Genomic DNA, 115,343 nt, shown 5'->3' with positions numbered 1-115,343 from the left:
GAGAATTAAAGGCTGCTGGGAAGGATGTAATAGGCCTAGGTGCAGGAGAGCCTGATTTTGATACTCCAGATAATATTAAGCAAGCTGCAATCAAAGCAATTAATGATGGAGACACCAAATATACAGCTGTAGATGGCACTCCAGCTTTAAAAAAAGCAATAGTAGAAAAATTTAAAAGAGAAAACAATTTAGATTACACAACTGACCAAGTCACAGTTGGTGCAGGCGGAAAACATGTAATTTATAATGCCATGATGGCAACTCTAAATGAAGGAGATGAGGTTATTGTTCCAGCCCCTTATTGGGTTTCTTATCCTGATATGGTTTTATTGGCTGGCGGAACTCCAATTATTTTAGAATGTAATGAAAAACAAGAATTTAAAATTAATCCTGCAGAATTAGAAAAATCTATAACTCCAAAAACAAAATGGATCATACTAAATTCACCATCAAATCCTACGGGTGCCTGTTATTCAGAAAATGATATTAGAGAAATTGCTAAAGTATTAATTAAACATCCACATGTCCATATATTAAGTGATGATATTTATGAGCATGTAATTTATGAAGGATTTAAGTTTTTCACCATCGCTCAAATTGATGAATTAAAAGAAAGAGTTCTTACAATGAATGGTGTTAGTAAAGCTTATTCAATGACTGGCTGGAGAATAGGGTATGCTGCTGGTCCAAAAGAAATTATTAAAGCAATTGCTAAAATACAATCACAATCAACAACTAACCCATCTTCAATTAGTCAAGCTGCAGCAGTTGAAGCTTTAAATGGAATACAAGATTTTATAAAAGAAAGAGCAACTTCTTTTCAAGAGAGAAGAGACTTTGTTGTAAAAGCGTTAAATGAAATAGATGGAATCGAATGTCTAAATCCAGAGGGAGCATTTTATGTTTTCCCAAGCTGCAAAGGTTTAATGGGTAAAAAGGATTCTAATAGTAATGAATTAAAAACTGATACTGATTTTGTTCAATCTTTACTAGAGAATAGCGGTGTTGCAGTAGTTCAAGGTTCTGCATTTGGTTTAGAGGGTTTCTTTAGAATATCTTATGCAACTTCAATGGATAATCTTAAAAAGGCTTTAGAAAAAATATCCACTTTTTGTAAAGGTTTAAACTAATGTTAAACGTATATTTAGCGGGTGAAATTCACAGTAATTGCGAGAAGAAATTATTCAACTTTGTGAAAAAGAAAAATTAGATGTTAAATTTACATCTCCTGTCACTGATCATGAGTCTTCGGATAATTGTGGTGTAGAAATCTTAGGACCTGAGGAAAAAAATATTTGGAAAGATAGAAAAGGTGCAAATATTAATTCCATTAGAACCAAAAAATCTATTCAAGATTGTGATGTAATTATTGTTAAGTTTGGAGAAAAATTTAAGCAATGGAATGCAGCCTTTGATGCGGGTTATGCTACAGCACTTAATAAGTCAATGATAGTTATTCATAACGATGATCATCAACATGCTCTTAAAGAAGTGGATGGTTCTGCTGCTGCTGTTGCTTCAGATCAAAAACAAGCTTTTCGTATATTGAAATATATATTGGAAGGTTCCTTAAAGTAATCAGAATAACTTTGTTATTTTGATCTTTTTTGATTATTTATCAACAAATCTATATTAGACTTAAAACATATGGATAAAATTCAGTCACATGCCAAACTAGTTATTATTGGAGGTGGTATAATGGGAGTAAGTCTTCTATATCACTTAACTAAAGAAGGATGGAGTGATGTAGTTTTAATTGAAAAAAGTGAACTTACTTCAGGTTCTACCTGGCATGCAGCAGGTCAATGTCCTCATATGTTAACAAGTTTAAATCTTGCAAAAATTCATCTTCATTCAACTAATCTTTATAAAAATTTAGAAAAAGAAACTGAGCAACCAACAGGATTTCATGAAACTGGCAGTCTAAGACTTGCATACACGGATGATGATTTAGAATGGTTTAATTATACTAAAGGAATATTAGATATAGTTGGGGCTCCATGCTCAATTATTGGAACAGAAGAGATTCACAAGCATCATCCATTTATAAAACTCGATGGAATTAAAGGAGCATTTTATACTTCTGAAGATGGTTATACAGATCCTACTAGTACTACTAATGCAATGGCTAAAGGTGCTAGGAATGGAGGAGCTAAAATATACAGAAACAATAGAGTAACCGATATTAAAAAAACATCCTCAGATGAATGGAAAGTGATTACAGAAAAAGGAGATATAGTTTGTGAACATGTTGTTAATGCTGCTGGAAGTTTTTGCCCTGAAGTAGCTGCAATGGTAGGATTAAAAAATGTACCTAGCATCAATATGGTTCATCAATATTTGGTTACGGAAGCCCATCCAGAAATAGAAAAATTAGACAAAGAATTACCTGTAGTTAGAGATCCAGACTCTTCATCATACTTAAGACAAGAGGGCAAAGGATTATTAATAGGTCCATATGAAAAAGATGTAGCTGCATGGGCCTTAGATGGAATGGATTGGAAATTTGATATGGAATTACTAGAACCAGATTTAGATAGAATTGCAGATCACCTAGAAAGAGGCATGGATAGAATTCCAGAATTTAAAGATGTTGGTATAAAAAAAATAATATGTGGTCCAATTACCCACACACCTGATGATAATTTTTTAGCAGGTCCTGCGCCTGGTCTCAAAAATTTCTGGATGTTTTGTGCTGCGAGCATCGGCATAGCTCATGGAGGTGGAGCAGGTAAGTATATGGCTCAATGGATTGTTCATGGAGATTCTGAAATTAATATGCAAGAATTTGAACCAAGACGTTATATGAGCTGGGTAAATAAAGAGTACTCTATTGAAAAATCAAAAGAACAATATCGAAGAATGTATGTTACCCCAATGCCTCACGATAAAATTGAAATCGGCAGGCCAATGAAAACAACACCAATATATAAAAAACTTAAAGATAAAGGTGCAGAATATTTTGATTTATATGGATGGGAAAAACCTGATTGGTTTAACAAAGAAAATATTAAAGAAGTTTTGAGCTATAAGAGAAATAATGTTTTTCAATTTATTAAAAATGAATGTGAGCATGTTCATAATAACGTTGGTGTGATTGACTTAAGTACCTTTTCTAAATTCGAAATAATAGGTGAGGATAGTTATCAATTTTTAGATAGATTATGCTCAAATAAGATTCCAAAAAAAGATGGTAGTATTGTTTTAACTCATGTTTTAAATGACATTGGTAGAATTCAAACTGAATTAACAGTCACAAAGTTAAAAGATAATCATTATTATGCCTTGTCTGCAGCAATCTCTGAAATAAGAGATTTAGATTGGTTCAATCATAACAAGTTAGAGGGTGAGAGGGTAACAATAAAAAATTTATCTCTTGAAAAAGGAGTTTTAGGTTTAATAGGACCTAAATCTAGGAATGTACTTGAAAAATTAACTGATACAGATTTGAGCAATGAAAATTTTCCATGGTTAAAATCTAAGAATATAAAGATTAATAATGTAGATATAATTGCTCTCAGAGTTAATTACATGGGTGAATTAGGTTGGGAACTCCACCATCCAATGGAAAAGATGAGCGAAATTTATGATCTTATTATTAAAGAAGGTGAAAAAGAAAATATTATTGATTTTGGAACTCGAGCAATGAATTCTATGAGAATTGAAAAAGGATATAGAGGGTGGGGAGCTGAGCTTACTCCTGAAATTAGTGTTGTAGAAGCAGGTCTTGATAAATTTTTTAATCTTGAAAAGAAAAATGAATTTAAAGGGTCTAAAGCGATTACAAAACTATTAAAAAATGGAATAGAAACAAAGTTAGTATATCTTGAGGTTGAAGCAAAAGATGCTGATGCCCATGGGAATGAACCTGTATATTTTGATAGCAAAAAGGTAGGTCTTACTACATCAGGAGCTTATGGTTTTAGAGTTAAAAAAAGTTTAGCTTTTGCATATGTTAAGCCTGAATATGCAAAAATAGGAAATAAATTATTTATCGAAATTCAAGGAGAAAAAGTCAAAGCAAAAATAATTAATGAACCTGCCTTTGATAAAAATAATGATCGATTAAAATCTTAAACCATTCCAAGTCTAATTACAGAATTTCCAGCATCTATAATACTATCTTTTGCAGGTTTAAATTTCATACCCAATAAATCTCAAAATGTAGAATATAAGTTAAGTGAATTCGGTAATTCAGCAATACCAATAATATCTGCTTTAAAAAAATGGAGCTTAGGTAGAAAAAAAGAAATTTCTAAAATAGTGAATATCTAAGTTAGTGAGATAAGAATTTTTCAGCTTCAAGTGCAGCCATACAACCCATTCCAGCAGCGGTTACAGCTTGTCTGAACGTTTTGTCTTTAACATCACCTGCAGCATAAACTCCAGGGACATTAGTTTCTGTGGAATCTGGTTTTGTTATTAAATAACCTTCTTTATCCATATTTAACTGTTCTTTAAATAAAGCTGTTGCTGGATCGTGACCAATTGCAATAAATAAGCCATCTATTTTCATTTCTTCAACTTTATTAGTTTTTAAATTTTTAATCTTAATGGCTTTAACATTTTTAGGTTCGTTATCCCCAATAACTTCATCAACAGCACTATCCCAAATAATTTCAATTTTTTTATTTTCCATTAATTTCTTTTGAAGCATCTTTTCAGCTCTTAATTCATCTCTTCTATGAATTAGTTTTACTTTAGATGCAAATTTTGTAAGAAACATTGCCTCTTCAACAGCAGCGTTTCCACCACCAACAACTGCCACAACTTTCTCTTTAAAGAAAAAACCATCACAAGTAGCACAAGCAGATACACCAAAGCCTCTAAATTTTTGTTCAGATTCTAAATTTAACCATCTTGCTTGAGCACCAGTTGAAATAATTATGCTATCTGCAGTATATTTTTGACCACTATCACCTATAGCTTCAAAGGGTGTAGATTTTAAATTTACTGATGAGATATGATCTTCAATCATTTCTGTTCCAACAGCTTTAGCCTGATCTCTCATTTGATCCATTAACCATGGACCCTGAATTACATCTGAAAATCCTGGATAATTTTCAACATCTGTTGTTGTAGTTAATTGTCCACCAGGTGCAGAACCGTAAACTAAAACAGGACTTAACATTGCTCTTGCTGCATATACAGCAGCTGTATAGCCAGCTGGACCTGACCCTATTATTAACACTTTTGTGTGTTTAGTTGGATTTTCACTCATGCAGAAGTTATATAAGGATAAATGATAAAATTAAAAGGGTTATTATTGACAGAGGGTATGCATGGCATGATTAGTCAAGTTGAAGGCTTAGCCAAAGCTCTTGATCTAGATTTTATACACGAGAAGATTGAACTTAATAGTTTTTGGAAATTATTTCCACCGAAGCTAACACCAGTTTCAAGCAATGTTTATAAAAAAATAATATCATCTGACTTTGACGTAATTATTTCATGTGGTAGAAAAAGTGTAATCCCATCCATTCACTTAAAAAAGAATTCTAATAAAAAAGTTATTAATATTCATATTCAAAATCCAAAAGTAAATTTTAAAAACTTTGATTTCATTGTAGCACCTGAGCATGACGGAATTACTGGAGAAAATGTAATTAATACAAAAGGAGCAATACACTATTTAACAAAAGAAGAAATTCTAACAAATAAAAACTATCTTGATTCATTTATTAAAAAAGATCAAAGAAAAATTATAACCCTAATTATTGGTGGCCCAACTAAATATTATGACTATTCGACTGAAAATGTTGAAAAAATTTTTACTAATTTAAAAACCTTAGTAGAAAATAATAATTTTCAGTTAGTAGTTATTCCATCGATGAGGACACCAAAAAATATTATTAATTATGCCAAAGAATTTTTTGGAGAAAATCATACTGTTATTGATGATGTGGACAAAAAAGCTTATTTATCAGCATTAGCAATTTCCGAATATATTGTTGTAACATGCGATTCTAGTTCAATGATTTCAGAAGCAGCACTAACAGGAAAGCCAATTTATATTGCAAATATTGAGCCTAAGAAAAATGACAATCGTTTTCAAAAATTCAGAAATTTATTTAAAGAGTTGAATATAACTAGAAATTTAGGAGAAGATTTAGAAAATTGGAACTATCAAAAGCTTGATGAAACGAATAGAGTAGCAAAAATAATAAATCACAAAATTAAACAATAATGTCATTTTTAAATTCAATTCAAAATAACGCAAAAAAACATGACACACCCTTTACACACTGGGAATATACCAATGTATTAACCGATGGAGCAATTCAAGAAATTATAACTGCAGATATACCTGATGTTAGGGAACATGATTTAAATTATGATGGCACACGAGCAATAGATGGAGGTGCTGCTGAATTTAGAGAAGGTAACGCATCTGGTGGCCAAGCTATTAAATTTAGATGTTTTGTTACAAAAGAAAATGAAAAACAATTTCCAAATTTAGTTAAATTTATTAACGAGCTTCAATCAAAAGAAACTCATGAAGTTATTTCAAAAATGATCAATAAAGATTTGTCTAATTCATACGTTAGAGTTGAGGTTATTTGTGATAGGGAAGGGTTCTGGTTAAAACCTCACTGTGATATCAAAGAAAAACTATTGTCAGGCTTAATTTTTGTTAATAATGCCAACGAATCTGAAGAGCTTGGCACTGATTTTTATAATGAAAAATTAGAGAAAGTTAAAACAGTTCCGTATAAAAACAATTATGGCTATCTCTTTTCAAGTGGACCTAATACTTGGCATGGCATGGAGAAGAAAAAAATAGTTAAAGAAAGAAGATGCCTTCAGGTTAACTATGTAACTTTCCCAACTGATTGGAAAGTAGCCTAGTCTAATTTTCGCATAGAATTAGCAAAAAGCACCTAATTTAATGCCAGGTCTACGAACAGGTTATTTCTATAGATCGTGTGTTTTAAACCTTGATATGAGTTACGAAGATATGATTTTTAGTATTGCAAATACTGGACTGTCTTCACATTAAATATCTTGAAGTGCTGTAACTGTAATCTCTTTTGTTTTTAAAGATCTAATTCCCATTAAGCAAGCTTGAGCAGTAGACATGTTTGTACAATAAGGAACTTTATTAACCAGGGTCGCTCTTCTTAAAGCCATTGCATCATGAAGACGGTGTTCACTATTTCCGCCCCCTGTATTAATCACTAATGCAATTTTTCCAGAATTTAACACATCAACAATGTGTGGTGATCCCCCACTAACTTTATTGATGGTTTTACATTTCATTCCATGCTTACGAATGTACTCTGCGGTGCCACCAGTTCCACATAAAGTAAAATTTAACTTTAAGAGTTGTTTTGCTAAATCAACTCCTTCATCCTTATGACCATCTTTTAAAGAAATAAACGCTAAGCCTCTTGTGGGTAGTGAATTTGATGCAGCGATTTGGCTTTTTGCATAAGCCATTCCAAAATCTTTATCAAACCCCATCACTTCTCCCGTAGATTTCATTTCAGGGCCTAATAAAACATCACTGTTTGGAAATTTATTGAAAGGGAAAACTGCTTCTTTGACAGCAAATAAATTTTTATTTTTACTCTTTAAATTAAACTTAGATAACTTTTCTCCAGCCATCACCCTTGAGGCAATTTTTGCAAGTGGCAATCCTTTAGCTTTAGAGACAAAGGGAACAGTTCGACTAGCTCTCGGATTAACTTCAATTACATAAATTTCATCATTTTTAATAGCAAATTGAATATTCATGAAACCTTTTACTTTTAATGCTATGGCTAATTTTTTAGTTTGAATTTCTATTTCAGCGATTAGCTTAGGTTTAATTGATACAGGGGGAAGGCAACAAGCAGAGTCCCCTGAGTGAATTCCGGCTTCTTCAATGTGCTGCATAATTCCTGCCACATAAACTTCTTTTCCATCTGATATGGCATCTACATCCACTTCCATTGCGTGACTTATAAACTTATCTATTAGTATTGGATTTTCTTCTGCAGCCTTAAAAGCTTCTTCTACAAAATTTTTAAGCTGACTTTTTTCGTAGACAATCTCCATTGCTCTACCACCTAATACATAGGATGGCCTTACCATTAAGGGCAGTCCAATTTTTTCAGCAATTTGAATAGCTTGTTTGTAATTTTGAGCGATACCACTTTCTGCTTGTTTTAATCTTAACTTATCAAGTAATTTACTAAATCTATCTCTATCTTCAGCAAGATCGATGGATGTGTATTGTGTTCCTAAAATTGGCAGCTTGTTGTCATGTAAAAATTTAGCAAGTCTTATAGGAGTTTGTCCACCAAACTGAGCAATGATCCCTACAAGGTTTCCCTTTTGTTGTTCTTTTTTAATAATATTAAAAACATACTCCTCTTTTAGAGGTTCAAAATATAGTCTGTCACTAGTATCGTAATCCGTTGAAACTGTTTCTGGATTACAGTTAATCATTATAGTTTCAAAGCCACTTTCTTTAAGTGCATAACTTGCCTGACAACAACAATAGTCAAATTCAATACCTTGACCTATACGATTTGGTCCGCCACCTAAAATTATTATTTTTTTTCTAGAAGAGGGGTCTGCCTCACACTCTGAATTTAAAGCATAGTTTCTTTGATATGTTGAATACATATAAGGGGTGAAAGATTTAAATTCAGCAGCACAGGTATCTACTTTTTTGTAAACGGGTAATACTTTTAAAGCAGTTCTTTTTTTTCTAATAAGGTCTTCATGAATTTTAGTGATTTCAGATAATTTTTTATCTGAAAAACCTATGGACTTAATTCTATTAAATTCATTGTAATCTTTAGGTAGACCTTTTCTTTGAATTTGGTTTTCCTCATCAACAATTTCTTTTATCTGCTCTAAAAACCAAGGATCTATTTTACAAAGTTGATGAATTCTTTTGATATTTATTTTTTTCCTAAATGCTTCTGCAGCTAACAGTATTCTGTTTGGAATATTTTTTCTTAATTCTTTTTCAATTTGTTTTTTGTTTAATGGAAAAATACGATCAAGACCTGAAAAGCCAATTTCAAGAGAAACTAAAGCTTTTTGTAAAGACTCTTTAAAGTTTCTACCAATTGCCATCGCTTCACCAACAGATTTCATTGATGTCCCAAGAATTGCCTCAGATGTTGAGAATTTTTCAAATGTAAATCGTGGAATTTTTGTTACAACATAGTCAATACTTGGCTCAAAAGAGGCAGGGGTTGTTTTGGTAATTTCATTTTTCAATTCATCAAGCGTGTAACCGATAGCCAGTTTGGCAGCAACTTTTGCTATTGGAAATCCAGTTGCCTTAGAAGCAAGGGCTGATGAACGTGACACTCTTGGGTTCATTTCTATGATAACCATCCTGCCGTCTTTAGGATTGATTGCAAATTGTACGTTCGATCCACCTGTTTCTACTCCAATTTTTCTAAGACAAGCAATAGAAGCATTTCTCATCACTTGATATTCTTTATCAGTAAGGGTTAGTGCAGGTGCAACTGTAATTGAGTCTCCAGTGTGAATTCCCATTGGATCAATATTCTCAATTGAACAAATAATAATGCAGTTATCTTTTTTATCTCTGACAACTTCCATTTCAAACTCTTTCCAACCTTCAAGGCACTCTTCTATTAAAATTTGACTAACAGGGGACTCATGCAAACCATCTTTAACTATTTTAAAATATTCTTTTTCTGTTTTTGCAATTCCTCCACCCAGTCCTCCTAGAGTAAAAGCTGGTCTAATTATTGCAGGTAGCCCAATTTGTTTTAAAACCTTTGCAGCGTCTCTAACATGATTTACAACTTTAGATTTTGGAAGGTCTAAACCTATATCCAACATATTTTTTCTAAACTTTTTTCTATCCTCAGCATTGGATATTGCTTTAGAATTTGCACCAATAAGTTCGATTTTATATTTCTTTAAAATACCTTTTTTCTCAGCGGCCATTGCTAAGTTCAGAGCTGTTTGACCACCCATGGTTGGTAAAATTGCATCTGGTTTTTCTTTTTTAAGAATTTTTTCAAGCACCCCTAAAGTTATCGGCTCAATATAAGTTTTATCAGCCACACCCGGGTCTGTCATAATAGTTGCAGGATTAGAATTGATTAAGATAACTTTATAACCCTCATCTTTAAGTGCTTTACAAGCTTGCGTACCGGAGTAATCAAACTCACAAGCTTGACCTATGATTATTGGTCCAGCACCAACAACTAATATAGTTTTAAGATCTTTTCTTTTTGGCATTTTTTTTCATGTTATTAAAAAATTCTTTGAATAAATAAACACTATCTTGTGGCCCTGGATTTGATTCAGGATGATACTGAACAGAGAAAACTGGTTTATTTTTTAATCTAATTCCCTCAATACAATTATCAAATAAAGATTTATGAGTGACTTCAATATTTTTAGGAAGCGTTGCTCTCACAATTTCAAAACCATGGTTTTGACTTGTAATTTCCACATTATCTTTAAGTAGATTTTTTACAGGATGGTTAGCTCCTCTATGACCTAATTTCATTTTTTTAGTTTTTGCACCAAGCGTTAGTGCAAGAATTTGATGACCTAGACAAATACCAAAAATAGGTAAATTTTTATTGATTAATTCTTTTATAATTTCGATAGCATATTTTCCAGTTGCCGCAGGATCTCCTGGGCCATTAGATAAAAAGATACCATTTGGTTTTAGCTTTAAAATATCTTTTGTACTAGTTTTGCAAGAAACAACAGTTACTTTACAGTTTAGATCTGAAAAATATCTTAAGATATTTTTTTTTATTCCATAATCAATAGCAACAACATGTAATGAATTTTTCTTATTTTTTAAATAACCAGTTTCTTTTTTCCAAGTCTTAAACCCTGACCAAATATAACTTTTTTTAGTAGTAACCTGTTCTGCTAAATCTAAATTATTTAATCCACTCCATTTGTTAGTAATGTTAATTAATTTGCTTATATTAAAATTACCGTTTTTAGAAATAGAAATTGTTCCCTTTGGAGCACCTTTATCTCTAATAAAATTAGTTAAACTTCTAGTATCAAGTCCAGTGATCCCTACAATTTTATTTTTTTTTAACCACATGTCCAAGTTAACGAAAGATCTGTAATTAGAAGGACTTGTTATTTCAGAATTAAAAATTACACCTTTAGTCCAAACCTTATCAGACTCTAAATCCTCTTTATTAGTTCCAACATTACCAATGTGAGGGAACGTAAAATTAATGATTTGTCCGGCATAAGATGGATCTGAGATAATTTCTTGATATCCTGTTAAGGAAGTGTTGAAACAAACTTCGCCAGTAGCAGTTCCCTGATATCCAATACCAATACCTTTAAAGATTGTTTTATTTTCAAGAACTAAAATGCCTGTGGGAATCTGAGAGATTTTTTTTGAGCTAGTTTTTTTTGCTTTTTTGATCAATTACAACTCATGAGTTAAAGGTTAATACAATAAAACCTTAATTACCGCAACAGAGATGTATTATAAAATTATAAAAAAACAATTTTTCTTTTGAAGAATTTTTACTTTGCAGTAGATTAAAAAATATTATGACATTGAAAGAAAAAATTGAAACTAACTATAAAAATTCTTTAAAAGCAAAAAATAAGACAGAAATATCAACCTATAGGTTAATTTTATCTTCAATTAAAGATCTTGATATTGTTAATCGATCTGGACCTGACAAAAAAGAAACAGACGATGAGGACATCAAGAAACTTTTGAAGAAAATGATCAAACAAAGAACCGAATCAATAGAGATCTATAAAAAGAACGATAGAAAAGATTTATTAGAAGTGGAGCAAAACGAATTTGAACTATTATCTAGTTTTTTGCCTAAACAATTAAATGACGAGGAAACTAAAAAAATATGCGTTGATACAATAAGCAAATTAGGAGCAGCATCGATTAAAGATATGGGCAAAGTGATGGGTGAGCTTAAAAAGTCTTATCCTGACAACTTAGACTTTGCTAAAGCTGGACCATTGCTTAAAGAATTATTAAATAAATAATGAAATATCCCAAAGAATACTTAGACGAAATTAAAACTCGTTTAAAAGTTTCAACAGTTGTCTCAAAATCAGTTAGCTTAAAAAAAAGAGGCAAAGAATTTGTTGGTCTATCGCCATTTAAGACAGAAAAAACACCATCTTTTACGGTCAATGATGAAAAAGAATTCTATCATTGTTTTGCGACATCAGAACACGGAAATATTTTTGATTTTGTAATGAAAACTCAAAATTTAAAATTTGGCGAAGCTGTAAAATCTCTAGCTAATCTTGCTGGTATGAGACCATACACATTTTCAAAACAAGATGAAGAAAGAGAGAAAAATTGGCAAGAGTATTCTTCAATTTATAACCAATATGTCGAATTTTATCATGATGAAATTTTAAAAAATGAAAGTTTAACTATTGCAAGAGACTATTTAAAAAAAAGAAACCTTAGTAAAGATGAGGTAAAAAATTTTAAAATCGGATTTGTTGAAAGAAATTCTAATTTTTATGAAAAATTAAAAGATCAATTTAGTGAAAAAGTTTTAGTTGAAAGTGGCCTTTTTTATTTGGATGAAAAAAAAAATACATATATAGAAAGATTTAGAGATAGAATAATATTTCCAATAAATAATATTTCTGGTCAGCCTATTGGATTGGGTGGAAGAACTATTAATGAAAATAGTTATGGTGCAAAATATATAAATTCTCCAGAGACTCCTTTTTTTAAAAAAGGTTCTAACTTATATAATTTAGATTTAGCTCGAAAATTATCTAATAAAATTGATCATGTGTATCTTGTTGAAGGTTACATGGATGTTGTTGGCTTAAGTAAAAATGGAATAGAAAATGTTGTTGCAAACCTTGGAACGTCATTAACTGACAGACAAATTTTAATTTTAAATCAATTTTTTGATGACATAATTATTTGTTTTGATGGAGATGAAAGTGGATATAAAGCAGCCCTCAGAGCAGCTGAAAATTCAATAAAAGAATTACAACCTGAAAAACAAATTTCATTTCTTTTTTTACCAGATGGAGAAGACCCAGATAGTTATGCAAACAAAAATGGTAAAGCTAATTTTATAGATTTTACCAAACAAGCAAAAATTTCTATTCATCAATTCATATTTAATCACTACAAACAACAAACTGATAATAATCCTTCATCAATGGCAATTTTTGAAAAAAAATTAAGATCTATTGCGCGAACCATTAAAGATGATTTTATTAAAAAATATGTACTTGAGTTTTTCTTAGAAAAAATCTCATCTTTAACACCGCATAGCAATGTAGGTAAAAAACAATTTTATACAAAAAAGATTAAGTCTTTACAATCTACACAAAAATACTTCAATGAAAGTAAATCATTAAGTGGGGTAGAGCTCAAAGAGTTTTCATTACTTTATCTGATATTAAATAACTTAGATATTTTTCAAGATAATATTCACTTAATTGAAAATATTAGATTGTTCAGTGATGAAAATAAATTGATCTATGAAACTCTTTTATTAAAGTTAAAAAGTGGAGAGAAACTTACGCTTGAGCAAATTCCTATTGATCCACAATTAATAGAAAAAATCTTCAAATTTGCTTCCATTAAACATATTTTAAATAGTCATCAAAACAATCAAGAAAAGATGTTTGAATTATTAGATGAGGTTTCAAGAGATCTCAAAAATTACGATTTAGAGTTTAGAATTGAAGAGCTAGAATCGAAATTTTCAAAGGATTTAAGCGAAAGTACTTTCAATGAATTAAGAGAGCTTAAAAAGCAAAAAAATATCAATTAAATCCAACAAAAAATACATGGATTTTTCTAAAATTGCGCTTATATAAGACTTCTCAAATATATACAATTGTGGAAAGAATAATTACAAAATCATTTGCTAGACTTATGGGTAGAGGAACCCATAGAGGATTTATAACTTTTGATGAGCTAAACAAATCTCTAGGTAAAAGAAATCTTTCTAATGAGAATTTAGAACAAGCTTTCATGCACATTCTTGATGAGAGCGTTTCTCTAGTAGAAAAAAAATCAGATTTTAAAGTTTTAAGAAAAAAAGAAAACTCTTCTAAAGAAGAAGGCAAAACTATTGAAAAGAGTGATGATCCTATAAGAATGTATTTAAGGGAGATGGGAGGGGTAGAACTTTTATCTCGTGAAGGTGAAATTGCAATTGCTAAAAGAATAGAAGCTGGAAAAGATGTAATGCTTATTGCATTAGCACAAAGCCCAATTACAGCACAGCAATTTGTTGAGTGGGATGAAAAACTTCAAAAGGATGAAATTCTAGTAAGAGAAATTATTGATATTGATACAAATTATATGGAGGACGAAAATACAGGTCCTAGTGCTAAACAAAGAAATTCAGGTGAAACAGATAAAAATGAAGATAGCAATGATGATGATGAATTCAATCCTACGCTTGCTGCAATGGAAACTGAAATTAAACCAAAGGTTTTAAAAACAGTAAATACTCTAACAAAAGAGTACGCAAAGTTAATTAAATATCAAAAAGAGAAATTAGATTGTATTTTAAATTCAGTAAGTTTTTCAACTGCCAAAGAAAAAGGCTATGACAAAATTGTAAGTGATATTTTAGAAAATATTAAATCACTTCAGTTATCTCCATCTGTATTAGAAGAATTAGTTCAAAAACATTATGTAGAAAATAAAAAGATTGTTTCTTTAGAGGGAAATCTTTTGAGACTTGCAATGGATCAAAAAATTCCAAGAAATGAATTTATTAAGTTTTATATAGGCAATGAAATTAATCCAAATCTTAAAAAATTTCTTGATACCAATCTCATGTGGAAACAGTTTTTTTCAAAAAACAAAGATGAATTTAAGAATATTAGAGAAAGATTAATTGAGATTAGTCATAAGCTTGGGATCTCAGTTACAGATTATAAAAAATTAGTTAGCAGAATTCAAAAAGGTGAAAAAGAATCTAGAATAGCAAAAAAAGAAATGGTTGAAGCCAACTTGAGATTAGTAATCTCTATTGCCAAAAAATATACTAATAGAGGACTTCAATTTTTAGATCTTATTCAAGAAGGAAACATTGGTCTTATGAAGGCAGTAGATAAATTTGAATATAGAAGAGGATACAAATTTTCAACATATGCTACATGGTGGATAAGACAAGCGATTACAAGATCTATCGCTGACCAAGCGCGAACGATTAGAATTCCAGTTCATATGATTGAAACCATTAATAAAATTGTTAGAACACAAAGACTAATTTTAAGTGAATTTGGTAGAGAGGCGACACCTGAGGAATTAGCAAAAAAATTAAGAATGCCATTAGATAAAGTTAGAAAGGTTTTAAAAATATCAAAAGAACCAGTTTCACTTGAAAAGCCAGTGGGCGATGAAGAAGATAGTAGTTTGGGAGATTTTATTGAAGACACAAAAGCGTTAGCCCCACTAGAACAAGCTATTAAATCAAATTTAAGTGAGGCGACTACTAAGATTTTATCAACACTAACGCCAAGAGAAGAAAGGGTTCTTAGAATGAGATTTGGAGTTGGCATGAATACAGATCACACTCTTGAAGAAGTAGGATTACAATTTTCAGTAACTAGAGAACGTATTAGACAGATTGAAGCCAAAGCTCTTAGAAAATTAAAACACCCAAGTAGATCCAAGCAACTAAAAAGCTTTTTAGAAAGCTAAATAAACTGATCTATTTATTAACATAAAGTAGATCTTATTTATTTTTAATATTTAATAGAGTATTAAATTAATCAAATGAATAGTAAAATTCTTAATCCTTATTTCCTTGTTTTATTTTCTTTCATACCCGCATCTATAATTATTGGACCTGCTTTTTCTTTGTTTAATATTCTACTAATTGATATTTCGTTCATTTTTTTTATTCTATTCAAAAAAGATTTTAAGTTCTTATCGAATAAAACTGTTAAACTTATACTATTACTTTGTTTGTATTTAGTTTTTAATTCCATTATTGCAAAAGATTTTTCAATGAGTGCACCTAGAAATCTTGGATTTATTAGATTCGGAATACTTTTTTTGGCATTTAATTATTTTTTTGAAGATAGGGGATTTTTGAAAAAAGTTTTTTTGGTCTGGATGACAATAATATCAATTGTTATTCTTGATATTTATTTTGAAAGAGTAACAGGTACAAACGTATTAGGCTATGGATCAGATTATATAAATGGTATTGAGCAGCCCAATGGGAATAGAGTCGTAAGTTTTTTTAAAGATGAGCCAATTGTAGGTGGTTACATTTATGGGTTTTATTTGATATTTATTGGATACTTATTTTTTTTTAATAAAGGAATATCAAATAAGTATAAATATATTATATTTATTTTTTCAATTTTTTTTCTTACTGCAATAATCATAACAGGTGAAAGATCAAATTCGATTAAGGCAATTCTTAGTTTTTTTTTATTTTATTTTTTGAATGACCATTTCAAATTTAAAGATAAAATACTTTCAGTTTTATTATTAGTTTTATTATTTATATTTTTGCTTAATAACTCTAATTTTTTAAAATTGAGATATGGTGGTCAATTTTTTAAACCAATAATTTCTATTTTTCAGTCTAATAATGAAATTAGTGTTGAGAGAGAAGCAAATAAAAATTTATATATTGCTCTTTATCAATCTGGATTTGAAGTTTTTAAAAAATATAAATTTTTTGGAGTAGGTAATAAAAATTATAGATTAGAGACGTGCTCAAATGAAAAAAATCCTAAGTATTATTGTAATACCCATCCTCATCAGCTGTATTTTGAGTTTTTGGCAGAACATGGAATTGTAGGAACTGTGTTTTTAATTTTAATTTTATTTAGTCTAATTTTTAGTAAAATTAAAATTATTCTTGGCTCTAAAAATTATCTACAATTAGGCTGTTTAATTTTTTTGTTAACTTCATTTATTCCATTGTTACCCAGTGGTGCTTTTTTTGCAGATTACAATTTAACTATTTTTTGGATAAACTTATCTATTATGTATGCTGCTGGAAATAAAACTAATGTATTTAGATTTAATTAAAATTAATAGATAAATTATATTTATGGGACTGTAGCTCAATAGTAGAGTACTGCATTGACATTGCAGGGGTAGTTGGAGCGTAACCAACCAGTCCCACCATTCTCATTATTTTTACCTATACTAGACATCGGTTGCATTATAATATAATTAAAGTTAAATTTTCAGGGCCTGTAGCTCAGTTGGTTAGAGCAGTACACTCATAATGTATTGGTCCCAGGTTCGAGTCCTGGCGGGCCCACCAATAATTATTTTTTACAAAAGATTATTTAACGAACTCTTTTAAAGTAGAAAAAAGACCGTTAATATCTCCATTGTTACTTTGGATGATAGATGAAAATTCTTCCTTCTGAGTTCTTGCAAGACTCAAGCCTTCAATAATTAAATCTCTAATTAAAGGGTTTTCAGGATTTTTTGTATAAACCCTCCAATCAATTTTAACCTCTGGTCTTTGATCCGTTGCAACTAATTTACTAGAAACCATTGTGTAAGTTTCATTAAGTTTTTCTTTAGATATAACCTCTATTTCAGGATTTGAATACTCGGCCAATCTACTAGAAAAACTTTTTAAAAAATATTGCATAAAGAGTGTTTCATATTCACGTAATTCACTTTCACTTATATTTTTTCTATAAGAGCCTAAAGTGTAAGAGCCAATCCCATTTATATCAACAGTTTCCATTGCAATCTGTTTTAACTTCTCTATTTTTTCTTCTTTTGAATATTTATTATTTAAAGCTTCTGAAGCTCTATTTACCGTTGATTGCACAAATACATCGGGCTCCATTGAATAGGATTGATTAAAACTAATAAAATTTATTATGATAAAAGAAAATATTAAAAACTTTTTTAATCTCATTAAGTTTTATTTTTTTACTGAGTTTCTATTTCTTCCCAATCACTATCGTTTTGGGTTTCAGTTATTGCATTTGAGTTTGCAATTTTTTGTTGTCTGTCTTGTAAATATAAACTTCTAACAGATGCATAAAAATCTATTGAGTTTTTTTCTAGGTTATCAAAAGACTCTATATTTTTTGCTCTAAAATCAATTCCAGTACCTGCTCTTGTCGCATAATAATCAAAATCAGAAAAGTGTTGAGTGTCATTTGCAACAGTAACATTATACCATGCATCACCTCCCATTAAGTTCGCCAATGAACCAACCGTGTCCCTTACAGTTGAAGGCCCCAAAACAGGGAGCATTACATAACATCCTTCACCAACACCCATAACACCAAGTGTTTGACCATAGTCCTCTTTTTCATATTCTGGAAAACCTACTTTTTCTGCTACATCAAATATTCCAACAACTCCAATAGTTGTATTAACTATAAACCTACCAGTATTAACAGTAGCTTTTTTAAAATCTCCTTGAAGTAGATTATTAGGAATTGTTACAAGTGTTGAAAGATTATCTAAAGCATTACTTGTTCCAGTTCTTACTGGAGATGGCAAAACCCTATAAGCTTTAGCAAGAGGTTCAAAAACAACACCATCTAAAACCTGATTAAATTTAAAAGTTGCTCTATTTACACTTTCAAAACAATCTTTTACTTCACCCGAATTTTTGTTAGACATATTATTTTCACCATCAGTATCAGCACTTACATTGGTGACTAACATTAAACTAATTAGTGAAGTTAATAAAAATTTTTTCATTATTTTTTAATTATATAATGTATATAATCTCAATGTAAATCTAGAATTAGTTATAAATATGACCCAAAAATGGCTCTAAAGATAGCATTAAACTACTCACCTAACTTTAATCCAAAGAAAAGATCATCTAAGCAAATCAAATTCATTATTTTTCATTATACGGGAATGAAAAACGAATCTGATGCTTTGAGGAGACTTACAGATATACAATCTGAGGTTAGCTGTCATTATTTTATCAAAAATAATGGAGAGATTATAAATATGGTACCAGATTTATATATTGCATGGCATGCTGGAAAATCTTCATGGAAAAATTATAAATCTTTAAATCAAAACTCTATTGGAATTGAAATTACAAATCCAGGACATGAGCATGGATATAAAAAATTCAAACAAAAACAAATATCTTCACTTTTAAAATTAACTAAATCATTAATAAAGAAATACAACATTCTTCCTGAAAATATTTTAGGACACTCAGATATAGCCCCACAAAGAAAGAAAGATCCTGGAGAAAAGTTTCCTTGGGAATATTTATCAAAAAAAAATATAGGGGTGTGGCATGCATTAAAGGATAAGCAAGAACTGATAAAAAATAGAAAACTTAAAATAAATGAAGAAGAAGAAACTTTTTTCTATAAAAATTTATTCAAGATTGGGTATTCAAAAAAGAAACCGTTAAATATTAATAGAGTAAAATATTTAAGAGAGTTAGTAAAGGCATTTCAAAGAAGGTTTAGACAAGAATTAGTTAATGGTAAAATTGATCAAGAATGCTTGCTTATTAGTAAAAATCTTGTTGAAGAATTTAAATAAATTTTGCTTGAAGTTTTTGAGTTTAGTAATAAATTATAAATGCTAGATGAACGACTTATCGCTTTAATTTTATTAAAGAGGAAAGTCCGGGCTCCGCAAAGACACAGTGCCAGGTAATACCTGGCGGGGGAAACCCTAGGGATAGTGCCACAGAAAATATACCGCCATAACATGGCAAGGGTGAAAAGGTGTGGTAAGAGCACACCGGTTCTATTGGTAACAATGAACGCTGGAAAACCCCACTGGGAGCAAGACTAAGTAGAGGTGACATTGTTGCAAAACTAAAAGCCGTCTTTGGCTAGTCATCAGGGTTAGTTGCTTGAGCTTAAGAGTGATCTTAAGCCTAGAGAAATGATAAGTTTTAATGACAGAACCCGGCTTATAGTTCGTCTAGCAAACTTATCCACAACTAGTGCTTAATTATAAAATAAGTGTTCACCTTTTGATTCATAATTGAGTCATTTATGTTCTTATTTTTAATCTCACAATTGTATTAGTTTCAAACTTAAAAATTGAATTTAAACTCTAAAGAGATAGACAACAAGTTGTTCATAAACTTCATCAAATAAGCCTAAAATGAACATATTGACAGCATGTCTAAAAACCCATAATATCCCATATATTCCCAAATATGGAATTTATGAAATATAAAAAATATGTTTTTATCTACTTACGAGAACAAAATAGACAAAAAGGGAAGGGTGTCCGTGCCTGCTAGTTTTAGATCTCATCTTTCTAATTTAGGATATAACGGGGTTATTTGTTATCCATCATTTAATAATCAATCTATTGAAGCTTGCTCACAAGATAGAATTGAAAAACTTTCAGCAAGCATAGACTCTTTAAGTCCCTTTGAAGAAAATAGAGATTTTTTTTCTACATCAGTTTTATCTGATAGTATGAATTTACAATTCGATAGTGAAGGCAGAATTTCTTTATCTACAAAATTATTAAAACACGCAAAAATTAAAAACAGCATGTTGTTTGTTGGTCAAGGTCAAACATTCCAAATATGGGAACCAACAGCATTTGAAAAATTTAAGGTGATAGCTAGAAAAAAAGCAAACATAAATAGAGCAAGCCTTAAATGGGAAAAACATTTTAATAACAATGAGGGGAAATAAAAATGACAATTAACTTTAAAGCGCCAGAGATAAAAGAATTACAACCAAGATTATTAGTTTTAGGTGTTGGTGGGGCAGGAGGAAATGCAATCAATGAAATGATAGATAATGGTCTACAAGGTGTGGAGTTTATTGCTGTAAACACTGATGCTCAGGATTTGAAATTAAGTAAAGCGAAAGCAAGAATTCAAATTGGATTAAATTTAACTAAAGGTTTAGGGGCTGGAGCAAAACTTGATATTGGTCAAGCAGCCGCAGATGAGTCTTTAAATGATATTATAAACACTCTTCAAGGTGCAAATATGGTTTTTATAACTGCAGGTATGGGTGGTGGAACTGGAACAGGTGCCGCACATGTCATTGCAAGAGCTGCAAAAGAATTGAATATCTTAACCGTTGGTGTTGTTACACTACCATTTCTATATGAAGGCCCTTCAAGAATGAGAAGAGCTCAACAAGGACTTGAAGAATTAAGAAAACATGTAGACACAATTATTGTAATTCCAAATCAAAATTTGTTTAAGATTGCAAATGAACAAACTACATTTGAAGAATCTTTTAATCTTTCAAATAATGTCTTGATGCACGGTGTTCAAAGTATAACTGATCTTATGGTCAGACCTGGTTTAATCAACTTGGATTTTGCAGATGTTGAAACTGTTATGGCCTCAATGGGTAAAGCAATGATGGGTACAGGAGAGGCCGAAGGAGAAGGTAGAGCTATAAAAGCTGCAGAGATGGCAATAAGCAATCCATTGATTGATGATTATACTTTAAAAGGAGCCAAAGGTTTATTAGTAAATATCACTGGTGGAAAAGATCTTAAACTTTTTGAAGTTGATGAAGCAGTAAATAAAGTAAGAGCTGAAGTTGATCCAGAAGCAGAATTAATTATTGGTGCAATTACCTCAGCAGAGCTAGATGGTAAAATGAGAGTATCTATTGTTGCAACATCACTAGATGGTCAACAACCTGAAGGTAAATCTGTAATTAATATGGTTCATAGAATACAAAACAGAAACCCAGGTTATTCAGACTTTGGTAGTGCTAGTTCAGCTCAATCATTTAATTTTTCTCCAACAATGTCTAGTCCCATTTCACACGGTGCAAATGCATTGAAGTTAGAAAATGAAGTTATTGCAGAGCCAAGTTTAGATAAATCAAGTTCAGATATGATTAATCAACAAAATTTACACTCTCAAGAGGTTGAGAGTGTTGTTGAAAATAATCATACAGCTGATCATGAGCAATCTTTTACTGAAGAAGCGTTCAATACCACAGTTGAGACTGAAGAGAGCAATATGCCATTAGAAACTGAGCAAACTTCTAATGGACTTGAAAACTTTGGTGTGGATGAAGATGCAGCTCCAGATTTATTTAGTTCAGATAATGAACAGAATGAATCAGATAGTTTTTTATCGACAGAGAATAATGAAAATAACTCTGAAGATGATGATCTTGAAATTCCAGCATTTTTAAGAAGACAAAAGAATTAATGGTCTTCAAAAAAATAAATGATAGCCACCATAGTACCAGATGTGAGAAGTCATTATCCGGTACTGCTAAGTGAATTAATTAGCATTATTACCCCTCAATATGGTGGCACATTTATTGACTGCACCTTTGGTCAAGGTGGATACTCTAAAAAAATATTAAATTTTGCTGAAACAAAAGTAATTGCACTAGATAGAGATTTAGAGAGTCAAAAAAAAGCAAATATAATTCAAAATTCTTTTGAAGATAGGTTTTTATTTAAGAACATTAAATTTAGCCAGTTAAATAATTTAAAGCTTAAAAATGAAAATATAAGAGGAGTGATCTTCGACTTAGGTTATTCGCTTAATCAAATAAAGGATCCAAAAAAAGGGCTTTCTTTTGAGACTGTTGGTGCACTCAATATGAAGATGGGAATAAATGAGTTTTCAGCCAAAGAGGCAATAAATATTCTAGACAAAGTCGAACTTGCACAAATATTTAAGTATTTTGGTGAAGAAAAAGACAGCAATCGAATAGCACACAATATTGTGGAAGATAGAGCTAAAAGAGAAATTACAACAGAGGAGCTAGTAAGGATAATAGAGTCTTCAAAGAGAAAAAATAATAGCAAAACCCATAGCGCTACAAAAATTTTTCAAGCATTAAGAATATTTGTTAATAAAGAAATAAGTGAACTAATTTATGGATTAATTAATGCAGCCAAAGTAGTCAAAAAAGATGGAGTTATAGCGGTAGTAACATTTCATTCACTTGAAGATAAAATAGTAAAATACTTTTTTAAAAGCATGTCTGAAAACAAAAGTGTTTCAAGATACATGCCTAAAGGAGAGGAAAAAGTGAATTTATTTAAGACTATTAATAAGAAACCTATTGTACCTAGTGAAAAAGAAATTAAAGAAAATCCACCATCTAGATCAGCAAAATTAAGATACGTTATTAAAAAAGAGGATTTTTATGATTTTGAGACAGATATTCTAGAAAAGTTTGATCATTTAATTAAAATTGAAAATTTTTCACAGAAATTATGAAGAAAATAGCATTTTTAATAATCTTAATATTAGTTTTAGCCACTTCAATTGTGAAAAATTCTACAAAAGAAATTGAAGATAAAATTTTTGTATTAAAAGAAAATATTAGACCTTTAGAAACAGAACTTGGTGAAGCATTATTAGAATATAATTTCCTGACTTCTCCAGAAAAGTTAACTCAATATCAAAATCAATATTTTGAAAAAGATTTAATCAAAATAAATATTACTCAAATTAAAGAATTAAGACAGAATGATGATCAAATAATCATAAATAGCTTAATTAAAGATAAAAATGAAACACAAAAAAAGTAATATAATTTTAGAAGAATATGAAAATAAATTTTCATATAAAAAAAGTAAAACAAATCTCAACATAGAGTTTAATAGAATTGCATTTATCTTTTTCATATTTCTAGTTATTTCAATAATATTTTCTATTCAGCTTCTTCACTTAGGCTCATTAAAACAAGATAAAAAAATTACTCCAGTTTCTAATGTAAAAAATTACAGAGCAGATATTATGGATAGAAATGGCAATTATTTAGCTAAAACTGTTAGCTCTATTGATATTGGTATTAATCCTGTTGAAATAATAGATAAACAAAAACTTTTAATAAATTTAAAATTATTATTTCCCAAAAAGAATTATTTAGAAATTGAAAAAAAAATTAATCTAAATAAATTTTTTTATTTTGAAAAAAAAATATCTTTAGAAAATTATGAAAAAATCATGCTACTTGGAGATAAATCAATTGTGCCAGAAGAGAAGTTAGCTAGAGTCTATCCTCAAAAAAATCTTTTTAGTCATATTATTGGTCAGATAGATAATGATAACCAAGGTATATCAGGTATTGAGAAATCATTTGATGATAGATTGAAGCAAGAAAAAGAACCACTTAAATTAACTGTCGATACGGATGTGCAATTCTTAGTTAGAGAACAGCTTATAAAATTTAATACAATTTTTAGAAGTAAAGGTGCGGCTGCGATTTTAATGAATGTAAATAATGGAGAGATTATTTCTATGGTCTCATATCCTGATTTTGACCTTAATAAGAGAGAAAAAATTGTAGATTTGGATTTTATCAATAGAACAACGAAAGGTGTTTATGAGCTAGGTTCAGTTTTTAAAACATTTACAGTTGCTGCTGGATTAGACCAAGATTTAATAGATGTTGATACCGAGTTTTTAGATTTGCCAAAATCAATTCGTTGTGCTGGTCAACCTATTGGAGAGTATAGTGATAATATTCCTTCAGATTTAACAGTGGAAGAAATCTTAATTAGATCTGGCAATATAGGTTCAGTTAGAATTGGACAAAAGTTAGAAATAGATAAACTTAAATCATTTTTAGAAAAAGTTGGAGTTTTAAATAAAATTGATTTTGATATTGAAGAGGTGGGAGAACCATATCCGTTCAAGTGGGGAAAATGTAAATTAGCTACCGTTTCTTTTGGACATGGAATAACTACAACACCGCTACAGCTTGCAAAGGGATATTCAATTATTACAAATGGTGGTTTTGATATTAAACCTACTTTAATTAAAAGAGATAAGGATAACATTAACAATAAAAATAGAATTATTAAGGAAGGTATTTCAGAAAAATTAAATCCAATTCTACGAAAAATTGTTACAAATAAAGAAGGTACCGCAGAATTAGCTAACATAGATGGATATGAAGTAGGTGGTAAAACTGGAACGGCCCAAAAAACTACTTTAGGTGGTTATTCCAATTTAAAAGTTAATACGTTTGCTTCTATATTTCCAACTTCAAAACCAAAGTACGCATTAATTGTTTTATTAGATGAACCTAAAACTAATAGTGAGTATATTTATTATTACAAAGACGGAAAACAACCTACAAAAGGCACACCTTATAATACAGCTGGCTGGACCTCTGTTGAAGTTGCTGGAAATATCATAGAAAGAATTGGGCCTATTTTGGCCACAAAACATATAGAAAATTAAAATTCATATGCAGATTGGGCATTTCTTTAAAAATATAAAACCTGAATACAAAAATTATTATTTTTCAGGATTTAGCTTTAATAGTAAGCAATGTAAAAATAACTATATATTTTTCGTCATTAAAGGCACAATCAATAATGGTACTCTCTTCATAAATGATGCAATAAAAAATGGTGCAAAAATAATTGTTTCAGAATTAAAATTTGAAGGAATAAAAAAAGGAATATTATTTATAAACACACCAAATGCCAGAAGAGCATTATCCGAATTTTCTTATGCAACCAATAATAACAAACCTAATAATTTAATAGCAGTCACAGGTACAAATGGAAAATCATCTATTGTAGATTTTTATTTTCAAATTTTGAAATTAAATAAAATTAAAGTAGCATCAATAGGAACCTTGGGGGTTAAAACAAATAATTCAACCTCCGAGTCATTTAACACAACAATGGATTCTATAAGATTAAACAAAATATTAAAAAATCTTAAAAAAAAAAATATTGATAATGTTATAATGGAAGCTTCTAGTCATGGATTAAAACAAAATAGGTTAGATGGTTTAAAGTTTAAAACTGGAATATTTACAAATTTATCTCGCGATCATTTAGATTATCATAAAACTTTCAAAGATTATTTAAAATCTAAGCTGTACTTATTTAGAAATCTATTAGAAAAAAAAGCAAATATAATTACAGACGATTCAATTCAAGAGTATAAAAGAATTAAAAATATAGCACTAAAGAGTAAATTTAATCTTAACACTATTTCTAATAAAAAAAGTAACTTAAGTTTAAGTTTAATTTCAATTGAATATCAAGACGACAAGCAATTAATTTATATTAGGTATAAAAAAAATACTTATAAAATTTTAGTAAATTTAATAGGAAAAATTCAACTAAAAAATATTTTTATGGCAATGCTTGCTGCTGAAAAAAGTAATTTAGTATTTAAGAAAATAGTAAACTCTATTAGATATATTAAACCTGTTAGAGGGAGACTTGAAAAAATAGGTAACATAAAAAATAACTCTAAGGTGATCCTTGATTATGCACATACACCCGATGCACTAAAAGCATGTTTGTTGAATTTGAAGGAACAATTTGCAGATAAAAAGATTTCTATTGTTTTTGGTTGTGGTGGCAATAGAGACAAGGGCAAGAGAGCAGTGATGGGGATGATTGCTAATCAATATTGTGAAAAAATTTATTTAACAGACGACAATCCTAGAAATGAGAATCCAAGCAATATTAGAAAAGATATTAAAAAAAAGATTGAAAAGTCAAAGATTTATGAGATCGCAGATAGATCTAAAGCAATCAAGCAGGCAATTTTGAATTTAAAAACAGGAGATATTTTAGTTGTAGCTGGTAAGGGTCACGAAGAAACACAAGACTATGGAACTAAAAAAAAAGCTTTTTCTGATAAAAAAGAAATATTAAAAAATATTAAATTAAAAAATAAAATACTCTCAGATAATTTAAAAATCAATATTTTAAATGATTTATCTAATTATATTTCAGTAAACCCAAAAACAACTATAAAAAAAGCATCAATAAACTCTAAAGAGATAAAAAAAAATGATATTTTTTTTGCAATAAAAGGAAAAAAAAATAATGGTAATTTTTTTGTAAAAGAAGCATTTACTAGAGGAGCAAGTTTAGTAGTTGCTAGCGAAGGAAAAAAAGAAAAAAGAAAAATAATTGTAAAAAATACTTTAAACTTTTTAACAAAAGCTTCTTCACTGCTTAGAGATAATTTATCAACAAAAATAATTGCAATAACAGGAAGTTGTGGAAAAACTTCTTTAAAAGAATTAACAGGAAAAACGTTGGGTAAAATTTCTCAAGTCACATACTCTCCAAAATCTTTTAATAATAAATTTGGTGTTCCTTTGAGTATATTTAACTTACAAGCCAATGATGATTTTGGCATATTTGAAATTGGAATGGATAAAAAAGGTGAAATAGAAGAATTGTCAAAAATAATAAAACCAGATGTAGGAGTTATTACAAATATATCTCACGCCCACATAAAAAATTTTAAAAATATTAATGAAATAGCACTTGCTAAATCTGAAATTATTAACAATATAAAAAGTAATGGTTATCTTGTTCTAAATCGAGATGATAATTTCTTTAGTTTTCATAAAAAACTAGCTCAAAAAAGAAAGTTAAAAACTTTATCATTTAGCTTGAAAGATAAAAGTTCAGATATCAGCTTAATATCAATCATTAAAGTTAAGTCGAAGTTCAAAATATTTATAAAAGTTAATAATGTAAAAACTTTTTTTTATGTCAATTCTATTTTTGAAAATGACTTAAAAAATATATTGGCATCAATTACAATTATTTCAATTTTTATTAATATAAATAGTCTAAATAAAAATATTTTTTATAACTATAAAAAACCACAAGGAAGAGGTGATATACAAAAAATTAAATTAGCTAAAAAATCATTTTATTTAATAGATGAGAGCTATAATTCAAATCCATTGTCCTTAAAGTCAGCATTAAATAATTTTGACAATATTAAAATGGTAAACTCTAAAAAACACTTAATTCTTGGAGATATGTTAGAACTTGGAAAATATTCAAAATCATTACATTTGGCAATTGGCAAGAGTATTAACAAGCTATCACTTAAAAACATTAATGTTTTTGGTAAAGATATTAAGATAACCCATAAGATGTTAAATAAAGATAAAAAAGGATTAATCTTAAAAAATGAAACTCAAATATTTGATTTGATTAAAAATTCATTAAATAATAATGATTATTTAATGATTAAGGGCTCAAACTCAACAGGACTTAATACTCTTGTTAAACAAATAAAAATCGGAAAAATTAATGCTTTATAGTCTTATTGTTGATTTAGTTGATCAATTTGGTTTTTTAAATGTTTTTAAATATTTAACATTTAGAACTGGTTTAGCCATGTTTACTTCAATGTTTGTTGTGTTGTTAATAGGCACTCCATTTATAAAGTTTTTTTCAGCAAGACAAATTTTAAACCCAATTAGGGATGATGGTCCAAGTGACCATATTATAAAAAAAATTGGTACTCCCACAATGGGAGGTGTTTTAATATTATTAGGTTTGTTTTCAGGGATATTACTTTGGGGAGATTTAACCAATTATAATATATGGTTTTTACTTTTCATAGTAAGTAGTTATGGTTTATTAGGGGCTTATGACGATTATAAAAAAATTAAATTTAAGAATTCATCTGGCATATCTTTTAGGTTCAAAATTATTTCACAAATAGTAATAGCTTTAGTTGGAATTTGGGGATTGGCACATTTTTCTCAAAATACTGAATTAACAAATTTATATTTTCCATTTTTTAAAAACCTGATTATTAACCTGGGTTGGTTCTTTATACCATTTTCTATATTTATAATTGTTGGCTCATCAAATGCAGTCAATTTAACAGATGGTCTTGATGGTTTGGCTACCGTACCCGTTATATTGGTTGCAGGATGTTTTGCATTTATAAGTTATGTAACTGGCAATATTGTATTCTCTGAATACTTAAACATTCCTTATTTGGAAGGCATGGGTGAGGTAGCTGTTTTTTGTGGATCAATTATTGGAGCTTGTTTGGGGTTTTTATGGTTTAATGCACCACCTGCAAAAATATTTATGGGTGACACAGGATCCTTAGCATTAGGAGGCTCATTAGGAGCGATTGGAATAATTACTAAGCATGAGTTTGTTCTAGCGATTACAGGTGGCCTGTTTGTGCTAGAAGCAGTATCAGTTATTGTTCAGGTTATATCATTTAAATTAACAGGAAAAAGAATTTTTAGAATGGCACCCATTCATCATCATTTTGAAAAAAAAGGTTGGCCAGAGTCAACAGTTGTTATTAGATTTTGGATAATTTCAATAATTCTTGCAATGATAGGTTTGGCGACTTTGAAACTTAGATAATGTTAGAGTCTCATAATATTTTCAATAACAAAAAAATTTTAATTTATGGTTTAGGTAAAAGTGGATTATCAGCATCAAAATTTTTAAAAAGAAATAACAAAGTTATTGAATATGATGACAAAAAAAATAAGAATTATGAAAAAATTAGAAAAATAGAATTTGATTACATAATACTTAGTCCAGGAATAGATATTAATAAATGTAAATTAAGTAATTTTTTAAAAAAAAATTATAGTAAAATTCACACAGATTTAGATATTTTTTACAACAATTATAGATACAATTATAAAATAACTATAACTGGTACCAATGGTAAATCTACGACTGCTAAAATTCTATATGAAGTTATAAAGGCTCAAAAGATAGACGTTAGATTAGTGGGTAATATTGGCAACCCTATTTTATTAGAGAAAAACATAACTAATAAGACAATTTTCATAATTGAGGCCTCATCATACCAGTTAGCATACAGTAAATTGTTTAAATCAAATATATCGATGATTTTAAATATTTCGCCAGATCACCTAGATAGACACAAGACCATTAGTGGATATATTAATGCAAAGTTTAAACTGATTAAAAGTCAATCAAATGATGATTTGGCTATTTTAAATTATGATAATTTTTACATAAAACGTTATCTAAAATTAAAAAAGTTTTTAGTAAAAATAATCAAGATAAGTAAAAAGACGAATATTAATACTATTTCAAGGATCAAAAATCAATATTTTTTAACAGAAGGTAATAAAGAAAACTTAAAGTTTGTTTTAGTAGTTGCAAATATATTAAAACTTAAAAAAGATGTTTTATTTAGAACATTGGAAAAATTTAAGGGGCTTAATTTTAGACAACAAATAATCTATAATTCAAATAGATTGACAATCATCAATGACTCAAAAGCAACTTCTTTTTCCTCTTCTGTAAGTCTATTAAGTTCATTATCTAATGTATATTGGATAGTAGGAGGGTTAGCAAAGAAAGGAGATAAATTATTATTAAATAAAAGAAATAATAAAAATATAAAAGCATACATTTTTGGAAAAGATAAAATTTTTTTTATAAATAAAATAAAAAGATTAATGAAATATGAGTCTTTTTTTAATCTTAAAGATTTAATAAAAAAAATATTTATAGATATAAAATCAGATCATAAAATAAAACATAAAATAATACTTTTTAGTCCTGCAGCAGCTTCTTTTGATAGTTTCAAAAATTTTGAAGAAAGAGGAAAATATTTTAACAAAATTATTAATAAATATATAAATGTTAAACTTTAACGAGATATATAAATTTTATTATGAGTGGTGGAAAAATATAGATAAAACTTTGTTTTTATTAATTATTTTTTTATTTGGTTTAGGATTATTTTTTTCTTTAGTATCAACCTCATTAATAGCCTCTGATAAACTAGATACTAATAATTATTTTTTTTTCTTTAAGCATTTAATATTTATATTACTAGGTATGGGTGTATTAATTTTTTTTTCTTCATTAAGCGAAAAAAATCTATTTAAGATATCTTTATATCTATTTTTCATTTCTATTTTTTTTCTGATTTTAGTGCCAATTATCGGAGTTGAAGTAAAAGGATCTAGAAGGTGGCTTAATCTTTTTTTTCTGCCAAGGTTTCAGCCAATTGAACTTGTAAAACCCTTCATCATTATTTTTATAGCAAATATTTTATGTATAGAAAAAAATTTTAACATTTTTTTTAAATACGTCATAAGTTTTATAGCAATTCTACCAATAATCTTTTTATTAGTAATCCAACCTGATATTGGTCAGACTCTTTTGGTATTTTTGTCTTGGGCTACATTAATTTTTGTATCAGGTATCAGCTTACCAATAATAATTAGCGCTCTAAGTCTTCTATTATCAATATTTATTTACATGATTTTTTTTATTCCAAAATTTTTGTATATAAAAAGTCGTATTTTATCTTTTTTTAACCCAAATAGCGGCACACATAACTTTCAGTCCGATAAAGCAATAGATGCAATAAGTAGTGGAGGTTATTTTGGAAAAGGAATAGGAGAGGGTACATTAAAAAATAGAGTTCCAGAAGCACATACTGATTATATTGTATCAGTAATTTCAGAAGAATTTGGTGTGATTGCTATTATATTATTGTTAATCCTGTTTCTATTTTTTATCTATACCGTCTTTAAAAAAATATATTTAGAAAAAAGTGAAAAAATAAAATTAGTATTAACTGGGATTATAAGTTTATTAATTTTTCAAGCCTTAATTCATTTTGGTGTGAATATCAGATTATTTCCAACTACGGGCATGACGTTACCATTCTTAAGCTATGGAGGCTCATCAATTATTGGTGTGTCTATTCTGTCTGGCATAATATTAAATTTAACTAAGAGAAAAGTTAATTAGATGAAAAAAAAAATTTTAATAAGCACAGGTGGTTCTGGTGGCCATGTTGTACCAGCAACTATATTATATCAACATTTAAAAGATCTTAATGAAGTTTCTCTGACCTGTGATAATAGAGGCTTAAAATTTTTAAATCAAAAAAATTATGATTTAACAATATTTAATATAAATCCATTTAAAACAAATTTTTTTTTACTCCCTGTAAATATTTTTAAAATCTTAGTTTTAACAATCAAATCCTTCATTTTTCTAAAAAAAAAAGACAGAAGTATTAATAGCGACAGGTGGTTATATGTCCTTACCATTATGTTTAGCATCAAGGTTATTAAACATAAAGTTGTATTTATTTGAACCAAATATTGTTATTGGAAGATCTAATAAGCTTTTTCTAAGATACTGTAAAAAAATATTTTGTTATTCTGATAAAATAAAAAATTTTCCTAAAAATCAAAAAAATAAAATTGAAATTATACCCCCTTTATTAAGAAAAAAATTTTATGAACTTAATAAAACTAAGACAATAAATGATCAAATTAAACTTCTGGTTATTGGTGGCAGTCAAGGAGCAAAAATTTTTGATACATTGGTTAAAAATTCAATAGTCAAACTATCAAAAAAATATAAATTTAAAGTTTACCAACAATCAAACATAAATAATTTTACTAGTATAAAAAAGACCTACCAAGAAAATAAAATTGATTATGAATTGTTTGAATACAACGAAGACGTCTCAATCTTCATGGAAAAATCAAATTTATGTATTACAAGAGCAGGAGCTACAACGTTAGCAGAATTAGTTTTTTTAAATTTACCGCATGTTGCAATACCACTGCCTAGTTCAAAAGATAATCATCAATTTGAAAATGCAAATTTTTATAATGAAATAGGATGCAATTGGATCTTAAATCAAAATACTACTACTGAAGATAAAATGGTGAGTTTTTTAACAAATATCATTGAAAATAAAAAAGAATATAACGAAAGACTAATTAAAATGGAAAATTTTAGCTATCAAAATAGTTGGAATAATATAAATCTCAAAATTAACTCTATTATTAATGAAAATTGAATTAGCACAAACTGAAATTATACATTTTATAGGCATAGGTGGCATTGGCATGAGTGGTCTGGCTCTTATTATGCAAAGAATGGGTTTTAATATTCAGGGAAGCGATGTTCAAAATAATAAAAATATAGAAAGATTACAAAAAAGTAAGATCAGGATTAATATTAATCATAATAAAAAAAATATTTCAAAAGCAACGATTGTTGTTGTCTCTTCAGCCATAAAAAAGAATAATCCAGAATTAATTGAAGCAAAAAAAAAGATGCTGCCAATTTATAAGCGTGGACAAATGTTGGCAAACATAGTCTCTTTAACTAAAAATATTGTTGTTACAGGCTCTCATGGTAAAACAACTACAACATCTTTATTAGCAGCAATTTTTGCAAAAACGAAATTAGATCCAACAATCATTAATGGTGGAGTACTAAATGCAATTAAAAATTCAGCAAAGCTAGGAAAAAGTGATTGGTGTATATTAGAAGCGGATGAGTCTGATGGAAGTTTTATTTATGTGCCTCCAACCTATTCTATAATAACAAATATAGACCGAGAACATATGGATTATTACAATTCCATGGATGATCTCAAAAATTTGTTTATAAAATTTATAAATAAGGTTCCCACTTTTGGTAAATCATTCATATGTATTGATGATAAAAATAATAATGATTTATTAAAGAGACTAAAAATAAAAAATTATTTTACTTATGGAACAAACCCAAAATCTCAATTTTATATAAAAAATATAAAACAATTAAAAGATTTTTCAGAATATGATTTATCAATAAAGCTTCCTGGGAAGAAAAATTTGGATATAAAAAATATTAAGATCCCCCTTCTTGGTATTCATAATATACGTAATTCAACTGCTGCAGCAGCTGTTTCATTAACAATTGGAATTTCTCCAAAACTTATAAAAAATGGTTTAAGAGAATTTAAAGGTGTTCAAAGGAGATTTAATAAAATTTTTAGCTACAGAGAAACTCATTTTTATGACGATTATGCCCATCATCCAACTGAAATAAAGGAAGTTTTAAATGGAGTTAGAGCCGCATATAAAAAAGAAGAAGTTATTTGTATATTTCAACCTCATAGAATATCAAGATTAAAAGATTTAAAAAAAGAATTTAGCCTATCTTTTAAAAAAGCAGACACAGTTATTTTGTGCCCAATTTATGCTGCAGGTGAAAAAATTAAGCTTGGATTTAATTACATGAATTTTGCAAAAGAAATTATTAAAAATTCTAATGTTAAATTATTTATGGTTAATGATCAGTATCAATTAGCAAAATTTATTAAAAATAATATTTATGGAAAAAAAATAGTTGTTGGAATGGGTGCAGGGACAATTTCTTCCTGGATGAGAGAACTTCCAAAATTGATATAATGCAATTAGAAGAATTAAAAAAATTTTCAAGTGAGATCAATAGTAAATTTTTATTTGATTTTGATCTAAAGAAAAGCAATTGGTTCAATATAGGTGGTAAAACTAAGGCATATTTTAAACCTGATAATTTGTCAGATTTAATTCTATTTTTAAAAAAATTTGGCTTTAAAGAAAAAATTCATATTCTAGGTGCTGGCTCTAACACTCTGATAAGTGATAATACTTATGAAGGTGTTGTTATTAAATTAGGTAAAAATTTTGCTAATATTTCGATGCTTCCCAATAGTACAATTATTGCCGGTAGTGCTTGTTCTGATAAAAAATTATCAGATTTTGCTATGGAAAATGAAGTGGGCGGTTTCGAATTTTTAGCTTGTATACCAGGTACCGTTGGAGGTGGTTTAAGAATGAATGCTGGCTGTTTTAACAGAGAATTTAAAGACATACTTCTATCTGTGCAAGCCATTGATAGGAATGGTAGAGTTTTAACAATACCTGCTAAAAAAATTATGTTTGAATATAGAAATAATGACTTACCAGAAGATTTGATTTTTTTAAGTGCTTCTTTCAAAGGTTTCAATAAAGATAAAGAAAAGATTAAAAATGAAATCATAGACTTAAAAGATAAAAAAGATAACTCTCAACCAACTAAAATAAAGACAAGTGGCAGCACTTTTAAAAATCCTATTAATCAATCAGATAAAAAAGTTTGGCAATTAATTAAAGAGTCTGTGCCACAAGATTTGAATTTTGGAGATGCTAGTATTTCAGAAAAACATTTTAACTTTTTTGTAAATAAAGGTAACGCTAGTTTTAATGATATGATTAAATTAATCAACTTTGTTCAGGAACAAGTTAAAAAAAAAACAGGAATTATACTTGAAAAAGAAATAAAAATATTAGAATAGCTATGAAAAAAAAAATCTTAGTAATTTGTGGAGGAATATCCAAAGAGCGATTAATAAGTTTAGATACTGGAAAGCAAGTTTTTAATGAGTTAAAAAAAAATGGTTATAGAACTAAAATAAGTGAACCAAATAATAATTTACTTAAAAATATAAAATCATTTAAGCCAAATATAATTTTTAATGCTTTGCACGGACAATATGGAGAAGATGGCTATATTCAATCAATTTTAGAAACACAAAAAATTCCTTATACTCATTCAGGTATACTTGCATCATCAATTGCTATGGATAAAGAATTATCAAAAAAAATTTTTCTTAAAAACAAGATTTTAACACCAAAATATATTAAGTACGATTTTTTAAGACCAATCAAAAATATAACTAAAGAAATTGATAAAAAATTAAAATTTCCAGTTGTAATAAAACCAGTAAATGAGGGATCAAGTGTACATGTTTATATATGTACAAAAAAAGATTTCATAAAAAATTTGAAAAAATTAAACATTTATAAACAAATTTTAATTGAAGAGTTTATTGAAGGAAGAGAAATACAGGTTGCTGTAATGGGCCAAAAAGTGCTTGGCGCAATTGAGTTAAAACCTAAAAGAAAATTTTATGACTATGAAGCAAAATATAATTCAAACGCTAAAACAAAACACATAATTCCTGTAGATTTATCTAAAAAAGATTTGAGTAAGGTTGAAAACATCGCAAATAAAGCCCATCAAATAGTTGGCTGTCGAGGAGTATCAAGATCAGATTTTAAATATCATAAAGGTAAATTTTATTTACTAGAAATTAATACACAGCCAGGTATGACTAAACTTTCATTAGTACCAGAAATTGCGAGTCACAAAGGTATAACTTTTATCAAATTAATTGAGTGGATTTTAAAAGATGCATCAATCAATAGGTAAAAAAAATAAAATAGTAATTTATTTTATATTGCTAATTACATTAAGTACAATAAGTGGTAAATTTACACTCAACAATAAAGAATACTTATCTACAAATAATAAAATAACAATTCAAGGTCTTTCAAATGATAATAATTTTGACATTTCAAATAGACTTAAAAGTTTAGTTAATAAAAATATTTTATTCATTAATCGTAAAGAAATTGTCGACATAATTGATGACTACAATATTATAGAAAAATATAGCGTTAAACGAATTTATCCTGCAAATATAGTGATAAATATTACACCCACCAGATATCTAGCCCGAACATCAAATGACAATAAATTATTAGTTGGAGCAAATGGTAAACTTATTAGAGATGCAAAAAATTCAGAAAATTTACCTTTCTTGTTTGGAGATTTTAAATCAAAAAGCTTTTTAAGTTTAAAAAAAGATATTGAACAATCAAAGTTTACCTTTGATAAATTTAAGACATTATATTTTTTTAAGTCAAATAGATGGGATATTTTAACCAATAACGATATTCTGATTAAGTTGCCTTTAGAAAATTCCTTAGTAGCTTTAAATCTTGCATATAAGATTATTGAAGACGATCAAGTTAATAAAAAAATTATAGATCTTAGGGTAAAAGATCGCTTAACAATAAATTAATGTCTAATACAAATTATCAAACTTTTTTTGATTGTGGTTCATCTAAAATAAGAGCAGCAACAATTAATATAGATAATGACAATGATGCATACTTTACAGAAAGTGAATTTCTTAAAGACAATATAAGCCTAGAGTTAAAAATTAAAGAAATTGTAAATTTACTTGAGAGAGACTCAAACAAATATATCAACAGTGTAAATCTGATGCTAGATAGCCCTAAGATGCTCTCAATAAGTATTTCTTTATCCAAAAAACTTGATGGATCAAAATTAAAAAAAGAAAATATAAAATTTTTAGTTCAAGAGGCAAAACAAGAAATTTTAAAATATTATACTGGTTACAATATAGCCCATATCATCATTAATAATTATAAGATTAATGGAGTTGATTACCTCTTTTTACCAGATAAAATTAATTGTAATTTTTTTTCTTTAGACATACTTTTTATTTGCCTACCTTTAGAATTAGTTCTAAATTTTAAAGATATTTTTTCTAGATTAAATATTTTAGTTGATAGAATTATTTGTACAAGCTACGCAAAATCCATTCATTATAAAAGTAACTTAAATCTTAGTGGGCCCGTATCATTTATTGATGTTGGATTTGATAAAACATCTATAATTACGTATTTAAATGAAAATATAGCTCTGTTAGATGTTTTACCTGTTGGTGGTAACCATATTACAAAAGATCTCTCCAAGGTATTGGATATGAGTTTACAAAAATCTGAAAAAATAAAACTCAATTTTGATCAAAATAATATTCTTAGTGATGAAATTGAATCAGCAGACATGCTTCAAAAAATAATTTTTGCTAGAACGGAAGAAATCCTTGAGTTATGCAGCAAGTCAATTAAATCAAATTTATTTTTAACTGAGAAATTTAAGATGGTATTAACTGGTCAAGGATCTAAAATACTTGATAGTGAGCTCAAAGATAACATTTCCTTTGCAAATGATATTGATTTTTTGGAAGAAACACTTGAGGATATTTGTTGGTCAGGTTTCAGCTTAATTTCAAAACCAAATAAACAAGAAGTTTTAATAGTTCCAAAAAAATCAATAAAACAGGGTTTTTTTGAAAAACTTTTTCATTTATTTAGATAACCAAGTTAAGAATTTTTAGTATTTTACTGTAACATTTCTTGTTTTTCTTAATTTAATCCAACTATTTATAAGACCATTATGTCTGTTTTAAATCAAAAAACTATCAATCAAGATATTAAATTTAATGGTATTGGTCTTCATAGTGGCTTAGCTGTAACTATGACTGTAAAGCCTGCCGCACCAAATACTGGAATAATTTTTAAAAGAATAGATTTAAAAGAGAATAATGTTGTTGTTCCAAATATATTCAATGTAAGCAGTGCAGTATTTTGTACGACCATTTCAAATGATCATGGGGCAAGTGTATCAACTATAGAACATTTAATGGGAGCTTTATATGGTTTAGGTATTGATAATGCATTAATTGAAATTGATAATCAAGAGGTGCCAATTTTAGATGGTTCAGCAAAACTTTTTGTTGAAGCTATTTCTAAAATTGGGATTAAAAATAGTGATACCCCCATTAAAATTGTTAAGATTTTAAGGAAAATAGAATTTGTAGATGGAAACAAAACAATTACTATTGAGCCAAGTAAAATTAGTTTAGATATAGATTTTGAACTAAAATATACAAATGAATTTATAGGAACACAAAGAAACTCTGTAAAAGTTTTCGAATCTGACTTGAGTGATATTTATAACTCTAGAACATTTTGTTTGTTTGAAGATATAGAAAAATTAAAAGAATTAGGCCTAGCAAAAGGTGGTACTATTGATAATGCAATAGTTGTTAAAGATAATCAGGTATTAAATCAAAATGGACTTAGAAATCAAAAAGAATTTGTTAACCATAAGATTTTAGATTGCATGGGTGATTTGTACTTGGCTGGCTATAAGATAATTGGAAAAATAGTTTGTTCTCAAGGTGGTCATAAGCTTACAAATCAATTATTAAGAAAAGTTTTTGAAAATGATGAAAACTTTTCACTAATCGAAATTACTGAAAAAAATTTGCCAAATTCTTTTATAAATAAAAGTCATTTAAGGTCTATCGCTTAATTTTTTTTATTATATAAATTATAATAAATTAAATGAAATTTTTATCTAAATTAATAATATTATTATCAATCTTTATTTTAAATGGTTGTTCAAAAAATGATAAGGAAATTTCTTTAATTAAAGAGATTAATCAAGAAGATGAAATGATACAAGCTTACAAAGAAGGTGTAAAAGCTCTTGATGAGAATGATACTTTTTTTGCAGCTAAAAAATTTTTAGAAGCGGAGCTACTATACCCACAATCTGAATGGGCATCAAAATCATCTTTAATGGCATCTTATGCTTATTATATTGAAGGCAATTATTCAGAGGCCTTATACAATCTTGAAAGATTTTTAAAAACATATCCTAAAGACCCTAGAATGGACTATGTGCATTATTTAATTGGTTTGTCTTATTACGAAAATATTGAAGGAGAAAAAAAAGATATTAAACCATTAATAGAAGCAAAAAATAAATTTAAATTTGTAATTCAGAATTACCCTAACACTGATTTTGCACTTGATTCAAAGTTTAAAATAGACTTGATCAATGATGTTTTGGCATCAAAGGAAATGTATTTAGGTAGGCATTACATAAAAAAAGAAAAATGGGTAGCAGCAATCAACAGGTTTAAAATTGTATTGAATGACTATGATACAACAATTTATACGGAGGAAGCAATTCACAGATTAGTAGAAATTCATTATAAAATTGGTCTTGAGGGTGAAGCTAAAAAATATGCAAGTTTATTAGGATATAACTATCTTTCTAGTGAATGGTACAAAAAAACCTACAGCACACTCAATAAAGAATATAAAACAATAAAAGTTGAAAATGAAAAAAAAAGTTTAAAAGAAAAATTTAAAAAACTTTTTTAATAAATGGATAAGAAAAAAATAAGTAAAGATTATTTAGAAAAAATAAAATTATTAGAGGCATATAATAAAAATTATTATGATAATAATAGTCCAATTATTTCAGATCAAGAATATGATTTTTTTAAAAAGAAGATAATTGATTTAGAAAATTCCTACAAATTTTTAAATAATAAAAATTCTCCATCAAAAATTGTAGGTTTTAAGCCATCAAAAAATTTTGAAAAAATAAAACATAAAGTTCCAATGTTATCCCTTGGAAATGCATTTGACGAAGAAGACTTAAAAAGCTTTGAAAAAAAAATATTTAATTTTTTAAGCTTAGATGAAAAAAATATAATTGATTATAGTGCTGAACCTAAAATTGATGGAATATCAGCATCATTAATCTATATTAATGGAAAATTTATAAAGGGACTTTCCAGAGGTGATGGAGACGAAGGAGAGGATATTACAGAAAATTTAAAAACAATTAAGGATATTCCACATAATGTAAGTACAAAAAATTTTCCTAATGAAATTGATATTAGAGGTGAAGTGTTTATAGAAAATGATGACTTTAAAAAGATTAGTGAAAAATTTGCAAACCCTAGAAATGCAGCGTCAGGATCACTAAGACAGAAAGATCCAAATGTTACTGCTAAAATTCCATTGAAATTTATTGCTTATACCTTTGGTTACACATCAGAAATGAAGATTTATAATCAAACAGATTTTTTAGAAAATTTAAAAGTCTGGGGTTTTAAGACAAATCCATTTAATAAAAAAATATCAGGTATTAAAAATTTAATGCTTAATCATAAGAATTTAGAGGAAAAAAGAAAAGAAATAGCATTTGATATAGACGGTGTAGTTTATAAAATTAATGATTTTAGTTTACAAAAAAGATTAGGATTTGCTGCAAATGCCCCAAGATGGGCTATTGCACATAAATTTTCAGCTAATAGCTCAATTTCTGAAATAATAAGTATTGAGATCCAAGTAGGAAGGACAGGTGCCCTAACACCTGTTGCAAAGATTAAGCCAGTTAATATTGGTGGTGTTTTAGTTTCTAATGCCACACTACATAATGAAGATGAGATTATTAGGAAAGATATAAGAATTGGGGATACAGTGACCGTTGAAAGAGCAGGAGATGTAATACCCCATGTTGTTTCAGTTGATATAAAAAAAAGAAATAAAAACTCTAAAAAATTTAATTTTCCTCTTATTTGTCCATCGTGTGGCAACAAAACTGTCAAAGATTATAATGAGACAACAAAAAAAAAAGATGCTGTTAGAAGATGTACTAGTGAGGGATATGAATGTGAAAAAATTGCAATAGAAAAAATTAAACATTTTGTATCAAAAGAGGCATTTAATATTGATGGATTGGGTAAAAAGATTGTTGAAAACTTTTGGAGCTTAAAGCTAATAAGACTCCCACAAGATATTTTTAATTTTGATTATGATAAAATAGAAAAATTAGAAGGATGGGGAAAATTATCTGTTAAAAATTTAAAATTTTCAATTGAAAAAAAAATAACAATTTCTTTAGATAGGTTTATCTACGCTCTAGGAATTAGGCATATAGGACAAGAAAATGCTAAACTTATAGCAAAGCATTTAAAAACTGCAGATAATTTTTTTAAATTATCAAAGAATAAGAACATAGAAATTTTATCGAATATTGATGGTATTGGTAATACTCAAATTCAGTCAATAAAAAAGTTTTTCTTAAATAAAACAAATTTGGATGTGCTATCTGAATTGAGAAAAAAACTTAAAATACAAAATATGATTTTAATAAATGATAAAGGATTGTTGAATAATAAAACTTTTATGCTCACAGGTAAGCTAAATGGAATTAGTAGAGCAGAGGCAAAATCTTTAATTGAACAAAATTCAGGAAAAATAATTAGTAATGTGAATAAAAAATTAAATTATTTAATAGCAGGTGAAAAACCGACTATTAAAAAGATAAATACAGCAAGAGAATTAAATATAAAAATTATTGATCAAAAAGAATTATTAAAAATGCTAAATAAGACTGGCTAACCATCTTCTTTCATTTTTATTTAATGAAGATGAATACTCAGAGTAAATTTTTAAATGATATCTAAATAAATAATCTTTTTCAGATTTGTTTAGTAGCTTGTGATTGACCAAATCTTTTTCTATGGGAGCAAGCGTAAAATTATCAAATAATAACTTATCTTTAAATTTTTTTACATATATCAAATTTTCTATTCTAATTCCAAAATGACCTTTTTTGTAAAACCCAGGTTCATTACTCAAAATCATTCCTTTAGTTAATTTAATATTATTATATTTTGAAATTGATTGTGGACCCTCATGAACATTTAAGAAAAAACCAACACCATGTCCCGTTCCATGCGCATAGTCTAAGCCTACTTTTTTTAAAAATTTTCTAGCTCTAATATCTATTTTTTTTCCAGTATTAATTTTATTTAAATTGGTTTGAACAACTGCAATATGTCCCTTCAAAACATTAGTATAAGTATTCATTATGGATTTTTTTTGCTTAGAAAAACAAATGGTTCTAGTAACATCTGTTGTACCAAATTTATATTGACCACCTGAATCAATTAATAAAAGGTCTTGTTTTTTGATCTTTTTAGTATTTTTAGGTGTTGCTCTATAGTGAACTATGGCCCCATTAGATCCTGCACCAGCTATTGTATTAAAACTTGGGTATAAATAGGTTGGATTTAATTTTCTAAATTTTTCCAATCTATTTTGTGCATCAACTTCTGTAATTACTTTTTTATTAACATTCTTAATCCAATAAATAAATTTTGTTAATGCCAGCCCATCTTTTTTATGAGCTTCCATCATATGTTTTATCTCCTGCTCATTTTTAATAGATTTCAATTTATAAATTGGATCTTCAATTTTTAATAATTTGAATCTTTTTTTTATGATGTTTTCATATAAAATTGAACAAGACTTATTATCAATTATAAAATTACCCTCTTCTAACTGATAGAATAAATTAGATAAATTATTTTCATCAACAATATATTTTATATTTATTTTTTTTTCTTTAATAATAGTTTTTGCGTTAGATTTTTTAGTTATTAGATATATCTTTTTATTTTTACTAATAATTAATCTTGCATTTGGTATTGGACTGTTAGGATTATCATGGCCTCTAATATTTAGTAACCAGGCAACATTTTCGGGTGCACTCACAAACAAATAATCAGCATTATTTGATTTAATCAATTTTACTACTTTAGAAATTTTTGAATGATGAGATTCGCCTACAACATTTTTATCCAAGGAAAAAAAAGATTTTGTTTTTATCTTTTTAAATTTAAATATTTGATCGATTAAATTATGGTTTATTGCAGTTAAATTATTATTTGAAAAATATTTCTTAAGTATATTTTTTGTAAATAGACTTGGATCATAACCTAAGTTTAGATTTTTAATAATTTCATTTGGAAGTTTTTTATGTATCTCAATTATTTTATAATTATCCGAAGATTCTTGTTGAGCTTGAATAGTATATCTACCATCAACAAATAAATAATTTTTTTTATTTAAAATAACAGCTAAGCCCGCTGAACCTGAGAATTTTGTAATCTTCTTTAATCTATCATTTTTGGCATATTCAGAAAAATAATCATCATTTTTAGGAACAATGTAGCCATCAATTTTATATTTTTTGAATTTATTTCTTAAATTATTTATTTTTTCTATAATCATTTAATTCTTTTTTGATATCGTATCCAACCTGGGCTTCTTATTTCTTCATTAGTTTCAAAATCTTGATTAAATTCAAAATCATCATCTTTACTGTCATCGAAATATGAGTTTTTTTCTAAAAATTCTTCTGGCAGTTCATCGATAAACCTTGAGGCCATACTATCAATCCAATTTCCTTGGTAAAATCTATTCATTGCAAAAGACACAAGTGCTTTCTTTTTTGCTCTAGTTATTCCTACGTAAGCCAACCTTCTTTCCTCTTCAAGTCCATTTTGACCTTTTTCTTCAATTGATTTTTGGTGTGGAAAAAGTCCCTCCTCCCATCCAGGTAGAAAAACCACATCAAACTCCAGCCCTTTTGAGCCATGCATAGTCATCATATTAATTTTTTCACCATCCCAATCTTGATCAACTGATGTTGCTAATGCAACGTGTTCTAAGAAACTCTCTAAATTATCAAATTCTTTCATTGCACTGAGAAGCTCTTTAATATTCTCTAGGCGATTTTCATTTTCAACGTCTTTTTTATTCTTTAACATTGAAGAGTAGCCCGACTCATCTAAGACTAGCTGGAGTAATTTTACATGGTTAATTTTTTTTATATTGATATCGTTTCTCCATTTATCCATTAAAAATAAAAAAGAACTCAAGCCTATTTTAGTTTTTGGTTTGATTAAATTTTGTTCAATTAATTGCTTAGAAGAAATTTCTAAACTTGAGGAGTTTTCTTTTGAAAATTCATGTATTAATTTAATAGTACTTTCACCTATAGATCGTTTAGGAGTGTTTATTATTCTATCAAATGCTAAATCATCTTTAGGTTGATGAATTAACCTTAAATATGCAACACAATCTTTAATCTCCGCTCTTTCATAAAATTTTGTACCTCCCAAGATCCTATAAGGAAGCCCAATTTTTAAAAAACGTTCTTCAAATTCTCTAGTTTGAAAAATTGCCCTAACTAAAATTGCTATGTTATTAAAAGAATATTTTTTTTTTAATTTGTTTTCTATTTCATCTGAAATTCCTATTGCTTCATCTTTTCCATTTTTAAAACAATTAAGTTTAACTAAATCACCCTCATCCATTGTGGTTTTTAAAGTTTTGCCAACTCTATTTTGATTATTAGCTATTAAATTTGAGGCAACGGATAAAATATTTTGTGAGGATCTATAATTTTCTTCTAATCTTATTACTTTTACATTTTCATAAACCTTATCAAATTCTAAAAAATTCTTGATTTCTGCACCACGCCAACTGTAAATAGATTGATCATCATCTCCAACACAGCATAAATTTTTATGTTTTTCTGATAATAGATATAACCATCTACTCTGAATGTAGTTTGTATCTTGATATTCATCGACCAAAATATATTTAAAATTATTTGAATATATTTCTCTTATATCTAAATTTTTTTCTAAAATTTTTACAGCATGTAAAATTAGATCTCCAAAATCACACCCATTTAAATCTAATAGTTTTTGCTGATAAATTTTATATAAAGGAAGTACAGTTTTTTCATAAATATCATTTTTATTTATAATGACTTCATTTGGATAAAATCCTTTATTTTTCCATCTATCAATAATGGATAAAATATATTTTGGAGCCAATTGTTTAATATCTATATTTTCAGCTTTACATATATTCTTAATTAGTCTTACCTGATCATCTGTGTCAATGATCGTAAAATTAGATGTTAAACCAGCTGCAGGAGCATGTTTTCTCAATAATTTTGCACAAATTGAATGAAAAGTTCCTAGCCAAGATAATCCAGTAGCTTCAGAATTAAGCATAGAACTTATTCTATTTTGCATCTCCCTTGCAGCCTTATTTGTAAAAGTTACAGACAATATCTGATTAGGAAAAGCTTTCTTCTCTTTAATTATATGAGCGATTCTAGATGTGAGAACTTTAGTTTTACCCGAGCCTGCTCCAGCAACTATAAGTAATGGTCCATTAAGGTGTAAAACTGCTTCTTTTTGAGCTTTATTTAGATCATTTAAATAATCAGAGTTTATCATTTTAGAATATTCATTATAAGCTTATTAAATTTTATTAGTAGATATGAAACAAAAATATACCAAAAAAATTACAAATCTGATTGATTTATTGATCATAAATACACTATTAAAAGTTATATATAAAATAAAATATTTTTTTGTTTTGCATTTTTGGAATTTGTCTAAAAAATTTAATAAACTGTTTAACAACTTAGTAAAAAAACCATTATCAGACTTTTTTATAAAAATAAGTGATTTAATTAGTTATTTTTTTAAAAAAAAAATAACTAAAAATGTAAATACATTTACTCAAAATTTTTTTTTTAAGCTTGATAATTTAAAAACTAAATATTTTGGAAAAAGCTCTAAAATAAGTAATTTTAATAAATTTAATATTAGTGGATTAAATAAAGTTTTAATAACTTTAATTGGTTCATTGTTTTTATATATTTTTTACTTATTACTACCTAGTATATACGATAAAACTTGGGTAGAGGAAAAAATCAAAAAAAATCTTCTTAGTGAATTTAAAATTGATTTAACATCTACTGAAGATATTTCTTACCGTATTCTTCCATCTCCACATTTTTTAATTAAAGATACCAATATATTATCAAATGAGCCAAATAATAAAAAAACAATAGGTGAAGTTAGAAATTTTAAAGTATTTATCAATCAAGGTAATTTTTTTGATAAAGAAAAAATAACTTTAAAAAATATTATTATAAAAGATGCAAATTTTTCTTTATCAGGGATTGATTTAAAAAGATTTAATAGTTCAATTAAGGAGAAACTTTCTAATAAAAAAATTCAATTTGACAAAGGTAATATCTTTTTTAAAGATAACATTAACGAAATATTCGCTATAGTAAAAATTAATGATGCAAATCTTTTTTTTAATGATGAAGCATTAAATAACAAATTTAATCTCAAAGGAAGTATTTTTTCAATACCGTTTACATTCGAAATAAAAAGTAAAAATGATCAACAAATTGAAAAAAAAATTTCATTTAATGCAAAATCTCTTAATTTAGAAATTATTAATAATTATATTGTTGATAATGATGGTCAAGCTAAAGGAAATAATATTGTTACTTTCTTAGGAACTCTATTAAATTCAGAATTTAAATTAAGCAACAATAGTGTTATTTTTCTATCCAAAAATTCAAGAATTAAAAATAACACAATTGACTACAATGGAATTTTATCAATTAATCCATTTGATCTAGATTTAAAAATTGATTTAAATCATAATAAAATATCTAGGCTATTAAATTTTAATCCTATTTTAATAGAATTACTAAAATCAGAATCATTATTTAATAGCAATATAAGTTTAAAAATTCTTATCAATGCTAATTCAAATAACCAAAAGAGTCTTTTTCAAAATTCTAAAATCTATCTAAATATAATTAATGGTAAAATAAACTTTAATAAAACAAAATTTATTAATAGTGACATAGGATCATTTGAGTTAAGCAATAGTAATTTATTTGTCCAAGATAATAGATTGATTTTAAATACAAATTTATTTTTTGATATTAAGAATAATAATGAATTATTCTCATCTCTTAACACAAAAAAAAAATCTAGAGGAAAAATTAATAATGTTTTTATAAATTTTGATTATGATTTTTCAAATAATGTGATTAAATTCAATAATGTCAAAATTGATAATAAAAAAGTAGATGATCAAATTTTAAATATTATTGAGGAATTTGAGGATAATAATTTAAATAATATAATTAAAACTAAAAGATTATTAAATAATTTACTCGATGCTTATGAGGGGTAAATCATTTTTTTAGGATCTACTATCTGATCATAATCCTTCTCTTTTACAAGACCAGTTTTTAAAGTTTCTTCTTTTAAAGTAGTTCCATTTTTTAGAGCAGTTTTTGCAATTTTTGCAGCATTGTCATATCCAATTTTAGGAGCAAGAGCGGTAACTAACATTAGAGAGTTATCTAGATGCTCTTTAATTCTTTTCTTATTAGCTTTAATTCCTTTAACACAAAAGAGAGCAAAATTTTTTGTACTATCTGCAATAAGATCTATGGATTGAAGAACATTGTGGGCTATCATTGGTTTAAATACATTCAATTCAAAGTGACCATGAGAACCAGCAACAGTAATACCTGTATGATTTCCAATAACATTGGCACAAACCATTGTAACGGCTTCACATTGCGTAGGATTAACTTTACCAGGCATAATAGATGAGCCAGGTTCATTTTCAGGAAGAATTAATTCTCCATATCCAGCTCTAGGTCCTGATCCAAGAAATCTTATATCATTTGATATTTTCATCAATGCAACAGCACAAGTATTTAAAGTTCCTGAAAAATTTATAATAGAGTCGTGGGCAGCCAATTCAGCAAATTTGTTTACAGCAGGTTTAAATGGTAATTTTGTAAATTTAGCAATTTCTTTAACAATTTTTTTATCAAAACCTTTTCTTGAATTAATTCCAGTTCCAACAGCAGTGCCACCCTGTGCTAAAAAGAATATCTCTTTAAGGGCAAACTCTATTCTTTCAATAGATTTCTTTAATTGAACTTGATATCCTGAAAACTCTTGACCAAGTGATAATGGGGTTGCATCTTGTAAATGAGTTCTACCAATTTTAATAATACTTTTAAATTCTTTAGATTTTTTAGCTAATTCTTTTTCTAAAATTTTTAAATTTGGCAATAATTTTGATACAGTTTCTTGAGCAACAGATATATGCATAGCTGTTGGAAAAACATCATTAGTTGATTGAGATTTATTCACATGATCATTTGGATGAACAGGTTTTTTTGAACCTTTTTTTCCACCCAATATCTCAATTGCTCTATTTGCAATCACCTCATTTACATTCATGTTTGTTTGAGTACCAGAACCTGTTTGCCAAACTTTTAAAGGAAAATTTTCATCTAATTTTCCTTTTATCACTTCATCAGAAGCTTTTATGATTGAGTTAGTAATTTTTTTATCAATCTGTTTTTCTTTAAAATGTACTAATGCTGCTGATCTTTTTATAATTGCTATTGATTTAATTATTGAAATATTTACTAAAATTTTTCCAATGTTAAAAAATTTATTAGATCTTTGGGTTGACGCTCCCCAATATTTATCATTAGGAACGTTTATACTTCCAATACTGTCAAATTCTTTTCTTAATTTCATTGATTAATATATTATTCTTAATTTAGTATACTTATATATTAAAATTAAAAAACTTACAGGAGCTAAATGACAAATTTTAACAAAGTAAAAACTTTTATGAAAACCTTTGGCCAAGAGGTTAAAACTAAGCCATCTTTTAGTTCTGATAAGATAAATACTTTAAGATATGATCTAATTAAAGAAGAACTCGAAGAACTTAAAATTGCAATGGAAAATAAAGATCTTTTAGAAGTTGCTGACGCTTTAACAGATATTTTGTATGTAACTTATGGTGCTGGACATGCATTTGGTATCGATCTTGATAAATGTTTTGAAGAGGTTCAAAATTCTAATATGAGTAAGCTAGGTGAAGACGGCAAACCTATATATAATGATGCAGGAAAAGTTATGAAGGGTCCTAAATATTATAAACCTGATTTAAGTAAATTTATAAATTAATAGGGGCGTTCTGTTGCCAGGTGCCCCGGACCTATCTTCGTTAATGGCTCTAAACGAACCAAAACACTACGCTATAATGGCATTGTTGGAGTCCGTTTTCAAGGTCGAATTGCAACTGATATGAGACTCTTATTTAAGGTCCGAACCGTCGGCTGTTGCCTCCGGTCGTTTCGCAAGACTCAACTAAAAAAGGAGTCTCTTTTTGGAGGGGTACGGAGATTTAGTTAACGAGGGGGCATACCCCATTTTTATAAATATGGGACCCAGAGCTAACCCTATAATCAGAGTTTTAAACGTAGAGACACCCCGTTTTTGATTTTGAAAAATAAAGTTAAATCCGAAAAAATTATGCAAAATTTTATACCAAATTTTTTTTGATTTTTTGTGTAGCCTCCAATTAGTTGGATATACGCCTTCGGCTCTTTTTTGTTTCATATACTTTCGCATATACGCAGTTGAGTTGAACGCCATTATTTAGGATCTTTGCCTAAAGTTCTACGTAGAAGATCATTAACTATATCCCGTTCATCTGGTGTTAAGTTAGCAACTGCCATACCGGCTTTAAAATATGATGCTAAATCTAATTCTTTAATTCTAGGTTTTTTATAATCAGAAAATTTTATAACTTTGCCTCCACCTTCTAATCTAGCTCTAGCCATTAGACCAGATACACCCATCATAGCTTCTTCAATTTTTGCTAAAGCAGACTCTAAATTAATATCATCTAAAACCGTCTTTTCTTTTCTTGATAATGGACCGTCGATATCGGTTTCTTCATATTGTTTAATCCATTTATCGAAGGGGATAGAAGGGTCTAGATTGCCAAGTTCTATTTCTTTAATATATTTAGAATAATCTGGGTCGTCGATAGCACCACCACTATTTAAGGGCACCCGTACAGTTGCCACCGGAGCTTTGACCGGGGATTTAGCTTTAACGGGTTTTTTATTATTAGCTCTTAAACCATTTGCATCAAATATATTTTCAAATAATTTTTCTGTTTTTGGTGTACCTACTTTGCTTCTTTTTTCTTCGTTGAGTAGTCTGAAACGTTTGGCTTTTGCCATACGGATTAATTTTCTAGTTTCTTTATCTTGTTTTTTTATGTCAGAGGGTTTTGACTCTGCTAACATTATCTCATTTATGGTCATCGTATTTTGCATTTGTGGGTCCTCCTGTATAATGCGTTGTCGTTGGTCTTCATTTGAAGGATATGACTCCCTATCGTCCATTAAAAACGGTCTAGGTGGTTGTCTCCAATTTTCTGAATTGATTATATTTTTATTGTATAGATGCTTTGGTTTTAAAGCGTCTGAATCTCCGTACTGATACATCAACCGTTCAATACGTTCGGACATAGTTTCTTCTCTAGGGGTATTAACGTTCTGTTTGTTTAATGATTTATCCATAATAATCGTATTTCTTTTTTGGTGGAGAGAAGTCCTCCATTTGTCCACTATCGTGGTTGAACCATCTGCCGGACATTTGTTCAGACTCCCGGTCTCGTAGTCTTCTATCGTGTGCCAAATAATTTAGTTTCTGTCCTTCATCTGTTCTTTGAAAATGGATCTCGGCTCGGGATTGTGCCTCTCTTTTTTTTCTTTGCTGCACTCTGTCTTTTGCAACTGCAATAATATCATCTTTAATTTCTAATAAACCGTCTGCTGATAATTCATTATTTAATTTTGCTAACTTTCGCATATTGTTTAATTGCTCTAATTGCCAACCGTTCCGGGCGTTATGATAGTTTGTTTCGCCTTCTGCTACGTTCCTTCTTCTTTTTTTTCTGTTGTATTGGCTTTTGTATTTTAACGGTCTGAATTGGCTACCGTGAAATTTAGGGTTATTATGAGGCGTGACTTCTACTATGTTTGGACGGTCTCTCTCGGGTGCCTTATAAAAGTATTTTCCGTTTTCAAATTTAAAATTATTTTCTTCTAATCCTTTTAAACGTCGTTTTCTTATAGCAGACGTGGTTAATCCTAACATCGATGCATATTCTGATGCTGTTAATTTAAAAATTTTATCCATAACAAGCAATTTATCGTATCGTGAATTTTCACGCAATATATGGACGGACCCAACGCAATATTTCTCTAGTATAAACGTAGTCGTAGTAGTCCAAGTTCATTAACAACGACCACTACGACAGAAGTTTATTAGAATGGACAGCTCTGATTTTCGTCCAAATTTTTCAAATTATAATATCCATATTTAACTCCAGACATTATTTCGAAATTAATAGCCATACGTTGCATAGTTCGACTAATATTTTTGCCTTGTTTTGATTGAGCTGTATATCCGTAATATTTAATTATATCTAAAGGACGTACATCTTTTTTGCCTTCTTTATCTGCAAAGTATTTCATAGCATCTATTATGATCTTTCTATTTTCTTGCAACTCCGTTTCGGTTTTATTGCCAACAAAATCGTAAGTCATAGTTAGATCGTTCCACTTAACAGAATATTCGAAGTCCATTATATCTCGACCCCGACCCGTAATTGATGCATTCGGAGTATTATCTCCCCGGTCGATCAACCACATAGCATCGGTCATACCTTGCAATCCAACACTACCCGTTATTTTATCAAAGCTATAATCTTGTTGTGCTTTTGATAAGTGAGTTATGAAAGCAATACAAACACCAGACGTAATCGCCAACTGCTGCAACTGCCTTAAAAGTTCGTTGTCCATATCATACGCAGTACCTTTAGAGAAACCCGTTCGAGGTTTAACTCTAGCAAGAGTATCAATAACAATTAACTTCGGCATCGGTACACCTTCAATCCAACGTTTCAAATCTTCTTCTAATCCGAAACCAAGATAAGGAGACTCAATATCCGTAGTAGGAAAGTTCTCAACGTTATCGTGTCCAAGTTTTATAGTACGAGCTTTTAATCTACGTTTAGAATCTTCTAACGCTAGATATAATGCGTTGCCTTTTTCAACTTTATGTCCAAGATAATCAAGACCGTTCTCTACGCAGTAGCAAAGTTTTAACATTTGCCAACTCTTCATAGCTTTAGGTCTCCCGGCTATGCAGACTAAACCCTCTGGCAGAATTGGATTAACTACAAATTTTAATTCTGGAATATTCTCCGTCATTAAAGATTTCATATCTATCCCGTTCTGAAGAAAATCTCTTCTACTAGGTTTCTTGTTATAACCCTCTTCTCCGGGCGTTTTGCCTATATAAGACAGCCATTTCTTCACTTCTAGAGGACTAACACCTATGTATTCAGAGTATGATTGTACTCCGGCATTTTTTGTACCTTTGTCATTCGATGCAACTATCCTCTGAAATTTAGGACGTGAAGTATCTCTATCGTTAGGAAGGACCTTCGAATAAAAATCTAAAAGAAATTCAATCCGTTCTTCTGATGTCCAAGTTGTATAACGTTTCAGACAAGCATCTAACTTTAGAGCCCCGGTGTTTGCAGATTTAACATAAGGTGCAATAGCAGACGCAAAAGCAATCTTTCTATATTTTTTTTCTAAATCCTTATCAACAATCGGCATCTTAACATTAACCCACGTACGAGTTAACATCTCCCCGTTTTCTTTGTCCTTGGTTCTACCATAGACAACCGTTTGACCTTTAACTCTATACTCAACAGATTTGTTATCTTGAAGTTTTATATCTTCTTCTAGATTGTCTTCGTTCTGATAAAAGTAATGAGTCACTTGGATAGTGCCGTCGGGTCTTTCTCTACCTAACGTTAATGTATTGCTATCAAGCCATAACTCCCCAAACATTATGGACCAGAAATTTTCTAAATCGATATCTTTTAATTTAGATTTCTCTAGGTTTAATCCTTGGTTGCCGTCTGTATGCCACAACGGCTCTCCTCTATGATTGTTTAACGGTTTCTCCAAATGAGCTAAAGTATAATCTCTCGTTATTATTTCTTTATCTCCGTTAGCTTTCGAGTCTTTGTACAACGGTATAATAGCGAAACCCTTCTCCATTAATGTCTTTGCGTGTAGTATTTGATCTTGCATTAGTTAGGTCTCCTTCTATTGGTCTTGGTGCCGTACAATCTTTGTTTTAATATTTCGATTGCCTCAATATATTTTTCTTCTCTAGACTCCATTTCTTTTGTTATGTATTCGACAGTTTCTTTTGCATCAGAAAACTTCTTCTCCATTTCAACAAGTACTTTAGATAATCTAGAAATAACTAGAAACGATCTGCTTATGATGCGTTCTAAATCTCTATACCCAACTTCGCCGTGTCTGCAAATATCAGTAGGACCTTTCGGCATTGTGCCTCTGAATATTTTCTTAATTGTTTTATTGTTAGGATATAATTTAGTTGGTTTCGGATATCTCATTTTCAACCTCCTTTCTCAACTCAACTTCGATGCATTCTCCGTCGATTGTTATTTCTTTTTCTTCTTGTAGTTTTTGTTTGTATGGATTGTTTATTCTGTGTGAGAATAAATCTTCTATTGTGAAACTATTTTTTTTCATTAAGCCTCCAACAGTAGCCCGAACCACCTACGAGAGGATTGCCTTCTTCTCCTCCGGTAGCTTTATAATCTTCTAAAGGTTGAAACAAAATATCTTCGCAGACACATAGCGTATCAACATAATTTAATTTGTTGGACCAGATGCTGCTTTCAAAGTTTCTAGATTTTTCTAAATGATGCTCGTCGCATTTATGGCAATAGTGCCCATAACTAGACTTTTGATATTTTATTGTTAGTGGATTTTTTAACTCCCAATATTTAAACTTGGGTGCGTTTTGATAGAAAACATTCTGATGATTTCTAATTTTATAAAACAACGATAGAATTAAACGTCTGCTTTTATAAGCAACCCACTCAATCGCTGTTAGATTATTTTCTTGTATTAACATTATTATTGTCCGTTCGATTAAAGTCGGGGAGTAGTGCAAACCCCCCAACCGTTGTATTCACAACCGGACCAGCAGATGACGTTAGCTGAATAATGTTATTGTTATGAAACTTGCTAAAATGGAAAACAACGTGATTAAACTCACGTCCAATAAGTACTTTTGATTGATCAATCTCTTCTACCTTATTTTTAATTTCTATTTTCATAATCATCATAATCGAATATTTGCACTATCCGGTACGTTTAGAAATTTTGGAGAAGGGGCTATCCCTAATATGCAAGTCCTCTAAAACTTAAAGACTCGTCTCTGATGTTTATTTTAAAAGCGTTCAATCGTGTATCAGAGTTCGCTTCGATGGTGTTAGATATACACTATTTCTAGAGTCTCGTCTAGTCAGTACAATCTGGGATATTAACGCAGACTACTTTTGTTCTATTGCGATTTAAGGTTAACAACGTTGTTTATTTTAACTAATAAATCTTTTGGTTTTATTCGAGTATATCTTTTTAATTGGGACCAATCTTGGTGCCCAGATGTAGAGGCAACTTCTGCAATACTCCAACCGTTCAATAAAGCATTAGTACAATAACAAGCTCTCAAATCGTGAAAACGAAAGTCTAATATTTTTGCTTTTCTTGTAGCTTTGTTAAACCATTTTCTTAATCTTCTATCGTTGCAATCAAAGATCGCTGAACCAAATCTATATTTCTTTAATATATTAATTGTTTCGTCAGCCAACGGGATAGTTCTATCAGCACTATTTTTTGTATCATAGAACGTACAAAGTTTATTATCCCAATCAATATGGTCCCGTTTCATCTTTAGTATTTCTCCTTGTCGAGCTCCCGTTTGATACGCAAACTTAATTATATCTTTTAAAAATCTAATACGATCTTTCTCAACGGTGTTATTGCCTTGGCTGTTTTTTTCTTTATCTTGTTCTTCGGCTGCTACCAATAATCGAGTGTACTCTTGGTCCGTTAAAACACGGTCTCTCGTATCATCAAATTTATTTAACGTCACCATATCGCAAGGATTCTCTGCCGGTAGGTTAATACCCCACTCTCGCTTTGCAACTCTCCAAGAATGGCAGATTAAATTAATGTATTTATTAACCGTTGAAGGTTTTCTACCAACGGATAATTCTTTCATTAACTTATGGATATGATGCGACTTTAGCATCATTAAACTATTCAATCCGATCTTATGGTTTATTAAAAAATTGATAGTACAAGTCTCTTCTTTATATCCTTTCTTTAGGACCGTTTTCTCGTCTCTATATTTAATTAATATTTCTTTTAACGTTGTGCCTCTAGCCCCGGAGTAGTCCTCAAATTCGTTCTTCTCCATTAATAGCTCTGTACTTTTAGCGAAACGTCGGGCTGTTTTTAAATCCAAGAAACATTTATTAATTGTTGGATAACCCTTCTTTCTTATCTGAACAATCCAACGTCCAGACTTTCTTTTTCTAATACTTGCCATAACTTTCTTCTTTCTAGTTAGTTCAAAAAGTTAGACCGAAAGTGCAACTGTGGTGCAACTCTTGAACATTATTTATTCAAAAGCGTTATGGTTGTTAGCTAATAGCGAAAACAGTAGGGGCGTTCTGTTACCCGGTGCCCCAGACCGTGCTTCTATAATTAACCTAAGTTAATTATGCAGCAATAGCGTAACTTTCGTTAGCATTTAAAGTTTAGCCCGTCACGGTGGAACAATCCCGAACGAAAGAATAACCTTTAGTCACCCGTCGATCCTATTTCACCCCCTTAAGTTGTAAATGGTGGAGGTGGTGGGTACTGCCCCCACGTCCGTAATGGTTATTACGAAATTCGTTTATCGTCGTAGTTGGCAAGCCAACACTATTACTATAAAAGCATTTGAAGGAGATTCAATAAAAATCATGAAATTAACAAAAGAACAATCACAAGAAATCAAAGATCAACAAGCCCAACAAAATCAAACAAAAAGGGTTACTGCTCCTGCACTTGAAAACATTCTTTATGAAGCAATGCCAGCGCTTGATCATGGTTTTGTAAGAGTTATTGATTACATGGGAGATGACACGTCAATTGTTCAATCTGCTAGAGTTTCCTATGGAAAAGGAACCAAGCAAGTTTCAACAGATGCAGGCCTTATAAAATATTTGATGAGACATTGGCATAGTACTCCGTTTGAAATGTGTGAAATAAAATATCATGTTAAGCTTCCAATTTTTATTGCACGTCAATGGATTAGACATAGAACAGCAAATGTTAATGAGTATTCAGCAAGGTACTCAATTTTAGATAAAGAATTTTATTTACCATCACCAGAAAATTTAGCAGCACAATCTTCAAGTAACAGACAAGGAAGAGGAGATGTTATTGAAGGTGAACAAGCAAAAGAAGTTTTAGAACTTTTAAAAAATGATGCCGAAAGAACCTATGACAATTATGAAATGATGCTGAATGAAAGATTTAATGGTTCAACGATCGATGAAAATAAAAAAGGACTTGCAAGAGAACTTGCTAGAATGAATTTAACTTTAAATACTTATACCCAGTGGTATTGGAAAACAGATTTACTGAATTTAATGAATTTCCTAAGACTAAGAGCTGACAGTCATGCACAATATGAAATAAGAGTTTATGCAGATATCATGTTGGATACTGTTAAGAAATGGGTACCCATAACCTATGATGCATTTATGGATTATAGGGTAGGTGGAACAGAGGTTTCAGCCAAAGGAAAAGCTGTAATTCAAAAACTAATTAAAGGGGAAGAGGTTAACCCAGATAGTTCAGGCTTATCCAAAAGAGAATGGAATGAGTTAATGGTTTCTTTTGATCTTAAAGATAAGTTGATTTAATTTTTTTAGCAAAGTCTAAATATATTTTAGAAATTTCATGTTCAGGATCAGCTTCAACAATTGGTTTTCCTTCATCACCACATTTTCCAACCTCAGGATTTATTGGAATTTCTCCTAAAAATTCTTTTTTAAATTCCTCAGCTGTTCGTTTAACTCCACCCTCACCAAATATTTTATATTTTTTACCATCATCACCAGTAAAATAACTCATATTATCAACTAAACCTAAAATCTTAACTCCAAGCTTATCAAACATTTTAATCCCTCTTTTAACATCAAGAAGGGCTACTTCTTGAGGAGTTGAGACAATGATTGCTCCATCCATTTTAATTTCTTGAGAAAAAGTTAATTGAGTATCTCCAGTTCCAGGAGGCATATCAACAATGATGAAATCTAAATCTTTCCAACCAACTTTTTGTGTGAAAGTTTTAATTGCACTAGTTACCATAGGTCCACGCCAAATCATTGGAGTTTGTTGATCAGCTAGAAAACCAATGGACATACATTGAATGTCATATTTTGTAATAGGAGTTAAAGTTTGACCATCACTTTTTGGTTTTTCATTTATATCAAACATTTTTGGTATTGAAGGACCATAAATGTCAGCATCAAGCAAACCAACTTTACAACCAATTTGTTTTAATGCTAAAGCAAGATTTGTTGCAAAAGTTGATTTACCAACTCCACCTTTTGCGCTTGAAATTGCTATGGTAAATTTTGTTCCAAGAATTGGGTTTTTAGTGAACTTTCTAGGCTCCAGTTTTTTCTTCATTGCGTCACTTGGTTCTGGTTTTTTATATGTCATGTGGCTATCAATACTTGTTTTTCTAATTAAAGGCACTATATACTTGACTATATGTCAGATGATTTTCAAGGAAGAGGCGGAAGTCCATGGGGAACACCCCCTGGAGGAGGAAATGGCTCAGGTAAAGGTCCAACACCACCCGACATAGATGCAATTATTAAAGACATTCAAAATAAAATAAATAAATTTTTACCTGGTGGAAGTAAATCAGGTGGAAAACCAATTGGCTTAGTATTAATTATTTTAGTTTTTGTATGGCTTGCGAGCGGATTATATAGAGTGCTTCCAGATGAGCAGGGAGTTGTATTAAGATTTGGTAAATTTATAAAAACTACTCAACCAGGATTAAACTACCACATTCCTTTTCCAGTAGAGACCGTTGAAACTCCAAAAGTTACAAAAGTTAACAGAATTGATATTGGGTTTAGATCAGAGAGAGACAGTGGTTTTTCCCAAGGCGGTGGAGTGGCCGATGTTCCTCAAGAAAGCCTAATGTTAACAGGTGATGAAAATATTGTGAATATTGATTTTTCAGTTTTTTGGGTAATTAAAGATGCGGGAAAGTTTTTATTTGAAATTCAAGATCCTGAAGGATCTGTTAAAGCTGCAGCAGAGACTGCAATGAGAGAAGTAATTGCTAAAAGTGATATTCAACCAATTCTAACTGAAGGAAGAGCTGAAATTGAAATTGAAACACAAGAAATTATTCAAAAAATATTAGATGAGTATCAAAGTGGAATTCAAATTACACAAGTTCAAACTCAAAAAGCTGATCCACCAGATCAAGTAATTGATGCATTCAGAGATGTTCAAGCTGCAAGAGCTGATATGGAAAGATCTAAAAATGAGGCTGAAGCATATGCAAATGATGTTATCCCAAGAGCAAGAGGGGAAGCTGCAAAAATTATGCAAGCAGCAGAAGCTTACAAACAAAAAGTAGTTGCTCAATCAGAAGGTGAAGCAAGTAGATTTATATCTATCTTCAATGAATATGATAAAGCAAAAGAAGTAACACAAGAGAGAATGTATCTTGAAACTATGGAAAAAGTTTTAGCTGATATTGATAAAGTAATTATTGAGAAAAATGCTGGATCAGGGGTTGTTCCTTATTTGCCACTACCTGAACTAGGAAAAAAAAAGGTAACTAATTAAATGAAAGTACAAAAAATTTTATTACCCATTATAGCAGTCCTAGGAGCTGCAGTTTTCTTTTCAGTATTTATTGTTAAAGAGGTTAATCAAGCAATAGTTTTGCAATTTGGTGACCCTAAAAGAATTATAGTAGAGCCTGGTTTAAATTTTAAAATTCCTTTTATTCAAAATATAGTCTACTTAGATAAAAGAATTTTAAATTTAGATACACCGCCAGCAGAAGTTATTGCTTCTGATCAAAAAAGATTAATTGTTGATGCATTTGCAAGATTTAAAATTGTAGACCCCTTAAAATTTTATATTTCTGTTGGAAATGAAAGAGTTGCAAGATCAAGATTGGCAACAGTTATTAACTCAAGAATTAGAAATGTTTTAGGTCAACAAGAACTACAAACATTATTATCTAAAGATAGATCAAAACAAATGTCTTTAATTCAAGTAGGGGTTAATGCAGAGGCTCAAAAATTTGGAATTGAAATTGTAGATGTGAGAATTAAAAGAGCAGACCTTCCACAGGCAAACAGTGAAGCAATTTTTAGAAGAATGCAAACTGAAAGAGAAAGAGAAGCTAAAGAATTTAGAGCGCGAGGTGCAGAAATGGCAGTCACAATTACATCAACGGCTGATAAAGAAGTTTCAATAATTTTAGCAGACGCCAATAAAAACTCTGAGATCATGAAGGGTGAAGGTGATGGTGAAAGAAATAGAATATTTGCAGAAGCCTTTGGAAGAGACCCTGAATTTTTTGCATTTTACAGAGCTATGCAAGCATATGAAACAGCTTTAATCGGCGGAGAGACATCTTTAATTTTGTCTCCTGATAGTGAATTTTTTAAATTTTTTGGAAACATAAAACCTAAATCTCAATAATAATTAAACATGAAAGAATTGATCATAGCTTTTGGTCTTTTTCTTTTTATTGAAGGTATTATGTATGCCTTATTTCCATCAAAGATGAAAAATATGATAAAAAAAATTGAGCTGATAAGCGACTCACAATTGAGAAGTGGTGGATTAATTTTTGCAGTTATTGGCTTTGTTATTATTTGGTATATTAAAAATTAAAATGAAAAAGATTAAAAAATTTATACTCATTGTTTTTTCAATTGCTTTTGCTTCACAGGTATTTGCAAAAGAAGTACCGAATTCATTTGCAGATTTAGCAGAAAAGCTAATGCCTTCTGTTGTAAACATTTCAACAACCACAACAGTTGTTACTAATTCAAATCCATTTCCAGGATTTCAATTCCCACCAGGTTCTCCTTTTGAGGATATGTTTAAAGAATTTGGAACGCCACAGACAAGAAAATCAGCTGCTCTAGGCTCAGGTTTTATAATTGAAAAAAGTGGAATTGTGGTAACTAATAACCATGTTATACAAGATGCAGAAGATATTTTAGTAAGAGTTGATGGTGACAAAGAGTATAAGGCGACAGTTATTGGAGCTGACCCCTTATCAGATATTGCTGTTCTTCAAATAGAGTCAAAAGAAAAGTTCATACCTGTAAAATTTGGAGATTCAGATAAAGCGAGAATTGGTGATTGGGTAATTGCAATTGGTAATCCATTTGGTTTAGGTGGAACAGTTACAGCTGGAATTATTTCTGCAAGAAATAGATCTATTGGGCTTTCTCGTTATGAAGATTACATTCAAACAGATGCTTCTATAAATTCAGGAAATTCTGGAGGTCCCTTGTTTGATATGAACGGCGATGTAATTGGAATTAATACAGCAATCTTAGGCAAAGGTGGTTCAATTGGCATAGGTTTTTCTATACCCTCTAACAGTGCAAAAAAAGTAATAGACCAATTAATTGAGTTTGGTGAAACTAAAAGAGGATGGCTTGGAGTTAGAATTCAAGTGGTTACTCAAGAAATTGCCGATGTAGAAAAGTTAGATGAACCAAGAGGAGCTTTAGTTGCAAGTGTAGCGGAGAATAGCCCATCAGATAAAGCAGGAATTAAAGATGGTGATATAATTCTAGAGTTTAATAATACCAAAATAAATGAAATGAAAGAACTACCAATTATTGTTGCCCAAACAGAAGTAGGCAAAACAGTTGATGTTAAAATTTGGAGAAATAAAAAAGAAATTACGAAAAAAATTAAATTAGGAAGACTTGAAACTTCAGAAGATTTTAAAGTTGAAAAAAAAGCAAGTAAAAATGAAACGCCAGAAATTTCTGAAGTTAAATCATTAAAGATTATAGTACGACCTTTAAATAATGATGATATTAAGGAAAGAAAATTACCCAATCAAACAACAGGTCTAGTGATCACCAATATTGGCAAAAATAGTCCAATAGACTATTTAAACGTAGGTGACATAATTATAGAGGCTCAAAAGAAAAAAATTAAATCTATAAAAGATCTTGAAGAAATAGTTGAGAGTGCGCTTAAATCAAATCAAAAAACAATTTTGATTGTGATTTACAACAATCAAAACCAAAAAAGATATATTGGTGTTAAGCTAGACTAACAATGGACAATCTGTCCAAGATCATTTTAATCTCAGGTCCAACTGCTTCAGGTAAATCAAATTTTGCTGTAAAAATTGCTAAAAAAATTAATGGAGAAATAATTAATGCAGATAGTATGCAAGTTTACAAAAAATTAAAAATATTAACAGCAAGACCAAACTCAAAAGATAAAAAAGGTATCAAACATCACTTGTACGGATTAATTGATTTAGACAAAAAATTTTCAACAGGAGATTGGTTAAAAAAAGTAATTAAAAAAATTAAAGAAATTAAAAAAAGAAAAAAAATTCCAATTTTAGTTGGAGGAACTGGTTTATATTTTCAATCCTTGATCAATGGTTTGGTAAAAATCCCTGAGATTCCAATAAAATTTAGAAATAAAATTAGAGCAATATACAAAAAAGAAGGTCAAAAAAAATTTTATAAAAAACTTTTGCAGATTGATCCTAAGGTTAAATTGAAATTTGATCCAAATGACTCTCAAAGAAGTATAAGAGCATTTGAAATTAAATCATTTACCAATGTTTCAATGTATGACTGGTTAGATAAAACCACACCAGTTTTTAAAGAAAATGAATTTTTGAAATTGTATATCAATGTTGAAAGACATGAGTTAATCAAAAGAATAAATGAAAGAGTTTTACTTATGGTTAAAAAAGGAGCCATAAGGGAAGTCCAAAAATTTATTTCATTAAAAATTAAAAAGGATCAAACTGTAAATAAGGTCATTGGAATTGACGAATTGACACAGTATCTAAAAAATAAAATTAATTTAGAGCAAGCCATAGAGCTAATATCAATTAAAACAAGACAATATGCAAAAAGACAAGCAACTTGGGCCAGAACGAGAATGACTACTTGGGATAAAATATCTTTAAATAAAATTGATGCCTTTGTAAAAAAATTAGATAAATCATCTCTTAAACTTGACCAATTAACATAAAGTCCGATAGATTGCCTGAATGCCAAAATTATATTCAGGTGCTGAGATTGTTTTTAAATGTTTAGAAGATCAAAAGGTAGAGCATATCTTTGGTTATCCTGGTGGAGCAGTGCTTCCAATTTATGATGAATTAAAAAACCATCCTTCAATTAAACATATTCTTGTTCGACACGAGCAAGGTGCTGGTCATGCTGCTGAGGGATATGCAAGATCAACTGGAAAGCCTGGCGTTGTATTAGTCACGTCTGGACCTGGTGCAACAAATGTTGTGACAGCTTTAACAGATGCCTACATGGACTCTGTTCCTCTTGTTTGTATCTCAGGTCAAGTTCCAACTCATTTAATTGGTACAGATGCTTTTCAAGAGTGCGATACAACAGGAATAACAAGACCATGCACAAAACATAATTGGTTAGTTAAAAATATAAATGACCTTCCAAGGATAATGCATGAAGCATTTGAGGTTGCAACAACAGGAAGACCAGGGCCAGTATTAGTAGATATTCCAAAAGATGTTCAATTTGCAAAAACAAAATACTCCAAACCTTCCAAAAAAAAATCTAACTTAAAAATTAAAGATAAGTTTAAGCAAAAAGATATAGATCAATTAATTGAGTTAATGAGTAAGGCAAAAAAACCTATTTTTTATACAGGTGGTGGTGTTATTAATTCAGGTCCAAAAGCAAGTGAACTTTTAAGAGAATTAGTATCTCTTACTGGATTTCCAATTACCTCAACACTACAAGGATTAGGTGCTTATCCAGGAGATGATAATCAATTTCTTGGAATGCTAGGAATGCATGGAACTTATGAAGCTAATAATGCAATGCATGATTGTGATTTACTTATCAATATAGGTGCTAGGTTTGATGACCGAATAACAGGTAAGATTGATGAGTTTTCTCCCAAATCAAAAAAAGTTCATATAGATATAGATCCATCTTCAATCAACAAAATTGTAAAAGTTGATCTATCTATTGTTGGAGATGTTGTGGATGTAATTAGTTCAACAACAAAAACTTTAAGGAAGAAAAATTTAAATCTAGTAAAATCAAATAAACAAAAAATTTCAAACTGGTGGCAACAAATTCAAAAATGGAGAAAAAAGAAATCTCTAAATTATATTGGCAGTGATAAAATTATAAAGCCTCAATATGCTGTAGAAAGACTTTATGAGTTAACACAGAAACAAGATACTTTTATAACAACAGAAGTAGGCCAACATCAAATGTGGGCTGCACAACATTACAAATTTAATAAACCAAATAGATGGATGACCTCGGGTGGCTTAGGAACCATGGGCTATGGATTGCCAGCTGCAATTGGTGTGCAAGTTGCCCATCCTAAAAAATTAGTGGTAGATATTGCTGGTGAGGCTTCAATTTTAATGAATATGCAAGAAATTTCCACAGCGGTTCAGTACAATTTACCAATTAAAGTCTTTATATTAAATAATCAATACATGGGCATGGTAAGGCAGTGGCAGGAACTTCTGCATGAAAAAAACTATTCTGAAAGTTATTCAAAGGCACTACCAGATTTTGTTAAATTAGCAGAAGCCTATGGTTGTGTTGGTATTTGTGCAAAAGAACCTAATGAACTAGATGAAAAAATTGAAGAAATGATCAATACTGATAGACCAGTAATTTTTGATTGTCACGTAGATCAAGATGAAAATTGCTTTCCAATGATACCTTCTGGAAAGCCTCATAACCAAATGTTGCTAGGTCCAAATGATCAAGATGCCAATAAGATTACCGGTAAAGGAAAATCATTAGTATAAATGACAAAATCAAAATCAGCATATAGCACTCCAACTAAATCAGGAAAAATTGATACACATATTATTGTAGTCTGGGTAGATAATGAAGCGAGTGTTTTATCTCGAGTGGTTGGATTATTTTCAGGTAGAGGATATAATATTGAATCTTTAGCAGTGGCTGAAGTTGACCATAAAAAAAACTTATCTAGAATTACAATTGTAACAACAGGGACACCGCAAGTCATTGAACAAATTGTATTACAATTAAAAAAACTCGTACCAGTTCATAATGTTGCTAATTTTAAAAGAGACGATAAAAATGTCATTTTTAGAGAAATGGCTCTATTAAAAATTGTTGCAAATCCTATTAAAATTAAGAAAGCTTTAAACACTTGTAAAAACTTTAATCCAGTTATATTAGATCAGACAAAAAAATCTGTAGTAATTCAAATTACAGCATTAAGAAGAGAAATAGATAGTATGATAAAAAATTTAAAACCACTTGGTCTTGTTAGCGCTTCAAGAACTGGGGCGGTTGCAATGACGAGAGGTGCAGAAATCTTAAATTAATTAGCAAAAGGAGAAAAGAAATGAAAATGTTTTATGAAAAAGATGCAGATGTTAATCTAATTAAGAGCAAAAAAATTGCAATTTTTGGTTATGGAAGTCAAGGACACGCACATGCTTTAAATTTGAAAGATAGTGGAGCAAAAGAAGTAGTTGTTGCTCTTAGAGATGGATCGGCGAGCAAAGCAAAAGCTGAGTCTAAAGGTTTAAGAGTAATGAATTTATCTGATGCTGCCGAATGGGCAGAAGTTGCAATGATATTAACTCCAGATGAATTACAGGCTTCAATTTATAAAAATCATATTGAACAAAGAATTAAAGAGGGCACAAGTCTAGCTTTTGCTCATGGATTAAATATTCATTACAAACTTATTGATGCCAGAAAAGATTTAGATGTATTTATGGTTGCCCCAAAAGGACCTGGCCATTTAGTAAGAAGTGAGTTTGAAAGAGGTGGAGGAGTTCCATGTTTATTTGCAGTTCATCAAAACGGAACAGGTAAAGCAAGAGACCTTGCTTTATCGTATGCATCAGCAATTGGTGGTGGAAAATCTGGAATTATTGAAACAACATTTAAAGATGAGTGTGAAACTGATTTATTTGGAGAACAGTCAGTTCTTTGTGGTGGATTAGTTGAGCTTATAAAAAATGGTTTTGAAACTTTAACTGAAGCTGGCTACGAACCTGAAATGGCATATTTTGAATGTTTGCATGAAGTAAAATTAATTGTTGATCTAATTTATGAGGGTGGAATAGCAAACATGAATTATTCAATCTCAAATACTGCTGAGTATGGCGAATATGTATCAGGCAAAAAAGTGGTAGACAGTGAAAGCAAAAAGAGAATGAAAGAAGTTCTTGCTGACATTCAATCTGGTAAATTTACAAGAGATTGGATGAAAGAATGTGAAGGAGGTCAAAAGAACTTTTTAAAAATGAGAAAAGATCTTGCAGATCATCCAATTGAAAAGGTTGGTGCTGAACTAAGAGCTATGATGCCTTGGATTGGTAAGAAAAAATTAATAGATAGTGATAAAGGTTAGTTTTTAATAAAAACCCAAATCGATCAAGAAACATAGCGTAAATATAACAAATATTTTGCAATCTCTAATATAGATTGTATTATGGGTTTTCTAAATATTAGCTATGAGCGACAAAGATAAAATTTTTATATTTGATACTACAATGCGTGATGGCGAGCAATCACCAGGTGCATCAATGAGTCTTGAGGAAAAAATTCAAATTGCAAGAATTTTTGATGAATTAGGTATAGATATAATCGAAGCTGGATTTCCAATTGCATCTCCAGGTGATTTTGAGGCGGTAACTGCAATAAGTAAGATTTTAAAAAATTCTATTCCTTGTGGACTTTCAAGAGCAAGTAAAAAAGATATAGACGTATGTCATGAAGCTTTAAAAGCAGCGCCTAGATTTAGAATACATACATTTATTTCAACAAGTCCATTACACATGAAGCACAAGTTAAATAAATCACCAGAACAAGTTCTTGAAGCAATTAAAGAAAGTGTAACTTACGCAAGAAATTTGACCGATGATGTTGAATGGTCATGCGAGGATGGCACAAGAACAGATATGGATTATATGTGCAAGTCAGTTGAGCTTGCAATTAGCAGTGGAGCGAAAACAATAAATATTCCAGATACTGTTGGTTATACAATTCCAGCTGAATTTACAAAAATAATTACAACATTAAAAAATAAAGTTCCAAATATTGATAAGGCAATATTATCTGTTCATTGTCATAATGATCTTGGGTTAGCAGTAGCAAATTCTCTTGCAGGGGTTGCAGCAGGAGCAAGACAAGTAGAGTGTACTATAAATGGTATTGGTGAAAGAGCGGGTAATGCAGCACTTGAAGAAATTGTAATGGCAATAAGAACAAGAAATGATCTAATGCCTTATTCAACTGGAATTAAAACTGAATTATTAAGTAAAGCTTCTAAAGTTGTTTCGAATGCAACCTTTCCTGTTCAGTTTAATAAAGCAATTGTTGGAAAAAATGCTTTTGCACACGAAGCAGGCATTCACCAAGATGGAATGCTTAAAAACAGAGAAACATATGAAATTATGACTCCTGAAAGTGTAGGAGTTAAAAAAACATCTCTTGTTATGGGAAAACATTCAGGACGACATGCATTTAAAGAAAAATTAAATGATCTTGGTTATGGAGAAGTAACTGATGATGTAATTCAAACAGCTTTTGGAAAATTTAAGATTTTAGCTGATAAGAAAAAACATGTTTATGATGATGATATCGCAGCTTTGGTTGATGATAGTTTGGTTTTAGATAAATATATGATTAATTTAAAATCATTGAAAGTTTTTGCTGGAACAGGTGAGCCACAAAAAGCTGAAATGACACTAGATGTTTATGGAGAAGTTAAAAAAACATCTGAAACAGGAGATGGACCTGTAGATGCTATATTTAAATGCATCAAAGCATTATATCCTCATGATGTAAAATTGTTATTGTATCAAGTTCATGCTGTTACTGAAGGAACTGATGCGCAAGCTACAGTAAGTGTTAGAATTGAAGAAGAAGGAAAGACTGCAGTTGGACAAGCTGCTGATACAGATACATTGGTTGCATCAGCAAATGCTTATATAAGTGCATTAAATAAAATGATTATTAAAAGAAAAAAAGTTGCTCCTATGGAGTATGAATCTCAACAATTGAAAGGTATTTAAAATGGCTAATTGGTTTAGTAATATAAGCAGCGTATGGAGTCAGGATATGGCAATTGACCTTGGAACGGCCAATACACTTGTAGTTTTAAAAGGACAAGGTGTAGTTTTAAATGAACCATCTGTTGTTGCTATCGCAGATAATGGTGGTAAGAAAACTGTACTTGCAGTGGGGGATGAAGCAAAAACAATGCTTGGAAGAACGCCAGGTAATATAAGCGCAATTAGACCTTTAAGAGATGGAGTTATTGCAGATTTTATAGTTACAGAAGAAATGATTAAACATTTTATTAAAAAAGTTCATAAGAATAAAACTTTTGCAAATCCAAGAATTTTAATTTGTGTACCAACAGGCTCAACTCCAGTTGAAAGAAAAGCTATTCAAGATAGTGCTTTAGCTGCCGGTGCTAGAAGGGTTCAATTAATTGAGGAACCAATTGCAGCAGCAATTGGTGCGGGACTTCCAATTTCAGAAGCAACAGGGTCAATGGTAGTTGACATAGGGGGTGGTACTACTGAGATAGCCGTAATGTCTTTAGGAGGATTGGTATATTCTAAATCACTAAGAGTTGCTGGAGATGCAATGGATACTGCATTAGTAAATTATATGAGAAAAGAATATAATCTTATGATTGGAGATAGTACAGCTGAGAAAATAAAAAAAGAAATTGGAACAGGCATACCTTCAAATTCAAATGTATATGCTGTTAAAGGTAGAGATTTAAGATCAGGAACTCCTAAAGAAGTAAATATTACTGAAGAAGACACAGCAGAAGCTTTAAATGATATTTTAAAAGATATGGTCGACGGAATAAAGGGTGCACTTGAAAACACACCTCCAGAATTATCAGCTGACTTAGTAGATATGGGGTTAACATTGACTGGTGGTGGAGCTTTATTGAAAAATATTGATAAAAGATTTTCCAAAGAAACTGGTTTACCAGTTTTTATAGCAGATGATCCATTAGCATGTGTTGCAATTGGTACTGGAAAAGCTTTAGAGCAAGAGGAGACCTTTTCTACTATGCTTTCTGAGTATTAAAAGAAATGGAAACAAGCAGAGACGATTTTGTAATAGCAATTAGATCTGCATTTTTAAAAAAAGAAACACAGCAAAAATTTTCTATACTAACACTTATAATTTTTTCTATAATATTTTTAATTCTAGGAGAAATTAATTTTAAACCTATTAATTATATTAAAATAGCAATTAAGGAAATTGCTTATAGATCAACATTTATTGTGTCAGTACCTGAAAAATTTATAAAAGAAAGCTACTATAAAATTCAATCACATTTAGATGTATATGAAAGTAATAAAAAAAATGAGCTTGAGCTAAAAGAGTTGAGAGCAAAAGAACTATCAAATGATTTTCTAATTTTAGAAAATAAACGATTAAAAGAAATGGTAAATGATTTTTTAGCTGAAGATCAAAGTACATTTGCAAAAGTTCTTAGTGATAAAAATAGTCCTTTTTTTAAATCAGTTATAGTCAACAAAGGCAGTAAACATGGTATTAAATTAGGCTCTGTTGCATTAGATAAAAAATATTTAGTAGGTAAAGTGGTTGAGGTCAATTTTGCCTCTTCAAGAGTATTATTGCTATCAGATTTAAATAGTAAAATTCCTGTAATTCTTGAGCCCATGGGGCACCTTGCGATAATGTCAGGCACGGGAAAAAATTTTGGTATTATTGAGTATGATCAAAACCAAACTAGAATTGATGGAGACATGATTGTTTATACCTCGGGTGCTGGAGGTTTGTTTAGATCTGGAATACCTATCGGTAAAATAGATATAAATAGTTTTGAAAATGAAGATCAAAAAATAAATTTCTATTCTGATTTTAGTCAATTGAAATTTGTAAAAATTTTATCATATAAAAAAGTGGAAAATTAATGTCGACGTTATATAAAACAAATATTATAAAAATATTATTAAACCATATTCCAATAATTTTACTTTTTGTATCTATATTAAATAATTTTGATTTTAATTATTTAAACTTGAAATATTTTTCATTTAATTTTTCATATATTTTAATTTTTTACTTTAGTTTAAAAAGAAGTGCTAGCTTAGGATATACCTTAATATTTATTGCAGGTTTATTTAATGATGTAATTAATGGCACACCAATTGGTATGAGTAGCCTGATGTATTTATTACTTTGTGGTGTTGCGGCCTATTTAAGAGCTATAACGTTAAGTATAAGTTTATTAAAAGATTGGATATCATTTGTTATTACTCTTTTAGTTATAAATTCATTGTCCTTTATAATCTTAAATATATTTCTTAATTATGAGACAAGTTATATTGATCAAATATCAAATATCATTTTCACTTCTTTACTTTATTTAATTTTTCCATTTTTGTTTAATTTTATAGAGGGTAGACGCAGTGCTAGGTGATGACTTTAGTGTAAAAAAAATTCATACCATTAATAGACGAATGTTTATTATTGGAGCAGCAAAATTTATTATCTTCTCAGGAATTATAGTAAGATTATTTTCATTACAAATCAAAGATAACAAAAAGTATTCTACGCTGTCAGATAAAAATAGACTGAGAGAATGGAGGTTGCCGCCAATTAGAGGGGAATTTCTTGATTATTTTGATAATGTAATTGCAGGAAATAACAGGGTTTACGAGTTACACGTAATACCTGAGCAAGTAGAAGATTTTAGATATCTAATAGTAAGACTAAAAGAAATTTTAAATCTTACTAACAGTAAATTTGAAAAAATTATAAAACAAAAAAACCAACAAAAGCCTTGGGAAACGTTGATTGTTTCAAAAAATTTAACTTGGGAACAATTTTCTAAAGTTAATCATTATCTTTATGATTTAGTGGGTGCAAAACCTGTCATTTCTGTATCACGTAACTACCCGTATGATGAAAGCTATACACACGTATTGGGCTATGTAAGTGAAGCTAGTGAAAATGATATTTTAAACAATCAGTCTATCAAAGACAATCTTGTGCCAGGTCTTAAAGTTGGAAAAACTGGTTTAGAAAAATCGTTTGAAGATCAATTAATTGGTACTAACGGTATCCAGAGATACGAAGTTAATGCTTATGGTAAAAGAATTAATCAAGTTGATCAAATTGATGGTTTAAAAGGCAATACTATTAAACTTACATTAGACACAGAGATTCAAAAAAAAAGTGCCGAACTTTTAAGAGGAATGGCTGGATCAATAAATGTAATGGACATTTATACTGGAGATATTATAGCTATGCAGTCTTCTCCTTCATTTGACCCAAATCTATTTATTTTTGGTATTAGCCAAGATGATTGGCAACTAATTAGGAATAACCCATTAAAGCCTTTAGTTAATAAAAGTTTATCTGGATTGTATTCACCTGGTTCAACATTTAAACCAATGGTTGCTCTTTCTGCATTAGAAAACAATATAATAACAAAAGATTTTAAGGTTAACTGTACAGGAAAAACTGAAATGTACGGGCAAACATACCACTGCTGGAAAGAGAAAGGTCATGGAGTTGTAAATTTAAAAGAAGCCATGAAACAATCTTGTGACACTTATTTTTATGAAATAGCAAGAAAACTTGGAGTTGATCGTTTAAGAGAAACTTCAATTAAATTTGGTCTAGGAGATAAAGTTTTAGACAAAACATTTAATAATGAAAAAAAAGGATTGGTTCCCAACACAAAATGGAAAAAAAATAATTTGGGAAAAGGGTGGGTTTTAGGTGAAACATTAATAACTGGAATAGGTCAAGGTTATATTCAAACTACTCCACTTCAATTATGTTTAATGACAGCACAATTAGCTAATGGCGGTTTTAAAATTTATCCTAAAATAACCATTAATGAAAAAGACAAAACAGCTATTGAGATTAAAGAGCTAATGGAAGAAGGACAGGATTTTTTAAAGTCATTTAATGAAGATCAATACACTAAACTTTTTGATAAAAAAGAAAATATAGAATTAATTAGAAACTCAATGTTTGCATCAACAAATGAAATTAGAGGAACATCTTATTCTTCTAGAATAGAAGATCCAAAATATCAATTTGCAGGAAAAACAGGCACATCACAAGTTAAAAGAATTACTGAAGCTGAGAGAGAACTAGATTTAGCAACAAAAGATATAGATTATAAAAATCGAGACCATGCATTATTTATAGCCTTTGGACCTTTTAAAAATCCAAGGTATGCTTTGAGTATAGTTATTGAACATGGTGGATCTGGAAGTTCAGTAGCAGCTCCACTTGCAAAAGAATTATTTAAACTAATTATTGATAGACATGATCTTAGAGAACAAGCTCAAACTCAAAAAATAATAAATACATAAATGCAAATCAACTCACTAAGTTCGCATTCAACTTTGTTTCAAAAATTAAGAAATTTTGATTATATTTTATTATTTTGTATTTTATTATTAGGTTTAATTAGCTCATTATCTATGTATTCAACAGATGGTGGAGAGATTTTATTTCACACTAAAAGTCATATTGCAAAATTTTTGATTTTCTTTTCTATGATGATTTTTTTATCATTATTTAAAATAAATATTTGGCATTACTTTTCTTATCTCTTTTATGTAGTAATTTTATTTCTTTTAATATGGGCCTCTATTTATGGGATTAAAGTTTCAGGCTCACAGAGATGGATTGATTTATATTTTATTAATCTACAACCTTCTGAACTAATGAAAATTGCAATAATAGCCTGTCTTGCAAAATATTATCATCGAGTTCAACTTCGAGAAGTTAATACTTTTAAGCATATATTTTTTTCATTAATAATTCTTATTCTTCCTATTTTACTTGTAATATCGCAGCCAGACTTAGGTACCTCAATACTTATTGGATTAAGTGGTCTAGTTGTGATGTGGCTTTCAGGCCTAAACATTAAATATTTTATATACTCATTTTTAACTTTATTAATTTCGATGCCTTTTGCCATCTCACTTTTAAAACCATATCAAAAATTAAGAATTCTTACTTTTTTAAATCCAGATAGGGATCCCTTGGGCGCAGGATATCAAATAATTCAATCTAAAATAGCAGTTGGTTCTGGTGGATTTACTGGAAAAGGTTTTTTAAAGGGAACACAAAACTATTTAGAATTTTTACCTGAAAAACATACTGACTTTATTTTTACATTATTTGCAGAAGAGTATGGTTTTTTAGGATCATTAGGATTGCTACTAATCTATATTATAATCATTTATAGAATTATAAAGATAGGTTCGATTTCAAGAAGTTATTTTGCAAAAATTTTTTGTTATGGTTATGCATCATCTATATTTTTTTATATTTCAGTGAACATGTCAATGGTTTTAGGTTTATTACCTATTGTTGGTTCACCTCTGCCAATCATGTCATATGGAGGCTCATCAATGTTGGCCACAATGATTGGATTTGCAATTGTTATGAGTGCAAAAATTAATCATAAACAGTTAATAGCTTAATTTTAAACTACCCATACCAATTTGCCGCTGGAAAAAAATTCATTGAGAAATTATATAGAGATTGTGAATAAAAAATTAAAAATTGGAATTGTAGGAGCAGGAATACAAGGAATTTCCAATGGATTATTTTTACAAAAAAAAGGTTTCGATGTAACAATTTTTGATAAAGATGAACCAGGCAGTCCTGTTGCCTCATATGGAAATGCAGGTCATTTTTCTCCATATGCTTGTGTATTAATGAATAGGCCTGATGTTTTAGCTGATGTGCCAGCTATGCTTCTAAGCTCAACAGGTCCACTTGCTCTTAAATGGAATTATGTTCCCAAAATGATTCCATGGTTTTTAAAATTTATTAGAAACTGCACCACAAATAGAATGATGCATACAGCAAAGAATATGCATCAAATTTTGGATTTAGCTTTACCAGCTTATGATGAATTATTTGATGAAATAGATTTAGAAGGTTTAGTTGAAAAAAAAGGTATTTTATATATTTGGAATGATCAAAATTTAAAGAGTAGAGAGCTTGAGATTAGAGTTAGAAATGAATTGGGTGTTGATCAACAAGTTGTAACCCCTAAAGAAATTCATGATCTTGAACCAAATATAAAACCTTTTTATCATGGTGGTGTTTATTATCAGTATGGAAGACACGCAAGAAATCCAAAAAGAATTCTTTTAAAACTTTTTGATCTTTTTTTGAAAAAAGGTGGAAAGTTTTTAAAAATGAATGTCCAAGACATTAATTTTGATGAAGATAAACCAGCTATAAAAACTGAAACTCAAAGATTTATTTTTGACAAATTAGTAATTGCCTGTGGTGCTTTTTCAAAAAGATTAACAGATAATTTGGATGAAAAAATACCACTTGATACAGAAAGAGGATATCATGTTCATTTTAAAGGTTGTGATCATCTTTTAAATAGACCGGTAATTTTTTCTAATAGAGGTTTTGGTATTACGCCAATGGAACAAGGACTTAGAGTTGTTGGAACAGTTGAGTTCGGCGGTCTTGAGAACCCACCTTCTAAAGGAAGAGTTAAAAATTTAATTAATAATGCAAAATATATGTTGGGCGATTTACCAGAGCATGAAGATGAATGGATGGGATTTAGACCTAGTTTGCCAGATTTTTTACCAGTAATAGGTCCATCAAAAAATCATAAAAATATTTTTTATAGCTTTGGTCATCATCATTTAGGATGGACTTTGGGTCCAATATCTGGAAAGATTATCTCTGGAATGATAGCTGAAGAAAATACAAATCTAAATCTAGAACCTTATAGCTCAAAAAGATTTGGTTAATTAATGCAAAACACTAAAGCATATACAATGCTGGTATGTGCAACTTTATTTTGGGCTTGCAATTTTATAGTTGGAAAATTTGCTTTTTTAACAGAAATCCCACCTTTATCTTTAGTTTTTTATAGATGGTCTTTAGTTTGGATAATTCTATTACCATTCACTTACAAAGATATAATTAAATACAAAGAAATTATCTTTAAAAATTTACCGTTGTTGTTTTTTTTAGGCCTTACAAGTGTTGGTTTATTTAATTCATTTACATATTTAGCTCTAATGCACACGCAAGTAATAAATGCTTCTCTCTTTAATGCTGCGATACCTGCTATTATAATTTTACTTTGTTTTTTATTTAATGTTGAAAAAACTAATAAATTTCAGATCCTAGGTTTGATAGTTTCTATTTGTGGGATCATAGTGATAATAACCAAACTTAAACTAGACATTATACTTTCATTAAATTTTAATAAAGGTGACCTAATAATGGTTGGAGGTGTTCTTGCTTGGGGAGTTTATTCGACTCTTTTAAAAAGAAAAAAATTTACCTTACCATTGTTAGCGTTAGTGCATGTTATTTGTACATTAGGATTGATTACTGTATTACCACAATTTTTATATGAATTTTCAAATGGAAAAGTGATTCAGTTTGATATTAATTTCATTTATACTCTAGTTTTTCTTGCACTTTTTCCTAGCATTGGATCTTATTATTGTTGGGCTGGAGCGGTATCAATTATAGGTGCTAATAGAGCAGGTATTTCATTATCCTTAATTCCATTATTTAGTACTATGATGGCTATAATAATTTTTGATGAAAAATTTCAATTTTTTCATTTGATTGGAGCTATTTTAATTATAATAGGTTTATTTTTATCAAATAAGGAAATTAAAAATGCTTAAAGTTGCAATATTAGATGATTACCAAAATGTATCACATGAGTTTGTAGATTTAAAAAAACTTTCAGGAAAATATGAGTTTAAAATTTTTAGTGAACCATTTGTTGATGAAGCTGATGCTATTGAACAACTTTCTGATTTTGAGGCTTTATTAATAATGAGAGAAAGAACGCCAATCACTAAAAATTTAATAGATAATCTTAATGATCTTAAATTTATCATTACTAGTGGATCAAGAAATAAGGCAATAGATCTTGTAGCTGCAAAAAAAAGAAAAATTATAGTTTGTGGTACAGAAATTAATTTTACTCCAACGTCCGAGTTAACTTGGGGTTTAATTTTGGGCCTTGCTAGAAATTTTAAAGAAGAAATTGATAATATGTATCAAGGGTATTGGCAGACCACTATCGGCTTTGAACTTAAGGGAAAGATTTTAGGATTAATTGGACTTGGTAGAGTAGGGTCCGAGGTTGCTAAAATTGGTAAGGCTTTTGGCATGCAGGTTATGGCTTGGAGTGAAAATTTAAATTTAGATACCTGTAAAGAATTAGATGTGTTGCCTTGCAGTAAAGAAGACTTATTACAAAATTCTGATTTTATATCTATCCACGTTCAAGGTGGTGAAAGATATAAGGAGTTAATAAAATTAAAAGAGCTAGATATGATGAAAAAAACTGCTTTTTTAATTAATACGTCACGAGGCTCAATTATAAATGAAGACGATTTAATTATTGCATTATCAACCAATGTTATAGCAGGTGCTGGACTTGATGTTTATGAAAAAGAACCTTTACCTGAAAATAATAAATTAAGATTTTTACCCAATGCATTGCTAATGCCACACGTTGGTTATGTAACAGCTGAAAATTATAGTAAGTTTTATACACAAATGATTGAGGGCTTAGAAGCTTGTGTTGCTGGTAAACCGTTAAGAGTGTTAGAATGAAATTATGACAAGAAAAATTAATAAAGATCTCACAAGTGAACAGAAATTAGTTTTATTTGAAGATGGAACTGAAGCACCGGGCACTAGCGAATTAAACTATGAAAAAAGAGAAGGTAGTTACCACTGTGCTAATTGTGGTGAAAAGCTATTTGATTCAACTGCTAAATATGAAAGTGGTTCTGGTTGGCCTTCATTTTATCAGTCACTACCTGATGCTTTCGAAACTAAAACAGATACGTTATTAGGGTATGAAAGAGTTGAGTATCATTGCAAAAAATGTGGTGGACATCATGGTCATATCTTTGAAGATGGACCAAACCCTACGGGAAAAAGATACTGTAATAATGGTGTTTGTTTAGTCTTTAAGCCAAAAACGTAAAATGATTATTAAGTTTACTACTTTTTTAATTGGTATTATTTGGTCTTATTCAATAATAAAAACACAATCAGTGTTTAGTAAGAAGGCTGGAATAATATTTAAAATATTTATTACAAAAATTTCTTGGCTTAGTTTAATTGCAGCTTGCTACTTTGGTTATAAAAATTTTACAGTTAAATTTACAGTTATTGGCATTATAATTGGTGTTTTGTTAGTGAATGTTGGTTTTTATTTATTAAAAAAATATATCAATCAAAGATTTAATGAAAAACAAATAACATCTTTTAAAAGTTTTTTTGAATATACTTTAGTTTTTTTAGTTATTTATTTTATTTTATTTTAAAAGATCTTGTAATTTGTTTTCTTTTTCTAAGGCTCTTACTTCATCGTAACCACCAATGTGCTGATCATCAAAGAATATTTGAGGTATGGTTCTTTTTCCATTAGCTTTAGCAATCATTTCATCCATTGCTCCATCTACTGATGCAATGTTGATTTCTTTATATTCAACGTTGTTTCTAGTTAATAATCTTTTTGCAGCATCACAAAAATTACAAAGAGGTCCTGTATAAATAGTAACTGATTTCATAGATTATAAATAATCATTCTTTTTAATTTTACTAGTAATTTCTTTTCTAGAATATTCAAATTTTTTTCTATGTTTTATACTCTTTTGATTTACTCTTTTTCTCCACAACCTGAATGAAGTAGGTTTAACAGATCTTCGCATAATCTTGATTACTTCAGATTCTGTCTTTCCAGTCTTTTGTTCAATTTCTTCAAAAGTGATCCGGTCTGCCCAAGCTGCCCAGATGATCCAATCTGGGTCATCAATTTTCGGTTCTGGATTTTTGACCTTGGTGATGGGTCTGCGACCTTTTTTTTTCATAAATCCTTTATATTTGAAAAAAATGATTAATGCATTTTAATTAAGGGCATGGTATTATCTGATCTAGATAGTCCATCTTAGCCATCTTTAGCTCCCGGTTTTTTTGGACTATCCTAAAAATCCCAAAATGCTCCCTTTAAATTATTTCCTCTTTTTACAGATAATCTTATTTCTATTTATCACCCCTGGAACTCCTAGAATTGTGATCATTTCTTATTCTATGAATTATGGGGTTGAAAAATGTATTTGGACAGCACTAGGAGACGTTACTGCAAATTTTATTCAAGCAACTTTAGTAATTTTTGTTCTTGGATCTTTTTTTGTTGATAATCCAAACTTTTTAAATATTTTTAAGTGGATTGGAATAGTTTATTTGCTTTATCTTGCTTATGATATTTATAATTCAAGACCAAAAGATATAAACTCAAATAATATTTCATCAAAAAGTTTTTTTTCATTCTTTAAAGATGGTTTTTTAGTTGCAGGAACAAGTCCAAAGGCTTGGATGTTCTTTCCTTTAATTTTTCCACAGTTTATAGATTTTAATTCAAATTATATTGTCCAATTTGTAATTTTAATCACAACATATGTAGTCTTAGATTTTTTATCTTTAGTTGCTTATGCTGTGCTTGCTAGAAAGTTAATTGTTTGGATACAAGCAAATCCAAAAACCATTAATACAATTTCAGCGTGCGTATTAATAATAATCGCATTAATTATAGCTTTTATTCAAAAATATTAGGTCACACTTTGTTTTAAGTACTTGCGGAGAATTACATTTAAAGGTTTAATATTTCTTTAAATTTAAAACTAATAGAAGGAAATAAAAATGAAAATCAGAAATATACTAATTACGTTAGTTTCTGCAATTGCTCTTTTAATTTCAGCTTCAACAATATCTTTCGCGAAGGTTGTTGGGGATAAAATTATTTTAGGTGCAGCTGTTTCATTGACTGGAAAATATTCATCTAATGGTGTTCATACTCAAAATGGCTATAACTTAGCCGTAGAGAGAATTAACAGCATGGGGGGTGTTAAAGTTGGTGGAAAAACTTACAAGTTTGAAATCATTTATTATGATGACGAGTCAAACTCTGGAAGAGCAGCACAACTTGCAGAAAGATTAATTCAACAAGATGGTGTTCAATACATGCTTGGGCCTTATAGCTCAGGACTTACAAAAGCTATGGCTCCTGTAACTGAAAAATATGGAATTCCTATGGTTGAAGCAAACGGTGCGTCTAGATCGTTATTCACTAAGGGTTATAAATATTTATTTGCAGTGCTTGCTCCAGCAAACTTATATCTTGATGTAGCAATTGACCTTGCAGTTGAAAAAAACGGTGGAAAACCAGTTAAGATTGCAATGGCATTTGAACAAGATGCCTTTTCTCAAGATGTGAGATTAGGTATTCTTGATGCTGCTAAAAGAACAGGTTCTAAAATCATCATTGACGATAAGTTACCGAAAGAACTTAATGATATGGCTGCTACTTTATCTAAAGTAAAAGCTGTAAAACCAGATGTTCTTGTGGTTTCAGGTCACACAAAAGGAGCTTTAACAGCTGTTAGACAAATTTCAGAAATGAAAGTTGATGTTCCTATGTTAGCAATGACTCACTGTGATGCTGCTAAATTATCTAAGATGCATGGTAAAGCTTCTGAGTATGCACTTTGTGCTTCGCAATGGCATAAATCATTATCTTACAAAGATGATTTCTTTAAAGATGGAACTACCTATGATGCAGATTTTACAAAAGCATTTGGTTATGCACCGCCATACCAAGCTGCAGAGTCGTCAGCTGCTTTATTAGTATTTAAAGATGCGTTCGAGAGAGCACAATCATTTGACACTAAAAAAGTTAGAGACGCTTTAGCCGCAACTGATATGCAAACTTTTTATGGGAACATAAAATTTGCAGAAGGTGGACAGAACGTTTCTAAGCCAATGGTACTTTTCCAAGTGTCATGTAACGATGATGGTAGTAAGTGTGAAAACAAAGTTGTTGCTCCTACAAAATGGGCATCAGCTGAGTTGGTACACCCAATTCCATCTTGGTCTGAAAGATAAATACTCAAATAATTTAAATGCCCTCTACTTGTAGGGGGCATTTTTTTACAAACATTTAAAGAATTTATGGATTTTCTAATTTTTCAAGCACCAATACTAATGGTCCAAGCATCAATGGATGGAATACTTCTTGGTATTTTGTTTGCATTAATTGCTTATGGAATGGCTTTGCAATGGGGCGTGATGAATATAATAAATATCGCACAAGGTGAATTAGTAATTATGGGTGGATACATCGCTTACTTTATGTATCTCTCAGGAATTCATCCAGCCTTTGGGATAATTGTATCTCCAATTGTAATGTATTGCGTTGGTTGGGGAATGTATAAATTGGTTATTAATAAAGTTGTAGATAAAGATTTATTTACATCAATTCTTGCAACTTTTGGAATTAGTATTTTAGCACAACAATTAATGAATTTTGCATTTGGTGCAGACGTAGTTGTTGCTCAATCAGATTTTGGAACAACAACGTTATTTAATGATATGGTTACAATTCCTAATGCTAAGTTATTTGCAGGCGCTGTTTGTGTCATAACTGCAGTTATTTTGGTGATCTATATGAGAAAATCAAAATTAGGTAGAGCAATTAGAGCAACCGCACAAAATGCAAGAGCTGCTAAAATTTTAGGTGTAGATACAGAAAAAGTTTATGCAGCAACATTTGGAATAAATGCTGCTCTATGTGGAATAGCAGGAGCTTGTGTTGCGATCACGTTTACACTTCATCCATACACAGGATTACCTTACACGGTTAGATCGTTCATGATTGTAATCATTGCTGGACTTGGAAATTTACCAGCTGTAGCAGTGTCAGGAATGGGTCTCGGAATATTTGAAGAATGGGCAGATTATTTACTAGGAACAGAATTTAGAATAGCGGCTGTATTCTCATTACTTGTTTTAATTTTAGTTTATAGAAGATTTAAATTATCAAGAAAAAGAGAATATCTAAAATAATGAATAAAAATACTCTTTTATACGCGGGTTTAATAATTTTTGGTTTGGTAGGAGCATTTATATTTCCTGCTTACAAACTTCAGATGTCGTTTCTTTATATTTTAATCGTACTTGCGATGACTTGGGACGTTCAAGGGGGGCAAATGGGTTACAATACATTTGGAAATATTTTATTTTTTGGAGTTGGAATGTATGTTGCTTCAAGTACACAAATAGCAATGTTCTTTTCATTAGCTGAGTGGACAGATGCTGGTGGAGAAAAAACTTTTGTTCATACAGTCCCACAATTTTTTCAAGGGTTTGGTGTTGGAATATTGTTAGCAGGAATTATACCAACAATAATTGCAGGAGTAATTGGTTATGGAATTTTAGGTTTAAGAGGGCATTACTTTGCAATTTGTACTTTAGCCTTAGGAATTGCTGCTGGCGAAATTGCTGGTGGAATTGAAATTATTGGAGCAGGACAAGGTATGACAGTTCCGGTTTGGCCAAAAGATTTAGGATCTAATGCATCATCGTCACAGTTTATGTATTATTTAAGTTTTGGTTTAGCAGTTATAACTTTTATTACTTTAAAGTGGGCCTACAGCACGAGATTTGGATTAGTTTTAAATGCAATAAGAGATAACGAAGATAAAGCTGAAGCAATGGGCATTCACACTATGAGGTATAAAATTATAGGTTGGATGGTATCAGCGTTCTTTGTTGGAATTGCAGGAGGACTAATGGGTCATATTAATGGTTACATTGAACCTAATGAAATTGCATTTGCTGGACCTACATTTGGAGTATTCATGGTGTTAATGGCAATTCTTGGTGGCAAAGGAACTTTATGGGGACCACTTGTTGGTGCTGTTTTATTTCATTTATTTAAAGAAGGTTTTTGGACTTACTTTTTAGGCTGGCAGTATGTGGCTCTTGGAGTTTTAATTATTGTAATCGTTGTTTATTTTCCAGAAGGCTTAATGGGATGGTTAAGAGAAAAATACCCTGAAAGATTTGGAGAGGTAATTGATGAAGCAGACCGAACAGCACAGGTAGAATTAAAGTAATGGCAATATTAGATATATCCAATGTAAGTAAATCTTTTGGTGGTGTTAAAGCCAATGTAGATATTTCTATGTCAGTTGAGCAAGGTTCAATAGTTGGATTAATTGGGCCAAATGGATCTGGAAAAACAACTTTATTTAATTCTATTGTTGGAACTTATCCAATTGATGGTGGATCAATTAAATTTAATGACAGAGAAGTTTCTGAATTACCCGTACCAGTTATTGCTAAACTTGGATTGCTTAGAACTTTTCAACAAACTCGAATTTATGGAAAATTAAACTGTATTCAAAATATGCTAATTAGTCACAAACCTGAAAACGATGGAATTTTAACAGTTTTCCAAAAAATACCTTCAGATTTGACTGATAAAGCAGAAATATTATTAAAGTTTGTAGGACTTCATCAAAAAAGAAAACTTAGAGCGGGAGACCTTTCTTTTGGACAACAAAAATTATTAGAATTAGCGATGGCCTTAATGAATGAGCCTAAAATGCTTTTATTAGATGAACCAACAGCTGGGATTAATCCAACATTAATTAATGGAATTATTGACCGTTTAATTAGTGTCAATAAAGACTATGGGATTACCTTGTTAGTTATAGAACATAATATGAAAGTAATTATGAATTTAGCACAAAGAGTTTTTTGTTTAGCACATGGACAAATGTTAGCAAATGGAACTCCAGATGAAATTAAAAATGATAAGCGTGTGCTAGACGCTTACTTGGGAGCACAATAATGTCAAATCAATATGATGTATTAGGAAAAGCACCAGGACCGGAAGAACTAAAAAAACTATCTCCAGATAATAACCACGTAACAATAAAAAAATTATCTGCTGGATATGGCAAGATGGAAATTCTTCATAATTTTGATTTGTGTGTAAGCAAAGCTCAATCACTATGTTTAATTGGTCCAAATGGTGCTGGAAAATCTACAATCCTTCACTCTATTTATGGATTTACAAATATCTTTTCAGGACAAATAGAAATTGATGGTAAAGAAATTACGCATCTAACTCCAGCTGAAAAACTTAAGTCATGTGGAATAGCATACATCTTGCAAGATAACTCAGTCTTTCCAGACATGACGGTTGAAGAAAATTTACTAATGGGTGGCTATACTAAAGAAAACACAGATGAGTCTTATCAAGAAGCTGAAAGAATTTTTGAAAAATATGAAAGATTAAGAAACAGAAGAAATCAACCTGCAAAAGTTTTATCAGGTGGTGAAAGAAGATTATTAGAAATTTCTAGAGCACTAGTTATGAAGCCTTCCGTATTGCTCGTTGACGAACCTTCAATTGGTTTAGAACCAAGATATATAGATATGGTTTTTGAAATATTAAGAGATCTTCAACAAACAGAAAAGAAAACTATTATTCTAGTGGAACAAAATGCCAAAAAAGGGTTAGAGTTTGCTGATATTGGTTATGTTTTAGTATCAGGTCAGACTGCTATTGCTGGCAAAGGGAATGATTTATTAGAAAATCCTGATGTGGGTAGATTATTCCTTGGCGGTTAATGATTAATAAAGAATTTTTCTTTAAAGGTTTTAAATCTATATTAGCTCCAGATAGTCCTGCATTAGCACTTGGATGTTGCTTTATTGCTATAGGGGCACTTCTTAAAAATTTAGGCTTTAATATTCAGGAAAGTATTTTTTCAACAATGTTAACTTATGCTTTGCCAGGGTCACTAGTTATGGCAGAGTCATTGTTAGTTGGGGCATCATTATTAAATATTTTTTTAGCTGTGTGGTTTGTTAATGCTCGACTATATCCAATGGCCGTTTCTTTATTTCCATTGATGATGCACAAAAGCCAACCTAAATGGAAATATTATTTTTCATGTCATTTTATAGCAGTCTCAGCATGGCTAATAATGAAAAGTAATTACAAAAGTGTAGACAAAAAAAATAGGATAGATTTTTGGATTGGGATTGGCTGCGCTACTTGGGCTACAGCAGTAATAGGAACATTTATAGGATTTTATGCATCTGATTATTTGGATAAAAATATGATGATGGGGTTAGCAATTTTAAATCCAATTTATTTTTTATGTATGATGGTTGGTGCAATGAAAACAATTCAAATTACTTTTTCTGTAATATTAGGTTTGATATTAGGGCCAATTTTTTATTTTTTTTCACCTGAGTGGTCAATTTTATTAGGTGGACTTGTTGGTGGAACGATTGCTTATTTTATAGGAGAACTAAATGTCAACTAGTGTAGTTCTTGCAATCTTAGTTACTTCTTTAGCAACTTTTTTATCAAGATTTTTAGGTGTGATTTCATCGAAAGGAATAAAAGAGACTTCAAAATTATTTAGATGGTTCAATTGTCTGGCATACTCAACACTAGCTGCATTAATTGCTAGAACAATAATATTTCCTGTAGGAGTATTATCTGACTCAACTTATACCAGTAGAGTTTTAGTTGTTCTATTTTGTTTATTTATTTTCTTTATTTCAAAAAAAAATTTTGTTTATCCAACGGTTATTTCTGCTATTATGATGGCAATATTAAGTGATTATATGTAATGGAAGATATACCAGGACTAACCATAATAAAAACCCCAAGCTCAAAAAGAATTATTGATATTAAAATTGAGGATGAAATTTTAGAAAAATTAATATTTCCATTTAATAAATTTGATATTACTGCTCTAGAATACAAACCATTTACAAGATTTACAATTGCAAAAAGCTTAGATGATTTAACTTCTAATAAGTTAAGCAAATTACTTAACTCGATAATCAGAGATAGAAATACAGGTTGTTTTATAATAGGTCCAAAAAATATTAGTTCAAAAATTAATGATATTTTTTTGGTTAAATTATCAACAGCAATTGCATATTTAATTGGTAATCCAAACCATGACGCTATGGCTGGAAAATATTATGCAAGATTTCACGTTAAGCATGAGGATAAAAGTGACTCGTATTTAAGAAAAGCGTATACGAATATGGATCTACATACAGATGGAACTTATGTAAAAGAAAAAACTGACTGGTTACTTATGACCAAGATAGAGGAGAAAAATGTTGAGGGAGGAGAAACAAGCATGCTTCACCTTGATGATTGGGAGCACTGTAAAGATTTATATAATGATCCTATTGGTAAGCAAAATTTTATTTGGGGATCACCAAAAAGTAAAAATATAGATTATAAAGTAGAGCATCCAGTTTTTTCAACAGATGAAAAGGGAAGACCTAATATCTCTTATATAGATCAGTTCCCAGAACCTAAAAATATGGAACAAGGTAATTTTTTACAAAAATTGTCTGATAGATTAGAGGGAAGTGAAAACAAGATATTAACTAAATTAACACCAGGATCTATAATAGCGGCCAACAATTATTTTTGGCTACATGGAAGAAAACCCTTTAAGGAAAATAAAGAAATAAGTAGAGAGTTATTAAGAATCAGGGGCTCTTTTTTCAATTAAAATTGAAAAAATTGTGTGTAATTAGCTCAATTAAAAATTGTAAAATTAACTTTGTTTATTAATATCAATTTTACCTATTAATAGGCATTATTTTATAGAATTTTTTGTTGTAAAAATACAACATTATATTATTTATATTTATTATTGATATAAAGCCTATCTAGTTAGAAAAAATTATTGTAAGAATTACGCACAATTAGCTAATTAATAAGAAAAAGGAAAAAATGAAAAAAATTATTACTATATGCATTACATCATTATTATTAATGGTGAATTCTAATGCAGAAATATCTGTGGGTATCTCTGGTACAGCACTATATTATGACGCAAGTGGTGAAGAAACAGTGAAATCTTCAGGCACAAAAAATTCAAAATCAGATTCTGGTGTAGCTCCAATTGCATCATTCTTTATTGAAAGAGAATTAGATACTGGTGTAACTGTAGGTCTTGACGTAGTTCCTTATGGAGCAAAAGTTGCTGACTTTAATAACGCAGTACCAGATACAGATACTGATGATGCATCAGATACCGCTGGTAACAACAAAGGTGACGTCAATTTCAAAAATCTTGTAACATTATACGGTAAAACAGATTTAGCTAATGGTATGTATGCTAAATTTGGTGTTAGCAGAATGACAGTTGAAACTGATGAAACTGTAGCTACTGGATCAACTTATGGTGATGAAGATATCATGGGAATAACACTTGGTTTAGGTACAGAAAGAGATTTAAATAACGGTGCTTTTATGAGAGTTGAAGGTCAAGTTTCTAGATTTCAAGGTGCAACATTTGATGGAAAAGCTGACGCTGACTCAGTAAAAAATAAAATTGAACTGGATGACTTTACAACTGCAGGAATTAAATTTTCGATTGGTAAATCATTTTAATTATCAATAAATAAAAACTAAAATTATAAAGCCCCATAAATGGGGCTTTTTTTTTGCACGTTATTCAAATAATTACTGCTATATTTATAAAATGAAATTAGGTTTTATAGGCATTGGTAAAATAGCATCTTCAGTTATTACAGGTATTTGTAACTCAAAAATACAATTTGATAAGATTTTAATATCACCTCGTAATAAAAAAATTGCGAGTCAACTTAGTAAAAAATTTAAAAAAGTATTGATTGCTAAAAACAATCAAGAAATAGTGGATAACTGCAATTGGGTTTTTTTATCAATTACACCAACTGTAGGTGAAAAAATTATTAAAGATCTTAACTTTAAATCCAGTCAAATAATTATTAGTTTTATTTCAACAATCACTTTATCAAAGTTAAAAAAAGCAATTAAGGTAAAAGCAAAAATAGTTAGAGCCATACCTTTGCCTCCAATTTCTTTAAAAAAAGGACCTGTTCCCATTTGTCCACCTAATAAAAAAGTAAAAGATTTTTTTAATAAAATTGGCACAACAGTTGAAATAAAAAATGAAAAATCTTCAATTAATTTTTGGTCAACATCTGGAATGATGGCACCTTTTTATGAATTACTAAGAGTGATGGCTGACTGGTTGGTTAAAAGGGGCATTAAAAGAGGTAATGCGCAAAAATACATTACATCTTTATTTTTAGCTTTATCAGAGGATGCGGTTATAAATTCTAAAAAAGATTTAAAATATTTGGTAAAGGAGTCACAAACACCTAAAGGATTAAATGAGCAAGGTGTTAGAGAATTAACTAAACTAGGGTTTTATAAGAAATTAGATAAAACACTCAATAGTATTCATAAAAGATTAAGCAAGTAAAATTTTATGAGTCAAGATATTTTAAAAATAAAAAACCTTACTAAATATTTCGGTGGACTTGCTGCAGTATCAAACTGCTCTTTTAATATTAAAAAAGGAACAATTACTGGAATTATTGGACCAAATGGATCTGGAAAAACAACACTGTTTAATTTAATTGCAGGAAACTTAAATTCATCAACGGGACAAGTATTTTTTAATGATGAAGATATAACCAATGTTCCTTCTTATGAATTATTTTCCAAAGGAATACTGAGAACTTTTCAAATAGCACATGAGTTTACAAATCTATCAGTTCTAGAGAATTTAATGATGGTCCCAGCAAATCAATCAGGTGAAAAATTAATGACAGCACTATTAAAACCTAGTTTAGTTAGAACAGAAGAGTTAAAAGTTAAACAAAAAGCACAAGACGTAGTAGATTTTTTAAATTTAACACATTTATCAAATGAACTAGCAGGAAATTTATCTGGTGGCCAAAAAAAACTGTTAGAACTTGGACGAACTATGATGGTTGATGCAAAATTAGTATTACTTGATGAGGTTGGTGCAGGTGTTAACAGAACTTTATTAAAAGACCTTGGAACTGCAATATATAAATTAAATAAGGAAGAAGGATATACTTTTTGCATGATTGAACACGACATGGAGTTTATAAGTAGATTATGTAACCCTGTAATTGTAATGGCTGAAGGCTCAGTTTTATTTGAAGGTAGCGCCGAAGAAGCTAAGAAGGATGAAAAAGTTATAGAAAGTTATTTAGGCAGAGGATCAAAATTAAAGGAAGAAAATTAATGGCATTTTTTGAAGGTTTAAAAATGACTGGAGGTTATGGCAGTGGACCAGATATTATTAATTCATGTTCTGTGGATGTGAATAGAGGAGAGATAGTTTCTATTCTTGGGCCTAATGGGGCTGGTAAATCAACAGCTATGAAAGCAATGCTTGGACTATTAAATTTAAAATCTGGATCTGTGGTAATTGATGGTAAAGATATTACAAAATTCTCACCACAAGATAGAGTTAGAGAAGGAATTTCATTTGTCCCCCAAACCAAAAATGTTTTTTCAGGCATGAGTGTTGAAGAAAATTTAGAAATGGGTGCTTACTTAAGAGACGATAATTTTAGAAATATTATGGAAGAGATTTATGAACTTTTTCCCATCTTAAGAGAAAAGAGAAATCAATTAGTTGGAGAATTATCAGGAGGTCAAAGACAACAGGTAGCCCTTGGAAGAGCATTGATGATCAGACCTTCTGTTTTAATGTTGGATGAACCTACTGCAGGAGTGTCACCAATTGTTATGGATGAATTATTTGACCATATCATAAAAGTAAAGAGAACTAACGTTGCAATTTTAATGGTTGAACAAAATGCCAAACAAGCACTTAATATTTCTGACAGAGGATATGTATTGGTTACAGGTGAAAATAAATATTCAGGAACAGGAAAAGATTTATTAAACGACCCAAGAGTAAGAAGCTCTTTTTTAGGTGGATAAATAATATGGATTTTTTAAACGCAATTATTTTATTATTAAATTATATTTTTATGCCAGCACTTGCGTACGGATCGCAATTAGCATTAGGTGCAATATTTGTAACTTTAATTTATGGAATTTTAAGGTTTGCTAACTTTGCAACTGGGGACATGATGGCTTTTGGAACAATGTTTACTATTTTGTTTACTTGGTATTTCCAGTCTATAGGAATTTCCTTAGGTGTTTTGCCTACTGCTTTACTTGCAATACCTTTTGCAATTGTTTTGACAATTTTCTACATGCTTTTAGTTGATAAATTTGTATTTAAATATTATAGAACAAACAAAAGCCCTCCTGTTCAATTAGCAATGGTTAGTATTGGCGTTATGTTTGTAACGCAAGCTATTGTTAGAATAATAATCAGTCCAGCAGATAGAAGATTTTATGATGGAGAGAGATTTATTATCAAGGCAGGTGAATTTAAAGAGATGACAGGACTTAATGAAGGTTTAGCAATTAAATCCAGCCAAGTATTAACAATTTTTGTAACCATAGTATTGGTTTCAACTTTATTTTGGTTTTTAAACAAAACTAAAACAGGAAAAAGTATGCGAGCTTATTCTGATAACGAAGATTTAGCTTTATTGTCAGGGATTGATCCTAAAAGAGTAGTGATGATTACATGGATTATAGCAGGTATTTTAGCAACTATTGGAGGAGCCTTATATGGGTTAGATAAAAGCTTTAAACCTTTTACTTATTTTAACAATATGTTGCCCATATTTGCTGCAGCCATTGTTGGTGGAATTGGAAATCCATTTGGAGCTTTTTTAGGTGGATATGTAATAGCTTTTTCAGAAATATTTTTAACCTATGCATATAAGAAATTCTTTATGTATATTCTGCCAGCAAGTATGGAGCCTGAAAGTTTAGTACAACTGCTTTCAACTGATTATAAATTTGCTGTATCATTTTCAATATTAATTATCGTTTTGCTTTATAGACCTAATGGTATTTTTAAAGGAAAAGTTTTGTGAGAAAGCATTTAAATGTAATTTTAGCTTATACAATCATGCTAGGGCTTATTATTTTTGTTGGTATTTTTCAGTCATGGAATGTTGCACTTTCTATCTTTAATATGTGCTTGATTTCAGCAGTCATGACTATGGGTGCGAATATTCAATGGGGTTACGCAGGTTTAATTAATTTTGGCCTCATGGGTTATGCGGCTCTTGGAGGATTAGCTGCAGTTCTAATTTCAGTAGATCCAGTGCAAGAAGCATGGGTTGCAGGAGGTTTTAGTATTCTTATGGCTTTATGGTTAATAATTGTGATGATATTTATTGTAAGATTTATATTAAAGCATTTTCAAAAGTCTAAATTTAGAACATATGGAATCGCTTTAATAATTATTTCAGGAATTATAATAATAAAAGTTACCACTCAATCAAGTATTGAAGCCATTGAAAATGTAAATCCAGCAACAACAGGTTTTCTTGGTGGACTGGGACTTCCTATAATGTTTTCTTGGATTGTAGGTGCTTTTTTTGCAGCTGGTCTTGCATTTATAGTTGGTAAAGTTGCACTTGGTTTACGTGCTGATTATTTAGCTATAGCAACACTTTTAATATCAGAAATAGTTATAGCAATTATTAAACATGAAGATTGGTTAACTAGAGGTGTTAAAAATGTAATTGGTTTAAAAAGACCTGCGCCCTATGAAGTTGAATTACAGACTAAAGAATGGTTTATTAATTTAGTAGCTAGATTTAATTCAAGTAAGCTAGATGTAATTTCAAGCATTTCAGATAAACAAGCAGCCCTCAATCAATTAGTAATAGAAGGATCATCTGTATTTGTTAAACTATGCTATTCAGGTTTATTTTTAATTGTTGTTGTTATTTTATTAATCTTTACTCAAAAAGCACTTTACTCTCCATGGGGAAGAATGATGAGGGCTATTCGAGATAATGAAGAAGCAGCAAATGCAATGGGAAAAAATGTTGTTAAACAACATTTGTTAATATTTATTTTAGGATCAGCAATAGTAGGATTGGCTGGAGCTATGCTAGTTACACAAGATGGATTATTTACCCCAGGAAGCTATCAACCAATGAGATATACCTTTTTAATTTGGGTAATGGTTATAGTTGGTGGTAGTGGTAATAATTTTGGAGCAATTTTGGGTGGTTTTGTTGTTTGGTTTTTATGGATAGAAGCTGCACCAATTGCTTTATTCTTAATCAATATATTTACATCAGGCTTAGATGATGCCCATGTATTAAAAGTTCATTTAATAGAAAGTATTCCATATTTTAGATATTTGATGATGGGAATAGGACTACTGTTGATCATGAGATATCGTCCAAAAGGTATACTTCCAGAGAAAATAGAAATAAAATAAACCAATTATGAAATATATATTATTAGGAATGATGATTGGTTTTGCTCTTTATTTAGGGGACAAATACATTTTCTAAATGAGTCTTCTCTCATTACTTCAGATAAGTCTTTCAAGTGCAATCTTTATATTATTTGTAGTTTTTATCGCCTCAATAGTTAGAGGATTTAATGGTTTTGGTTTTTCTGCCATTTGTGTTTCTGGTTTCTCTTTTGTATTACCTACGATTGAAATAGTTCCAGTAATTTTAATATTAGAGGTGCTAATTAGTATTTTTATGATTCCATACGTATGGAATAAAGTCGATTGGAAATTTGTGTTTCAGTTATTAGTGGGGATAACTATAGGATCACCTGTAGGCCTATATCTACTAAAATATCTTCCACAAAATATTACACATATTTTTATTTGTTTAATTGTTATTTTTTTTTCATTTTTATTAATGAAAGGTTATTTGAATAAGAGACTTAATAATTTGTATTGTAAAATTATTACGGGTGGAATTTCAGGAACTGTGAATGGATTTGCAACATTAGGTGGAATGCCTGTGGCATTATTTTTATTGGTTATAGGAATTCAGCCTGCAGTTATAAGAGCTTCATTAGCTGCTTTATTTTTCTTAACTGACATATATGCTTTTATTCTAAGTTATACAGGTGGAATTGTAGATCTAACTACTTTTTATCGAACTATACCACTAATCATTATTTTACCAATTGGAGTTTTCATAGGAAATAAATTTTTTATTAAAAGTAAAGAAGAAACATATAGAAAAGCAGTATTTTATTTTTTAATTGTTATTTCAATTATAGGAATTTTAAGAGTGCTTAGTAGTTTTTAATAAAAAAAACCCCTAGCAATTTTCATCGCTAGGGGCTCTAAAAAAAATATTAATTATCTTTGTTTTTTATTTTTAAATTTTCCACCTTTGATTTCTTTTTCTAGAAATGATCCAGTAGCTTCACCGACATCAGTAAAAGTAACTCCAGTTGCACCTTCGTAGTCAACTTTTTTACCTTTTGCTAATAAATCCAAACCTTTTTTAAGTTCGCCAGGATAAATTTTAGTTCCTGGTGCATTAGCAACATCCATTACATTCTTAGCAATTGAAGCTCTATCAGCTGATCCACCTGCTTGCATTGCAAGAACAATCAATGCAGCTGCATCATAAGATTCACCAGTGTACGGTCCAGAAGAATCAATTCCTGCTGCTTTAGCAACAGTTTCAAATGTACCTGCAGTTTTTTTATTCATAGAACCCGGTATTGAACCAAAAGATTTATTTAGATCTTTACCAAAAGCATCAGTTAATGAGTCACCAATCATACCATCAGATAAAATAAATTTATCAAATGCACCAGAGTCTAAAGAACCTTGTATAATTCCTTTTCCACCTTGGTCTAGATAACCTATAACAGCCACTGCGTCTCCACCAGCTGCAGCTAAAGTTGCAACTTCAGAAGAGTAATCTGCTTTTCCATCTTCATGAGCTGAAACAGTTGTTACTTTAATGCCATGGGCTTTTACTGCTGCTTCATAAACATCAGCTAAACCTTTACCATAATCATTATTAGTATAAGTAATTGCTACACTTTTAATTCTTCTATCTTTAGTAATATCAGCTAAAATTTGACCACCTCTAGCATCAGATGGAGCTGTTCTAAAAAAGAACCCTTTATCATCTAAAGTTGTTAGTCCTGGAGATGTTGCTGAAGGTGAAATCATTACTACACCATTTGGTACAGCAACATTTGATGCAATAGCACCAGTTACACCTGAACAGTCAGCACCCATAATAGCTGCAACACCTTGTGAAATAACACCTTCAGCTGCTGCTGTTGCTGCTGCTGAGTCAACACAAGTTGAGTCTGCTCTTACTACTGAAATAGTTTCTCCACCTAAAAGTGAACCTGAGTCAGATGCTTCTTTAAAAGCAAGTTCTGCAGATGCAGCCATAGCTGGTGTTAGAGATTCAATAGGACCGGTAAATCCTAAAATGATTCCCATCTTAACCTCTGCGAATGTATTCGTTGTAAAAGTTGAAACGAATATAAATGCAGCAATAAATAGTTTTTTCATTATTATCCTCTTTAATTGTTAACAATTTATAAAAAGTAAATTAAAGACTATTTTAATAAATTTTCAATAGACGATTTATCTAATTTTTTGCAGTTTATACACAGAAAGAATAACAATTGATCCACCTATTGCGCTAAGTAGTGTTGGAATTTCACCAAATATAAAATATGTTAAGACTAAGCCAAATATTGGAAATAGTGAGTAAAAAGGCATAACCTTATTCACTGAATAAAATTTATATAGATAAAACATTGACGTGTGAGCAACGACTGAAACCATCACACCATTATGAAGTAAGAGCAGCCAAGTATTTAAATCAATTTCTTTTAATTGATAAAAAGTGTTTCCTTCGAAAATAATTGAAAATATTAAAAGTGTTACAAAACCAGTAAAACCCATTATTGCATTTGTTAATTTTACATCAATATTTTTGATGTATCGAGAAAAAACATTTGCAATCCCGTAACAAAAAGCTGAAATAGCACATAGAAAAATTGCATAAATCTCACTTTTTAAATTTGGATCATATCCAATAAGAAAAATTCCAAAAAAAGAAATAAAAATTAAAAACCACATTTTAAAAGAAACTTTTTCACCTAAAAAAATAGAACTAGTAAGTATTGCAAAAGGAATTGCAAGTTGTGCTCCAATAATAATAGGTGCAACCATAGTTGCCTTTTGTAAAGACAGATTTAAAAAAATAAAAACACCAAAACCCATTGATAAAGAAAATCCTAATAAAGGTAGATGATATTTTTTACTTGGAATTTTAAATTTGCAAAAAGGAGCTAGACATACAAAAAGAATTAACATTCTTAAAGAAGCTGCCAATATAGGTGTTAAAGATGTATTTAATGCAAGTTTATTAATTGGATAAGAACTTCCAAAAAGAAACATGATAAATAAAACTAAGAAGTAATGTCTGATAGTCAAATATTAGCCCATTGTAAATGGATCAGACATCGGTTTGTCAGATGAATTCAACCATGTGGTCTTAATTCTTGTGTACTCTTTAATTGACTCTATTCCTGCTTCTTTCCCATATCCACTATCTTTAATTCCACCAAATGGTGCCATAGGAGATATCAATCTATAAGTATTTACAAAAGTTATTCCAGCTCTAATCGCTTTTGAAACTCTAATACCTCTTCCAAAATTAGATGTAAAAACTCCAGATGATAAACCATATTTGTTATCATTCATTAATTTAATAACCTCATCTTCTGTTTCAAATTTCATCACAGATAGGATAGGACCAAACAATTCATTTTCTGCTGCAGGTAAATTATGATTTTTACATTCAATAATTGTAGCTGGAAAATAATAACCTTTATTGGATATATTAGATCTTTTACCTCCACACCGAATTTTTCCACCTTGCTCAACAGTAGCTTTGATATTTATTTCTATATTTTCTAGCTGTTTATAACTATTTAAAGGTCCCATTTGAGTTTCATTATCCATAGGAGCTCCTAATTTTATTTTTTCAGCTTTAGCTATAAGCTTATTTAAAAAGTCATCATAAATTTTAGATTGAATGTAAAGTCGTGATCCTGCAATACAGCTTTGACCACTTGCACCAAAAATACCAGCAGTAATTCCATTGAGTGCGTTTTCTTGCTCAGCATCATCGAATACAACAACGGGGCTTTTCCCACCAAGTTCTAAGCTTACCTGTGATAAATTTTCTGCAGAATTTTTAACAATATGTTTTGCAGTTTCTGGACCACCTGTAAAAGCAATTCTTTCTACAAGGTCATGTGTAGTTAGAGCTTTACCACAAGGCTCACCTAGACCAGTAATTATATTTACAACACCTTTGGGTATACCTGATTTTTCAACTAGTTTTGCAAACTCCAATAATGTTACAGGCGCTAGTTCAGAAGCTTTTATCACAACAGTATTACCCATTGCTAATGCGGGCGCTAGTTTTACTGCAGTTAATAACATTTGAGAGTTCCAAGGAATTATCGCCGCAACAACACCAATAGGTATTCTAGTAGTCGTAACTTGCATGTCAGGTTTATCAATTGGCACAACTGTTCCTTCAACTTTATCGGCCAGTCCTGCAAAATAATCATAATACTCAGCAATATAGTTAGCTTGTGTTTTTGTTTCTCTAAAAAGTTTACCAGTATCAATTGTTTCTATAGTACCAAGATGTTTGGCGTTTAATCTTAATTGATCTGCAAGAGATCTTAAATACTTAGCCCTTTCTTTTGGGTGTAAATTTGACCAAGATTTTTCAAAAGCATTTTGTGCAGCCTTAACTGCTTTATCTACATCTTTCTCGTTAGCTTCAGGAACAGTTGCCCAAACTTCGTTATTTTCTGGATTTACAGTTTCTATTGTTTTTCCAGACTCTGAATTAACCCACAGCCCATTTATATACATTTTAAAGTTTTGAATTTTTGTCATTTATCTATTAATAAAATTTTTAAGATTGATATTAACATCATCTGCACACTCTATACTACAAAGATGTTTTCCATTATTTATCTCAATAAAACTTGAGTTTATTAAATCTTCACATAAGGATTTTGACATCTCAACAGTAGATCCTGAGTCATTTGACCCTGTCATCACAAGGGTCCTAGTTTTAATATTATTAATTATATCTGCATTATCCTCATGATAAGCAAATAACTTGTAAGCTTTTAAAAAATTTAAATGATCTTTTTTATTTTTTGTCAAAATTTTTATAAATTTATTATAAGTTTCTGGATGGTCATTTAAGTATTGATCAGTAAACCATCTTTTTAGGGCTTGCTTTGAAATAGGTTTGTTTAATTTAGCCTGTTCAAATCTCTCTATAACCAAAGACCTTTGTTCCAAGCTTCTTTTATATGTTGTACCCATTACAACAAGACTGTTTAGTTTGTCTTGAAATTTAGAGGCAAAATTTAGTGCAATTAAAGAGCCTAAAGAAAAACCGACAAGATTAATCTTATCCACTTTTAAAAATTCTAATATCGATTTTAGTTGGTTCGAAAAATCATCTAATGTTACATCATCTTTATTGAGAATAGTTTTGCCATGTCCCAATAAATCATATGTAATTATTGAATATTCTTTAAAAGCTTCAATTTGAGGTTCCCACATCCCCTGATCAAGTCCAACTCCATGAATAAAAACCACAGGAACTGTATTTTTATCATTAAATGAATAATAATTTTGATTTGGATCAAAATTTTGAAACATTAATTTATTTAGGATTTAATCCCATTTCTTTCATGTCTTGATAACGATCACCTGTTCTAGCATGAGCTCTACCTGTTGAGGCTCCACCAATTGCTATAACTATCTCATCATTAAAAGGAGCGTCATGAATTGTAAATTCATGAGTTAAATAATAGGGTCTTAATCCAGAATCAGTTTTATGCATCATTGGGATGGACATTTTTGATCCAGCAGAACCTCTGGTATTTGTAAAGCTTAAGTAAGATGTTCCCCCAACTGCATCTCTAAATTTATTTCCAAATCTTAAAGTGTGAATAAATGCTGAGGCATGCTCAATTTCACCATCAAGCCCAACAGTACCAGCCTTTCCATAGGCTAAAATTTTTTCAGGTGATCCAATCTCTTTTATTAACTCTGGAACTAAAATATCACCTAATTTAGGTGCTAAATCTAAAATAATTGGTTTTAAATCTTCAACAAAGCCTTTTTCATGCCATGGATTTTTGAATACAGCTGCAACAGAAACCATTAAAACTGGTTCTTTAGCTTCTTTGCCACCTTCGATAAAAGTTTTATCTACAAATTTTGTAAACTTTCTAAGCTCTAATTTCATTAACTTGCCTTTTCTATACTTGAATTATCTAAATTAATCTTTGGTATAACCTCATCATTAAACAGTTTTATACTTCTCATGCAAGCTTCATGATCTATTCCAGGAAAATTAGACCAAACTTGAAGATTTTGTAAATTTAATTCTGATTTTAATTCATTTATTTTATTAACAACATATTCTGGTGTTCCAAATAATAAGTTTCTTTTATGTAGAAAATCATAATTAAGTAAATCTAATTTATGTTTTGTTTCCGGTAGTTCTTCTTCTGGATCCATATGATTTCCTAAGCCTCTCCAGTGACAAACCCATTTCATATATTTTATAATATGTTCACCTGCTAATTTTTCTGCTTCTTCCATAGTTTCTGCAACAAACATATCTCTTACTAAAGAAATACCTTCTCCAAGCGGAACATCTCTATTTTCAGCTTTAGATTTTGCATCTTGATATATTTCAAATCTAGTTTTCAATGCTTTTACAGTTGGTATCCACATTATTGTGTTTAAACCATTTTGTGCAGCCCATTCAATTGATCTTGCTCCATCTACGACCTGCCATATTGGAGGATGTGGATACTGTTTTGGTTTAGGCACAATACTTATCTTTTTTATTTCATTAGTTTTGGTATCTAGAAACTCTTTACTTGGTGGACTCATATCATGTTGCCAAACAAAACCAGGAGTAGGGTAAGTATAAAATTCACCTTTGTGACTAAAAAACTTTTCTGTCCAAGCTTTTTTCATAATAGTTAGAGTCTCATCAAACAAACGAAAATTTTTAGCCTGATCTTTTAGATCAGCCTCTTTATTCATATTTATCGCTTCTCTTCCATATATTCCTCTACCAATACCAACTTCTACTCTGCCGTTTGAAAGTTGATCTAATAATGCTATGTCTTCTGCTAAACGTATTGGGTTATGAAATGTAATTACGTTACAAGCTTGACCTATTCTAATTTTTTTAGTTCTAGCTGCAGCATCTACACCCATCATTAATGGATTAGTACAAGACTCCATTCCCTCATGATTAAAATGATGCTCTGTATACCAAATAGAGTCCCAATCATTTTTATCGCAATATTCAGTTATCTCTTTAGTTTCATCAAGTAATTGTGTGTATGGTTTATGGTCCCAATTGGTAGTGTTACAAAAATATCCAAATTTCATTCAAACCTCCCTAAATAATTAAATTTAAAGACGACTGATCCCGCTTTCGTATTTTTTGAATAACGACGAGTTATGTATCGCTTTATATAAACATTATTTTAGCTAGACTATTTAATCAATATATATTTAATCGATCTTTATAGAGATTATCAATGAAACTAAATAAAATTGACCCAAAGTTCATATCTAAAACCAACCCTAGAATAGGTTTAATAGCCCTAGGTAGTGATTTTAGAATTGAAAAAGACTTTAATAATGTGATTTATGGTAGAGATATAGATCTCTACGTTAATAGAATACATTGCTACAACCCATTAACTAATGAAACATTAGCTAAAATGGCAGATGATATTACAGAGGTGACAAATGATATTTTACCTGATCAAAAAATAGATTGTGTTGCTTATGGATGCACCTCAGGAACTGTTGCTGCTGGGTATGAAGTGATTAAGACAAAAATCAATGCAGCAAAGCCAGAGGCAAAAGTTACAACTCCCATTACATCAGCAATAAAAGCTCTCAAAAAACTGAACATAAAAAAGATATCTGTATTTACCCCATATACAAAAATAATAAACGACACAGTTTTGAATTATTTTAAAGATCAAAATATTACTGTTAACTCTTTAACATATTTTGATATTGCATCGGATCTTGATATTGGCAAGGTTGAAGAAGAACATTTATTCGATGTATTATCAAAAATTGATTTAAGTGAAAGCGAAGCCTTGTTTGTTTCATGCACAGCTTTACCAGTTTTATCAATTATTGATAAGCTTGAAAAAAAATTGAATAAAGTAGTTTTATCAAGCAATCAAACATTGATATGGGATGCTTTGAATTTAGTTGGTAACAAAAATATTGTTAAAGGTTATGGAAAAATATTTGAAGTTAATTAAAAATATTTTTGAAAAGTTTGATTTATTGACAAGACTCCATAATCATTCAATCCACCAATGATTAATTGCAGTCCAACGATTAATATAAAAAATAAACCAACATATGCTATCCAAATATGCTTTTGAATATAGTTAGCTAAATAAGTAGCTAATGCACCAGTTAGAACCACAGATAAAACAAGACCAAAAATCATAAAACCGAAGTAACCTTTAGAAGCCCCAACTACCCCAATGACATTATCAAAACTAATTGTAATATCTGCAAATAATACCTTGTAAACACTTTGTATATAAGATGGTTCTGTAGATTTTTTAACTGGAGATTTTATCTTATTTTTCATCTCGACTAAATCTTTTCTCAAATCGTTAGCAATCCAAATTAGAAGCAACCCACCTAAAATTTTTATATAATAGAATTCAAATAAATAAGTGGCAAATAATGCAAAAATAACTTTAAAAACTAATGCGCCCACAACACCCCAGAGAATTATTTGTTTTCTATTTTTTGGAACGAAGTTAGCTGCGATTAAAGCTATAATTATAGCGTTATCTGCAGCTAGAATAATATCTATAAAGATAATTTGGAGTAGTATTATGCCTTCTTCAATCAAGATGATTGAATAATAGTAAAAATCTATAATAAATCAATATATTAAAGGCTTAATAAGACGTACAATTTCTTAAATTGATTTTAGGACAGATCATTACGAGATAATTAAAACTAATATTTAGATTTTTTCCCCCCATCAATTATTGCTTTAAGTTCTTCATATTCTTCACAATTACATGATTTTAAAACATCAAGTCTTTCTTTTGCTAAATCAATTCTGTTAGTAACAACATAAAGTTCACCCAAGTATTCATTAATTCCATTATGGTTGGGTTCTATAGAAAGTCCTTGTAAATAATATTTTTCACCTCCAGCATAATCTCCAAGCTTTCTTGTTGTAAAACCAAGATAATTGAGAGTATCAGCTTTATTTGGTTTTTCTTTATTAGATGCAACCAAAAGATCTAAAGCTTTTTCATATTTTTTGTTGGCTTTTTCGGTTTTACCTTGTTTTTCATATTTTTTTGCAGCTTTAATAATCGTAACTGCCTTATCATAATTTGATTTTACTTTGCTAGAACTATCACTACTAGACCCGGCGGCATAAGAATTTGTTGATAATAAAATTAAAACAGAAAGAGTAACAAAAATATTTTTCATAATTATATAAATTTTTTCATTAGGTTAAGTGGTTTTAGTTTAAGTCCATTATCTATTAAATTTTTTTTAATTGATTTTGCAGTAGCTAATGATTTTTCATTATCCCCATGTATGCAAACAGAGTCTATTTCACAAGGTATTTGCTTACCACTGTGACAATTAAGCGACTGATTTTTTACCATACTTAATACGTGTTTTTTTGCTTGTTCTGGGTTGATTATTAAAGCGTGAGGTTTTTTTCTAGAAACTAAATTTCCATTATCTTCATAGTTTCTATCTGCAAATATTTCACATGCAATTTTCATATTGAGTTTTTTTGCAGCTATTTCCATCTTAGATCCAGTTGGCACTAGATAGATTATTTCTTTATCAATTTGATAGATAGTTTTTGCTAATAGTGTTGCAAGCTCTAAGTCTTCACAAGCCATATTATTTAACGCACCATGTGGTTTTATATGAGTAACCTCTTCACCATATTCTTGAGCAATCTTATTTAGAATTTGAAATTGGTCAATAATAAGTTTTGAAATTTCAGATGAATTTAAATTCATTCTTTTTCTTCCAAAATTTTCTGGATCATTAAATGAAGGATGGGCTCCAATACTTACTCCATTTTTTTTTGAAATTTGGACAACCATTCTCATTGTATCATTGTCTCCAGCATGATAACCACAAGCAACATTTGCTGAATTTACAATATCTAATAAAGCAGGATCATTTTCTATTGAATGAAATTTTGATTTTTCGCCTAAGTCGCAATTGATATTAATTTCCATAACCTATACCTTGGAGTATAACATGCTATGATCAAAAATATATCAAATCTTGGTGACGCATCAGTATATTGTGATTTCGGATCAGACGTAAATGAACAAATAAATTCAAATGTAATTTGTTATTTTAATGAAGTCTCAAAGTTAGTTGAAACAAATGAAATTACTGGAATAAATAATATTATCCCTTCCTATAATAAATTAATCATCAATTTTGATTTGTCTCAAACTACATTTAACGAAGTTAAAGAAAAAATTTTAGCATTAGATGTTAAAAATCAAACCAAGAATAATTTTAAAAAAATTAAGATTGCTGTTTGTTGTGATGATGAATTTGGTCTAGATTTTAATAGAATTTCAAAAATAACTAAACTCTCGAAAGAAGAAATTTTAAACTTAAGTCTCAATAAAGAATATTTTTGTTATATGACAGGATTTATTGCGGGTATGCCTTTTTTAGGAGATATAAATAAGGACATTAGATGTAATCGTTTAGAGACACCAAGATTAAAAGTTCCAAAAGGTTCGGTTGGAATAACCGAGCAGTTTGTAAACATTTATACTTTTGAAAGCCCTGGAGGATGGAACATTATAGGCAATACCCCTGAAAGAATTTTTGATAATTTAAACAGCAAAGAACCTGCTTTAATTAAACCTGGAGATAGAGTTAGTTTTTATCAAATATCTAAAGAAGAATATTTAAATTGGAATGAGTAATACATATTTTGAAGTTTTAAGAGCAGGAGTTAATACAACAATCCAAGATATTGGAAGAAATCACATGTATCACTTAGGCATTACAATTAGTGGTGCAATTGATCAAAGAAACTATATTTTAAGTAATAAACTTGTAAACAATTCGTTAAATGAAGCAGTTATAGAGTTTGCTTATCAAGGCCCTCTCTTAAAATTAAAAAATGGTTCAATTAATTTTTGTATCACCGGTGATGTAATTTTTAAGATTATTAAAAAAGATGGTTCAATAGAAGATGGCACTTGTTATGAAAGTTATACTTTAGAAGATGAAGAGCAATTAGATATAATCTCAACCAAAAATACTGCTTATGGATATTTATCAGTTAGCAATGGTTTTAAATTACAAAAGATTTGGAATAGTTATTCAATAAATACAAAAGCAAATATTGGTCCAAACAATGGTAAAAAATATTCACTAAAAGATAAAATTCTAATTAACAATCAAGACCTTGTATTAAATAAAAAAAATAAAATAGATTATAATGAAAGTTCTGATAATTTAATTAGAATAATTAAAGGTACTAATTTCAATTATTTTTCAAAAAAATCACAAGATAGTTTTTTTAATGATGAGTTTTCAGTAACTAAAGATGCAGATCGAATGGGCATTAGATTGACTGGACCTAAGTTAGAAAATATCGTTAACACAAATATTAAATCAGAAGGTCTTGTAAGAGGAGTAATCCAGGTCCCAGCTGATGGAAATCCAATTATAATGCTTTCTGATCACGGAACTATTGGAGGATATCCAAAGATCGGAGTTGTTATTTCAGCAGATTTAGATCAAGTTGGTCAATTTACACCTGGATCTAAAATAAGATTTAAAGAAGTAAGCCTTGCAGAAGCTCAGAATATATTTAAAGCATATACGATTGATACAAATAAATATTTAAATGAAAATAATTAGCAAAATTCCTGGCCCGATACTCGTTTTTATGGGTGCATGCTGCTTAAGCTTTGGAGGCTTGATTGTAAAATCATTCGAGGGTGCAACTCTGTGGCAAATATTATTTTGGCGGTCATTATTTTTTTCATTAACAATTTTGTTGTTTTTAGTAATCACTTATAAGCAAAAATTATTTAAGGCATTTTATGACTCAGGATTGCCAGGGTTTTTTGGTGGAATTATTTTATCCTTGGGTTTCTGTGGATATGTTTTTGCGATGTATAATACAACTGTTGCAAACACTAATTTTATCATTTCAACACAAATATTGTTTCTAGCAATATTTGGATACTTATTCTTAAAAGAAACAATTACATCTTTAACATTAGTATCAATTATCCTTGCGATCACTGGAGTTTTGTTAATGGTTGGAAATTCTTTATCACCAGGAGAAATGTCTGGCAATTTAGCAGCTTTTAGTATGCCTATTACATTTGCTGTTCTGATAATGATTGTGAGAAAATTTCCCAATGTCGATATGGTACCCGCACAATTTATTGCGGGTGTAAGTTCATGTATTATTGGATATTTGTTATCAGACAAGCTTATGATTTCCTCTAATGATATCTTTTTAGGATTTACTGCAGGTTTTTTTCAAGTTGGATTTGGGTTTATATTTATAACTATGGGTGCTCGAAGCACTCCTTCTGCGATGGTTGGTATTATAATGTTATCCGAATCTGTTTTAGGACCTATATGGGCATTTTTATTTGCAGGTGAAAGATCATCATTATTTACATTAATTGGGGGCAGTATTATTCTTTTTGCAGTATTACTGCAATTTTATGCATTGCTTTTTCCAAGTAAAAAAAAATTAGAAGTTGACTCTTAACATCAACTCATAGATTATAACAACATACGGGAGAGACTACACTACGTAGCGCCGAAGGAGCAACCACCCAGGAATCTCTCAGGCAAAAAGGACCGTACCATATTAACTCTGGAAAGAGATTTAGTTCTCGCCGAAGGAGCAAAACTCTCAGGCAAACATACAGATGGGTATAAAAGTTAATATGGAAAATATAAAAACTAAACTTTACAATTTACATCAAAAGCATGGAGCAAAGTTTGTTCCATTTGCAGGCTATGAAATGCCGATACAATATCCTGAGGGCATTGTAGAAGAACATAAATACACAAGATCAGATGCAGGATTATTTGATGTTTCTCACATGGGACAACTTTTTATTAAAGGTGGTGAGGAATTAACCGCAGATTTAGAAAAAATTTTTCCCTTAGATTTAGAAAATATCTCCTTAAATCAAAGCAAGTATAGTTTCTTAATGAATGAAGAAGCCTTTATTCACGATGATTTGATTATCACAAAAGTAGAAGGAGGATACAATATTATTTTGAACGCAGCTTGCAAAAATGAAGATTATCAAATCATAGCAAAATTATTAAATAATAAATATGAAATGGTTTTAAATTCTGATTTATCACTCATTGCTATTCAGGGCCCTAAAGCTGCTAATATCTTAAAAGAAGTCATTGCAGGTCCTAATAATCTTAATTTTATGAATGGTGATTGGTTTAATTACTCGGATGATAAAGTTTATATAACAAGATCTGGATATACAGGTGAAGATGGTTTTGAAATTTCAATAGGCAATAACAAAGTAGAGGATTTAGTTAAAAATTTAATACTAAAAGGGGCAAAATTAATAGGTTTGGGTGCAAGAGATACCTTAAGATTGGAAGCAGGTCTTTGTTTATATGGCCATGATATTGATCTAGAGACAACACCAATTGAGGCAAATCTTAAATGGGCAATCTCTAAAAAAAGGTTAGAGAATGGTGGTTTCAGAGGGTTTGATAAAATTGATAGTCAGATAAAATCAGGTACTAAAAAATTAAGAGTAGGTATTGCTCCTGAAGAAAGAATTATAGCTCGAGAAAAAACAAAAGTGTTTAATGAGAATAATGAAGTTATAGGAGAAATAACAAGTGGAACTTTTGGACCAAGCATACAAAAACCAATTACACTTGGTTATGTGCAAAGTGAGTATGCTAAATTAGATACAAAGATTTTATTAGAAGTTAGAGGTAAAAAATACCCAGCTAAAATATGTAAATTACCATTTTATAAAAAAAGCTATGTGAAAGGAGCAAACTAATGAGTGATGTAAAATTTTCAAAAGAACATGAATGGATTAAAATGGATGGTGATATAGCCACAATAGGGATTACACAACATGCAACAGAAATGTTGGGAGATATTGTTTTTGTTGAACTTCCTGAACTAGGATCAAATGTTGAAAAAGACGGTAATGCGGGAGTGGTTGAATCTACAAAAGCTGCAAGTGATGTTTATACCCCAGTTTCTGGAGAAGTAGTTGAAAACAATCAAGCAATTGTTGATGACCCAGGTAAAATAAATAGTGATCCAGAAAATGAAGCTTGGTTTTTTAAGCTTAAAATTAAAGATAAGGCAGAGTTGGATACTCTAATGAATAAAGAGGAATACGATAAATTTGCAAAAGAAAGTGGTAATTAAAAATGCTTAAAGCTTCACAAAAAGATTTTATTAAAAGACATATTGGACCATCTGATACTGAGCAAAATTTTATGCTCAAAGAATTAGGATTTAAAAATTTGGATGAACTAATAAACAAAACAGTTCCAGAAAAAATCTTACTTAAAGAAAGTCTTGAAATTGGTGAGCCTAATTCAGAATATGAAGCTTTAAGAAAACTAAAAGAAATTTCAAAAAAAAATATAATTAATTCAAACTTTATAGGTATGGGGTATTATGGAACTTTTACTCCACATGTAATTCTTAGAAATATTTTAGAAAATCCAGGCTGGTATACATCTTATACTCCATATCAACCTGAAGTAGCCCAAGGTAGATTGGAAATGCTTTTAAATTTCCAACAAATGATTATTGATTTTACAGGAATGGATATAGCTAACGCCTCTTTACTTGATGAAGGTACTGCGGCAGCTGAAGCTGTCGGACTAAGTTACAGAGTTAGTAAAAATGAAAGTAATAAAGTATTTGTATCAAAAGATTGTCACCCTCAAACGGTCGATGTTATTAAAACAAGAGCTGAACCTATGGGTTTAGAGGTTATTGTTGGAGATGAATATAAAGATATCAAAGGTGAAATTGTTTGTGGTATTATTCAATACCCTGGAACTTTGGGTGATATTAAAGATCCAAGTGAAGCGATCAGTCAAATTCATAAAAATAAAGGTAAGGCAGTTTTAATTTGTGATTTACTTTCGTTAGCCAAACTAAAAACACCTGCTGAACTTGGTGCAGATATGGCAGTTGGAAGCTCACAACGTTTTGGAATTCCAATGGGTTACGGTGGACCCCATGCAGCATTTTTTGCAACAAAAGATGAGTATAAAAGATCAATGCCAGGAAGAATTATAGGGGTATCGGTAGATCGTCATGGCAAAAAAGCATACAGACTTGCACTACAAACTCGTGAACAACATATAAGAAGAGACAAAGCAACAAGTAATATTTGTACAGCTCAAGCTTTACTAGCAATAGTGTCTGCAGCCTATGTAGTTTATCATGGGCCAGAGGGAATTCTTAAAATTGCTAACAACACATCTCAATTAGCAAAAAACTTTTCAGATAAGCTAAAGCAGACAGGCTATGAATTATACTCAGAACATTTTTTTGACACAGTTACTATCAAAACTTTAGATAAAACTGACAGTATTTATAACAATGCATTAAGAGAAAATATCAACATAAGAAAAGTAAACTCTCAAATGTTAGCAGTTTCATTTGATGAAAAGAAAAATGTTTATCGTGCTAATCAATTGCTTAAAGTTTTTAATTGTTCGGAAACTATCAAAGAAGAGATGAATGAAAGTTTAACTAATATTCCTAAAAACTTATTAAGAACTTCTAAATTTTTACAACACAAAGTGTTTAATAGTTATCATTCTGAAACAGATATGTTGAGATATCTTAAAAGATTAGAAGATTCTGATATAGCATTGAACAGATCAATGATTGCTCTTGGATCATGTACAATGAAATTAAATGCAGTTGCTGAAATGATTCCAGTTACTTGGAGAGAATTTTCAGAACCACATCCATTTGCACCTTTAGAGCAGATGGAAGGGTATAGAACATTATTTACTGATTTAAAAAATTGGCTACGTTCAATAACTGGGTTTTCAGGTGTATCTTTACAACCTAATGCTGGAGCTCAAGGAGAGTTTGCAGGACTTATGGTGATTAGAAAATTTCATGAAAACAATGGAGATCATAATAGAAACATATGCTTAATTCCAAGTTCAGCACATGGAACAAACCCTGCTAGTGCACAAATGGTTGGCATGAAAGTTGTAGTTGTCAGTTGTGATAGTCATGGAAACGTAGATTTTGAAGATTTAAAAAATAAAGTTGAAAAACATAAAGATAATCTAGCAGCATTGATGGTTACTTATCCTTCGACACATGGTGTCTTTGAAGAAAAGATAGTAGATATTTGTGAACTTGTACATAGTAACGGTGGACAAGTTTACATGGATGGTGCTAATCTAAATGCACTTGTTGGAATAGCAAAGCCTGGGAAATTTGGGCCTGATGTTTGTCATATAAATTTACATAAAACTTTTTGTATACCTCATGGTGGAGGTGGACCTGGAATGGGACCAATCGCCTGTAAAAAACATTTAGAAAAATTTCTGCCCAACCATTCAGTTGTAAAAGATTGTGGACCAGCAACAGGTGTAGGTGCAATTTCTGCAGCTCCCTGGGGTAGTTCAAGTATTCTTTCTATATCTTGGATGTACATGAAGATGATGGGATCGGAAGGTTTGAGAAAGGCATCAGAAGTTGCAATTTTAAATGCTAATTACATTGCCTATAAATTAAACAGCTATTTTCCTATTTTATACAAAGGCAAAAATGGCAACGTTGCACATGAATGTATTATTGATATTAGGCAAATAAAAACTGAAACAGGAATAACAGAGGAAGACATTGCAAAACGATTAATAGATTATGGTTTTCATGCACCTACTATGTCTTGGCCTGTTGCAGGAACGATGATGATTGAGCCCACAGAAAGTGAAAGCTTAGAGGAGATTGATAGGTTTTGCGATACTCTGATTAAGATTAAACAAGAAATAGATAAGATAAAATCAGGTGCTTTTGATAAATTGGATAATCCGTTAAAGAATGCGCCACATACACACGTTGAATTAGCTTCAAATACATGGGATCATAAATATGAAAGAGAAGAGGCAGCTTATCCTTCTGAATTTTTAAGATCATTTAAGTTTTGGCCTCCAGTTGCTAGAGTAGATAATGTTTATGGAGATAAAAACTTATTTTGTACATGTCCTTCAATGGATGAATACGAAGAGACAGCAGCATAATAAAAATATCATAAAATGAAAATTGCTGTAGTTGGAGCTGGCATATCAGGTTTAAGTGCAGCATATTATTTATCTAAAAAACATAAAGTTGATTTATTTGAAAAAGAAAATCAGTTTGGTGGTCACGCAAATACAATAAAAGTTAATTACGGACAAAATAAAGAAATAGCTGTAGATATTGGATTTATGGTATTTAACAAAAATACCTACCCAAATCTAATCAATTTTTTTTCTGAAAATAAAATTGCAATAGAAAAAAGTGATATGTCATTTTCTGTTACTGTTGAGGGCACTAATATTGAATACTGTGGCAAAGGGTTAAAAGGAATTTTTTCAAATAAACAAAATTTATTTAATTTAAAATTTATCAAAATGTTTTTTGAAATTCTTAGCTTTTATAAAAACTGTGAAAAATTGGATATTGTAAAAATACAATCCACAACACTAGGAAATTATCTTAAAGAAATAAAAATTTCAGATTACTTTATAAATTATCATATTATTCCTATGGTTTCAGCAATTTGGTCAATGCCTCCCTATGAAGCCTCACAAATGCCTCTGACGTTCTTTTTAAGTTTTTTTAAAAATCATGGATTGTTTAAAATAAAAAATAGACCACAATGGTATACAGTTGCAAATCGGAGCAAAACATATGTTGATAAAATAATTTCACAAATTAGTGGTCAACATTACAAAAATTATAACATTAATAAAATAACTAGACAAAGTACAGGTGTTAAAGTTTTTTATGGTGAAGAAAATGAATTCTTTGATTATGACAAAGTTGTAATTGCAACTCATGCAGATGAAGTATTAAATATTATAGATAGTCCAACACCAGAAGAGGAATTAATTTTAAAAAATTTTAAATATAAAAGTAATATTGCTGTTATTCATTTTGATGAGAGTGTTATGCCAAAAAATAAGAAAGCTTGGTGTTCATGGAACTCTTCAATGGATCCAAATAATATTGAAAAGACGACAGTTACCTATTGGTTAAATCAGCTGCAAAACCTAGAGATTGATAGAAATATTTTTTTAACCTTAAATCCATTTAAGGAAATACCTGTTGAAAAAATCTTTAAAAAGGTATCGTTTACTCATCCCTATTACGATGCAGAGGCATTACTAAATCAAGGTGAACTGCATAAAATTCAAAATAAAGAAAATATATTGTTTTGTGGAAGTTATTTTGGCTATGGTTTTCATGAAGATGGAATAAAATCTTCTATTGAAATGCTAAAAAAACTTAATGATTAAAAACTCATATATTTATACAGGATCTGTAATACACAAAAGATTCAAGCCAACCATTCATAGTTTTAAATATAAAGTATTTTCATTACTAATTGATCTTGCTGAGTTAGATGCATTGCAAAAAAATTTAAAAATATTTTCATATAATAAATTCAATATCGTTAGTTTTTTTGATGTAGACCATGGACCAAGAGATGGTAGCCCAGTTGAAAATTGGGTTAAAGATAATCTAAAAAAAAATAATCAAGAGTATGAAGACGTACAAATTAAACTTTTATGTTATCCAAGAATATTCGGTTATGTTTTTAATCCACTAAGTGTCTTTTATATATATGATAATAAATCAAATCTTATATCAATCATGCATGAAGTCAAAAATACATTTGGTGAACAACACGTTTATATCTTTAAAGTTAATAAAAATGAAAATTTAGTACAGCAAATATGTAAAAAGAAATTTCATGTTTCACCTTTTATAAATATGAATTGTGTTTATTTTTTTAGAATATTAAAACCTGGAAATAAAATTTCAGTAATAATTGATGTACAAGACCCAGAAGGTAAAATTCTTTATGCATCTCAAGATGGGATTAAAAGTGAATTAAATAATGCATCTTTAATCAAGTCTTACTTAAAACACCCATTAATGACATTTAAAGTTATTGTGGCGATACATTTTGAGGCATTTAAATTGTGGATAAAAAAGATAAAGTTTATTCAAAAAAAAATTAAAATTAAAAATAATATTACAATAGAAAATTAATGCTCATTTATAAACTGTCAGATTTAATTGTATTTAGCTTATTAAAAAATATTAAGCACGGACATCTTGAAGTTATAAAAATGAATGGCGAAGTCCTAAAGTTTGGTGATCCAAATGAAATTTTAAAAGTTTCATTAGAAATTAAAGATGAAAGTTTCATTTATAACCTGATTAAGAATGGAAGCGTTGGATTGGGTGAATCTTATATGAAAGGATTTTTTACAACAAATAACCTTTCAGATTTAATTGAATTAACTGCTCGTAACATAGGTATCATTTACAAGTTTTCAGGGATTCTAGATTTAACTATTATTAATTATATAAAGAGAAAGTTTGTTAAAAATACTAAAACCAGAAGTAAAGAGAATATTGCAAGGCATTATGACCTTGGTAATGATTTCTTTTCTTTATGGCTAGATAGATCGTTAACTTATTCAAGTGCAATATTTAAAGAACCTGATCAAGATTTATTTGAAGCACAAAAAAATAAATATCAAAAATTAATAGACCTTTTACAACCATCAAGTGGGAGTAGAGTGCTAGAGATTGGATGTGGTTGGGGAGGTTTTGCTGAGTACTTAGGCACTAATTACGATGTTAAATTAGATTGTATAACCATTTCTCAAAGGCAATTTGAATTTGCTAAAGAAAGAATTCACAAATACGGGTTAAACGAAAAAGTTAATATAGAATTAAAAGATTATAGAGATTTGAAAGCTAAGTATGACCATATTGCATCAATTGAAATGATAGAAGCGGTAGGTCAAGATTACTTGAATAGTTATTTTAATACTATTAAAAATAATTTGTTACCTTCTGGCACGGCTGCTATTCAAGCAATAACTATCGATGACCAATTATTTGACCGATACAAAAATAAAGAAGACTTTATTCAAAAATATATTTTCCCGGGTGGTTTTTTGCCTTCAAAAAGTGAATTACAAAATTATGTTGATAAAAATGGATTAAAATTTAATGAGTATAATTCATATGCCAACCACTACTCGGAGACTTTGATTGTTTGGAGAGAAATATTTAATAAAAAGTGGGACTTAATTAAAAAACAAGGCTTTGATTTAAAATTTAAAAAAATGTGGGAATTTTACCTTTCATATTGTGAAGCTGGGTTTAAATCAAAAAATATAGACTTAATTCAATTTTCACTACAAAATAAATAACAATAGGAGATACATGATAAACTTTAAGACAACTAGATTAACAGTGTTAATAATTGCTTTATTCTTTACAGCAAGTTGTATAAACAATAACTCTATGAAGCCTACAGATTTCAAAAATACAAAACCAACTATGACTATAGAGCAATACTTTGATGGTCCGGTTAAAGCATGGGGTCTATTACAAGACCGTAGTGGTAAGGTTACTAGACAATTTAAAGCAGATATGACGGGCAGTTTTGAAGGAGATATTTTAACTCTTAAGGAAGATTTTTATTGGACAGATGGAGAGAAACAAAATCGAATATGGGAAATAAAAAAGATTGATCAAAATTACTATGAAGGTACGGCACCTGATGTAGTGGGTACAGCTAAAGGCTATCAATATGGATCAGCTTTTAAATTTGAATATGATTTAATGGTCCCATTTAAAGGAAAGAATATTAAAGTTTCTTTTGATGATTGGATTTTTAAACAAGATGAAGATGTTGCAATTAATCGAGCCACACTTACAAAATTTGGCTTTAAAGTTGGTGAATTGACTGTTTTCTTTAAAAAAAATTAATAATCAATTTTCTTCATGCCTCTAGCAACTAGCTTAAAATATAAACTACTGGGCAGCATTTGAAGAAATTTTAAAAAATAAGTAAAGGCTTTTGGGAAATGTATTTCAAAACTTTTTTTGATTACTAATCCTTTATAAATTTCCTCTGCAGCAAATTCTGGGGTTTTAATCATGGGCATTGGAAAATCATTTTGATCAGTCATAGGCGTTTTTATGAAACCAGGACTGATTAATGAAACTCGTACATTCTTCATTCTCATATCAAAGTTTAAACTTTCAGCAAAGCTGGTAAGTGCTGATTTTGAAGCACAATATGCCCCAGCTGCAGGCAATCCTCTGTAGCCCGCAACAGAAGAAATTATTGATATTTGGCCATTTTTTTTCTCAGAAAAATAATCATAGATTGAATTAATTGAATTCATTGTTCCAAAATAATTAACTTCCATTATTTCTCTTATCTTATCTAAATTAAATTTTTTCTCTGATTTTGGATCATGCATGCCAGTACCGAACACACATATATCAATACTATTTAATTGTTTGATTATATCTTTTGCAACTAATTTACATGAATCGACTTTAGTAACATCCAAAGGAAAAGGAAATATATTTTGATTAATTTTTTTAAGTTCATTTAATAAATTTTCACGTCTTGCAGATGCAGCAACTACCCACCCATTTTCTGCAAATTTGATTGCAAGAGCTTTACCAATTCCACTACTTGCACCGGTTATCCAAATAACTTTTTTTTCTTCCATATTCTATTGTATAATAGAAATATGTTAAAAAACAAATTCTTATCTTTTTTATTATTTGCTCTTGTAACTTTTTCTGCATCCACAATAGGAGGTTTAGCTACAGTAGGTTTTAAAGAGCCCTGGTATTCTTTAATCATTAAACCTTCATTTAATCCACCAGATTGGATTTTTGCACCAGTTTGGACAACACTTTATTTTTTTATGACAATTGCTATCTGGAAATTTTGGCATAGTAAAAATAGAGACATGAACACTATTTACATCTATTTCATTCATTTAGTTTTTAATACAACTTGGAGTATAGTTTTTTTTGTTTTTCATAAAATTGTTTTAGCCATGATTGTATTGGTAATTTTAATCTTATTGATAATTATTCTCATAATTAGATTTAAGCGTGTCAACTTGTACAGTTATTATTTGATGATTCCTTATTTACTTTGGTGTCTCTTTGCATTAATTCTTAATGTAAGTTTAATCATATTAAATTAAAATAAAACTATGGATGATGTTGTAATAGTAGGTGGTGGAATAATAGGGACTGCTACAGCTTATTTTTTATCTAAAGAAGGTAGAAAAGTAAAAGTTATAGAAAGAGACCCGACTTATAAAACAGCTTCTTTCCCATTATCACTTGGTGGATTTAGAAGACAGTTTTTTCAAAAAGAAAACATATTACTTGGAAAGTTTGCTAGAGAATTTATCTTTCAAATACCAGAATTACTTAAAACTGAAAAAAATCCAAACCCTACAGCAAGCATGGTTACAAATGGCTACTTGTTAATGTTTGGTCCAGAGCATGCCGAGGAACAATATGAAGCTTTAAAAAATCATGAAGCTTGTGATGCTGGAACTAAAAATATCAAAGGTTCTGAACTATCAAAAATATTTCCTTATATAAATAGTGAAGGTATTGAAACAGCAACTTATACTGATAACCAAAGTGAGGGATGGATTGATCCTTTCATGTTTCATAGCGCCTTAAAAAGTAAGGCAATTGAATTAGGTGCTGAATTTATTAAAGGTGAAGTAAAAAATATTTCTGATATCAAAGCTAAAACAATTATATCAGCAGCAGGATGCTGGACTAAAGAATTATTAAAGGATATTCCAGTGGTTCCACAAAAACACACAGTTTTTAGAGTTAAATGCCCTAAATATATTAAAGAAATGCCATTAACAGGAGATTTAACAACAGGAGTTTACTGGAGACCTGAGGGTGGAGAATATTTAGCAGGTTCACCTCATTCAGTATTTGATGCTACAGATTTAGAACCAGCTTGGAATGATTTTGAGGAATTAGTATGGCCTGCATTAGCACAAAGAATTCCTGCTTTTGAAGAATTAAAATTAACTGGTGGATGGGCTGGTTATTATGATTGCAATAAATTAGACAATAATGCAGTGGTCGGTAAACATCCTAAATATGAAAATGTATATATGGCTTCAGGTTTTACAGGCAGAGGATTAATGCAAGCCCCAGGAATAGGAAGAGCATTAACTGAATTAATTTCTACAGGATCTTATCAAACGATTGATATTAGTGATTTTTCTGTTGAAAGAGTTCTTGATAATAATGCTAGACCAGAACCCTACGTTTTGTAACTTAATTACTTGCAATATAAATCTCCCCACAGGAGATTGTCTTTTTGAATATTATTTTTAATATCCTCTTTAATTGTGTTAGCATTTGTCCAATGTGTGTAAAATTTTCTCCTTTCACCAAGTGAGTAATTAAAATCTAAATATCCTAATGAAATTAAATAATCTATAGATTTAAAAGCATCTTCGATAAATTCTGAGGTAAATTCAAATGATATTATTCCAGATTTTTTTGTTAAGCCTAATATTACCTCGTGTTCAAATCCCTCAACATCAATTTTAATATATTTAGGGTCACCAAATTTTTTTATAAGCTCGTCTAGTGTTGTTATATCAACTATAATTTTTTCATCCCATTTAGAGTCTGAAAACCTGCCCGTCTTCCAATGTTCAGCAAATGTAGAAATAACAGGTTGTTTAGAGTTGATGCTCATTTCCATTTTTTGTTTAGATTTTCCAAGACCCATAGGGACGATAGTAACAAATTTATTTTTTGAGTATAATTTATTTAGTTGTTTTAAACACTCAGGTTGAGGCTCAATCATAACAACATTGATATTATTTTTAATTAATTCTTTTGATTTTTCTCCAAGGTGAGCGCCAACATCAAAAAATAAATCATTAGTATTAAGAAATTTTGACACTTCGTGATATTTTATTTTTTTTTTTAATAAAAGAGAAACAAATTTTTTTATGTAGGTTTTGTATTTAGTTATCATTTTTATATTTATAGATTATGTACCACAGAAAGTTTGATATTTCCTATCACTATGTGGAGCAAGGGACATTAATTCTAAATCATTTTCATTAATCTGATATGGATCTTTTAAAATTTCAGTTAATTTATTAAATAAGGTTAAATCACCATTATTAGCTAACATTAAAGCCTCTTCAATTTTGTGATTACGAGGTATTACCATTGGGTTAGAAGAACTCATTAAAACCAAAGATTTATCATAGGAATTCCCAAACATTATTAATCTTTTCATCCATTTAGATTTCCATAAATCAAAGTCGGCATTATCATAAACTTTAGAATTTTTAATTGTTTTATTCATCAAAAAAATAAAAGTATTTGTATAATCTACTTTTTTTTCATACATCCAATTTAATAATTCCATAATTAAATTTTTATCTTCTTTATCTTCACCATATAGCCCAAGTTTATCTCTCATCATATTTAACCATTTTGTTTCATAATTTTGTTCAAACTTATCTAAAGCTTCTGTGGCTAATTTAATCGCTTCATCTTCATTGGTATTAATAAGAGGAATTAGACATTCAGCAAACCTTGTTAAATTCCATTTGGTAATTTTTGGTTGATTTTCATAGGCATACCTACCTAGTTGATCTATTGAACTAAAAACTGTTTTAGGATCATAAACATCCATAAATGCACAAGGACCATAATCTATTGTTTCACCAGATATAGACATATTATCAGTGTTCATAACCCCATGAATAAAACCAACACGCATCCAATCAATTACAAGTTGGGTTTGTTTTTCGATTAAAACATTTAGTAAGTCTAATGCTTTATTCTTTGATGATTTTATATTGGGGTAGTACTTTTCAATTGTGTAATTAATTAAGATTTCTAAATCCCTAATGTTTTGTTTTGCAGCAATGTATTGAAATGTTCCAACCCTTATATGGCCCAGGGCTACCCTTGTAAGAATTGCACCTTGTGAAATTTGTTCCCTAACCACATCTTCACCAGTTTTAACTACTGCTAAACTTCTAGTAGTAGGTATTTTTAAAAAATGCATTGCTTCACTTATTATATATTCTCTCAACATAGGGCCTAAAACAGCCCTACCATCACCACTGCGTGAGAAGGGAGTTCTACCAGAACCTTTAAACTGTATATCAAATCGTTCATTATTTTTGGTTAAGTGTTCGCCAATCAAAACGGCTCTTCCATCACCAAGCATTGTAAAATGGCCAAATTGGTGACCAGCGTAAGCTTGTGCTATAGAGTTAGATCCTTCAGGTAACATATTTCCTGAAAAAATTTTTGATAAATCGCTATCATTAACATTTGAAAAATCTAGATCTAATTTATTTGCTAGATCTTTATTTAATATTAATATTTCTGGTGCGTTTACAGCAACAGGGTTGATATTTTCTTTGAATGTTTTTGGTAATCTTGAATAACTATTGTCGAAATGCCAACCAATTGTCATTTTATCGATTAGTTAACTTCTGCTTGATTTTCTTTTGGTTTGATTTCAGTTTTAAATTGGTTTGAGATTTTTTGAACTTCAACTGCTGAAACTTTGTATTCTGCACACATTGTTTCTTCATCTTTACCATGACCGGTTACCATATTGACCATATGTTCTGGAAAATGGAATGTTGTAAATACTATGCCTTCTTTAACTTTATCTGTAACCTCTACTTTTAGAGCAACTTCTCCTCGTCCAGAATAAAGTCTTGCTATGTCACCTGTATTTAACTCTC

The 115,343-nt window shown here is 29.8% G+C and carries 112 protein-coding genes, 2 tRNA genes, 2 other RNA genes, 2 pseudogenes and 1 riboswitch (2 of these 119 only partly in view); of the genes and pseudogenes, 84 read left to right on the top strand and 34 right to left on the bottom strand.

All coding sequences use genetic code 11. From position 1 onward, the window contains the following. From AC5SLO_RS05025 to AC5SLO_RS05010, 4 genes and pseudogenes are all read left to right on the top strand, one after another. Positions 1-1,130 carry the 3' portion of a pyridoxal phosphate-dependent aminotransferase gene (locus AC5SLO_RS05025; protein ID WP_494572884.1) on the top strand. It extends 70 nt beyond the left edge of the window, so 1,130 of the gene's 1,200 nt are visible here — the last part of the coding sequence; its start codon lies off the left edge, out of view; it ends in the stop codon at positions 1,128-1,130. Next, positions 1,130-1,578: pseudogene (locus tag AC5SLO_RS05020) on the top strand (YtoQ family protein). Before AC5SLO_RS05025 ends, AC5SLO_RS05020 begins: the two are co-directional and overlap by 1 nt. A 69-nt stretch (positions 1,579-1,647) precedes the next feature. Beyond that, a complete protein-coding gene (locus AC5SLO_RS05015) occupies positions 1,648-4,077 on the top strand; it encodes an FAD-dependent oxidoreductase (RefSeq protein ID WP_494572883.1) in 2,430 nt (809 codons plus the stop codon). A 3-nt stretch (positions 4,078-4,080) separates the two neighbouring features. Further along, the gene (locus AC5SLO_RS05010; protein WP_494573787.1) at positions 4,081-4,275 is read left to right on the top strand and encodes a winged helix-turn-helix transcriptional regulator; all 195 of its coding nucleotides are present in this window, start codon (positions 4,081-4,083) and stop codon (positions 4,273-4,275) included. A gap of 1 nt (position 4,276) precedes the next feature. Here AC5SLO_RS05010 and trxB read toward each other — a convergent pair whose 3' ends face one another. Then, a complete protein-coding gene (gene trxB, locus AC5SLO_RS05005; RefSeq protein WP_494572882.1) occupies positions 4,277-5,221 on the bottom strand; it encodes a thioredoxin-disulfide reductase in 945 nt (314 codons plus the stop codon). Between the two features lie 21 nt (positions 5,222-5,242). Between trxB and AC5SLO_RS05000 the strand changes: the two genes are divergently transcribed. Both AC5SLO_RS05000 and AC5SLO_RS04995 read left to right on the top strand, forming a co-directional pair. Then, a complete protein-coding gene (locus tag AC5SLO_RS05000) occupies positions 5,243-6,187 on the top strand; it encodes a mitochondrial fission ELM1 family protein (RefSeq protein WP_494572881.1) in 945 nt (314 codons plus the stop codon). Beyond that, positions 6,187-6,849, top strand: coding sequence for a hypothetical protein (locus AC5SLO_RS04995; RefSeq protein ID WP_494572880.1), 663 nt, complete (start codon positions 6,187-6,189; stop codon positions 6,847-6,849). The genes AC5SLO_RS05000 and AC5SLO_RS04995 overlap by 1 nt, the downstream gene beginning before the upstream one ends. A 147-nt stretch (positions 6,850-6,996) precedes the next feature. On the opposite strand, the gene carB is transcribed toward AC5SLO_RS04995, so the two are convergent. Next, positions 6,997-10,221, bottom strand: coding sequence for a carbamoyl-phosphate synthase large subunit (gene carB / locus AC5SLO_RS04990; protein WP_494572879.1), 3,225 nt, complete (start codon positions 10,219-10,221; stop codon positions 6,997-6,999). Continuing rightward, positions 10,199-11,395, bottom strand: coding sequence for a glutamine-hydrolyzing carbamoyl-phosphate synthase small subunit (gene carA, locus AC5SLO_RS04985; RefSeq protein WP_494572878.1), 1,197 nt, complete (start codon positions 11,393-11,395; stop codon positions 10,199-10,201). The genes carB and carA overlap by 23 nt, the downstream gene beginning before the upstream one ends. Positions 11,396-11,523: 128 nt before the next feature. Between carA and AC5SLO_RS04980 the strand changes: the two genes are divergently transcribed. The 3 genes from AC5SLO_RS04980 (at position 11,524) to rpoD (ending at position 15,649) form a co-directional block, all read left to right on the top strand. After that, on the top strand, positions 11,524-11,985 hold the full coding sequence (locus AC5SLO_RS04980) for a GatB/YqeY domain-containing protein (protein WP_494572877.1): 462 nt from the start codon (positions 11,524-11,526) through the stop codon (positions 11,983-11,985). Next, positions 11,985-13,760 (top strand): DNA primase, encoded by a 1,776-nt coding sequence (dnaG, locus tag AC5SLO_RS04975; protein ID WP_494572876.1) that lies wholly within the window; start codon positions 11,985-11,987, stop codon positions 13,758-13,760. The genes AC5SLO_RS04980 and dnaG overlap by 1 nt, the downstream gene beginning before the upstream one ends. Positions 13,761-13,828: 68 nt before the next feature. Next, positions 13,829-15,649, top strand: a complete 1,821-nt coding sequence (gene rpoD / locus AC5SLO_RS04970; protein ID WP_494572875.1) for an RNA polymerase sigma factor RpoD — start codon at positions 13,829-13,831, stop codon at positions 15,647-15,649. 98 nt (positions 15,650-15,747) lie between these two features. Here the strand turns inward: rpoD and AC5SLO_RS04965 are convergent, their stop codons facing one another. Next, the gene (locus AC5SLO_RS04965; RefSeq protein WP_494572874.1) at positions 15,748-15,939 is read right to left on the bottom strand and encodes a hypothetical protein; all 192 of its coding nucleotides are present in this window, start codon (positions 15,937-15,939) and stop codon (positions 15,748-15,750) included. Positions 15,940-15,958: 19 nt separating this feature from the next. On the opposite strand from AC5SLO_RS04965, the gene AC5SLO_RS04960 reads away from it, so the two are divergent. The 3 genes from AC5SLO_RS04960 (at position 15,959) to AC5SLO_RS04950 (ending at position 17,240) form a co-directional block, all read left to right on the top strand. Next, positions 15,959-16,999, top strand: coding sequence for an O-antigen ligase family protein (locus AC5SLO_RS04960; protein ID WP_494572873.1), 1,041 nt, complete (start codon positions 15,959-15,961; stop codon positions 16,997-16,999). A 24-nt stretch (positions 17,000-17,023) separates the two neighbouring features. Continuing rightward, a tRNA-Val gene (locus AC5SLO_RS04955) sits at positions 17,024-17,098 on the top strand. Between the two features lie 65 nt (positions 17,099-17,163). After that, positions 17,164-17,240, top strand: a tRNA-Ile gene (locus AC5SLO_RS04950). A 21-nt stretch (positions 17,241-17,261) separates the two neighbouring features. Here AC5SLO_RS04950 and AC5SLO_RS04945 read toward each other — a convergent pair. Together AC5SLO_RS04945 and AC5SLO_RS04940 are read right to left on the bottom strand one after the other, a co-directional pair. Continuing rightward, positions 17,262-17,855 carry an MlaC/ttg2D family ABC transporter substrate-binding protein gene (locus AC5SLO_RS04945; protein ID WP_494572872.1) on the bottom strand — a complete coding sequence of 198 codons (594 nt, stop codon included), beginning with the start codon at positions 17,853-17,855 and terminating at the stop codon, positions 17,262-17,264. Between the two features lie 14 nt (positions 17,856-17,869). Continuing rightward, complete coding sequence (locus AC5SLO_RS04940) at positions 17,870-18,655, bottom strand: MlaA family lipoprotein (protein WP_494572871.1); 786 nt, start codon at positions 18,653-18,655, stop codon at positions 17,870-17,872. Between the two features lie 69 nt (positions 18,656-18,724). Here AC5SLO_RS04940 and AC5SLO_RS04935 point away from each other — a divergent pair, with 69 nt between their 5' ends. The 21 genes and pseudogenes from AC5SLO_RS04935 (at position 18,725) to ligA (ending at position 41,349) form a co-directional block, all read left to right on the top strand. Next, the gene (locus AC5SLO_RS04935; protein ID WP_494572870.1) at positions 18,725-19,471 is read left to right on the top strand and encodes an N-acetylmuramoyl-L-alanine amidase; all 747 of its coding nucleotides are present in this window, start codon (positions 18,725-18,727) and stop codon (positions 19,469-19,471) included. A 42-nt stretch (positions 19,472-19,513) separates the two neighbouring features. Beyond that, an RNA gene (gene rnpB, locus AC5SLO_RS04930) (RNase P RNA component class A) lies at positions 19,514-19,869 on the top strand. Positions 19,870-20,127: 258 nt separating this feature from the next. Continuing rightward, entirely contained in the window at positions 20,128-20,595 is a 468-nt protein-coding gene (gene mraZ / locus AC5SLO_RS04925) for a division/cell wall cluster transcriptional repressor MraZ (protein WP_494572869.1), read from the top strand. A gap of 2 nt (positions 20,596-20,597) precedes the next feature. Then, positions 20,598-22,091, top strand: a complete 1,494-nt coding sequence (gene ftsZ, locus AC5SLO_RS04920) for a cell division protein FtsZ (RefSeq protein ID WP_494572868.1) — start codon at positions 20,598-20,600, stop codon at positions 22,089-22,091. 18 nt (positions 22,092-22,109) lie between these two features. After that, positions 22,110-23,120 carry a 16S rRNA (cytosine(1402)-N(4))-methyltransferase RsmH gene (gene rsmH, locus AC5SLO_RS04915; protein ID WP_494572867.1) on the top strand — a complete coding sequence of 337 codons (1,011 nt, stop codon included), beginning with the start codon at positions 22,110-22,112 and terminating at the stop codon, positions 23,118-23,120. Then, positions 23,117-23,434, top strand: a complete 318-nt coding sequence (locus AC5SLO_RS04910; protein WP_494572866.1) for a cell division protein FtsL — start codon at positions 23,117-23,119, stop codon at positions 23,432-23,434. The genes rsmH and AC5SLO_RS04910 overlap by 4 nt, the downstream gene beginning before the upstream one ends. Then, the gene (locus tag AC5SLO_RS04905; protein WP_494572865.1) at positions 23,415-25,094 is read left to right on the top strand and encodes a peptidoglycan D,D-transpeptidase FtsI family protein; all 1,680 of its coding nucleotides are present in this window, start codon (positions 23,415-23,417) and stop codon (positions 25,092-25,094) included. Before AC5SLO_RS04910 ends, AC5SLO_RS04905 begins: the two co-directional genes overlap by 20 nt. Before the next feature lie 7 nt (positions 25,095-25,101). Further along, the gene (locus AC5SLO_RS04900) at positions 25,102-27,954 is read left to right on the top strand and encodes a UDP-N-acetylmuramoyl-L-alanyl-D-glutamate--2,6-diaminopimelate ligase (RefSeq protein ID WP_494572864.1); all 2,853 of its coding nucleotides are present in this window, start codon (positions 25,102-25,104) and stop codon (positions 27,952-27,954) included. Next, the gene (mraY, locus tag AC5SLO_RS04895; protein WP_494572863.1) at positions 27,944-29,029 is read left to right on the top strand and encodes a phospho-N-acetylmuramoyl-pentapeptide-transferase; all 1,086 of its coding nucleotides are present in this window, start codon (positions 27,944-27,946) and stop codon (positions 29,027-29,029) included. Before AC5SLO_RS04900 ends, mraY begins: the two co-directional genes overlap by 11 nt. Continuing rightward, positions 29,029-30,306 (top strand): UDP-N-acetylmuramoyl-L-alanine--D-glutamate ligase, encoded by a 1,278-nt coding sequence (gene murD, locus AC5SLO_RS04890; RefSeq protein ID WP_494572862.1) that lies wholly within the window; start codon positions 29,029-29,031, stop codon positions 30,304-30,306. Before mraY ends, murD begins: the two co-directional genes overlap by 1 nt. Continuing rightward, positions 30,293-31,417: an FtsW/RodA/SpoVE family cell cycle protein gene (locus AC5SLO_RS04885; RefSeq protein WP_494572861.1), complete on the top strand. Its 1,125-nt coding sequence runs from the start codon at positions 30,293-30,295 to the stop codon at positions 31,415-31,417. The genes murD and AC5SLO_RS04885 overlap by 14 nt, the downstream gene beginning before the upstream one ends. Then, positions 31,418-31,769, top strand: a pseudogene (locus AC5SLO_RS04880) (glycosyltransferase); the annotation flags it as partial. Continuing rightward, entirely contained in the window at positions 31,755-32,486 is a 732-nt protein-coding gene (locus AC5SLO_RS04875; protein ID WP_494573786.1) for a UDP-N-acetylglucosamine--N-acetylmuramyl-(pentapeptide) pyrophosphoryl-undecaprenol N-acetylglucosamine transferase, read from the top strand. The pseudogene AC5SLO_RS04880 and the gene AC5SLO_RS04875, both read left to right, overlap by 15 nt. Next, complete coding sequence (gene murC, locus AC5SLO_RS04870; RefSeq protein WP_494572860.1) at positions 32,476-33,870, top strand: UDP-N-acetylmuramate--L-alanine ligase; 1,395 nt, start codon at positions 32,476-32,478, stop codon at positions 33,868-33,870. Before AC5SLO_RS04875 ends, murC begins: the two co-directional genes overlap by 11 nt. After that, a complete protein-coding gene (murB, locus tag AC5SLO_RS04865; protein ID WP_494572859.1) occupies positions 33,870-34,778 on the top strand; it encodes a UDP-N-acetylmuramate dehydrogenase in 909 nt (302 codons plus the stop codon). Before murC ends, murB begins: the two co-directional genes overlap by 1 nt. A 2-nt stretch (positions 34,779-34,780) precedes the next feature. Beyond that, a complete protein-coding gene (locus tag AC5SLO_RS04860; protein WP_494572858.1) occupies positions 34,781-35,695 on the top strand; it encodes a D-alanine--D-alanine ligase in 915 nt (304 codons plus the stop codon). Next, entirely contained in the window at positions 35,676-36,350 is a 675-nt protein-coding gene (locus tag AC5SLO_RS04855) for a cell division protein FtsQ/DivIB (RefSeq protein WP_494572857.1), read from the top strand. Before AC5SLO_RS04860 ends, AC5SLO_RS04855 begins: the two co-directional genes overlap by 20 nt. Further along, positions 36,350-37,456, top strand: coding sequence for a cell division FtsA domain-containing protein (locus AC5SLO_RS04850; protein ID WP_494572856.1), 1,107 nt, complete (start codon positions 36,350-36,352; stop codon positions 37,454-37,456). The genes AC5SLO_RS04855 and AC5SLO_RS04850 overlap by 1 nt, the downstream gene beginning before the upstream one ends. Positions 37,457-37,534: 78 nt before the next feature. Next, positions 37,535-38,455, top strand: coding sequence for a UDP-3-O-acyl-N-acetylglucosamine deacetylase (gene lpxC, locus AC5SLO_RS04845; RefSeq protein ID WP_494572855.1), 921 nt, complete (start codon positions 37,535-37,537; stop codon positions 38,453-38,455). A 32-nt stretch (positions 38,456-38,487) separates the two neighbouring features. Continuing rightward, the gene (locus AC5SLO_RS04840) at positions 38,488-39,315 is read left to right on the top strand and encodes an outer membrane protein assembly factor BamD (RefSeq protein WP_494572854.1); all 828 of its coding nucleotides are present in this window, start codon (positions 38,488-38,490) and stop codon (positions 39,313-39,315) included. A 3-nt stretch (positions 39,316-39,318) separates the two neighbouring features. Next, positions 39,319-41,349: an NAD-dependent DNA ligase LigA gene (gene ligA, locus AC5SLO_RS04835; RefSeq protein ID WP_494572853.1), complete on the top strand. Its 2,031-nt coding sequence runs from the start codon at positions 39,319-39,321 to the stop codon at positions 41,347-41,349. Here the strand turns inward: ligA and AC5SLO_RS04830 are convergent. Both AC5SLO_RS04830 and AC5SLO_RS04825 read right to left on the bottom strand, forming a co-directional pair. Continuing rightward, complete coding sequence (locus AC5SLO_RS04830; protein ID WP_494572852.1) at positions 41,332-43,026, bottom strand: M24 family metallopeptidase; 1,695 nt, start codon at positions 43,024-43,026, stop codon at positions 41,332-41,334. The genes ligA and AC5SLO_RS04830 overlap by 18 nt on opposite strands. Then, positions 43,023-45,053, bottom strand: coding sequence for an ATP-dependent helicase (locus AC5SLO_RS04825; RefSeq protein WP_494572851.1), 2,031 nt, complete (start codon positions 45,051-45,053; stop codon positions 43,023-43,025). Before AC5SLO_RS04825 ends, AC5SLO_RS04830 begins: the two co-directional genes overlap by 4 nt. Before the next feature lie 43 nt (positions 45,054-45,096). On the opposite strand from AC5SLO_RS04825, the gene AC5SLO_RS04820 reads away from it, so the two are divergent. Further along, on the top strand, positions 45,097-46,827 hold the full coding sequence (locus AC5SLO_RS04820; protein WP_494572850.1) for an AsmA family protein: 1,731 nt from the start codon (positions 45,097-45,099) through the stop codon (positions 46,825-46,827). Here the strand turns inward: AC5SLO_RS04820 and fumC are convergent. Beyond that, entirely contained in the window at positions 46,815-48,203 is a 1,389-nt protein-coding gene (fumC, locus tag AC5SLO_RS04815; protein WP_494572849.1) for a class II fumarate hydratase, read from the bottom strand. The two genes, AC5SLO_RS04820 and fumC, sit on opposite strands and share 13 nt — an antisense overlap. A gap of 66 nt (positions 48,204-48,269) precedes the next feature. On the opposite strand from fumC, the gene AC5SLO_RS04810 reads away from it, so the two are divergent. Continuing rightward, the gene (locus AC5SLO_RS04810) at positions 48,270-48,641 is read left to right on the top strand and encodes a pyrophosphohydrolase domain-containing protein (RefSeq protein WP_494572848.1); all 372 of its coding nucleotides are present in this window, start codon (positions 48,270-48,272) and stop codon (positions 48,639-48,641) included. A 470-nt stretch (positions 48,642-49,111) separates the two neighbouring features. Here AC5SLO_RS04810 and AC5SLO_RS04805 read toward each other — a convergent pair whose 3' ends face one another. The 9 genes from AC5SLO_RS04805 to ssrA form a co-directional block, all read right to left on the bottom strand. Next, on the bottom strand, positions 49,112-49,999 hold the full coding sequence (locus AC5SLO_RS04805) for a hypothetical protein (RefSeq protein WP_494572847.1): 888 nt from the start codon (positions 49,997-49,999) through the stop codon (positions 49,112-49,114). Between the two features lie 43 nt (positions 50,000-50,042). After that, positions 50,043-50,672 (bottom strand): hypothetical protein, encoded by a 630-nt coding sequence (locus AC5SLO_RS04800; protein WP_494572846.1) that lies wholly within the window; start codon positions 50,670-50,672, stop codon positions 50,043-50,045. A gap of 128 nt (positions 50,673-50,800) precedes the next feature. Further along, positions 50,801-52,645: an AAA family ATPase gene (locus AC5SLO_RS04795; protein ID WP_494572845.1), complete on the bottom strand. Its 1,845-nt coding sequence runs from the start codon at positions 52,643-52,645 to the stop codon at positions 50,801-50,803. Then, positions 52,645-52,977 carry a hypothetical protein gene (locus AC5SLO_RS04790; RefSeq protein ID WP_494572844.1) on the bottom strand — a complete coding sequence of 111 codons (333 nt, stop codon included), beginning with the start codon at positions 52,975-52,977 and terminating at the stop codon, positions 52,645-52,647. Before AC5SLO_RS04790 ends, AC5SLO_RS04795 begins: the two co-directional genes overlap by 1 nt. After that, a complete protein-coding gene (locus tag AC5SLO_RS04785) occupies positions 52,955-53,116 on the bottom strand; it encodes a hypothetical protein (RefSeq protein ID WP_494572843.1) in 162 nt (53 codons plus the stop codon). The genes AC5SLO_RS04790 and AC5SLO_RS04785 overlap by 23 nt, the downstream gene beginning before the upstream one ends. Next, entirely contained in the window at positions 53,103-53,504 is a 402-nt protein-coding gene (locus AC5SLO_RS04780) for a hypothetical protein (RefSeq protein WP_494572842.1), read from the bottom strand. The genes AC5SLO_RS04785 and AC5SLO_RS04780 overlap by 14 nt, the downstream gene beginning before the upstream one ends. Next, a complete protein-coding gene (locus tag AC5SLO_RS04775; protein ID WP_494572841.1) occupies positions 53,485-53,709 on the bottom strand; it encodes a hypothetical protein in 225 nt (74 codons plus the stop codon). The genes AC5SLO_RS04780 and AC5SLO_RS04775 overlap by 20 nt, the downstream gene beginning before the upstream one ends. Before the next feature lie 227 nt (positions 53,710-53,936). Further along, entirely contained in the window at positions 53,937-54,986 is a 1,050-nt protein-coding gene (locus tag AC5SLO_RS04770; protein ID WP_494572840.1) for a tyrosine-type recombinase/integrase, read from the bottom strand. A 112-nt stretch (positions 54,987-55,098) separates the two neighbouring features. After that, positions 55,099-55,400: a transfer-messenger RNA gene (gene ssrA / locus AC5SLO_RS04765) on the bottom strand. A gap of 4 nt (positions 55,401-55,404) precedes the next feature. Between ssrA and thyX the strand changes: the two genes are divergently transcribed. Next, positions 55,405-56,352 carry an FAD-dependent thymidylate synthase gene (gene thyX, locus AC5SLO_RS04760; protein WP_494572839.1) on the top strand — a complete coding sequence of 316 codons (948 nt, stop codon included), beginning with the start codon at positions 55,405-55,407 and terminating at the stop codon, positions 56,350-56,352. Here thyX and AC5SLO_RS04755 read toward each other — a convergent pair. After that, positions 56,333-57,157, bottom strand: a complete 825-nt coding sequence (locus tag AC5SLO_RS04755) for an Mrp/NBP35 family ATP-binding protein (protein WP_494572838.1) — start codon at positions 57,155-57,157, stop codon at positions 56,333-56,335. The two genes, thyX and AC5SLO_RS04755, sit on opposite strands and share 20 nt — an antisense overlap. Positions 57,158-57,208: 51 nt before the next feature. Here AC5SLO_RS04755 and hflK point away from each other — a divergent pair, with 51 nt between their 5' ends. From hflK to AC5SLO_RS04660, 19 genes are all read left to right on the top strand, one after another. After that, complete coding sequence (gene hflK, locus AC5SLO_RS04750) at positions 57,209-58,309, top strand: FtsH protease activity modulator HflK (protein ID WP_494572837.1); 1,101 nt, start codon at positions 57,209-57,211, stop codon at positions 58,307-58,309. Further along, positions 58,310-59,179: a protease modulator HflC gene (gene hflC / locus AC5SLO_RS04745; RefSeq protein WP_494572836.1), complete on the top strand. Its 870-nt coding sequence runs from the start codon at positions 58,310-58,312 to the stop codon at positions 59,177-59,179. A gap of 9 nt (positions 59,180-59,188) precedes the next feature. After that, complete coding sequence (locus tag AC5SLO_RS04740; RefSeq protein WP_494572835.1) at positions 59,189-59,374, top strand: DUF2065 domain-containing protein; 186 nt, start codon at positions 59,189-59,191, stop codon at positions 59,372-59,374. 1 nt (position 59,375) lies between these two features. Beyond that, complete coding sequence (locus AC5SLO_RS04735; RefSeq protein WP_494572834.1) at positions 59,376-60,788, top strand: Do family serine endopeptidase; 1,413 nt, start codon at positions 59,376-59,378, stop codon at positions 60,786-60,788. 2 nt (positions 60,789-60,790) lie between these two features. Beyond that, on the top strand, positions 60,791-61,732 hold the full coding sequence (miaA, locus tag AC5SLO_RS04730; protein ID WP_494572833.1) for a tRNA (adenosine(37)-N6)-dimethylallyltransferase MiaA: 942 nt from the start codon (positions 60,791-60,793) through the stop codon (positions 61,730-61,732). 19 nt (positions 61,733-61,751) lie between these two features. After that, positions 61,752-63,515 (top strand): acetolactate synthase 3 large subunit, encoded by a 1,764-nt coding sequence (locus AC5SLO_RS04725; RefSeq protein ID WP_494572832.1) that lies wholly within the window; start codon positions 61,752-61,754, stop codon positions 63,513-63,515. After that, positions 63,516-64,064: an acetolactate synthase small subunit gene (gene ilvN / locus AC5SLO_RS04720; protein ID WP_494572831.1), complete on the top strand. Its 549-nt coding sequence runs from the start codon at positions 63,516-63,518 to the stop codon at positions 64,062-64,064. A gap of 20 nt (positions 64,065-64,084) precedes the next feature. Further along, positions 64,085-65,104 (top strand): ketol-acid reductoisomerase, encoded by a 1,020-nt coding sequence (gene ilvC / locus AC5SLO_RS04715; protein ID WP_494572830.1) that lies wholly within the window; start codon positions 64,085-64,087, stop codon positions 65,102-65,104. 103 nt (positions 65,105-65,207) lie between these two features. Then, positions 65,208-66,770 (top strand): 2-isopropylmalate synthase, encoded by a 1,563-nt coding sequence (locus AC5SLO_RS04710; RefSeq protein WP_494572829.1) that lies wholly within the window; start codon positions 65,208-65,210, stop codon positions 66,768-66,770. A gap of 1 nt (position 66,771) precedes the next feature. Continuing rightward, positions 66,772-67,809: a rod shape-determining protein gene (locus AC5SLO_RS04705; protein ID WP_494572828.1), complete on the top strand. Its 1,038-nt coding sequence runs from the start codon at positions 66,772-66,774 to the stop codon at positions 67,807-67,809. A gap of 5 nt (positions 67,810-67,814) precedes the next feature. Beyond that, entirely contained in the window at positions 67,815-68,666 is an 852-nt protein-coding gene (gene mreC / locus AC5SLO_RS04700) for a rod shape-determining protein MreC (RefSeq protein ID WP_494572827.1), read from the top strand. Continuing rightward, positions 68,666-69,175 (top strand): rod shape-determining protein MreD, encoded by a 510-nt coding sequence (mreD, locus tag AC5SLO_RS04695; protein WP_494572826.1) that lies wholly within the window; start codon positions 68,666-68,668, stop codon positions 69,173-69,175. Before mreC ends, mreD begins: the two co-directional genes overlap by 1 nt. Beyond that, positions 69,165-71,087 (top strand): penicillin-binding protein 2, encoded by a 1,923-nt coding sequence (gene mrdA / locus AC5SLO_RS04690; protein WP_494572825.1) that lies wholly within the window; start codon positions 69,165-69,167, stop codon positions 71,085-71,087. Before mreD ends, mrdA begins: the two co-directional genes overlap by 11 nt. Next, the gene (rodA, locus tag AC5SLO_RS04685; protein WP_494572824.1) at positions 71,088-72,209 is read left to right on the top strand and encodes a rod shape-determining protein RodA; all 1,122 of its coding nucleotides are present in this window, start codon (positions 71,088-71,090) and stop codon (positions 72,207-72,209) included. A gap of 63 nt (positions 72,210-72,272) precedes the next feature. Continuing rightward, positions 72,273-73,514 carry an NAD(P)/FAD-dependent oxidoreductase gene (locus AC5SLO_RS04680; RefSeq protein ID WP_494572823.1) on the top strand — a complete coding sequence of 414 codons (1,242 nt, stop codon included), beginning with the start codon at positions 72,273-72,275 and terminating at the stop codon, positions 73,512-73,514. 3 nt (positions 73,515-73,517) lie between these two features. Continuing rightward, a complete protein-coding gene (locus AC5SLO_RS04675) occupies positions 73,518-74,411 on the top strand; it encodes a DMT family transporter (protein WP_494572822.1) in 894 nt (297 codons plus the stop codon). Next, the gene (locus AC5SLO_RS04670) at positions 74,404-75,354 is read left to right on the top strand and encodes a D-2-hydroxyacid dehydrogenase family protein (RefSeq protein WP_494572821.1); all 951 of its coding nucleotides are present in this window, start codon (positions 74,404-74,406) and stop codon (positions 75,352-75,354) included. Before AC5SLO_RS04675 ends, AC5SLO_RS04670 begins: the two co-directional genes overlap by 8 nt. Positions 75,355-75,358: 4 nt before the next feature. After that, positions 75,359-75,733: a peptide-methionine (R)-S-oxide reductase MsrB gene (gene msrB, locus AC5SLO_RS04665; protein WP_494572820.1), complete on the top strand. Its 375-nt coding sequence runs from the start codon at positions 75,359-75,361 to the stop codon at positions 75,731-75,733. A gap of 1 nt (position 75,734) precedes the next feature. After that, a complete protein-coding gene (locus AC5SLO_RS04660) occupies positions 75,735-76,076 on the top strand; it encodes a hypothetical protein (RefSeq protein WP_494572819.1) in 342 nt (113 codons plus the stop codon). Here AC5SLO_RS04660 and grxC read toward each other — a convergent pair. Further along, complete coding sequence (gene grxC, locus AC5SLO_RS04655; protein ID WP_494572818.1) at positions 76,068-76,322, bottom strand: glutaredoxin 3; 255 nt, start codon at positions 76,320-76,322, stop codon at positions 76,068-76,070. The two genes, AC5SLO_RS04660 and grxC, sit on opposite strands and share 9 nt — an antisense overlap. A gap of 3 nt (positions 76,323-76,325) precedes the next feature. Then, complete coding sequence (locus tag AC5SLO_RS04650) at positions 76,326-76,622, bottom strand: TIGR03643 family protein (protein WP_494572817.1); 297 nt, start codon at positions 76,620-76,622, stop codon at positions 76,326-76,328. 127 nt (positions 76,623-76,749) lie between these two features. Here AC5SLO_RS04650 and AC5SLO_RS04645 point away from each other — a divergent pair, with 127 nt between their 5' ends. The 16 genes from AC5SLO_RS04645 (at position 76,750) to AC5SLO_RS04570 (ending at position 90,624) form a co-directional block, all read left to right on the top strand. Then, positions 76,750-77,364 (top strand): LysE family translocator, encoded by a 615-nt coding sequence (locus tag AC5SLO_RS04645; RefSeq protein WP_494572816.1) that lies wholly within the window; start codon positions 76,750-76,752, stop codon positions 77,362-77,364. An 87-nt stretch (positions 77,365-77,451) separates the two neighbouring features. After that, positions 77,452-78,693, top strand: a complete 1,242-nt coding sequence (locus tag AC5SLO_RS04640; RefSeq protein WP_494572815.1) for an amino acid ABC transporter substrate-binding protein — start codon at positions 77,452-77,454, stop codon at positions 78,691-78,693. Between the two features lie 66 nt (positions 78,694-78,759). After that, on the top strand, positions 78,760-79,653 hold the full coding sequence (locus tag AC5SLO_RS04635) for a branched-chain amino acid ABC transporter permease (RefSeq protein WP_494572814.1): 894 nt from the start codon (positions 78,760-78,762) through the stop codon (positions 79,651-79,653). Continuing rightward, positions 79,653-80,705, top strand: coding sequence for a branched-chain amino acid ABC transporter permease (locus AC5SLO_RS04630; protein WP_494572813.1), 1,053 nt, complete (start codon positions 79,653-79,655; stop codon positions 80,703-80,705). Before AC5SLO_RS04635 ends, AC5SLO_RS04630 begins: the two co-directional genes overlap by 1 nt. Continuing rightward, positions 80,705-81,445 carry an ABC transporter ATP-binding protein gene (locus AC5SLO_RS04625; RefSeq protein ID WP_494572812.1) on the top strand — a complete coding sequence of 247 codons (741 nt, stop codon included), beginning with the start codon at positions 80,705-80,707 and terminating at the stop codon, positions 81,443-81,445. The genes AC5SLO_RS04630 and AC5SLO_RS04625 overlap by 1 nt, the downstream gene beginning before the upstream one ends. Further along, positions 81,445-82,230 carry an ABC transporter ATP-binding protein gene (locus tag AC5SLO_RS04620; protein WP_494572811.1) on the top strand — a complete coding sequence of 262 codons (786 nt, stop codon included), beginning with the start codon at positions 81,445-81,447 and terminating at the stop codon, positions 82,228-82,230. The genes AC5SLO_RS04625 and AC5SLO_RS04620 overlap by 1 nt, the downstream gene beginning before the upstream one ends. Then, on the top strand, positions 82,230-82,934 hold the full coding sequence (locus AC5SLO_RS04615) for an AzlC family ABC transporter permease (protein WP_494572810.1): 705 nt from the start codon (positions 82,230-82,232) through the stop codon (positions 82,932-82,934). Before AC5SLO_RS04620 ends, AC5SLO_RS04615 begins: the two co-directional genes overlap by 1 nt. Then, complete coding sequence (locus AC5SLO_RS04610) at positions 82,924-83,247, top strand: AzlD domain-containing protein (RefSeq protein ID WP_494572809.1); 324 nt, start codon at positions 82,924-82,926, stop codon at positions 83,245-83,247. The genes AC5SLO_RS04615 and AC5SLO_RS04610 overlap by 11 nt, the downstream gene beginning before the upstream one ends. Then, on the top strand, positions 83,247-84,155 hold the full coding sequence (gene glaH, locus AC5SLO_RS04605; RefSeq protein WP_494572808.1) for a glutarate dioxygenase GlaH: 909 nt from the start codon (positions 83,247-83,249) through the stop codon (positions 84,153-84,155). The genes AC5SLO_RS04610 and glaH overlap by 1 nt, the downstream gene beginning before the upstream one ends. A gap of 224 nt (positions 84,156-84,379) precedes the next feature. After that, on the top strand, positions 84,380-85,042 hold the full coding sequence (locus AC5SLO_RS04600; protein WP_494572807.1) for an outer membrane protein: 663 nt from the start codon (positions 84,380-84,382) through the stop codon (positions 85,040-85,042). A gap of 91 nt (positions 85,043-85,133) precedes the next feature. Beyond that, complete coding sequence (locus tag AC5SLO_RS04595; protein ID WP_494572806.1) at positions 85,134-85,901, top strand: pyrroline-5-carboxylate reductase; 768 nt, start codon at positions 85,134-85,136, stop codon at positions 85,899-85,901. A gap of 6 nt (positions 85,902-85,907) precedes the next feature. After that, positions 85,908-86,696, top strand: a complete 789-nt coding sequence (locus AC5SLO_RS04590) for an ABC transporter ATP-binding protein (RefSeq protein ID WP_494572805.1) — start codon at positions 85,908-85,910, stop codon at positions 86,694-86,696. Beyond that, a complete protein-coding gene (locus tag AC5SLO_RS04585; protein WP_494572804.1) occupies positions 86,696-87,403 on the top strand; it encodes an ABC transporter ATP-binding protein in 708 nt (235 codons plus the stop codon). Before AC5SLO_RS04590 ends, AC5SLO_RS04585 begins: the two co-directional genes overlap by 1 nt. Positions 87,404-87,408: 5 nt before the next feature. After that, positions 87,409-88,419 (top strand): branched-chain amino acid ABC transporter permease, encoded by a 1,011-nt coding sequence (locus AC5SLO_RS04580; RefSeq protein ID WP_494572803.1) that lies wholly within the window; start codon positions 87,409-87,411, stop codon positions 88,417-88,419. Between the two features lie 35 nt (positions 88,420-88,454). Further along, positions 88,455-89,786, top strand: coding sequence for a branched-chain amino acid ABC transporter permease (locus tag AC5SLO_RS04575; protein ID WP_494573785.1), 1,332 nt, complete (start codon positions 88,455-88,457; stop codon positions 89,784-89,786). Positions 89,787-89,862: 76 nt separating this feature from the next. Further along, the gene (locus AC5SLO_RS04570) at positions 89,863-90,624 is read left to right on the top strand and encodes a sulfite exporter TauE/SafE family protein (RefSeq protein ID WP_494572802.1); all 762 of its coding nucleotides are present in this window, start codon (positions 89,863-89,865) and stop codon (positions 90,622-90,624) included. 53 nt (positions 90,625-90,677) lie between these two features. On the opposite strand, the gene AC5SLO_RS04565 is transcribed toward AC5SLO_RS04570, so the two are convergent. The 6 genes from AC5SLO_RS04565 to AC5SLO_RS04540 form a co-directional block, all read right to left on the bottom strand. Further along, positions 90,678-91,862: an ABC transporter substrate-binding protein gene (locus AC5SLO_RS04565; RefSeq protein ID WP_271516650.1), complete on the bottom strand. Its 1,185-nt coding sequence runs from the start codon at positions 91,860-91,862 to the stop codon at positions 90,678-90,680. Positions 91,863-91,937: 75 nt separating this feature from the next. Next, a complete protein-coding gene (locus AC5SLO_RS04560) occupies positions 91,938-92,795 on the bottom strand; it encodes a DMT family transporter (protein WP_494572801.1) in 858 nt (285 codons plus the stop codon). 3 nt (positions 92,796-92,798) lie between these two features. Further along, positions 92,799-94,280, bottom strand: coding sequence for an aldehyde dehydrogenase (locus tag AC5SLO_RS04555; RefSeq protein WP_494572800.1), 1,482 nt, complete (start codon positions 94,278-94,280; stop codon positions 92,799-92,801). Continuing rightward, positions 94,281-95,063, bottom strand: a complete 783-nt coding sequence (locus AC5SLO_RS04550; protein ID WP_494572799.1) for an alpha/beta fold hydrolase — start codon at positions 95,061-95,063, stop codon at positions 94,281-94,283. It abuts the gene before it with no gap. A 4-nt stretch (positions 95,064-95,067) separates the two neighbouring features. Further along, positions 95,068-95,655 carry an amino acid synthesis family protein gene (locus AC5SLO_RS04545; protein WP_494572798.1) on the bottom strand — a complete coding sequence of 196 codons (588 nt, stop codon included), beginning with the start codon at positions 95,653-95,655 and terminating at the stop codon, positions 95,068-95,070. Then, positions 95,655-96,821, bottom strand: coding sequence for an LLM class flavin-dependent oxidoreductase (locus AC5SLO_RS04540; RefSeq protein ID WP_494572797.1), 1,167 nt, complete (start codon positions 96,819-96,821; stop codon positions 95,655-95,657). Before AC5SLO_RS04540 ends, AC5SLO_RS04545 begins: the two co-directional genes overlap by 1 nt. A 152-nt stretch (positions 96,822-96,973) precedes the next feature. Between AC5SLO_RS04540 and AC5SLO_RS04535 the strand changes: the two genes are divergently transcribed. Continuing rightward, a complete protein-coding gene (locus tag AC5SLO_RS04535) occupies positions 96,974-97,720 on the top strand; it encodes a maleate cis-trans isomerase family protein (protein ID WP_494572796.1) in 747 nt (248 codons plus the stop codon). On the opposite strand, the gene AC5SLO_RS04530 is transcribed toward AC5SLO_RS04535, so the two are convergent. The 3 genes from AC5SLO_RS04530 to AC5SLO_RS04520 form a co-directional block, all read right to left on the bottom strand. Then, entirely contained in the window at positions 97,717-98,331 is a 615-nt protein-coding gene (locus tag AC5SLO_RS04530) for a YjbE family putative metal transport protein (RefSeq protein ID WP_271516633.1), read from the bottom strand. The two genes, AC5SLO_RS04535 and AC5SLO_RS04530, sit on opposite strands and share 4 nt — an antisense overlap. Positions 98,332-98,441: 110 nt before the next feature. Continuing rightward, complete coding sequence (locus tag AC5SLO_RS04525; protein ID WP_494572795.1) at positions 98,442-98,930, bottom strand: tetratricopeptide repeat protein; 489 nt, start codon at positions 98,928-98,930, stop codon at positions 98,442-98,444. Positions 98,931-98,932: 2 nt separating this feature from the next. Further along, positions 98,933-99,706: a 5-oxoprolinase subunit PxpA gene (locus tag AC5SLO_RS04520; protein ID WP_494572794.1), complete on the bottom strand. Its 774-nt coding sequence runs from the start codon at positions 99,704-99,706 to the stop codon at positions 98,933-98,935. Positions 99,707-99,733: 27 nt separating this feature from the next. Between AC5SLO_RS04520 and AC5SLO_RS04515 the strand changes: the two genes are divergently transcribed. The 10 genes from AC5SLO_RS04515 (at position 99,734) to AC5SLO_RS04470 (ending at position 110,523) form a co-directional block, all read left to right on the top strand. Beyond that, positions 99,734-100,420 (top strand): 5-oxoprolinase subunit B family protein, encoded by a 687-nt coding sequence (locus AC5SLO_RS04515; RefSeq protein WP_494572793.1) that lies wholly within the window; start codon positions 99,734-99,736, stop codon positions 100,418-100,420. Further along, positions 100,413-101,366: a 5-oxoprolinase subunit C family protein gene (locus tag AC5SLO_RS04510; RefSeq protein WP_494572792.1), complete on the top strand. Its 954-nt coding sequence runs from the start codon at positions 100,413-100,415 to the stop codon at positions 101,364-101,366. Before AC5SLO_RS04515 ends, AC5SLO_RS04510 begins: the two co-directional genes overlap by 8 nt. Further along, positions 101,353-102,237, top strand: coding sequence for a DMT family transporter (locus AC5SLO_RS04505; RefSeq protein ID WP_494572791.1), 885 nt, complete (start codon positions 101,353-101,355; stop codon positions 102,235-102,237). The genes AC5SLO_RS04510 and AC5SLO_RS04505 overlap by 14 nt, the downstream gene beginning before the upstream one ends. Before the next feature lie 17 nt (positions 102,238-102,254). Next, positions 102,255-102,342, top strand: a riboswitch (glycine riboswitch). Positions 102,343-102,418: 76 nt separating this feature from the next. After that, the gene (gcvT, locus tag AC5SLO_RS04500; RefSeq protein WP_494572790.1) at positions 102,419-103,522 is read left to right on the top strand and encodes a glycine cleavage system aminomethyltransferase GcvT; all 1,104 of its coding nucleotides are present in this window, start codon (positions 102,419-102,421) and stop codon (positions 103,520-103,522) included. After that, positions 103,522-103,902 (top strand): glycine cleavage system protein GcvH, encoded by a 381-nt coding sequence (gene gcvH / locus AC5SLO_RS04495; protein ID WP_271516618.1) that lies wholly within the window; start codon positions 103,522-103,524, stop codon positions 103,900-103,902. The genes gcvT and gcvH overlap by 1 nt, the downstream gene beginning before the upstream one ends. A gap of 2 nt (positions 103,903-103,904) precedes the next feature. Then, positions 103,905-106,763: an aminomethyl-transferring glycine dehydrogenase gene (gene gcvP / locus AC5SLO_RS04490; protein ID WP_494572789.1), complete on the top strand. Its 2,859-nt coding sequence runs from the start codon at positions 103,905-103,907 to the stop codon at positions 106,761-106,763. Positions 106,764-106,778: 15 nt separating this feature from the next. After that, positions 106,779-108,023 (top strand): NAD(P)/FAD-dependent oxidoreductase, encoded by a 1,245-nt coding sequence (locus AC5SLO_RS04485; RefSeq protein WP_494572788.1) that lies wholly within the window; start codon positions 106,779-106,781, stop codon positions 108,021-108,023. After that, the gene (locus tag AC5SLO_RS04480; RefSeq protein ID WP_494572787.1) at positions 108,016-108,783 is read left to right on the top strand and encodes a DUF1365 domain-containing protein; all 768 of its coding nucleotides are present in this window, start codon (positions 108,016-108,018) and stop codon (positions 108,781-108,783) included. The genes AC5SLO_RS04485 and AC5SLO_RS04480 overlap by 8 nt, the downstream gene beginning before the upstream one ends. Beyond that, the gene (locus AC5SLO_RS04475) at positions 108,783-109,961 is read left to right on the top strand and encodes a class I SAM-dependent methyltransferase (protein WP_494572786.1); all 1,179 of its coding nucleotides are present in this window, start codon (positions 108,783-108,785) and stop codon (positions 109,959-109,961) included. The genes AC5SLO_RS04480 and AC5SLO_RS04475 overlap by 1 nt, the downstream gene beginning before the upstream one ends. Before the next feature lie 13 nt (positions 109,962-109,974). Next, a complete protein-coding gene (locus AC5SLO_RS04470) occupies positions 109,975-110,523 on the top strand; it encodes a DUF3833 domain-containing protein (protein WP_494572785.1) in 549 nt (182 codons plus the stop codon). On the opposite strand, the gene AC5SLO_RS04465 is transcribed toward AC5SLO_RS04470, so the two are convergent. Further along, the gene (locus AC5SLO_RS04465; RefSeq protein WP_271516605.1) at positions 110,520-111,281 is read right to left on the bottom strand and encodes an SDR family NAD(P)-dependent oxidoreductase; all 762 of its coding nucleotides are present in this window, start codon (positions 111,279-111,281) and stop codon (positions 110,520-110,522) included. The genes AC5SLO_RS04470 and AC5SLO_RS04465 overlap by 4 nt on opposite strands. A gap of 21 nt (positions 111,282-111,302) precedes the next feature. On the opposite strand from AC5SLO_RS04465, the gene AC5SLO_RS04460 reads away from it, so the two are divergent. Continuing rightward, positions 111,303-111,770: a TspO/MBR family protein gene (locus AC5SLO_RS04460; protein ID WP_494572784.1), complete on the top strand. Its 468-nt coding sequence runs from the start codon at positions 111,303-111,305 to the stop codon at positions 111,768-111,770. 9 nt (positions 111,771-111,779) lie between these two features. Next, the gene (locus AC5SLO_RS04455) at positions 111,780-112,883 is read left to right on the top strand and encodes an NAD(P)/FAD-dependent oxidoreductase (protein ID WP_494572783.1); all 1,104 of its coding nucleotides are present in this window, start codon (positions 111,780-111,782) and stop codon (positions 112,881-112,883) included. Positions 112,884-112,888: 5 nt separating this feature from the next. Here the strand turns inward: AC5SLO_RS04455 and AC5SLO_RS04450 are convergent, their stop codons facing one another. The 3 genes in view from AC5SLO_RS04450 to fdhF are tightly spaced (at most 15 nt apart) and all read right to left on the bottom strand, a layout consistent with a single transcriptional unit that may run on beyond the window. Further along, positions 112,889-113,599: an FkbM family methyltransferase gene (locus AC5SLO_RS04450; RefSeq protein WP_494572782.1), complete on the bottom strand. Its 711-nt coding sequence runs from the start codon at positions 113,597-113,599 to the stop codon at positions 112,889-112,891. Between the two features lie 15 nt (positions 113,600-113,614). Then, the gene (locus tag AC5SLO_RS04445) at positions 113,615-115,066 is read right to left on the bottom strand and encodes a protein adenylyltransferase SelO (RefSeq protein ID WP_494572781.1); all 1,452 of its coding nucleotides are present in this window, start codon (positions 115,064-115,066) and stop codon (positions 113,615-113,617) included. An 8-nt stretch (positions 115,067-115,074) separates the two neighbouring features. Then, positions 115,075-115,343, bottom strand: the end of a protein-coding gene (fdhF, locus tag AC5SLO_RS04440) for a formate dehydrogenase subunit alpha (protein ID WP_494572780.1). The gene runs 2,500 nt beyond the window's last position; only the last 269 of its 2,769 coding nucleotides appear in the window; its start codon lies beyond the right edge, outside the window; the stop codon is at positions 115,075-115,077.

Source organism: Candidatus Pelagibacter sp. PS_44, assembly GCF_059417735.1.
The sequence above is the reverse complement of the archived record's forward strand: the minus strand, read 5'-3'. Positions and strand labels throughout refer to the sequence as shown.

What these genes read in the sequence shown, in the direction of transcription:
- AC5SLO_RS05015 (WP_494572883.1), top strand. Translation starts at nt 1,648, where the DNA reads ATGGATAAAATTCAGTCACATGCCAAACTAGTTATTATTGGAGGTGGT.
- trxB (WP_494572882.1), bottom strand. Translation starts at nt 5,221, where the DNA reads ATGAGTGAAAATCCAACTAAACACACAAAAGTGTTAATAATAGGGTCA.
- AC5SLO_RS05000 (WP_494572881.1), top strand. Translation starts at nt 5,243, where the DNA reads ATGATAAAATTAAAAGGGTTATTATTGACAGAGGGTATGCATGGCATG.
- AC5SLO_RS04995 (WP_494572880.1), top strand. Translation starts at nt 6,187, where the DNA reads ATGTCATTTTTAAATTCAATTCAAAATAACGCAAAAAAACATGACACA.
- carB (WP_494572879.1), bottom strand. Translation starts at nt 10,221, where the DNA reads ATGCCAAAAAGAAAAGATCTTAAAACTATATTAGTTGTTGGTGCTGGA.
- AC5SLO_RS04980 (WP_494572877.1), top strand. Translation starts at nt 11,524, where the DNA reads ATGACATTGAAAGAAAAAATTGAAACTAACTATAAAAATTCTTTAAAA.
- dnaG (WP_494572876.1), top strand. Translation starts at nt 11,985, where the DNA reads ATGAAATATCCCAAAGAATACTTAGACGAAATTAAAACTCGTTTAAAA.
- AC5SLO_RS04965 (WP_494572874.1), bottom strand. Translation starts at nt 15,939, where the DNA reads ATGGAATTAAAAACTAAATACAAACAAAGTAATAGTATAAGTTTAACA.
- AC5SLO_RS04960 (WP_494572873.1), top strand. Translation starts at nt 15,959, where the DNA reads ATGAGTGCACCTAGAAATCTTGGATTTATTAGATTCGGAATACTTTTT.
- AC5SLO_RS04945 (WP_494572872.1), bottom strand. Translation starts at nt 17,855, where the DNA reads ATGAGATTAAAAAAGTTTTTAATATTTTCTTTTATCATAATAAATTTT.
- AC5SLO_RS04940 (WP_494572871.1), bottom strand. Translation starts at nt 18,655, where the DNA reads ATGAAAAAATTTTTATTAACTTCACTAATTAGTTTAATGTTAGTCACC.
- AC5SLO_RS04935 (WP_494572870.1), top strand. Translation starts at nt 18,725, where the DNA reads ATGGCTCTAAAGATAGCATTAAACTACTCACCTAACTTTAATCCAAAG.
- mraZ (WP_494572869.1), top strand. Translation starts at nt 20,128, where the DNA reads ATGTTTTTATCTACTTACGAGAACAAAATAGACAAAAAGGGAAGGGTG.
- ftsZ (WP_494572868.1), top strand. Translation starts at nt 20,598, where the DNA reads ATGACAATTAACTTTAAAGCGCCAGAGATAAAAGAATTACAACCAAGA.
- rsmH (WP_494572867.1), top strand. Translation starts at nt 22,110, where the DNA reads ATGATAGCCACCATAGTACCAGATGTGAGAAGTCATTATCCGGTACTG.
- AC5SLO_RS04910 (WP_494572866.1), top strand. Translation starts at nt 23,117, where the DNA reads ATGAAGAAAATAGCATTTTTAATAATCTTAATATTAGTTTTAGCCACT.
- AC5SLO_RS04905 (WP_494572865.1), top strand. Translation starts at nt 23,415, where the DNA reads ATGAAACACAAAAAAAGTAATATAATTTTAGAAGAATATGAAAATAAA.
- AC5SLO_RS04900 (WP_494572864.1), top strand. Translation starts at nt 25,102, where the DNA reads ATGCAGATTGGGCATTTCTTTAAAAATATAAAACCTGAATACAAAAAT.
- mraY (WP_494572863.1), top strand. Translation starts at nt 27,944, where the DNA reads ATGCTTTATAGTCTTATTGTTGATTTAGTTGATCAATTTGGTTTTTTA.
- murD (WP_494572862.1), top strand. Translation starts at nt 29,029, where the DNA reads ATGTTAGAGTCTCATAATATTTTCAATAACAAAAAAATTTTAATTTAT.
- AC5SLO_RS04885 (WP_494572861.1), top strand. Translation starts at nt 30,293, where the DNA reads ATGTTAAACTTTAACGAGATATATAAATTTTATTATGAGTGGTGGAAA.
- murC (WP_494572860.1), top strand. Translation starts at nt 32,476, where the DNA reads ATGAAAATTGAATTAGCACAAACTGAAATTATACATTTTATAGGCATA.
- murB (WP_494572859.1), top strand. Translation starts at nt 33,870, where the DNA reads ATGCAATTAGAAGAATTAAAAAAATTTTCAAGTGAGATCAATAGTAAA.
- AC5SLO_RS04860 (WP_494572858.1), top strand. Translation starts at nt 34,781, where the DNA reads ATGAAAAAAAAAATCTTAGTAATTTGTGGAGGAATATCCAAAGAGCGA.
- AC5SLO_RS04855 (WP_494572857.1), top strand. Translation starts at nt 35,676, where the DNA reads ATGCATCAATCAATAGGTAAAAAAAATAAAATAGTAATTTATTTTATA.
- AC5SLO_RS04850 (WP_494572856.1), top strand. Translation starts at nt 36,350, where the DNA reads ATGTCTAATACAAATTATCAAACTTTTTTTGATTGTGGTTCATCTAAA.
- lpxC (WP_494572855.1), top strand. Translation starts at nt 37,535, where the DNA reads ATGTCTGTTTTAAATCAAAAAACTATCAATCAAGATATTAAATTTAAT.
- AC5SLO_RS04840 (WP_494572854.1), top strand. Translation starts at nt 38,488, where the DNA reads ATGAAATTTTTATCTAAATTAATAATATTATTATCAATCTTTATTTTA.
- ligA (WP_494572853.1), top strand. Translation starts at nt 39,319, where the DNA reads ATGGATAAGAAAAAAATAAGTAAAGATTATTTAGAAAAAATAAAATTA.
- AC5SLO_RS04830 (WP_494572852.1), bottom strand. Translation starts at nt 43,026, where the DNA reads ATGATTATAGAAAAAATAAATAATTTAAGAAATAAATTCAAAAAATAT.
- AC5SLO_RS04825 (WP_494572851.1), bottom strand. Translation starts at nt 45,053, where the DNA reads ATGATAAACTCTGATTATTTAAATGATCTAAATAAAGCTCAAAAAGAA.
- AC5SLO_RS04820 (WP_494572850.1), top strand. Translation starts at nt 45,097, where the DNA reads ATGAAACAAAAATATACCAAAAAAATTACAAATCTGATTGATTTATTG.
- fumC (WP_494572849.1), bottom strand. Translation starts at nt 48,203, where the DNA reads ATGAAATTAAGAAAAGAATTTGACAGTATTGGAAGTATAAACGTTCCT.
- AC5SLO_RS04810 (WP_494572848.1), top strand. Translation starts at nt 48,270, where the DNA reads ATGACAAATTTTAACAAAGTAAAAACTTTTATGAAAACCTTTGGCCAA.
- AC5SLO_RS04805 (WP_494572847.1), bottom strand. Translation starts at nt 49,999, where the DNA reads ATGTCCGAACGTATTGAACGGTTGATGTATCAGTACGGAGATTCAGAC.
- AC5SLO_RS04800 (WP_494572846.1), bottom strand. Translation starts at nt 50,672, where the DNA reads ATGGATAAAATTTTTAAATTAACAGCATCAGAATATGCATCGATGTTA.
- AC5SLO_RS04795 (WP_494572845.1), bottom strand. Translation starts at nt 52,645, where the DNA reads ATGCAAGATCAAATACTACACGCAAAGACATTAATGGAGAAGGGTTTC.
- AC5SLO_RS04790 (WP_494572844.1), bottom strand. Translation starts at nt 52,977, where the DNA reads ATGAGATATCCGAAACCAACTAAATTATATCCTAACAATAAAACAATT.
- AC5SLO_RS04785 (WP_494572843.1), bottom strand. Translation starts at nt 53,116, where the DNA reads ATGAAAAAAAATAGTTTCACAATAGAAGATTTATTCTCACACAGAATA.
- AC5SLO_RS04780 (WP_494572842.1), bottom strand. Translation starts at nt 53,504, where the DNA reads ATGTTAATACAAGAAAATAATCTAACAGCGATTGAGTGGGTTGCTTAT.
- AC5SLO_RS04775 (WP_494572841.1), bottom strand. Translation starts at nt 53,709, where the DNA reads ATGAAAATAGAAATTAAAAATAAGGTAGAAGAGATTGATCAATCAAAA.
- AC5SLO_RS04770 (WP_494572840.1), bottom strand. Translation starts at nt 54,986, where the DNA reads ATGGCAAGTATTAGAAAAAGAAAGTCTGGACGTTGGATTGTTCAGATA.
- thyX (WP_494572839.1), top strand. Translation starts at nt 55,405, where the DNA reads ATGAAATTAACAAAAGAACAATCACAAGAAATCAAAGATCAACAAGCC.
- AC5SLO_RS04755 (WP_494572838.1), bottom strand. Translation starts at nt 57,157, where the DNA reads ATGACATATAAAAAACCAGAACCAAGTGACGCAATGAAGAAAAAACTG.
- hflK (WP_494572837.1), top strand. Translation starts at nt 57,209, where the DNA reads ATGTCAGATGATTTTCAAGGAAGAGGCGGAAGTCCATGGGGAACACCC.
- hflC (WP_494572836.1), top strand. Translation starts at nt 58,310, where the DNA reads ATGAAAGTACAAAAAATTTTATTACCCATTATAGCAGTCCTAGGAGCT.
- AC5SLO_RS04740 (WP_494572835.1), top strand. Translation starts at nt 59,189, where the DNA reads ATGAAAGAATTGATCATAGCTTTTGGTCTTTTTCTTTTTATTGAAGGT.
- AC5SLO_RS04735 (WP_494572834.1), top strand. Translation starts at nt 59,376, where the DNA reads ATGAAAAAGATTAAAAAATTTATACTCATTGTTTTTTCAATTGCTTTT.
- miaA (WP_494572833.1), top strand. Translation starts at nt 60,791, where the DNA reads ATGGACAATCTGTCCAAGATCATTTTAATCTCAGGTCCAACTGCTTCA.
- AC5SLO_RS04725 (WP_494572832.1), top strand. Translation starts at nt 61,752, where the DNA reads ATGCCAAAATTATATTCAGGTGCTGAGATTGTTTTTAAATGTTTAGAA.
- ilvN (WP_494572831.1), top strand. Translation starts at nt 63,516, where the DNA reads ATGACAAAATCAAAATCAGCATATAGCACTCCAACTAAATCAGGAAAA.
- ilvC (WP_494572830.1), top strand. Translation starts at nt 64,085, where the DNA reads ATGAAAATGTTTTATGAAAAAGATGCAGATGTTAATCTAATTAAGAGC.
- AC5SLO_RS04710 (WP_494572829.1), top strand. Translation starts at nt 65,208, where the DNA reads ATGAGCGACAAAGATAAAATTTTTATATTTGATACTACAATGCGTGAT.
- AC5SLO_RS04705 (WP_494572828.1), top strand. Translation starts at nt 66,772, where the DNA reads ATGGCTAATTGGTTTAGTAATATAAGCAGCGTATGGAGTCAGGATATG.
- mreC (WP_494572827.1), top strand. Translation starts at nt 67,815, where the DNA reads ATGGAAACAAGCAGAGACGATTTTGTAATAGCAATTAGATCTGCATTT.
- mreD (WP_494572826.1), top strand. Translation starts at nt 68,666, where the DNA reads ATGTCGACGTTATATAAAACAAATATTATAAAAATATTATTAAACCAT.
- rodA (WP_494572824.1), top strand. Translation starts at nt 71,088, where the DNA reads ATGCAAATCAACTCACTAAGTTCGCATTCAACTTTGTTTCAAAAATTA.
- AC5SLO_RS04675 (WP_494572822.1), top strand. Translation starts at nt 73,518, where the DNA reads ATGCAAAACACTAAAGCATATACAATGCTGGTATGTGCAACTTTATTT.
- AC5SLO_RS04670 (WP_494572821.1), top strand. Translation starts at nt 74,404, where the DNA reads ATGCTTAAAGTTGCAATATTAGATGATTACCAAAATGTATCACATGAG.
- msrB (WP_494572820.1), top strand. Translation starts at nt 75,359, where the DNA reads ATGACAAGAAAAATTAATAAAGATCTCACAAGTGAACAGAAATTAGTT.
- AC5SLO_RS04660 (WP_494572819.1), top strand. Translation starts at nt 75,735, where the DNA reads ATGATTATTAAGTTTACTACTTTTTTAATTGGTATTATTTGGTCTTAT.
- grxC (WP_494572818.1), bottom strand. Translation starts at nt 76,322, where the DNA reads ATGAAATCAGTTACTATTTATACAGGACCTCTTTGTAATTTTTGTGAT.
- AC5SLO_RS04650 (WP_494572817.1), bottom strand. Translation starts at nt 76,622, where the DNA reads ATGAAAAAAAAAGGTCGCAGACCCATCACCAAGGTCAAAAATCCAGAA.
- AC5SLO_RS04645 (WP_494572816.1), top strand. Translation starts at nt 76,750, where the DNA reads ATGCTCCCTTTAAATTATTTCCTCTTTTTACAGATAATCTTATTTCTA.
- AC5SLO_RS04640 (WP_494572815.1), top strand. Translation starts at nt 77,452, where the DNA reads ATGAAAATCAGAAATATACTAATTACGTTAGTTTCTGCAATTGCTCTT.
- AC5SLO_RS04635 (WP_494572814.1), top strand. Translation starts at nt 78,760, where the DNA reads ATGGATTTTCTAATTTTTCAAGCACCAATACTAATGGTCCAAGCATCA.
- AC5SLO_RS04630 (WP_494572813.1), top strand. Translation starts at nt 79,653, where the DNA reads ATGAATAAAAATACTCTTTTATACGCGGGTTTAATAATTTTTGGTTTG.
- AC5SLO_RS04625 (WP_494572812.1), top strand. Translation starts at nt 80,705, where the DNA reads ATGGCAATATTAGATATATCCAATGTAAGTAAATCTTTTGGTGGTGTT.
- AC5SLO_RS04620 (WP_494572811.1), top strand. Translation starts at nt 81,445, where the DNA reads ATGTCAAATCAATATGATGTATTAGGAAAAGCACCAGGACCGGAAGAA.
- AC5SLO_RS04615 (WP_494572810.1), top strand. Translation starts at nt 82,230, where the DNA reads ATGATTAATAAAGAATTTTTCTTTAAAGGTTTTAAATCTATATTAGCT.
- AC5SLO_RS04610 (WP_494572809.1), top strand. Translation starts at nt 82,924, where the DNA reads ATGTCAACTAGTGTAGTTCTTGCAATCTTAGTTACTTCTTTAGCAACT.
- glaH (WP_494572808.1), top strand. Translation starts at nt 83,247, where the DNA reads ATGGAAGATATACCAGGACTAACCATAATAAAAACCCCAAGCTCAAAA.
- AC5SLO_RS04600 (WP_494572807.1), top strand. Translation starts at nt 84,380, where the DNA reads ATGAAAAAAATTATTACTATATGCATTACATCATTATTATTAATGGTG.
- AC5SLO_RS04595 (WP_494572806.1), top strand. Translation starts at nt 85,134, where the DNA reads ATGAAATTAGGTTTTATAGGCATTGGTAAAATAGCATCTTCAGTTATT.
- AC5SLO_RS04590 (WP_494572805.1), top strand. Translation starts at nt 85,908, where the DNA reads ATGAGTCAAGATATTTTAAAAATAAAAAACCTTACTAAATATTTCGGT.
- AC5SLO_RS04585 (WP_494572804.1), top strand. Translation starts at nt 86,696, where the DNA reads ATGGCATTTTTTGAAGGTTTAAAAATGACTGGAGGTTATGGCAGTGGA.
- AC5SLO_RS04580 (WP_494572803.1), top strand. Translation starts at nt 87,409, where the DNA reads ATGGATTTTTTAAACGCAATTATTTTATTATTAAATTATATTTTTATG.
- AC5SLO_RS04575 (WP_494573785.1), top strand. Translation starts at nt 88,455, where the DNA reads ATGCTAGGGCTTATTATTTTTGTTGGTATTTTTCAGTCATGGAATGTT.
- AC5SLO_RS04570 (WP_494572802.1), top strand. Translation starts at nt 89,863, where the DNA reads ATGAGTCTTCTCTCATTACTTCAGATAAGTCTTTCAAGTGCAATCTTT.
- AC5SLO_RS04565 (WP_271516650.1), bottom strand. Translation starts at nt 91,862, where the DNA reads ATGAAAAAACTATTTATTGCTGCATTTATATTCGTTTCAACTTTTACA.
- AC5SLO_RS04555 (WP_494572800.1), bottom strand. Translation starts at nt 94,280, where the DNA reads ATGACAAAAATTCAAAACTTTAAAATGTATATAAATGGGCTGTGGGTT.
- AC5SLO_RS04550 (WP_494572799.1), bottom strand. Translation starts at nt 95,063, where the DNA reads ATGTTTCAAAATTTTGATCCAAATCAAAATTATTATTCATTTAATGAT.
- AC5SLO_RS04545 (WP_494572798.1), bottom strand. Translation starts at nt 95,655, where the DNA reads ATGAAATTAGAGCTTAGAAAGTTTACAAAATTTGTAGATAAAACTTTT.
- AC5SLO_RS04540 (WP_494572797.1), bottom strand. Translation starts at nt 96,821, where the DNA reads ATGAAATTTGGATATTTTTGTAACACTACCAATTGGGACCATAAACCA.
- AC5SLO_RS04535 (WP_494572796.1), top strand. Translation starts at nt 96,974, where the DNA reads ATGAAACTAAATAAAATTGACCCAAAGTTCATATCTAAAACCAACCCT.
- AC5SLO_RS04525 (WP_494572795.1), bottom strand. Translation starts at nt 98,930, where the DNA reads ATGAAAAATATTTTTGTTACTCTTTCTGTTTTAATTTTATTATCAACA.
- AC5SLO_RS04520 (WP_494572794.1), bottom strand. Translation starts at nt 99,706, where the DNA reads ATGGAAATTAATATCAATTGCGACTTAGGCGAAAAATCAAAATTTCAT.
- AC5SLO_RS04515 (WP_494572793.1), top strand. Translation starts at nt 99,734, where the DNA reads ATGATCAAAAATATATCAAATCTTGGTGACGCATCAGTATATTGTGAT.
- AC5SLO_RS04510 (WP_494572792.1), top strand. Translation starts at nt 100,413, where the DNA reads ATGAGTAATACATATTTTGAAGTTTTAAGAGCAGGAGTTAATACAACA.
- AC5SLO_RS04505 (WP_494572791.1), top strand. Translation starts at nt 101,353, where the DNA reads ATGAAAATAATTAGCAAAATTCCTGGCCCGATACTCGTTTTTATGGGT.
- gcvT (WP_494572790.1), top strand. Translation starts at nt 102,419, where the DNA reads ATGGAAAATATAAAAACTAAACTTTACAATTTACATCAAAAGCATGGA.
- gcvH (WP_271516618.1), top strand. Translation starts at nt 103,522, where the DNA reads ATGAGTGATGTAAAATTTTCAAAAGAACATGAATGGATTAAAATGGAT.
- gcvP (WP_494572789.1), top strand. Translation starts at nt 103,905, where the DNA reads ATGCTTAAAGCTTCACAAAAAGATTTTATTAAAAGACATATTGGACCA.
- AC5SLO_RS04485 (WP_494572788.1), top strand. Translation starts at nt 106,779, where the DNA reads ATGAAAATTGCTGTAGTTGGAGCTGGCATATCAGGTTTAAGTGCAGCA.
- AC5SLO_RS04480 (WP_494572787.1), top strand. Translation starts at nt 108,016, where the DNA reads ATGATTAAAAACTCATATATTTATACAGGATCTGTAATACACAAAAGA.
- AC5SLO_RS04475 (WP_494572786.1), top strand. Translation starts at nt 108,783, where the DNA reads ATGCTCATTTATAAACTGTCAGATTTAATTGTATTTAGCTTATTAAAA.
- AC5SLO_RS04470 (WP_494572785.1), top strand. Translation starts at nt 109,975, where the DNA reads ATGATAAACTTTAAGACAACTAGATTAACAGTGTTAATAATTGCTTTA.
- AC5SLO_RS04465 (WP_271516605.1), bottom strand. Translation starts at nt 111,281, where the DNA reads ATGGAAGAAAAAAAAGTTATTTGGATAACCGGTGCAAGTAGTGGAATT.
- AC5SLO_RS04460 (WP_494572784.1), top strand. Translation starts at nt 111,303, where the DNA reads ATGTTAAAAAACAAATTCTTATCTTTTTTATTATTTGCTCTTGTAACT.
- AC5SLO_RS04455 (WP_494572783.1), top strand. Translation starts at nt 111,780, where the DNA reads ATGGATGATGTTGTAATAGTAGGTGGTGGAATAATAGGGACTGCTACA.
- AC5SLO_RS04450 (WP_494572782.1), bottom strand. Translation starts at nt 113,599, where the DNA reads ATGATAACTAAATACAAAACCTACATAAAAAAATTTGTTTCTCTTTTA.
- AC5SLO_RS04445 (WP_494572781.1), bottom strand. Translation starts at nt 115,066, where the DNA reads ATGACAATTGGTTGGCATTTCGACAATAGTTATTCAAGATTACCAAAA.